Here is a 115,343-nt window from a genome sequence, read left to right as displayed (position 1 = left end):
ATGGTCTCTGTCGTTAATTCAGATTCAAGTTTAGAAGCTAATTGTTGAATGTCTTTAAAGTCATGTCTGTCTTTATAAGGATATGTATAATTGATCGTCTTTAATATATGTAAGACAATCGCTTCTTCTAATATGACATGTTTATTGTTCAAAATAGTCGTCGTAACCTTTTCGGGGTAGTATTCTTTAATGATTTCATATATGTATAACTTCGCAAAATAATACGCTATCACATCGTATAATAAATCATATTTATGACATAGAGATTCTATAAATAAATATAAATGTGCGTTATCTTCTAATTGAATTGAAGCATCTTCTTTATATGTCCCAACAAGAAAATAAATATCTGGCCTTAAATATGTTTGATATTGCTTTAGAAATTTCAGCCTTACTTCAAAGATAATATGAACCAATGTTGAATTTATTTTTAAAATTAAGGGAAGGTCTTGTTCTAATTTTAGAAGCGTTGGATGGATATTTTGACATTGTACATGTTCATCATAACCTGCATGCTGAAACTCTGTATGATACTTTGTAAAATATGAAAGCCTCGACTGTTCATTTAAATGAAAGTTATTAAAAAAATCATTAATTGTATTACTAATAATCATAATTGAACCCCTTAACATTTGCTTTAATCTTATGATAGTTATATTACCTGATTTTGATGATTTAATCATCAAATGGTAAAATTAAAAATTAATATTTGACGAGAAACAATATGTACTGTACCCTTTTAAAGTATTCAAGATATATAAGAGGAGAAAATAATGAATCAAATTAATCATAAAGGATCATTTATAGCTTTATTACCGTTAATCGTATTTGTAACGCTGTTTATAGGTACTGGATTAATCATGAAAGATTTTAATTACTTACCTTTAAATGTAGCGATTCTGATTGCAGCAGTCTTTGCATGTGCCATGTATCCAAAGACGCCTTTAGCTAAAAAATTAGATATATTTACAAAAGGCGCAGCTCATCCTAACATTTTATTAATGGTATTTGTCTTTTTAATGGCAGGTGCATTTAGTCAAACAGCTAAAAGTATGGGGGCTGTAAGTTCAACTGTTAATTTAGGATTATCTTTAATTCCCGGACAGTTTTTATTAGCAGGTTTATTCATAGTTGGTGCATTTATTTCAGTAGCTATGGGTACATCAATGGGAACAGTAGCAGCATTAGCACCAGTAGGCGTAGGTATCTCAGAAGCAACAGATATCTCACTTGCTTTAACAACAGCAACTGTCGTAGGCGGTGCAATGTTCGGCGATAATTTATCAATGATTTCAGATACAACCATCGCAGCAGTTAGAACACAACAAACGAAAATGAGCGATAAATTTAAGATGAATTTCTTAATTGTATTACCAGGTGCTATCTTAACAGTGCTTATTCTATGGTTTGTTACAAAAGATGCAGGTATGACAGATGCTAGCCAAGGTGGCTATAGTATCATTAAAGTCATTCCATACTTATTTGTATTAATTAGTGCATTGTGTGGAATGAACGTTTTGATGGTATTAGTACTTGGTGTCATCGTAGCAAGTTTAATAGGATTATTAGACGGCTCATTTACACTATCAGAAAACTTAAAAGCAATCTCAGACGGACTTATCGGCATGCAAGATATTTCTATGATCGCATTATTAATCGGTGGTATGATTGGTCTCATAGAATACCATGGCGGAATCAAATGGTTGCTCAATACCGTAACGAAACGCTTGAAATCTAAACGAGGTGCAGAATTTGGAATTGCCAGTTTAGTAAGCGTGACAAATTTAGCAACAGCTAACAACACAATTTCAATCATTACAGCAGGACCACTCGCAAAAGAAATAGCAGATGATTATCAAATTGATCGCAGAAAATCAGCAAGTATATTAGATATATTTGCAAGTACAGTACAAGGAATTATTCCATATGGCGCACAAGTATTAGCAGCAACAAGCGTCGCAGGAATATCAACAGTATCACTATTACCTTATTCATTTTATCCATATTTATTAGGCATATGCGGTATCGTGTCTATTATAATAGGCTATCCACGTAAGAAGAAAGAAGCGGAGTAATAGCCATTAAACCCTATCCATCAACGTGATGGATAGGGTTTTTATATATTTGCTTGAAAATAGAAAATGGATTATATAATATAAAAATAATATATAAAGAGAGATGTGAAAACTATGTAAGTTAGGTGAGCAATTCATGTGGAATAGTATAAAAAAGTACAAAGTCTGGATATTATTTGCGTTTTATCTAAACCTGTTTAGGTTGACGTTAGTTGTATTAATACTCTCATTATATCTATATTTAAACTTCTCAAAGTATTCCGTTTATTATGCTAAACATATACCTCATGACAAAGGAAGAGACCCAGAAGTTGAAATGTTAATCAAAAATATAGCTAGAGCAGAAACTCCAAAGATAGAGGGTGTAACTTATTCTCCGACGTGTATATATGGAATCGGTAATTGTTTAAAATATTCAGTAGATGGAATTAATAGTGAAGATACAAAAAATCCTGATCATCATCGTTCTGTAATTATGGGAGATTCCAAAAATGAAATTGAATATATAGAAAATTATGATATATATTTATTTAATGATAAATATAAATTAATTTCATTTATTGAAAAAAGAGGACTAGAAAAGCCTGTTTCAAATATTAATGAAATTGAAGTAAAAAAACAAATACGTTCAATTGTTCAACCTGTAATAAATGTTCAACCTAAGCCAAAGGTTAATTTACAATGGGTATTTAATTGGTGGTATAAAGACTATTTTAGGAATGAATATTAATGTTGGAAGTGAATATTTATGATAATATTTAAATTTATTAGACGTGCGATTTATAAAACGTTTGAGGTAACGGTTTTGTATCTTATACCTCTAATTGTAATATTACTAATTTCTAGACACCTTTTAATTAGCCATATGGAACACTATTCTGTATATTATTCTAAACATATTGATCATAGCCCTAATATAGATCCAGAAGTTATTATGGTTATGAAAAATTTAAATTCTATTGAAAAACCCAAAGATGATTCATTTGTATACCAATATAAAGATTCCTATTTAAATGATTACAGATATTATACTGTAAAAAAATTAAATAAAAAGAATCATTATGGAGAATTAGAGTCTTATATTGAATTTAATACTAAAAATGATAAATTTGAATATATAGACTTTGTAGATCATGCTAGAACTCAATATAGTTTTAATAATTCTTATAAAATAGAATATGTGTTGGAGAAGGATTTTAGTGATGTTAGTTTAAGAAAAGTGAATGAGAAGCGGGTTAAACAGGAGATGAGGGATATTCTTCAGCCTATTATAGATGTTCAACCTAAGCCAAAGGTTAATTTACAATGGGTATTTAATTGGATGTATGGTGATTATTTTAAATAATGTGGTTTGAGATGATATAAATATTATAAACAAAAACAAGCATATCACGTTATGACTGAATGGTTCAGTTAAGTGATATGCTTGTTTTTTATAGCTATATATTTTTATGCTTTTTCTTGTTTGAGTTCGTATCCATATGCGGTTTCGCCATGGAAGACGGTATCTAAGCCTTCTAGTTCCGCCTTTTCGTCTGTTCTTAATGTTGTAAAGATACTGATGATTTTAGCGATGATGTATGTCATGATGCCACTAAATGCGATTGTTACGACGACGGCAACGATTTGTACGACAACTGGCATGATGCCACCACCAAAGAATACACCGTCTGCTATTGTTGAGTTGACGCTAGAATTTTGGAAAAGACCTGTTCCTATTGCACCAACGACGCCTCCAAATCCGTGTAAACCGAATGCATCTAATGCATCGTCATAGTTAAGTAATACTTTAAGGTGCGTGATAACATAGTAACAAACGAATCCACCTAATATTCCTAGAATCATCGCACTTCCGTAACCGACAAAACCTGCTGCTGGTGTAATCGTTACAAGTCCTGCTAACATTCCTGATAATGTTCCGATTAACGTAACTTTTTTCTTTTGAATATATTCAAAGATAGACCAACCGGCAATACCTGCACATGATGCTAATATTGTATTAACAAATGCGAGCATGGCAACTGAATCGAAAGTGAGTGCTGATCCTGTATTAAAGCCAAACCAACCGAACCATACGAGAATACCACCGATTAAAGTAATGACTAAATTATGTGGTGGTTTTTTATTGCTAGGTTTTCTAGAACCGAGTAGTAGGGCAAGTACGAGTCCAGAAACACCAGATGAAATATGGACTACTGTACCACCAGCAAAATCTATTGCACCAAGTTTGTGAATCCAGCCGCCACCCCAAACCCAATGTGCTACTGGGCTATAAACTAGAATGACCCATAAACTCATAAAGATTAAAAATGGTCCGAATTTCATTCTTTCAGCTACTGAACCAGTAAGAATTGAAACGGCAATGGTACAAAATGTTAATTGGAAAAGCATAAATAATGCGAATGGAATGGTTTCACTAAAATTACCATTAGGTGTGAATCCAACACCGTTTAATAATGCGTGTGAGAAATCACCTATCCATAAATTGTTACCGCCAAAACTAATAGAAAATCCTATTAATACCCATGTGAATGTTACAACAACAATTGCTGAAATACTGTGCATGGAAGTATTTAAAACATTTTTAGATTGAACTAATCCTCCGTAAAATAATGCTAATCCAGGTGTCATTAACCAAACTAACAACGTACAACCGAATAATAAAAGTGTATCTGTCTGACTCATCTTCCCTCAACTCCTTATTTTTTTAAAAGTATAAAATATAAAATAAGAAAAAAGAAATATGAGTCAGGTAAATTTACACTTGGTGTGATAATACTTAACATCTGTTAAATAAATGGATTATTGAACACCTAAATAATCGAACGTAACAGCAGCGACTGATTTAGCTGCAATAAGTAAAGAACCTTCATCAATATCAAATTTAGGATGATGATGAGGGAATGTTTCTTTATCTTTAGGACTTGCGCCTACATAGAAGAAGGTACAAGGTAATTCTTTTGCATAGTAAGCGAAATCTTCTGATGGTGGTTGTGGTTCACAACGTTCAACACTTTTAACTTCAGGAATATTAGCCGCTTCAATTGCTTTCGCAACTTGTTTCGTTAATTCAGGATCATTATATAGAACCGGATAATCTCTCGTGTATTCGAGTTCACATTGAACACCATACATAGATTCTAAACCTTTAGAAAGTCGTTTAACTTCTGATTCAATTAGTTGTAGAGTTTCTTCGTTCATACCTCGAACGTCACCTTCAAGCGTAACTTCATTTTTTATGATATTAAACTGTCCTTTACCATCAAATGAACCGATAGAAATAACGCCCATATCAAATGGATTCAATCTTCTTGAAACGATTGTTTGTACAGACATAACAAAGCTACTTGCTGCAACAATTGGGTCATTTGCTAAATGTGGTGAAGAACCATGACCACCACGCCCTGTTATTTTTAATTTAAAGATATTTCGACCTGATTGAACATTGCCTTCTCTATAATAAACGTGATCACTTTCAAGTGCGCTCATAACATGGACGCCGATAACATTATCAACGCCATCAAGAATGCCATCTTTAATTAAGTATTGTGAACCACCAGGTGGCTTTTCTTCTGCAGGTTGGTGAATGATGACAATCTTACCTTTAAGTTGATCTTTCACTTCAATTAAAGTTTCAGCAAGCACCATCATATATGCAGTATGCGCGTCATGACCACAAGCATGCATGACACCTTCATTTTTAGAACTGAAAGGTAGGCCAGTATCTTCTTTTATAGGTAAAGCATCGAAATCAGCGCGTAACGCTAACGTCTTACCTGGTTTACCAGAATCAATGGTTACTTTAATACCGTAAATGCCTTCTCCTCCGATATGCGTTTGTAATGTGACATCCTTATCTTTATAAAAGTCAGCAATATACTGGGCTGTCTCTTTTTCTTCAAAAGATAACTCAGGATACTCATGTAAGTATCTTCTGATTTCAATCATTTTGTTTTCTTTCTTAGATAATCTTTCATAGAAATCATTTAACATATCATGTTCCTCCTTATATTTGTTTAATTTTATTATAATAGAAATTTTTGAAAAATTGTTGTTAGAAGCGTAAATGGGTGTTGACATAACATGACAATGGGCGTAGAATGATTGAGTATTAGTTAGCAAAGCTAACTATATTTTTATGAGAAAAGGTGAAAACAATGAAGAACTTTTTATATTCCTACACAAATTTGTATCGACCATATATTCATCATATTAATGAAATATTGGCACCTTTTGATTTATATACTGCGCAATACAAAGTGTTACATGATATCGCATATAATCAACCAACCACACTTGTTCAAGTTTCTAAGCGTTCTTTTATTGAGAAACCTACAGCTCGTAAAATTATAAAAAAATTAATCGAACGGGAATTGATTCAAGCAGTTAATAGTAAAGAAGATAAAAGAGAAAAATTCCTTACATTAACTGAGCAAGGTCAAAATCAATTCGATGAAATTCATCATAGAATTGGTGTATTTCAAGAAAAATGTCTGCAAGCAGTTGGTGTCGATGAAGCAGAACTTAATAAGGCACAAGAGATTTTAGAGAATTTGAGAAGTTATTTAATAGAGGAGGAAACAGAGTAATGGACGACCAAATTAAGAAACCGATTTGGACAAAAGATTTTATATTTAATTTTGTTATTAGCTTTTTTATATTTTTATCAATGTACTTACTATTAGTAACAGTAGGTGGTTATAGTAAAGAAACATTTGGTGTTTCAGACAGTATGGCTGGTCTAGCATCAGGATTATTCATAGTTGGATCATTAGTTGGTAGATTTTTAACAGGTAAATATATCAATATAGTAGGTAGTAAGAAAGTGTTAGTCATCGGTGGGATTCTACTAGTTATCACAAACGGTTTATATCTCGTGACTGCATCATCATTCGCATTGTTATTAATCGTACGTATTCTAAATGGTATTGCAAGTGGGGTAGCAAGTACAGCTACAGGAACAATTGCAGCATTTATCACACCAGCGCAACGTCGTAGTGAAGGTATCAGTATGTATAGTTTAAGTATGGTACTCGGTACAGCAATCGGACCATTTATAGGCTTATTACTATATCAACACATTCCAATGTCTGGACTATTTACAATTTGTACGATACTTATTGTTGTAGCATTTGTTATGTCACTATTCATGAAAGTTGAAACACCTGTTATGGCGAGTGTCAAAACAGAAGAGAAAAAAGGATTTAAAATTACTGATTTCTTCTCAGTACATGCCTTACCAATTGCAATCGTAGTTGTGATTGTTAGTATTGCATACTCATCAGTATTGTCATTTATTCAATTCTTCGCACAAGAAAATCATTTAGTAGATGCAGCAAGTTTCTTCTTTGTTGTATATGCAGTAGCAGTCTTAATTACAAGACCATTTACAGGAAGAATTATGGACCAACGCGGTGAGAATATCGTTACAATACCAGCATTTATATGTTTAATTCTTGGTTTATTCCTAATTAGTATTGCAAGCAATGGTGCGGTCTTATTAATCGCAGGTGCATTTATAGGATTAGGATTTGGTAACTTACAATCTATATTCCAAGCATTAGTCGTTAAAGTATCACCAGTAGAAGCGATGGGATTAGCAACATCAACATATTTCATCGGCTTAGACTTCGGATTAGGATTCGGACCATATGTATTAGGTAACTTCACACATTCAATCGGATATTCAGGATTATATTTAGCTATGTCTATCGTAGCCTTATTAGGATTAGTCGCATTCTATTTCTTACACATGATTAAAGCTAAAAAAGTAAGTTAATTATAATTAGTTGATGATATGAAAGGACAGAATTCTGAGAAATGTCCGTAAGAGGTGCTGTTAGGGACAGAATTCTGAGAAATGTCCGTAAGAGAGGGTGTTAGGGACAGAATTCTGAGAAATGTCCGTAAGAGAGGGTGTTAGGGACAGAATTCCGAGAAATGTCTCTAAGAGGTGCTGTTAGGGACAGAATTCTTAGAAATGTCCGTAAGAAGTGTCGTTAGGGACAGAATTCCGAGAAATGTCCGTAAGAGGTGCTGTTAGGGACAGAATTCCGAGAAATGTCCGTAAGAGGTGCTGTTAAGGACATAATTCTGAGAAATGTCCGTAAGAGGCGTCGTTAGGGACAGAATTCTGAGAAATGTCCGTAAGAGGTGCTGTTAAGGACAGAATTCCGAGAAGTGTCCGTAAGAAGTGTCGTTAGGGACAGAATTCCGAGAAATGTCCCTGACTGAGTACATTCTAATTACCAGAATTCGAAATAATGGAAGTTAGCGAATTCTAATTACCACAATTCAGAATAATGGAAGTTAGCGGGTTCTAACTACCACAATTCAGAATAATGGAAGTTACAGCGTTCTAACTACCAGAATTCGAAATAATGGAAGTTAGTGATACTCAATTACTAAACTTCATAATAATGTAGTCTGAGACACTGAGATGTCTCAGACACTATATAAAAAAATAGCGTATAGGACAGTCATTGTCCTATACGCTATTTATATATTATCCTTCTAAATCAACTGAGTTGATATCAATGCCTAATGCGTCTGCTACACCTTTACCGTAGTCTGGATCTGCTTTGTAACAGTTACGGATGTGACGGTGTTTTACTTCGTCAGTAGTGCCTTGCATTTCGTTTGCTGTATTTTGGAAAATACGTTGTTGTTGTTCTGGTGATTGTAGACGGAATAATTTACCTGGTTGTTCATAGTAATTATCGTCATCTTCACGGAAGTCGTGTTCGTATAATTCACCTTCAAGTTCTAAACCTGGTTTTTTGTATTCTGGTTGTGATTGATGTGCTTCATAACTATTTGGATAGTAGTTAATGCCGCCACCTTGGTTACCATCTACTCTCATTTGTCCATCTCTTGAGAATGGGCAAACATTTGTTGCAGCTTTTGGTGAGTTTACTGGGATTTGCCAGTGGTTAACACCTAAGCGGTAACGTTGTGCATCTCCGTATGAGAATAAACGACCTTGTAACATTTTATCTGGAGAGAAGTCTATACCAGGGATGATGTTTGTTGGTGCAAATGCAGCTTGTTCAACATCTTGGAAATAGTTCTCTGGGTTACGGTTTAATTCGAATTCACCAACTGGAATTAATGGGTATTCGTCTTTGAACCAAACTTTAGTTAAGTCGAATGGGTTATCTTTATGATTTCTAGCTTGTTCTTCAGTCATAACTTGAATGTACATTTTCCATTTAGGGAAATTGCCTTCTTCAATCGCGTTGAATAAGTCTCTTTGACTTGATTCGCGGTCTTTAGCAATTACTTGTTCAGCTTCTTCTGCTGTGTAATTTTCGATACCTTGTTGTGTTCTGAAGTGGAATTTAACCCATACACGTTCACCTGCATCGTTGTACATTGAGTAAGTGTGTGAACCGAAACCGTGCATGTTACGGAATCCTTTTGGAATACCTCTGTCTGTCATTAAAATTGTAACTTGGTGTAAAGCTTCAGGTAATAATGTCCAGAAGTCCCAGTTTGATTGTGGGTTATGCATGTTTGTTTTAGGGTCACGTTTAACAACATGGTTTAAACTTGCAAATAATTTAGGATCGCGGAAGAAGAATACAGGTGTGTTGTTACCAACTAAGTCCCAGTTACCTTCTTCAGTATAGAATTTAAGTGCGAAACCACGGATGTCACGTTCAGCATCTGCAGCACCACGTTCACCAGCAACTGTAGAGAAACGTGCAAACATTTCAGTTTGTTTACCAATTTCAGAGAATATTTTAGCATTTGTATATTGTGTTATATCATGTGTAACAGTAAAAGTACCGAACGCACCAGAACCTTTAGCATGCATACGACGCTCTGGAATCACTTCTCTGTCGAAATGTGCCATTTGTTCTAAGAAATAAATATCTTGCATAGCAAGTGGTCCGCGTTTACCAGCAGTTAATGAATTTTCACGATCTGATACTGGCGCACCAAAAAGTCCTGTAAGTTTTGATTTATTACTCATATCATAATCCTCCTCAAGAATTCTTAATTATAATAATTCTAATTTCATATTAATTATAATTTAAAGTAAGCAAAGTGACAAGTAAAAGAATAAATAATACAGAAAGAATTACGGTGCTACTTTGTTATATATTTAGATATAATAACCTAAAAGTGTAAAAACTAAACATTATATAGGGCTTTTTGACTAAATTTTACGGTTTGTACACAAATTGTTAATAGAATATATTTTGTTTAAAATGAGAATTGGACAGATTAATTGATTATAAGAACTATAAATAATAAAAAAAGAACGCGTTTTTTCGCGTTCTTAATAGAAATAAATATTATTTAGGTAAATCCCTGTCTATAAATAGTGGCTCGACATCTACTCTTTTCAAAATGATTTCTTTAGCTTTTTGAGGTAGTAGTTTAATTTCTGGAATTTCTGAGACTCTTAATGATACATATTTAACTTTTTGATCGAATGGAATGGTCAGGTCTTCTATAGATTCATTAATTGTAGCATGGTAAATAAATAATATTTCGTGATAAGACGTACTTTCATATTCAAAGAAATTTTGAACTGTTGTTAAAAAGTATATATCATCACATTCAATATTGAGTTCTTCTTTGATTTCACGTTTAATAGCTGAGTCTGAGCTTTCGAAATATTTAACTCTGCCACCAATTAATGCATAATAATCATGTTTTTTATCATAGTGAAAACAATAACCATGCTTATCTTTGATGATTGCGCCAACTCTAATGTTCAACATACCATCGCCTGATTTAAGAGAAAGATCCATCACAATGACCTCCTTAGTATTAAATTAAAATAATTTAAGAATGACAATGCCGACAAAGACTAATATCGCACCAATTAATCGTCTCGTTGTAATTTTAAATTTTGGTGTATTAAATAAACCGAAGTGATCAATTAAAAGTCCCATTAACATTTGTCCAAATATAACGACCATTAATGTCAGTGCTGCACCGAGTTCAGGCATAAGTAATATGTTCGTCGTAACAAATACAACACCTAATGCACCACCAATAAAGTAAATCGGTTTAATCGTACCTTGTTCAGGTTGATGGAAGCTAAATCGAATTCTACGAACAAGAATAAGTGAAAGAATGAATAAAGCGATTGTCCCAACAGCGAATGATATAAGTGCTGAAAAATAAAATGAATCTACTTCATATCTAAGTGCACTATTAATAGCTGTTTGAATAGGGGGAAGACAACCCGTCATAATACCGAGTATCATCCAATAGTTTGTATGATTAGATTGCGTTGTAATAACACGTGATGATTTCTTTTTATAATTCATTAATAATATACCCAGTAACATCAGAATTACGCCAGAAATTCTGCTGATATTGATTGTATGAATATCAGCATCAAATAATCCGAATTGGTCGATGATCAGTCCCATTATAATTTGACCAGAAACTGTCATCACGACTGTTAATGCAGCGCCAATTCTTGGAAGTAATAATAAATTACCTGTTAAAAAGACGACGCCTAATAGACCACCTGTAAACCAAACGTATGAAAAGTCTTGATTCATTATAAATGAAGGTGTTAATTTTTGTGGATTCATAATAGTATTCACAATGATTAACACAATCGTTCCAATTAAGAATGAATAAAATGATGCGAGTATAGGTGATTTTGTGTAACTACCAAGTTTCGTATTAATAGATGTTTGTAGTGGTACACATAACCCTGCTAAAATGCCTAGAATAATTAATAAAATCAATCTTCATAACCCCTTTTTTCTATATCTACAGCTTCTTGATAATAAATCTTTTGTTCATTTTCTGGCACCATGTTACCGCCTGTTGACCAAACGAGGTGCGTGGCATTTTCAGAATCGTAATTTAAGTCATGAACATATTTCAAACCTTGGAAACCTGAAGTAGCAGAAGGTTCTATAAAGATATTTTCATGATCTTTTAATGTTTTTAAATAAAGATAAAGTTGATGGTCATTTACTGTACAGGCACCAAACAATAGTGAAGTCATAATGTTTCCGACTAATTTCGATGGACGACTAACTGCTAAACCATCTGCAATTGTTTTTCCAGATAAACCTATATCTTGAACGGAAATTTGATCATGTAGCTGTGAAATCATGCCTAAAGTCATACAAGGTGCTTCAGTAGGTTCGATAAAGATAGGATGTACATGATCGCCATAAATGAGTTTTAATCCAAATGCGACACCACCAGGACCACCGCCAACGCCACATGGTAAATAGACGTATAACGGATGTGCTTTATCTACATGAATATTTAAGTCTTTCAATTGATGCTTAAGTCTTAGTGCGCTAACGGCATATCCTAAAAATAAATCTTTAGATGCTTCATCATCAACAAAGTGACAATAAGGATCATCTGCTGCAGCTTTACGACCTTCTTTTACAGCATAACCGTAATCTTGAACATGTTCTACGACTTCGACTCCTTTAGAACGGAGAAGGTCTTTTTTCCATGCCTTAGCATCTTGAGACATATGAACCGTTACTTTGAATCCTAATTTGGCACTCATAATACCGATGCTTAATCCTAAATTACCAGTAGAACCAACAGCAATTCTGTATTTAGAGAAAATAGATTGATATTGTTCAGTAGCAAGTAGACGGTAATCACTATTAATCGTAAAATCAGTTTCTTTCATTGCTGTTTCTTCAGCAAACTTTAGCACTTCATAAATGCCACCACGTGCTTTAATAGAACCAGAAATAGGTAAAGCATGGTCACCTTTAAGTAATAAGCGTCCCTTTAAATGACTGAATCGTGCATTTTTAAAATGATCTAATGAAAAAATTTGAGATTCAATTTTTCCATTGTTTTGTTTCGTTTCAGGAAAGACTTCTTCAATATAGGGTGCAAAACGAGCTAATCGTTGTTCAGCATCTAATACATCATCCATTGAAAATGGTAAATCAGTAGTCGCTAAATAGTCAGGATTTTTCCAAAATACTTCTTCTCCATTTTTAATATTAGAAATAATAGGATACTTATCTTCTAATGATTTTATGTCTATAGACATGAATAATCTCTCCTTTTTAAAATATGATGTAATACAATAGTACAACTGTTTGGATATTATAGATAGATTGTGAGAATAAAAAATATATGATTATTTGTAATCTTTAACAATAATAGAAGGTTTAGAAAGTATAGAAGTAATGAGTATTTCGAGATTGATATGTATGTAGTGGTCTGTTAATTACAAAAGTGGTCGGAAGTGTAACTAAGGGGTCTATAATAACAAAAGTCGGTGGAATTGTAACTAAGGAGGTCTATAGTAACAAAAGTCGGTCGAATTGTAACTACAGACGTCTATAATTACAAAAGTCGTGAGAACTGTAACTAAGAACCTCGCTATCATCACACACAACATACTCATAAAAAAGACTTCCGACGTATTATCGGAAGTCTGCATATTCTACATTTTAAGATGTATATAAATCTCTTGTAGGTGTTGGGATTCTGCTTGGGTCTGCATGTTTAATAATTGCACGTACATATAATGAAGCGACAATTAGAAATACGATTGAACCGCCAATTACAGATGTTTGATATGGTAATGATAATCCTTCGGGTGCATATAATACATATACACTAATTGCAGCAGTCATGAATAATGCTGGTATTCCGGCTACTAGATGTTTCTTGCCATATCTTAATAAGTAACTTACACTTACCCACAACATAACGGTTGCAACGATTTGATTTGAGAACCCTACATATCTCCATAAGAATGAATAATCAATTGTTGATAGTAAGAAAGCTGGTAACCCTACCGCAAAGCTTGCTGCGATCATTAATACTTTTGGCTTAATTTTTACTTTATCTCTCATGAAATCTTCTATAATCATTCTTGAACTTCTAAGTGCAGTATCACCTGTTGTAATAGGTAGAATGATGACACCAAGTAGTGCAAGGATACTACCGAATGGTCCTAATAGTTCCATTGAGATTTGGTCAACGACACCAGCTGGACCGATTGATTGTAATTTTGCTGCTAATCCTTCAGTACCACCGAAGAATGTCATACCAGCTGCTGCCCAAATTAATGCAATAATACCTTCTGAAATCATTGCGCCATAAAAGACTTTTCTACCTTCTGATTCATTTTTAACTGTTCTTGAAATGATTGGACTTTGCGTACAATGGAAACCTGAAATTGCACCACAAGATATTGTCACCATAAGTAATGGCCAAACAGGTAGTTCTTTAGGATGCATATTATGAATTGTAATTTCAGGAATATGTTTACCACTAAATATTAAAGCAACGGCTACACTAACGGCCATAACGATTAAGATAACACCGAATATTGGATAAATACGTCCAATAATTTTATTGATAGGAAGTATAGCTGCTAGTATAAAGTATGTAAAAATGATAACTAATGCTACGAAGAACGATATAGGTGTCTTGCTTGATAATAATTGAGCTGGCCCAGCAACAAATGCAGCTGCAACGAGCACCATCAAGACGACAGACACAACGTCTGTGAACACTCTAATAACCTTACCTAAATAATGTTGTACAAGCATAGGGAACTGTGCACCGCCATGTCTCAAACTTAACATGCCTGAGAAATAGTCATGTACACCGCCAGCAACGATACATCCTACAACAATCCAGATAAATGCTACTGGTCCATATAAAGCACCAGCTACTGCACCAAAAATCGGCCCCAATCCAGCTATGTTGAGCAGCTGAATCATCCATCCTTTCCAAGCAGGCATAGGTACAAAATCCATATTATCTTGTTTACTATACGCAGGTGTTTGTTTATCTGGATGTATCTCGAATACGCGTTCAACATATTTACCGTAAAAGATATACCCCAAAATTAAAATAATAATACTAGAAATAAATGTAACCATTGTAAAACCTTCTTTCAAACTAAGAATATTCATAGATTAGCAAATATTTAATAGTGTATCAATAATATTTTTGAAATTTCTGAAAATTTATCAATATAGTAAGCATAACAATTATTTGCAATTGTAAAATTACAAAATTATAATCAAAAGTAAGCCTTTTCATTTAATAATGAATTTGTTTGGCTTTTTTGGGCATAATTTCATAGAGGGGGTAATCAATATGCAAGAACATCAGGTTATAACAATTGATGGTAAAGATTTTCTTGTAGAAGAGGGCATGAGGCTATTAGATTTTATTAAAGCTGAAAAGTTATCCTTTGTTCCGTCTATATGCTACAACGAATCTTTAGGACCAATTGAAACGTGTGACTCATGTGTCGTCGAAGTTAATGGGCAACTTCAACGTGCATGTAGTACGATGATTGAGAATGGCATGGTTGTGAATACACAACTTGAATCCGTGAAATCAGCTCAGAAACAAGCATTGGACAGAGTGCTTGAACACCATGAATTATATTGTACAGTTTGTGATTATAATAATGGCAATTGCGAAATTCATAATACAATGGGTGAATTTGGTTTAGAACATCAATCTAATCCATTTCAATCGAAAGGTTATGAAAAAGATTTTGGGGCATTTTATAGATATGATCCTGATCAATGTATTCTATGCGGTAGATGTGTAGAAGTATGCCAAGATGTACAAGTGAACGAAACATTGACGATTGATTGGGAAAGAAAACAACCTAGAGTTATTTGGGACAATGATCGTGCGATTGATGAATCAAGTTGTGTGAACTGTGGACAATGTGTAACAGTATGTCCTTGTAATGCTTTGATGGAAAATAACATGCTAGGTAATGCAGGCTATATGACTGATCAAGAACCTGGCTTATTACGTTCGATGATTGAACTCACTAAAAAAGCTGAATCTGGATATGGACCACTGTTTGCGATTTCTGATTCTGAAGCGGCGATGCGAGAAGATGTCATTAAGAAGACTAAGACAGTATGTACATACTGTGGTGTAGGTTGTTCATTTGATGTTTGGACAAAAGACAGAGAAATATTAAGAGTGTTACCTCATGAAGATTCTCCAGCAAATCATATATCTACTTGTGTTAAAGGGAAATTCGCATGGGACTATGTGAATTCTGAAGATAGATTAACGAAACCTTTAGTTAGAAAAGAAGGCTATTTCCAAGAAGTTGAATGGGACGAAGCTTTAAGAGTGATCAGTACCCGATTTTCTCAAATTAAAAATCAATACGGTAAAGATGCATTAGCGTTTATTTCATCTTCTAAATGTACAAATGAAGAATCTTATTTAATGCAGAAATTAGCGAGACAAGTTATTGGGACGCATAATGTCGATAATTGTTCAAGGTATTGTCAATCACCAGCTACTCAAGGATTGTTTAGAACAGTAGGTTACGGTGGCGATTCAGGTTCAATTGAAGATTTAGAAAAAGCTAAAATGGTCATTACTATTGGTACAAACACAGCTGAAGCACATCCAGTTATTGCGAGTAGAATTAAACGTGCACATAAATTATTGGGACAAAAATTATATGTATTTGATATTAGAAAACATGAGATGGCTGAACGTGCAGATAAATTTTATCAACCAAATCCTGGTACAGATTTAGTTTGGCTATCAGCTGTAACAAAATATATTATCGACCAAAATTGGCACGATGAAGCTTTTATCAATAAATGGGTTAATGATTTTGATAGTTATTATGAGAGTCTTAATACATTTACGTTAGAGTATGCAGAAAGTCTAACGGGCATTAGTCAAACAGAACTTAAACATATTGCTAAACAAGTTGCAGAAACTGAATCTCTATCCATCTGTTGGGCAATGGGTGTAACGCAACATCGTATCGGTAGTGATACAAGTACAGCTATTTCTAACTTATTATTAGTGACAGGGAATTATATGAGACCTGGCACAGGTGCTTATCCACTAAGAGGTCACAACAATGTTCAAGGATGTAGTGATATGGGCAGTATGCCTAACACATTCCCAGGATATCAAGATGTCTCTGATGATGAAGTGAGACATAAATTTGAACAAGCTTGGCAAGTTTCGCTCGATTCAGAAAGAGGGTTGGACAACCATCAAATGATAGATAGTATACATGAAGGTACATTACACTCACTTTATATTAAAGGTGAAGATACAGGTGTTGTAGACGCTAATATCAATTATGTCAGATCAGCATTTGAGAAAATTGATTTCTTAGTCGTTCAAGATTTATTTTTATCAAAAACAGCCGAATTTGCGGATGTTGTCTTACCAGCATCTCCTTCATTAGAAAAAGATGGTACATTTACAAACACTGAAAGACGCGTTCAAAGAATCAATAAAGCATTAGACACGCTTGGAGATTCTAAACCAGACTGGGAAATCATTCAATTAATTGCTCAGTCACTTGGCGGAGATTGGGATTATCAACATCCTAGTGAAATATGGTATGAAGCACAATCACTCATGCCTTTAGTCAAAGGTATTACGTATGATCGTTTAGAAGGATTTGATAGTTTACAATGGCCAATGAATGATGATGGCACTGATACACCATTATTATATACAGAAAGATTTAATTTCCCTGATGGCAAAGCTAGACTTTATCCATTGTCATTTAATGTTGAATCTAAAAAGACTAAAGAAATGTCATTACACGTTAACAATGGACGTGTCTTAGAACATTTCCATGAAGGTAATATGACTTATCAAGTACCAGGTTTAAAATATAAATTGCCTAGAAACTTCTGTGAAATTTCTAAAGAACTTGCTGAAGAACACGGTATCGAAAATGGTGCGAGAGTTAAAGTAACTTCTAAAGTAGGTACAGTAGAAGTGAATGTGCAAGTAACAGACAGAGTAGCAGGTAATAATATTTATATTCCATTAAATGATCAGAATGAAGGTGCACCTAACTTTGTAACAGATAGTGATGTTGATAAAGATACAAATACACCAGCATATAAAGATAATTATGCGAAGTTAGAAGTTGTCACTAAAAAAGGCAAATCACCTATACCTAAACATAATTCACGTTTTGGTAATAGACAGCCACAGATTAGTGTGAGAGTACAAGATAAGTGGGCGAAATCAAGTTATACATTCCCTAGTAAAGGTGGCGATTTATAATGGGTGAAAGAGTTAAAGTGATTAAGAAAATTCATAAAAGTAGAGAATATATAATTGAAGAAAATATGAATGACATTAAATCACGATTATCAGATCGAAAAATTGCCATTGAAAAAGGGATTGATATACTCGATGCACTGGAAGAAGCGGAAGCGCTGGATGCTTTTCATGCAGCCATTGTGCAACGTAAAATCATTACAAAAAATATCGTCAATGAACTGAATAAAGAACAATATGAAGGTATTTTAGGAAATCTGGGACAAGTTCTATTTCTATTAGGAGAGCTAGATATAGAAGAAACATCGACTTTCGTGAGAAGAATTAATAACGGTATGAAAGTAGCGAATAGGGCTAATCCTTATAAGAAGACTTCTGTAACAGATTTATTAGGTGCACTTAAAGATCCAGAAATTAATCAAAGTGTAACGTTATTATTGAACTTTTTAAAAGGTATGAGTAGAGAAGAGTGAGACAGGTTTCTGTCTCGCTCTTATTTTTTTTTGAAAACATTTCGTTGAAATTTAAGAAAATATAAGATAAGTTAAAACAGTAACAATGCTTATACAAATAGAAGAGGTGTGAATATTATTAACTTTTTGAGAGAAAGGTTTTCTTTAATTTTAGGGCTCACAATTATTATTATATTTATTGTTTTATTATTTATTTTTGAGTCTCCTTTTTTTAAAAATCATCAAACACATACTTATGAAGAAGCGCTTGAAATTCAAACGCAAAGTGATGCACCAGCCGTTACACAAAAGGACAACAAATTTGTGTATGCTGATAAAAAAGAAATCGATAAATTTATGGATATCGACAAAAGTCAGACAGACTTTCAATTCATAGATATATCTAAAAAAGTAGATGTATCAGAAAAACAAGTTAAAGAAATTTTAAAAGATAAAGGCATATTAAAAGGCAAAGAAAAAGCTTTTATAGATGCTCAAGAAAAATATGATGTCAATGTCATATACTTGATGAGCCATGCTTTTATCGAAACTGGCAATGGTAATTCTGAATTGGCTAGTGGTGTCAAAATGTCCAATGGTAAAACATTCTATAATTTCTATGGAATTGGGGCATTTGACCAAGATGCTGTAGAAACGGGTAGTAGTTATGCGCGTAAAAAAGGTTGGACTTCTCCAGAAAAAGCTATAAATGGAGGCGCTGAATTTATTAAAAAGGATTATCTTAACAATGGGCAAGACACATTATATAAAATGAGATGGAACCCTTATAATCCTGGACAACACTTATATGCAACAGATGTGAATTGGGCAACTAGTATCGGTAAAATTATGGAAGGTTATTATGATGACCATAATTTGAAAAAATCAAAAGTCCATAAAGACTATTACAAATAAAGTTTACCCCTAGTTCAATATGAACTGGGGGTAAAGATATGTAAGGATTCATGTTAAAATAAAGCTTATAATCAAATTTTTATTTCAAAGAAAGTAGTGAACAAAATGAAAATTGCTGTAATTGGGGCAGGCATCGGTGGGTTAACGACTGCTGGATTACTAACTCAAACGGGACATGAAGTTTATGTTTATGAACAACGTGGAAATTTAGACCAAGATGGTGCTGGTCTAGGCATTGGAAGTAATGTCCTTAAAGCATTGAAACAATATAAAATGGCATATGCAATTGAGCAAGAAGGCCAGCCATTAAGAAAAATAGAAATTAGATCTGATTTAGATGAATTTTTAAATTCATTAATGATGAATGAAGATGAACATAAAAATATTACGATTCATAGAAAAGTGTTACATGAAATCTTAAAAACACATGTACCAACAGATAATATTTATTTAAATCACGAAGTTAAAACATTTAAGCAAACAGCTGACGATGTGCGACTTTATTTTACAAATGGTTTAGAAGAACAATTTGATTTAGTAATTGCAGCAGATGGCATACATTCAAAAGTAAGAACACAACTTTATCCGAAATCTGCACCTAAGTATGCTGGATACACTTGTTTCAGAGGCGTTGTAAATGAGAAGTTAAATATTGAACAAGATGTTACTTTAGAATATTGGGGACATAAAGGAAGATTTGGCATTGTACCTTTAAAAGACAACGAATTATACTGGTTCTGTACAATGAATGCTAAAGAAAATGATTTGCAATTTAAGTCATTTGAGAAACCCCATCTTCAAGCATACTTCAATCAATTCCCAGATGAAGTAAGAACCATATTAGATGCACAAGAAGAAACAGGCATATTACATCATGATATGTATGACTTAGTTCCATTGAAATCTTTCGTTTCAAATAGAGTTGTTCTATTAGGTGACGCAGCACATGCAACAACACCGAACATGGGACAAGGTGCAGGCCAAGCAATAGAAGATGCCGTAACATTAGTTAATTTAATTAACGATCGAGATATAGAATCAGCATTAAAGCGCTATGATAAATTAAGAACGAAACATACTAAAAAAGTCATATTAAAATCAAGAAAAATCGGTAAAGCAGCACAATCATCAAGTACTTTAAAAATTAAAATAAGAAATAAAATGCTCAAACAAAAATCTTCAAAATCACTTAGCAAAAAAGTGAAGTTCTTACAAAAAGCAAAATTAAAATAAGAAAAAACCGCTTAGACACGACGGATGTCTAAGCGGTTTTTGACATTAAATAGGTTATTTGGTTGATCTAATTACCAGAATTCCGAGAAGTGGTAGTTAGGAGCGTCTAATTAGGGACATTATTCGGAATTGTGTCCCCAACAACGCCTCTTAGGGACATTATTCGGAATTGTGTCCCCAACAACGCCTCTTAGGGACATTATTCGGAATTGTGTCTCTAACAGCACTCCTTAGGGACATTATTTGGAATTATGTCTCTAACAGCACTCCTTAGGGACATTTCTCGGAATTATGTCTCTAACAGCACTCCTTAGGGACATTTCTCGGAATTGTGTCTCTAAATAATTCCACAACGCTATCTGATTTTTAATGTGTAATATCTGAAGTTGATATACCGGTTGCTGATTTAACTTGGACTTCTTGGAATTTATCATGTGATTCTGATTTACCTAGGAATGTTCCTAAAAATGCTCCAATAAAGCCTGCTGGTACTGATATGATTGCAGGGTTTGATAATGGGAATATTGGCGACATTGTTATAAATGCTGTTCCTGCTGGATTCATGACATTTGGACTTAGAATAACGAGTATAAGTGACATGATTAAGCCGACAGCGATTCCTGTGATGGCACCGTGTGTGTTAAATCTCTTCCAAAATATCGTAAATACAATGACAGGTAAGTTAGCACTTGCTGCGACACAAAATGCTAATGATACTAAGAATGCCACGTTTAAATTTTGAGCAAATAAAGCTAATATAATGGATACAACTGAAACGGTTAATGAAGCTAATTTTGCTGCTTTCATCTGTTCACGTTCGCTTATTTTACCTTTTTTAATAACTTGCCCGTAAATATCATGTGCGAATGCAGACGCGCCTGTTAATACTAAACCTGCTACTACTGCTAAAATCGTCGCAAATGCAACGGCAGAAACAAATGACATTAAGAAATCTCCACCTAATTTTGCTGCTAATAATGGAGCTGCCATATTACCTGCAGGGTTAGCTGCAATAATTTCTTCACGTGTTAATAATGCTGCTGCACCAAATCCAAGGAAGATTGTTAAAATGTAGAAGATACCGATAATCCATGTTGCCCACATAACAGAAGATCTTGCTGTTTTAGCATCTTTAACTGTAAAGAATCGCATCAATATATGTGGTAAACCAGCTGTACCAAAGAGTAACGCAATAATTAATGAGATGTTATCTAACGGTGGTTTACCTTGTGAACCTGGATTAATAAATTCACCTTTGAAATCTGATGACTTAATGTTATGCATTTCACCAAACATCGTAGAAAGATTGAAGTCAAAATGTAATAACACTAAAAATGAAATAATTACAGTACCAATCATAAGTAATACCGCTTTAACCATTTGTACCCAACTTGTTGCTGTCATACCACCAAATAATACGTAAATAGTCATCATAATACCAACTAGAATAACAGCGAGTGTATAAGGTATACCAAATAGTAATTGAATAAGTGCACCTGCTCCAACGAGTTGTGCAAGCATGTAGAAAATAACTATTGTAATAGAAGAAACTGCAGCCATAGCTCTTACTTTTTTTAATTCAAATCGTGCTGCAATCATATCTGCTAAAGTATATTTACCAAGGTTTCTTAATGGCTCAGCTACGATGTATAACACAATAAGATAAGCTGTTAAATAACCAATACTATAGAAGAAACCATCAAACCCCCATAATGCGATGGCACCTGCTATACCTAAAAATGATGCGGCTGATAAATAATCACCTGCAATTGCCAAACCATTTTGCCAACCTGTTAAGCCGCCACCAGCAGTGTAGAAGTCATTTGCTGATTGCGTTCTTTTAGATGCAAAATATGTAATAAATAATGTGATCCCGACAAATATTAAAAACATAACGACAACGATGACATTCATAAGTTTTGCTCCTCTCTATATGCTTTTAATAGTTCCTCAGCATCTTTATCAAAAGATTTTGCTTTTCGCATGTACAAAGTGACAAGTGTCCAAACCATAATGAATAATAATAAAGCGTAAATCCATGCCCATGAAATATTCCAAAATGCAATATTATTCAAGATGTTTGTATAACCAGTCAACACTGGAAATAGGAGTGTTGCCAAAATAAAGAATATAGAGATAGGAAATATAAAACTATTTCTTTTTTTCAGAAGTTCTTTAAACTTTGGATCTGCTGCTAAACGCTTGAAATCATGCTCTGCCATACTCATAACCCCCTTATTTATAGATGTAAAAATACATCTTAATTTTCATTTTATTTGTTGTTCACAAAGTTGTCAATAATTTATTGATAGCGCTTACATTAATAAAAATTCATTAAGAAAATGTTAATCAATCATTAAAGAGAAAAAATACAATCCAAATAAATGAATATTTAGAAAAATTTGATTATAAGTATTGACGATAAATGGAAACACCCATATAATTCTTATCATATTAATAAGAATTCGGAAGGGATAAATAAGATGATTGAATTTAAAAATGTAAATAAAATTTTCCAGCAAAAGAATTCTGAAATCCAAGCTTTAAAAGATGTCAGTTTTAAAGTCGAAGAACAAGATATTTTTGGCGTAATTGGATATAGTGGTGCAGGAAAAAGTACGTTAATAAGACTTGTTAATGCTTTGGAAGAGAAAACAACGGGAGAGGTCATTGTTAATGGCCATGACATCAATCAATATTCAAAGAAAGAATTACAAAGCGTTAAGAAGAATATCGGCATGATATTTCAACATTTCAATTTATTAAATTCTAAGACAGTATTTAATAATGTTGCGATGCCACTTATTTTGCAAGGTACAAGTAAAGAAAAAATTAAAGCCAAAGTAGATGAACTATTAAAGTTTGTTGGACTACAGGATAAAGGGAAGCAATATCCTAATGAACTATCTGGAGGACAAAAACAAAGAGTGGCTATTGCAAGAGCACTCGTGACAGATCCTAAAATATTATTATGTGACGAAGCAACTAGTGCACTTGACCCGGCAACGACAGATTCTATATTGAAATTATTAAAAAATGTCAATGAAGAATTTGGAGTCACAATTCTACTGATTACACATGAAATGAGTGTGATACAAAAGATTTGTAACAAAGTCTCAGTCATGGAAAATGGAAGAGTTATCGAAATTGGACCTGTATTAGATGTCTTTAGTCACCCTAAAACAGCTACAGCTAAGAATTTTGTATCTACCGTTATTACAACAGATATATCAGATAATTTAAGAAAGTTAATACCAACTGATCATCATGCAACAGACATTAAATTATACATAGATGGAGAGAAAGTGACACAATCCATCATTAATGATTTAATTACAAAATATCAAGTTCAAATTAATGTCTTGTTTGCTTCAATGTCAGATATTCAAGGCACACCAGTAGGGTACTTAACGTTACGTCTGAAGGGTGACGATAGCGCAATTAGAAGAAGTTTTGCCCATTTAGATTCATTAAATATAGAATTTGAGGAGGTTGGTGCATAATGTTCGGATCATCATTAGATTCTTCACTATTGTTAGATTCTATATATCAAACTTTATATATGGTAACTGTGTCACTTGTATTAGGTGCATTAATCGGTATTCCATTAGGCATTTTGTTAGTGATTACTAGAAAAAACGGTATATGGGAAAATGTCATCATTTATTATTTACTTAATCCAATTATTAATATATTTAGATCTTTACCTTTCATTATATTATTAATTGCGATTGTACCTTTTACGAAATTAATTGTAGGTACTTCAATAGGTACATCTGCAGCAATTGTACCACTGACTGTTTATGTTGCACCTTACATAGCAAGATTAGTTGAAAACTCATTATTAGAAGTTAATTCTGGTGTTATTGAAGCTGCACATTCAATGGGTGCTTCACCCATTCAAATTATTAGATATTTCTTATTACCAGAAGCACTAGGGTCATTAATCTTAGCATTAACGACTTCAATTATTGGTTTAATTGGTGCTACTGCAATGGCCGGTGCAGTTGGTGGTGGCGGAATAGGTGACTTAGCACTTGCATACGGCTATCAAAGATTTGATACAATCGTCATCGTTATCACCGTTATTATACTTGTTATTATGGTACAAGTTATTCAATCTCTAGGTAATGTCTTATCTAGATTAGTACGCAGAAGTTAAATATTTTAATATAAAGGAGCAATTCAAATGAAGAAAGTCTTAACATTATTAGTAGCATTAGTATTATTACTCGCAGCATGTGGAGATAAGAAAGACGACAAGAAAGTAACAATTGGTATCGCATCAAATGACACAGCAGTTTGGGACAAAGTAAAAGAATTAGCTAAGAAAGATGATATTGAAGTTGAAATCAAACAGTTTTCAGACTACAATGTTCCAAATAAAGCTTTATCAGACGGAGATATTGATTTAAATGCCTTCCAACATTTCGCATTTTTAGATCAATTTAAGAAAGCAAATAAAGGTACAGAAATTACACCAATAAGAACGACAGTGTTTGCACCTTTAGGTATATACTCGAAAGAATTGAAAGATGTTAAAGATTTAAAAAATGGTGCTAAAGTCGTAATTCCAAATGATGTTTCAAACCAAGCAAGAGCGTTAAAATTATTAGAAAAAGCAGGTTACATTAAATTAGATAAGAACTTCGGTTTAAGTGGTGGACCTAAAGACATTGTTGAGAATAAAAAGAATTTAAACATTAAAGCTGTAGATGCACAACAAACAGCGAGAGCATTAGATGAAGTGGATATTGCTGTTATCAATAATGGTGTAGCTTCAAAAGCTGGATTAGATCCTAAAAACGACCCTATCTTCTTAGAAGATCCAGATGCTAATGCAGCTAAACCTTATATCAACTTTATCGCAGCAAATACAAAAGACAAAGATAATAAAACATATAAGAAAATTGCGGAATTATATCATTCAGAAGAAGCTAAAGATGCTTTAAAAGAAGATACTAAAGACGGAGAAATTGTTGTTGATTTAAAACAAGATGAAATTAAAGAAATTGTGGATTCACTTAAATAATTTAAAATAAAAAGATTCGGCTCCCCTTAGCCGAATCTTTTTTATTTTATGCTTTTTTTAATGTTTTTAAATATTCTTGACCTTTTTCGTGATCATATTTGTTTTCCCATTTAGAGATTACAATTGTTGATAACGCGTTACCTACAACATTGACACATGTTCTAGTCATATCTAATAGTCTGTCTATACCGATAATTAATGCAAGTCCTTCTGGATTTAATCCCATAGACCCTAATGTTGTAATAAGAACAACTATAGAAGTACCAGGTACAGCTGCCATACCTTTAGATGTAATCATTAATGTAAACATTAATATTAACTGTTCAACAAGCGTTAAATGAACACCATACATCTGAGCAACAAATAATGCTGCGATTGATTGGTATAAAGCTGATCCATCAAGGTTAAATGTATATCCTGTTGGTACTACAAATGAAACAATATCTTTTGGTGCACCGAACTTTTCCATTTTTTCCATGACTGATGGTAGAACCGTTTCTGAACTTGAAGTTGAGAACGCTAACAATAAGTCGTCTTTTAATATGCGAATAATAGAGAATACGCTGATACCACAAATTTTTGCGACAATCCCTAATACAACAATAATAAAGAATACCATTGCACCTACAACAACAGCTAATAACTTAACTAATGGAATTAAAGCAGATAATCCAAATGTCATAATCGTTACACAGATAAAAGCAAATACACCATATGGCGCTAATCGTAATATTCTATGTATCATCCAGAATACAGCTTCTAATGTTCCGCTTAATACATCTTTAACTGGTTGACCTTTTTCACCAACAGCAGCGATTGCTAATCCGAAGAATACTGCAAAGAATATAATAGGTAGTAATTCTCCAGCTGTTAAAGCTTCAAATATATTTGTAGGTATGATGCTAACTATAGTATCTATCATATGGTTACCATAAGTAGACTTTTCTGCAGCATCAGCAGTTTGTTCATATTTAGAAATATCACCTTTAGGTAATTTGTTTGCGTCTATACCTAATCCAGGTTTGAATAAGTTTCCGAATATAATGCCCAACCCAATTGCAATTGTCGTGATAATTTCAAAGTATAAAATCGTTTTCCAACCATATCTACCAACTGTATGCATATCACCAACGTTTGAAATTGATAATGCTAATGAACAGAATACAATTGGAATAACAATCATTTTAATAAGATTTAAAAAGATATCTCCAATAGGTCGAATGAATTTAATTAAATGGTCTTGTCCGTGTAAAAAGTATCCTACCACAACACCTAATACTAAAGCGATTAATATTTGTGTCGGTAAGCTTATATATCTTCTTCTCGGTTTTTTAATTTTTTGATCCAAAAAAACTCCTCCTTTAAAGCACTGTAGTGATAAAGTACAAAAAAAATTATGCCTTTCCATAAAAATGGAACTGCACAAATAACGTTTAAAAAGGGGATTCATAAAATACGTCACTCTTAAGATTATAAGAGTATACGTCATTCTATCACGAATTTTAATTTTAGTATTTAATCAGTTTTACTATAAAAAAGGAAAATAACACTTTCAAAAATTGAAAGTGTTATTTGATCATACGAATTGATAATGGTGGTAAATAAGTTTCTCCATTGTATGCTTTGATAGCACCAATAACCGTAAAGACAAAAGCTAAAATAGCTAATATTGGTATTAAAATAAAACCTACTAATATTAAACATAATAGGGAAGCAACAAGCCCCCAAATCGTATATGAAATAAAGAAGTTTAAATAATCTTTACCAATTCTATCAACGAATGGAGAGTTCTCTCTTTTAATTAACCAAATGATAAGTGGCGCAAAGAATGAAGCAAAGAAACTTGTTAAGTATATAAGCATACCGAATAATCTATCATCATCAGTTGTATCAACGTGTTGTGATACTTCTTCATATGTTGAATGTGTTGAAGTTTGTTGAAATGGATTTTGTTCGTTTTCACTCATGTATAATCCCTCCTAACTTAATTCAAGTATACATTTTTTTACCGTTGCCGCCAAACAATAATATAAATTAATTATTTTATAAACAAAAAAGGAGATCTAGACAATAATATGTCCAGTCTCCATATACATGATATTCAATTAATCTTAGTGAATGTAGTTGTAAGAACCAGCTTCTGAAGCTGAGATAGTACGAGTTGATACGACACCTTCACCTTGGTAGTTCATTTCAGAAACTTCAACGCTACCGTCAGAGTTTACATTTTCAACGTATGCTACGTGTCCGTAAGCACCAGCTGTTGATTGTAAGATTGAACCTTTTTTAGGTGTGTTATTTACTGTGTAACCATCTGCTGCTGCGTTTGCTGCCCATTGGTTAGCATTTCCCCAAGTTGAGCTAATTGGTTCTCCAGCTGCTTGTCTTTTATCAAATACATAATAAGTACATTGTCCAGCAGTGTATAAGTTAGCTGATGAACTTGTAGTTTGAGTTGCAGTTTGTGTTACTGATGAAGTAAATGATTGACTCATGTTTGAAGTGTTGTAATTTTGGCTATAGTTATTAGTATAGTTAAAGTTTTGAGTTTGAGTTTGGTTTTGGACTGGAGCTTGAGCGTTATCGAAAGTATCTGCTGAAGCTTCACCATTTCCAATTATTGTTGTTGCTAATCCCGTAGATAATACTGCGAATGCTGTTAATTTTTTCATTATAAATAATCCTCCGTAAATTTCGTATATGTTTTAAATTTAAATTTTAGTTTTGTTTGTGTCGTTTTCCGACGACAAATAATACTTTAACAGATGTTTTTATGTTTGTGTGTGTTTTCATACACTTGTTACTTAATCATAATCAGATACAATATTTTAGTAATATTTATGACCAATTATGACAAACAGTAATATAGAAAATATACCGATAATATAAGGTTTTACGGTGAATTTTTAGAAAATTAATGTCATTTGCTTGTAATATTTATGTTAAGGATTAAAACATTGAAAAAGAGTAGTTAGCAAATTATTTGCGACTACTTTTTTCATATATTAAATAATATGGTTAGTTTTCTAAGTATATTGAAGGGGGCATTATATGAAGAGATTACCAACTTTATTTGAAGCAATTTCTACGATTTTATTTATGGGGCTAGTCGTATTGATTGGTTTTGGGATTTTACATTATCCAATTCAGCCTTTATTAATTATTGCAGCGGTTTATGCGAGCTTTATAGCCATTAGAGTAGGCTTAACTTGGGAAGACTTACAAGATGGTATTACAAAGAGGCTAGCAACTGCAATGCCAGCTATATACATAATATTTGCAGTCGGTATTTTAATAGGTACGTGGATGTATTCAGGCACTGTACCTGCTTTAATTTATTATGGTTTAGAAACGATCAATTCGACATACTTTTTAGTAACTGCATTTGTCATAACAGCCGTTACATCTGTCGCTACAGGTACTGCATGGGGATCAGTAGGTACAGCTGGTATAGCATTAATGGCGATTGCCAATGAAATGAATATTCCGATAGGTATGGTTGCAGGTGTTGTAATAGCAGGTGGTGTGTTTGGAGATAAAATGTCACCACTTTCTGATACGACCAATTTAGCTGCATTAGTAACGAAAGTAAATATCTTTAGGCATATCCAACATATGATGTGGACGACAATACCTGCATCAATTATTGGGCTTATTATATGGTTTATAGCAGGCTTACAATTTGATGCTAAAAATGTAGAAAGCAAAAGAATAAATGAATTGCTGAGTAATATTGATACAGCTTTTAATTTAAACTTTTGGGTATGGGTACCAGTTATTGTTATAGTCTTAGGTATTAGTATAGGAAAACCTACTGTACCGATGATGTTATTATCTAGTTTAGTCGCAATGTTTGTAGGTGTGTTTAATAATGGATTTGAAATAGTAGATGCATTTAATGTAACGATGCAAGGTTTCAATATCAATATGACAGGCTTAGCTGAAAGTGATGCATCAAGTTCAATGGTAGAACTGTTACAACGAGGTGGCATTATGAGTATGACTGAAATTGTTGTAACGATTTTCTGCGGTTATGCATTTGCGGGTATTGTAGAAGCATCTGGCAGTTTAAAAGTTATTTTAACGACAATATCTAGTAAAGTCTCTAAAGATTCACATTTGATATTAGTTACGATAGCGGGAAGCTTAATACTGGTATTTGCAGCTGGTGTTGCATCTGTCGTAATTATTATGATAGGTGTATTGTTAATGGACATGTATAATGAACGTAATTTAGATCGTGTAAACTTATCAAGAACGCTAGAAGATTGTGGGACGATGGTATTGCCATTTATCCCATGGGGAACATCAGGTATATATTATCGTGATTTATTGGGTGTTTCGTTAGGAGATTTCTTCTGGTGGGCTGTACCATGTTATTTATGTGTGTTCTTTGCAGCATTTTATGGTATAACAGGTATCGGTATCAAAAAAGTAAAAACAAATGCATAAAAAAAGAGCAATCATTGCGATTGCTCTTTTTTATTTATATTCATCTTAGTGAATGTAGTTGTAAGAACCAGCTGCTGAAGCTGAGATTGTACGAGTTGAAACAACACCTACACCTTGGTAGTTCATTTCAGAAACTTGGATAGAACCGTCAGAGTTTACTTTATCTACGTAAGCAACGTGACCGTATCCACCAGCTGTAGTTTGTAATACTGAACCTGCAGATGGTTTGTTATTTACTGTGTAACCAGATTGTGCTGCTGCGTTAGCCCAGTTATTAGCATTTCCCCAAGTGCTACCTAAGTCAGGACGTTTGCTGAATGCATAGTAAGTACATTGTCCTGCAGTGTATAAGTTAGCTCCTCCACCAGTTGATGGGCGAGAAGTTGATGTAGTTGTAGTGCTTACATTTGAACTTGAGTTTGATGTAGTTGCTGTATGGTTGCTAGTTGATGGTGCTTGTGTAGTTGTTACACGAACATTGTTTTGGTTTGAAGATGTGTTATGAGAATCTCCTAAACCACCACCATTTGGTGCAGCATTGAATGCTGGTTGTGAATAATTTGTATTTGAAGCTGCTTCGTTATTTGAAGAAGCAGTGTTAGTTGCTACTTGTTGTTGAGCTTGGTAACCGTAATGAGATGATGGATTCCAGTTACCTTCCCAAGTGTAGTGGTAGTTACCTTGTTGGTCAATTGTGTAATTGTAAGAATAAGAATATGGATCGTTTGGATTATATCCTTGTGTATTTTCTGCTGCATCTGCGTCATGTGCCATAAATGTTGCGATTCCTGCTGTTGCGATTGCTGCTGTTGCGATTTTCTTCATAATAAATAAATCCTCCTAGATAATTTAAAAATAATTTTTTCGTATATGTTTTATGTTTTTTTTCTAATAAGTTTTTTCTTCGCTGTTAATCAACAAAACCTACTTTATCAGAAATAGTTTAGTTTGTGTTGAATGTTAAAGCTTTGTAATTTAATTTAAATATCTAAAGATTTCATGTAATAATTCCGAACATTTTACACTGAATAAAGAACGTTATAATACCAACGTTTTTAAGCACTTTTAGTTACTAAACAGGATTCTTTGTTACACGTTTGTAATATTTAAGACATAATAAAATAATTGACTTTGGATAATAATACGAAAAATTATATCCAATAAATAAAAGAATATTGCTTCTGAAGGATTAAAATAAGTACAAAATTTCATAATAAAAAGTCAAGAATAAAGTATTTTTAGTAATATTTGTTGAATTATAATTATCGTGAATAGTAAATAAAGATGTTTCATAAGGAATTGAGGTGTTTGACATGTTATATGATAGTAATTTTAAAATTTACCAACCTTTAAATATTAAATCTGATTTTAATATGGGGTTATTACTTCTATTTGTAATAGAAGGAAGTAGTAAAATCTATATCAATGGAAAAATAAGAGTTTATCGAAAAAATGAAATTATCATCATTAATGATTTAGAACATTATCGTATTTATTCTAAAGAGGATACTGTTATAGCAAGTTTATATTTATCAAGATGTGAACTAGATTACTTTTTTCAATTTGATAAAAAGTATTATATTGATGTAGATAAACTTGATTACAAAGCGCTTAGGTTTTATATGAACAAGGTGCTGGTCAATTACTTTAAATATAAAAATAATAAAGATAGAAATGTGATTAATGCAATTAAGCAATTGATGATGACATTGAGGTTATATAGGATTGTAGATGAAGATCATGATTACTTTTTAAATAATGATATACATAAAGCAATCAATTATATGTATGAAAATTATAAAGAAAAATTATATATAGGTGAAGTTGCGACGAATTGTATTTTATCAGTGAGATGGTTTTCAGAAAATCTAGAAGAAATAACGGATATGAGATTTATAGGACTTAGAAAAAGTATACGTTTATCTTATGCCGTATTTGACTTGATCTATTCAAAGAAATCTATTACACAAATTGCGGGGGATAATGGATTTACTTACGAATCGAACTTTATAGAAAGTTTTAGAGAAAAGTATCACATAACGCCAGCGAAATATCGAAAGCAACTGACCAATGATCAGTACTATCCATTTAGTAATGAACGAACAATTCTTCTTAAAAATTATGAAAATATATCTCATCGTATAAAGGAGTTATCTACCAATGTTGTAGATTATGTTAGTTCAGATATTCATATAGATACACAATCAACATCAAAGATTCCAACTTCAAATTTATTAATATATATCAGTAACATTGAAACATTAACTAATAATTTTCAGCAATCAAAGTTATTAACGATGAGAAGAGAAATTGGGCAATTTGGATTATTGTTTTCGCATCACTTACTTAATGGACTTTTAAACGAATCGAATTTTGAAAGTAATAGATTGATGCATCAAATGTTTTCATTCTCAATGGAACACCAATTTGAGATTTCATTTGAAATAAATTTATCTAGAACTGAAAATTTAGAAGTGTTTACAGATAAATTTAAGCGACTATTAAATTATTTAATTGATTGTACGTACTATTATGGACAGAGGCAGTTTCATTTCTATTTAAATATGACATATTACCAATATAATCATGTTTATAAAATGATAAATGAAACATTGAAAGATTCAAAAGTAACGTTAATTTTGAATGATTACGATAAATACTTAGCTAATCAAATGACACATATAATAGATGGAAATAACCAAATTGCATGCAAAGTTTACAATGAATTAGTCTCCGACAGAGAAATAACTACTATATTAAAGAATAATTCTTCGTTAAATATCTTATATCAACCGACAACCCCTAATCGAATCGAATCACTTATTGAAACATTTAAATGGTGTTTAGAGTATAAGCAAAGAATTTCAATTATTATAGATGATACTTGGATTGATAGTATGATACCTTCACAGAGCAGTCACCTTATGATCAAAGAATTACAATTAAATAAAGAAAGTCAGTATCAGTTATTTGAATTAATCTTAACTTTAAAAAGATTAAGAGGAAATATCGTGTTTTTTAATGACAATATTGTAATTACGCATTATTTAAATGAATATCAGCTATTAATTTTTCCAAATAATAAACTGTTTAATAAGCTGCATCAAAAACTAAATATTACTGGATTGAACATTGAGGATATTGAGTATAGAATTCACGATATTTGTATTAAACGTAATAAGCCAATTAATCAGCATTTTAATGAAGAAACTGGTAATAAGATAAATACAATAAATTTTGAGAAAGAGTTAAGAAAATTAGTAATAGATTATGATTCTTCAGCTGATGTCATTAAGCATATCTATATAAAACAAAAAATAAAATAAGGTGGTATTGAGCTATGACTGAATATAAGAACGAATTATTGAAATTAAATTATTTAAATTTTCAAGTGAAGAAAATACTAAAGAAAAATTACGCATTAAATATTTATCATTTAAAAATTTTGCAGTTTATTAACGATAATCAAAATAGAAGAAAATATACAGCTCTAGATTTTAAAGAAGTACTTCGTATTAATCAAACGATGTTAACTCATGTCATATCCTATTTACATGATTTGAACTATTATAAAAAAGAACGATTAAAGCAAGATGAGAGAAAAATCATTATAATAGTAGAAACTCGTCACAAATCGAAAATATCTCAATTAATTAATCAAGTAGAAATGGATCTTCAGCATAATTTAAATGAGATTTATCCAGACTTAAATATGGATTGTTTCGTTGATTATGTGATAGAGGTTAATCGTGTGATGAATGATATACATCTCAGTATCAATCATGAATATAGAATGAACATCGATCAATTTATGATTTTATTATTTATAGAGATGTCTAAAAATGGATGTAGAACATTAAAAGATATTAAAGATCAGTTTGGATGGGATTTAGTAAAAATCAATAAATCTATAAAGGCACTTGTAAAGTTAAACTATCTTGATAAAGAAAGATCAAATACAGATGAACGAATTGTATTAGTTTCAATTAAGAAGGATAAAGAAAAGTTGATTAAATTAATGATAGAAAATGTACTAAAATCACAAAATATTAAAGATGGTGAACAAAATTTAGCTATGGTAGAATGAGCATAATAACAACTCATTCAGGAGGTTAATATGTCACATTTTCATTTCAAAGAAAACTTTTTCGGTGCATCAACAAAACCAATCGAAGTCTATGATGAACACAATAATCCTGCATTTATACTAAGCTTATATTATACGTCCACTAGACAAGAAACATTTGCGTTGTTAGGAAGAAAGAAACATAATTTTATGATTGAATTTGAAGGCGGCACTTTTAAAGTGTTACAAGAAAGATCGATAGAAGGAAAGTTAAAGACACCTTTTAAAACTGTTTGGGAAGTATTTAAGAACGACACTAAAATAGGTACATTCGAAACAAAAATTGGATTTAAACCTAGAATAATATTTAATGGTGAAAAAAACGATACTTTATTGTTTGAATCAGGGTTTATATCTAGATCTGTAAAAGTAACAGATGAAGCAAATAATTTAGTCATGGAGACTAAGTCTGAAAGATTTAAAATTGCATCCAATCATAATATTGAAATTGTTAATTCAAAATATCATCCTGCAATGTTAATCATGCTATTCCAAGTATTTTTTGAGTATCAGGAATATCAAAGAAGTAAATCTAATTAATTGATAAATGAAGGGGATCGTTTACGTTGTTTAAATTTTTTAAGAGAGAACAACTGAATCAAGATATTACGCATGAAATATCTGAAATAGATGGCATGACTATTGTTGATGCGTATTATATACAAGATGATCAAGTTGAATTATATAAACAAGACCGTGAAAGATATAGTGATGCATTAATTTATATTTTGAGTCAATATTTTTCAGACGTTGATAGAATGTTTGAAGGTAGTGAAGATGGAGAAGCAATTGTTGCATTTCAAAATGGAGAACCTAAAAAATGTATTTATTTAAATCCAGAAACAATCGATCAGTTAAGGATTTATGAACAAGAGATGCCTTTAAAACAGTCTATTATCAAGTTATGCAATTTAGAAAATAATCTTTAAACAAAAAAAGTAGCACATAAACTTCTGCAGAAGTTTATGTGCTACTTTTTTATTTTGATTAATAATATTGACAAATGACAATTTAGTACTATAATTATATCTAGTATAATAATTATATCTAGTATAATAATTATATCGAGGTGAGAACATGAAATTTGAATTAGGATTATCATCATTTGCTGAAATCTCTCTAATTAATGGTGTGGACAAACCTTTCCCTGCACATGAAAGAATAAATCAAATTGTTGAAGAAATTAAGCTAGCTGATCAAGTAGGATTAGATGTTTATGGATTAGGGGAACATCATAGAGAAGATTATGCAGTATCAGATCCAGTTACAGTGTTAGCAGCTGCAGCTAGTCAAACTAAAAACATTAGATTGTCATCAGCAGTAACAGTATTATCATCTGACGATCCTGTTAGGGTCTATCAAAGATTCGCTACATTAGATGCGATTAGTAATGGTAGAGCAGAAATTATGGCAGGTAGAGGTTCATTTATTGAGTCATTTCCACTATTCGGATATGACTTAAAAGATTACGATTTACTTTATAAAGAAAAATTAGATTTATTAATGCAAATTAATGAAAATGAAACCGTGACTTGGCAAGGACAAACAAGAGCTGCAATTGATCATTTAAAAGTATTTCCAAGAGCAGTTCAAGATAAATTACCTATTTGGTTAGCAACTGGAGGTAATCCAGAATCTTCTATGAGAGCAGGAAAATTGGGATTACCTATCACTTATGCTATTATAGGAGGGGCGCCAAGTCGTTTTAAACGTAATGTGGCAATGTGCAAAGCTGTTGCTGAATCAAATGGTTTTGATACATCTAAATTACCTGTAGCGACACACTCATGGGGTTACATTGCTGAAACTGATGAACAAGCTATGGAAGAATATTATCCATCAAGTGCATATGTTATAAATCAATTAGGCCGAGAACGTGGATGGCCACCGTATTCAATGGAAAAATTCGAACAAGAAATTGTTCATGGTGCATTGTTTGTTGGAAGTCCTGAAACAGTTGCATCTAAAATTATTAAACTGCATGAAGATTTAGGTATTAATCGATTTATGTTACATTTACCAGTAGGCTCTATGCCACATGAAAAAGTATTAAAATCTATTCAACTATTAGGTGAGCAAGTTAAACCGATTGTAGATGAATATATGAAAAATAAGGAGGAAATTAAGTAATGTTAAGATATTTATTAAATGTATATGTAGGTAAACAAATTTTTGATTCAAGTCAACCAAAAGTGAAAGATGACGACGGTATGGCTCAACAATTCGAAGAAGGATTCGGCCTTTCAAGAAATGCTATGAAATTAGCTGGTGGACTTGAATTAGTAGGTTCTATCTTCTTATTCTTAAGTGCTTGCAACAAATCTTTATCAAGATTAGGTTCAGTACTTGTAGGTTCGGTTATGACAGTTGCAGCATATAAACACTATGAAGCTGGACATGGCTTTAAAGGTGCTAAACATGCTTTAACACTTTTAGGTTTATCTGCATTAAGTTTCGTTGATACATTAGGTAAGAAAAAATAATATACAATCTTTAAATCTGGTACATTAAGATGTACCAGATTTTTTGTTTTAAACAAAATTAGGAAAATGCAAAAGAAAATCTGCCATCATCATTATTATATATTATTCAATTTATGGTAGGAATTCTTTATATTTAAAAAGTAATATTTTTTTAAAATGTCATAAATAAAAACTATATACACAGGTAATTTTTTTGTAAAATGTACGCTGTAAGGCTTGATATATAAGTGTTTTTCGTAAAGTTGGAAATGTTGAAAAGTGATTGTTTGAAAATTTATTGAATGTTTTTAAAAGTCATTATAAAATAATAAATATTATTAAATCATTGTGTTGAAAGGGAAAAATGCTATAGATACTAAAGATTGCACAATATACCAATTCAACTATTTATTAGATTATTTTAAGGAGTTGATTTGCAATGGAATCAGTATCAGTACCAATCAGAAACATCGTTGAATTAGTTGTTACAACTAGGAAATCAAAAGATTATATCGCAAATATCAAAAGTCAATTTGCACTCTCGTTCGAAGAAATATATATTTTAGTTTATATATATAAAGGAGAAAAAGATTGTTACAACGTTAAAGATATCATTAAACAATCTAAATTTAAGCCATATTATATTTCAAAAGCCGTGCAAAACTTAAAAGAAAAAGGACTTATTTCTAAAAAGAGAAATGATCAAGATGAGAGAACAGTTGCGTTACAAGTATCAAAAGTTCAACATAAAAAGATAAAAAAATTATTAATGGAAATTGAAGCTGAAATACTATAATAATATCGAGAAGCGGGATAAAGAAATCTTTTTAGTAAAAGATGCTCTGTCCCGCTTTTTTATACTATGTAGTTAAATGTTAAATGATATATTATATGTATAAACAAACGAATTTATTTAAGAAGATATCGTAAAAGGAGAACCTCTATGGGCGAATTATTAAATGTTAAACCGAAAAGTCAATTATTTCCTATACCAATGGTTATGGGGTGTGAAGGTACGGCAAGTTCGATGCTGCTTAATTTCTATAATAAAGATATTAATGCAACGACTATTATGAGTAAGTGGCCAACACATTCAGATAACCCAGAAAAGGGATATGTAGGCAATCATTTTCTAATCAAATTTGGCCATCACCAAACTATTTTTCCAAATGTACTTGCAGAATTTCTAAATAGATATGATTCAGAAATTATTGATGGTACGGGTACTGAACTTGAAGATCTAGAGAAGATAATTGATAAAGGTCATCCGGTTGTAATATATCATACGACATTAGGAGCTAAACCGATTCGCAAAATTTTTAAAATCGGTGATAAAGGTAAATCCTATGTTACAAATATCCATGTAACTTTATTAATTGGATATGATGATGAGTATTACTATTATATAGATCCTTTATGGAAGCAAATACTGGGATATGCATATATACCAGCATTATGGCCATCCAAATATCAAATTATCAAAATGAAAAAAAATAAAATGAAGATGAGTTATAATACGCCAGGAAAAATGTGTATTTACAAAAAAATATAATTATTTTTAAAATATTATGTCATAATGTTGTAACATTTGTTATGATATGGTTATAAATTTTAAAAAGAGGTGTTTAAATGTCTACTAAATTAAAGTTACTAATTATAGGAATTGTAGTAGCCTTTCTTGCAATAGTAGGAATTGGTGGCGCAGCAACATATTATTTTCTAACAAATACGCCAAAGAATACATATTTATTAAGTGAACAAGAATCAGCAAAATCTTGGAAAGAATACTTTAACGACAGATTTGAAAACGAAACTGAATTCCAAGATAAAATGAAAGATGAATCTTATGAAACATCATTCAAATTTGGAGCAGAAGTATCAGATTCATTAGTTTCTCAATTAGGCATACCAAAGTCAGTTATCGACTCAACGAATATTGTCTTTAATGTTGGGCATGATCCTAAAGCGAAAAACTCTAAATTAGGTATTGAACCTACAATTGCAGACAACAAGATTGGTAACTTCCAATGGAGCGCAGACAAAAATAATCAATATTTAGAAACACCATTATTTAAAGACATATATAAAGTAAAAAATAATGAAATTAAAAAAGGAATCGAAAAAGCTACTGGTGAATCATTAGATTCAACAGACGGACAAGAAATTACAAATGATTCTTTAAATTTAAATACGATCTTATCTAGCTCTCAAATCTCTCAAGATCAAATCGACAAAATCTCAAAAAGATATAGTGACTTATTTGTTGATCAATTAGATGACGATAACTTTGAAAAAGATAAAGAAAAAGTTAAGATTTTTGATGATGAAAAAGAATTGAAAAAAGTAACAATGAACTTAAGTGAAAAAGATACTAAGAAAATCGTTGTAGCAATTCTTGAAGAAGCTAAAAAAGATGAAGATATTAAAAACATCGTAGAAAAACAAGGTAATGTAAAAGAGTATGATAAAGAAATTAAAGATTTATTGAAGAAAGCTAAAGACGAAGATGTAAAAAATTATCCTAAAGTGAAATCTATCATCTACGTAGACGGTAAAGAAATCTTGAAACGTGACTTAACAATTACAAATAAAGATAATGAAAAAGTTAGAATTCAAGGTACAAATGTTATCGATGATGGCGTACAAGTAGATTATAAAGTATCAGCACCAGGTGAAGACGGTGAACTTACACTTAAAGGTAAATCAACTGGTAAAGATGAAATTAGCGATAAATATGATTTAGAAATCAAAGAAAATTCATACTCAACAACAACATTAAAATTAGATAATAAATCTAAAGTTGATGGAGATAAACGTACAGATAAAGGTAAAGTGACGATTGCACCATCTAGCGGTCAAAGCTTAGACTTAAATTACGACCATAATTTAACAACAGACACTAAAAACAATCAACAAAAACAAAAATTAAATGTTGATTTCGATGTGAATGGTGAAAATATTAAATTAATTATGGATGGTAAAACTGAACTGAAAAAAGACATTAAATTCAAGAAAGATGGCGCGATTGACTTTAATACATTATCAGACTCAGAAGTTGATGATTTAACAAAAGAAATAGAAGATAAGCTACAAGATTTAGGAGAAGATCTTGCGAAAGATATTCAATAATTAGAGAGGAGTGGTTATATGTCGACAATAAAATTGTTCAACATATACCACTCTTTTTTAATTAAAAAGTGGTATTTGATTGCATATATTTTATTATTATTTTTAGCTGTGTTGGCCGTTATGATTGGGGTTAACCAAGTAAATGAAAAAGATCAGGCGTTTACAATTGGAATCGTAGATAAAGACCAATCTAAAGAAACAAAGTTAATTTTAAATGCGATAGGTGATGGGCAATCACTCGGAAATGATTTGTCTATAAAGCATTATAATGAAGAGAAAGCTCGACAACTATTATCAAAAAAGAAAATTGATGGCTACTTTGTCTTTAAAGATGGCATGACGAAAGCATTTTATAAAAATGGTGAATTACCAATAGTTGTGAATACATATGATAAACAATCAGTTGAAAGTATTATTATTTTGCAGTTAACAGATTCGGTATATAGCAGGTTAATGTTGTCGATGGGTGGGGCGATGTCATATACATCTCTTTATCCTAGTGCATCCGAAAATGAATTGTTAACGATGATGACAGATATGTTATTTACTGGGTTAAATAGAAGCGGCTCCTTTGACGATGAGCCTATCAAAGTATTTGATACGTTCAGTTATTATACAATTTCAACTTATTTTGTATCTATCTTTTTCTTTTTCTTTTCAATTTTTAGCATTTTAAAAATGAATCAAAAAGATGCATTAAAAGAACGATTAAGTATGTATCATTTTTCTTATGAAAAGTTAACAATTGTAAGAGGTGTGTTTAGTCTTTTCTATACAACACTTTGGAGCATACTTGGTTTATGGGTCATCATACATTTTCTTAAACCAGAATTTGAAATGTATAATATTGGGCAACTTATCTTAGATATTGCTTATTATTTAGTCATGATATTTTTAGTATTTCTCTTTATAGATATTGCGTTTAGAAATATATTGAATTATTTGTTTAAAGTTTTATTAACGCTAGTAATCTTATTGTTATCTGGCGCTGTGATTCCAATCATTTATTTGAAAAGTTTGAGTGCAGGATTGATTGAAGCATTACCATTTTCAATTGTGTTTAATCAGCTAGTAGAAATGCTTTTAAATAATTACATCATTGACACACATCCAATGTATTATTGGCATTTAGGTATTATGCTCGTATTAGTAATCTCTGCTTTGTATTGGAGGTATCGCCGATGAAATCAATCTTTCATTTAGTTGTTAAAAAGCAATGGAAACAATATGTAACTTTAGTGGCGTTACTGTTAATAACAATATTGATCATTGTAGGTGTTCAAGCATCTAGTAATCAATTATTTAAAATGCCAATAGCAGTTCAAGATTTGGATGAATCTCAATCTTCAAAAGAGCTAGTGCACACTTTAGAGCAAACAAAATATTTAGAAGTTATACGTTTGCCAAAGAATGAGGCATATATTGAAGATGTCATTCAAAAAAAGCAAGCAATCGTAAGCTTACAAATACCTGATGATTTTAGTGAACGGTTAAAGGAAAATCGTTTGCGTGATAGCATTCCGTTATATTACAAAGATGATTTCATTGGAGAAATTGCATTAGAAGTGACGAGTAAAGCTTTATACAAACAGCAAATACCCGTCATTATTGAGGATCATTTGAAGAAATCTAAACAAGATGTATCGATGCAAGAAATTAAAAAAGCATATATTAAACATACACCTCACTCTAAAATGGAACACCATGCAGTTCAAAAGCATTCAGATGTTTCGATTGGTGCAGCAGTATATGTTGCATTACTCTTAATCGTAAGTTGTAGTCAAATTGTATTGCATCAACGACTGAAACAAAATGCTGCACTAGAGCGATTAATGATGTTTAATGGCACAAAATTAAAATTATTTACGTATTATATATTGAGTCATGTCATATTATTATTCGCGATTGTAGTCATCACGAGTTTACTACTATCATGGTCATTAAGCATTGTATTTTATTTAGTCTTATTGATGACATTGTTTATATATGAAAGTGTCTTAAGTATATTCTTATTTAAAATAAATACGCTTAGTCATAAATTTTTTATGTCTATCATATGGTCTATCGCAATAAGTTGTCTATATTTGTATTTTCAAGTTTAGGAGGTGTATACATGATTACAATAGAGCATTTATCAAAGAAGTATAAAGATAAAGAAATTTTCCATGACTTTAATACAACATTTAAGGATAAAACACTTACTGTATTATTAGGGGAAAATGGTGCGGGTAAGTCGACATTGCTAAGAATGATTACAGCATTAGAAAATCCAGATAGTGGAGATATCCGTTATTTTGGGAAAAAGTTAAGCAATAAAAAAATCAAAGAAATCATAGGTTATATACCTCAAGATATTGCACTATTTGAACATATGACAGTTAACGAAAATATAGAATTTTTTAAAGCATTAAATAAACAACCTATATCTTCAGAGCTTATAGAAGATTACTGTAATCAGTTAAATTTATATGAAAGAAAAGCAAAAATTTCTTCGCTTTCTGGAGGAACAAAACGTAAAGTTAATTTATTAATCGGACTGCTCGGAAATCCAAGTATATTAATTTTAGATGAACCAACAGTAGGTATTGATTTGAAATCCAGATTTGATATTCATAAATTATTAAATCATTTAAAAACAACAAGACTCATTATATTAACAACTCACCATTTAGATGAAGTCGAAAGCTTAGCAGATGAAATTAAGTTAATCGGTAAAGATCCATTCTATAGAAATATATTAACCGATAAATCTTGGACATTTGAAGACAGTCTTGTATTGTGAATAAGGCGGTCGTTAGTAACAAAAGTCGGTGGAATTGTAACTAAGAGCCGCCATAGTAACAAAAGTCGTCGGAATTGTAACTAAGGACGCCTATAGTAACAAAAGTCGGTGGAATTGTAACTAAGAGCACCTATAGTAACAAAAGTCGTCGGAATTGTAACTAAGGAGGCCGTTAGTAACAAAAGTCGGTGGAATTGTAACTAAGGACGCCTATAGTAACAAAAGTCAGTGGAATTGTAACTAAGGAGGTCGTTAGTAACAAAAGTCGGTGGAATTGTAACTAAGGACGCCTATAGTAACAAAAGTCGGTGGAATTGTAACTAAAGCGACCGTAAGTAATTAAAAAAATCATCATAATTTAAAACATACTAAGGTTATTCAAACAATGATCTTAGTATGTTTTTTTGATTATATTTATCTGAAATTTTAGAAAAAGAAAAACGTATTGCAAAACATATTTTTAAAGTGTATTCTTATTTAATGTATCGGAATTAAATGTTTTTGGGAGGTCCTTTAATGGAAACACTTTGGGTAGTTATTAATATTATTGTTTTCTTATTATTTATTGGGTTATTAGTTCATTTAAATAAGAAACATGTAAAGTTCTCTAAACGTGTTCTTATAGGTTTAGGAATAGGGATTGTGTTTGGTTTAGCTTTACATCTTATTTACGGTGTAGATTCTAAAGTAACAGAGTCGACAGCTTCATGGTTTGATATTGTAGGTACTGGTTATGTAAAACTATTACAAATGATCGTTATGCCACTTATCTTTATATCAATTGTTTCAGCTTTTACTAAAATAACAATTGGTCAAAACTTTGCTAAAGCTGGCGCTTGGATATTTACATTCTTATTAGGAACAGTTGCTGTTGCAGCTTTAGTTGGTATTATTTATGCGATGCTATTCAATTTAGATGCATCACAAATAGATTTAGGTAGTGTGGAAAATAGTCGTGGTCAAGAAATAGAACAAACTTCTAAAGATATGACGGCTAATAATTTACCATCACAAATTCTTGAATTGTTACCTGCAAATCCATTTTTAGATTTCACAGGTGCTAGAGGAACTTCAACAATAGCGATTGTTATATTTGCAGGATTTGTTGGATTTAGTTTCTTACGTGTGATGAGAAAAGAACCTGAAAAAGGTAGCTTAATCAAAAGAGGTATAGATGCGATTTATGCCTTAGTTATGGGAATTGTTACTTTTGTATTAAGATTAACACCTTACGGAATTTTAGCGATTATGACTAAAACGGTGATGACAAGTAACTTTGAAGCAGTATGGACATTAGGTAAGTTTGTTGTCGCATCGTATGCAGCATTAATTACAATGTTCATCATCCATTTAATCTTAGTATCTGTTGTTGGTTTAAACCCAGCTACTTATGTTAAAAAAGCTAGTGAAACGTTATTATTCGCGTTTACGTCTAGATCAAGTGCAGGAACGTTACCATTAAATGTTCAAACACAAACAACTAGACTAGGTGTTCCAGAAGGTATTGCTAACTTTGCAGGTTCATTCGGTTTATCAATCGGACAAAATGGCTGTGCGGGTATATATCCAGCGATGTTAGCTATGATGATTGCGCCAAGTGCAGGTATTGACATTGATTTACCGTTTATCTTATCTGTAATCGGTGTTGTAGTCATCAGTTCATTTGGTGTAGCAGGTGTAGGTGGCGGTGCAACATTTGCCGCTATACTCGTACTTTCAACATTGAATTTACCTATTGCTTTAGCAGGGGTATTAATTTCAGTTGAGCCATTAATCGATATGGGTAGAACAGCATTGAATGTTAATGATTCAATGTTAGCTGGTACAGCTACTGCTAAAATTACAGGACAATTGGATGAAGAAAAATACAATGACCAAGACTTCAATGAACTTGGAGAATCATATTAATCATTAATTTTATACAGGCACATACTGATACCGATCGTGAATTTCAGTATTGCCTGTTTTTTATAAAAACTTATAGGTATGCTCGGATATATATTGAAAGCAAATAAATACAATGATAAAGTGATATTAAGGAGTGTGGACACGATGAGTAGAGATTTATTTATTAAGAATGAATTCCAACAAAAATGGGTTAATAAAATAGAAAATCATAAAGCGTCATTACAAAAACACGCTGAAAAAAATGATTTAAATTCAGAATTTCCATATGAAAATATTAATTGGTTAATTGATGAAGGCTATACAAAAATTGTACTTCCAAAATCATATGGTGGCGAAGGTGCGACACCAGAAGATATCATTTTATTCCAAGAAACATTAGGTAGAATTGATGGTGCGACGGCATTAGCCATTGGTTGGCATATGGGTGTAGTTGGTCAAATTTATCAAGAAAAATTATGGACGCAAGATTTATTAGATGAATTTGCTGAAGAAGTATTAAATGGTGCGATTGTTAATAGAGCTGTAAGTGAAGCGGAAACAGGCAGTCCAACTCGAGGCGCACGTCCAAGTACACATGCTGATCGTGACGGAGACCATTACATTATAAATGGTGTTAAGACATTTACAACAATGAGTCAAAGGTTAACGCATTTTCTTGTTGGTGCATATGTACCAGAAAAAGAAGCACTCGGATTCTTTTTAATACCAAGAGAATCTGAAGGATTATCAATAGCAGAGAATTGGAATATGGTAGGTATGCGTGCTACTGAAAGTCATGATTTAGTGTTAGATGATGTTAAAGTTCATGAGAAATACTTAGTAGAAGTTGCGAATGGTCCAAGAGGCAATAATATCAACCCATGGAATCTACATATTCCAGCAGTATACTTAGGTATTGGGCAAGCAGCACGAGATTATGCTGTTGATTTTGCGAATGAATATAGTCCTGGAAGTATCGATGGCGTAATTGCTGATATTCCAGCTGTTCAACAAAATATTGGTCAGATGGAATTAGAATTAACGACTGCAAGACATTATATATATAGTGTAATCAATAAATATTTAAATCCTTCTATTACAGATGCAGTTATAGATGTTGAATTAGGTGCAGCTAAACATGTTGTTGTTAATCACTCTATTAAAATCATCGATATCGCGATGAGAATTGTAGGTGCGAAAAGCTTACAAATGGAAAGGCCATTGCAACGCTATTATAGAGATATAAGAGCTGGCTTACACAATCCGCCGATGGATGATGTAACCATTACAAAATTAGCTAAAAAAGCTAGAGAAGAAAGAAGTAAACTTAAATAAAAGGATTGGGTTGGGACATAACATCATGTCTCAACCCAATTTTTTATTATAATTGATCTGTTTGTATGACTTTTTTACGTTTTTTACGTCTTGGTTTCATGCCTACTGACATATATAGTACGACAACCAAGATGACAATCATGCCAATAAGTTGCCACAATCCAAATGGTACTTTTAACCATAGAACTGAAGATATAACTGCTGTTACGGGTTCAAGCACACCAAATAATGCAGTTGTTTGTGGGCTAATATACTTCACGCTTTCTAAATACATCCAAAAAGCAAACATCGTTCCGAAAGTGATCACAAAGATGAAATAAATCACACCTTGAACATCTAATAAATGCCAAGGAAATGAGAAGTCTAAGTTGAAAATTGAAAGTGCAATACCGCCAATAAACATTGACCAACCGATAACAACAAGAGATGGCCAATTTAAAAATAATTTAACAGCATATACAGTATAAAAAGCAGCTGCACAAGCTGTTATTAATCCCCAGACGATTGCATTTGGAGGGACTGATAATGTGGCATAATCACCATTTGTTAATAATAAGCTCGTTCCAAATAGTGAACACACAATAATGATGATATCTGTTATTCTAAATTTGCTTTTTCTAGTGATCAGTAAATATAGTAATATGACGACTGGTGCTAAAAATTGTAACAAAGTAGCGATTGCAACATTACCTTTATCAATGGTCGCCATAAATGTGTATTGCACACCTAACATGCCGAATAAAGCATATATAATCAATTGAAATAATGAATGTTTGACTCTAAATATATTTGTTAAAGGATGTTTCTGAATTAATTTTGCAATGAGCAAAAGGAAAAATCCACTTAATATCAATCTTTCAGCTACAAATAATGAAACAGGTAAATGATATTCTGTAAATAACTTTTCAGTAACTGTTCCACCTAATCCCCAAAAAGTAGCGCCAAGCATCACTAATAAAGTACCTTTTAGTTGTTTGTTTTGCACTTATAAGCCCCTCGATTCTAAAAGATGTTAATTAATTAATTTTAGCATTTGATAAATTATTAAACAATAAGTTGAAATGTTTTACTTGCAATTTTATAATATGCGTTCTTATAATGAACATAATGAGTTAAAAGTGAGGTTTCCGCATGAAATTTGTATTAATATCAGTTGGTATACTTGCTACTATATTAGGATTTGCTGGCGCTGTATTGCCGTTATTACCTACAACACCTTTTATATTATTAGCAGTATTTTGTTTTGCTAAAAGTTCAGATAAATTCCATAGTTGGTTAGTAAGCACAAAAGTTTATAAAGAATATGTAGAAGATTTTCAAAAATATAGAGGGTACACTTTAAAGAAAAAATTTGAACTGCTTATAAGTGTATATATCGTAGTAGGCTTTTCAATTTGGATGGTTGATCATTTTTATATTCGCATAGGTCTTTGCATCATGTTATTCTTCCAAACTGTTGTATTATTCACTTTTGTTAAAACTTTACCAAGTAAAAATAAATCATAATATTAAAATATCGATAAAATGACGTAACGTCTTTTATCGGTATTTTTTTGTTGTATTTGCATACATCATTATTATTGTAAAATAGAATAAAAAAGTTATATAAATTTAAAAATTCTATTGCTATATAGATTGAAGGGTTATATAATAGACAAAGATGAAAATGAGAGTCATTATCAATTGGGAGGATAATTATGAAGAAACTTTTAGTGTTTATTATGGCTTTAGCATTAGTTGTTGCTGCTTGTGGCAATAAATCTGATGAGAAAGAGAGCAGCAGTAAAACAAAATCAAGTAAAGAGACAGTAAGTTATAAATTAGACGACGGTAAAAAAATAGATATCCCGAAAAACCCTAAACGTATTGTTGTATTAGCACCATCATACGTTGGTGGCTTATTACACTTAGGTGTTAAACCTGTGGGTGTACCAGCTTCTACAGATCAAACACCAATACTTAAAGATAGAATTAAAGGTATTGAAAAAGTTAGTGAAGACAATGTTGAACAAGTAGCTAAATTAAAACCAGACTTAATCATTACATATAACGCAGATAAAAACTTAAAGAAATATAATAAAATCGCTCCAACAATTCCTTACGACTATGCAAAACACAATTACTTAGACATGCAAGTAGAATTAGGTAAATTAGTTGGTAAAGAAGATAAAGCTAAACAATGGGTAGAAAAATGGAAGAAAGAAACTTCTAAAGACGGGAAAGAAATTAGAGATAAAATCGGCGAAGATACTACAGTATCAGTTATTGAAGCATTCCAAAAAGACATCTATACTTACGGTGAAAACTGGGGTAGAGGAACAGAAGTATTATACCAAGCATTCGGTTTAGCAATGCCAGAAAGCATTGAAAAAGATGTTAAAAAAGACGGTTGGAAAAAAATCTCTCAAGAAGAAATTGAAAAATATTCAGGAGATTACTTATTCTTACCAGTAACAAAAGGACAAGCAAAACCAGAATTCACTAAAACTGAATCATGGAAATCAATTCCAGCAGTTAAAAATGATAAAGTCATCGAAATTGATGCACAAACATTCTGGTATAACGATCCATATTCATTAGAAATGCAACGTAAATACTTAAAAGATGAAATTCTTAAAAAAGCTGAATAATCAATAGCAAATGCTATAACACCGATTCTCATTATCAGAATATAAAAAGCAGGGACGTCAGTCTCTGCTTTTTTATTGTTCAGGACATAACGCACGAAGACTGAGAGATATCGTGCGCAAGAGTACAAAATCAAGGTGTAACGCACGAAGACTGAGAGATATCGTGCGCAAGAGTACAAAATCAAGGTGTAACGCACGAAGCCTGAAAGATATTGTGCGGTAAGGTACAAAATCAAGGTGCAACGCACGAAGACTGAAAGATATCGTGCACTAAGGTACAAAATTAGGGTGTAACGCACGAAGACTGAAAGATATCGTGCGCAAAGGTACAAAATTAGGGTATAACGCACGAAGACTCTCAAACATTATACAACAAAAATAAAAAGCAGGGACCCCCGATGTCCCTGCTTTTAATATAGTTCATTATTTTGTTTCTTTCACGTATTGATCGTTAATTGTATGAATGGTTAAGCCTACGATATTCTTGTTGTGTTTTGCGAATGGTAAGCTTGCTAAGTAACCTACAATAAATGCGATAAAGAAACCGATAACGGATACTGTAAATGGTGTGATATCTGTTTTTCCTACAAAGTAAGAAACGATTGCTGCGACGATTAGTCCGATGATAACACCATAAGTATTGGCTTTCTTAGTGAATATACCTACTGCAAACACGCCGGCAATTGGTACACCGAATAGTCCTGTTACAAGTAAGAATAAATCCCAAGTTTCGTTTGTTTTTTGATTAATTAAGTATAATGATGCTAATGTACCAAAGACACCTGCAAGAATAATGATGATTCTTGCTAATAATACATCATTTTTAGCGTTATTTGTTTTAGAAAATCTTTGTTTTAAATCGACAACTACACAGGCTGAAATTGAGTTCAAGCTTGAAGAAATTGTTGATTGTGCTGCAGCAAATATAGCAGCGATTAATAATCCGCCAACAAATGGTGGAATTTGTGTCAGAATGAAATAAGGTACGATAGCTGATGTATTAAATCCTTCTGGTAAAGATGTAACATTATTATAGAAGGAATACAACACAGTTCCCATTCCGTAGAAGATAGGGATTGTAATAAATGCTAATAACCCGTTAGTCCATAACGATTTGTTTGTTGATGATATTGAACCAGTTGTTTGATAACGTTGAACGATATCTTGGCTGGCAGTGTATTGGTGTAAGTTATTAAAGATAGAACCAATAAATATAATTGGAATTGCAGCGGCAGCAGTCCCGAATTTCCAGTTATCCACTGAAACAAACTTCTTATCTTGTACAGCTTCATTTAAGACTGTACCGAAGTTTCCATCAATTTGGAAAGCACCTAAGAAGATAACGGCAACAGCACCACCTAATAAGATAATACCTTGAATAACGTCGCTCCAAATAACCCCTTCTATACCGCCCATAAACGTATAGATAACACATAATAATCCAACTAACGCTGCGATTAAATATGGGTTAATATCTGAAACGGAAGTGATTGCTAATGTTGGTAAATAAATAACAATCGCAACACGACCAATATGGAATAATGTAAATGCTAAAGATCCAATAACACGCATTGTGATACCAAATCTTTCTTCCAAATATTCATAAGCTGTTGTTACATCAAGCTTTCTGAAGAATGGAATATAGAAATAAATTAGTAATGGAATGATCGCGATAATGGCGATATTTCCAGCTGCATAAGACCAGTCTGTATTAAATGCTCTTTCTGGTGTTCCCATATAAGTAATCGCACTTAAAGTTGTCGCATAAATTGAGAATCCAACTGCCCATGCAGGGACTCTACCTTTTGCTTTGAAGAATGCGTCTGTATCTTGACCAGCTCTTTTTGTAAAATATACACCTACTAATAACGTTGCAATTAAATATAAAATTAATGCAATCCAGTTTCCTGTACCAAATCCTACTTCATTCATAATATGACATCCCCTTTGTACATCAAATAATTATAAATTGTATTTAGAAACAAGTTCTTTAACTTTTTGGAGTGATGCTTCATCTAATGGCGCGAGTGGTCGTTTAGTTGTACCTGCCTCAATGCCATTTTCAATTAGTACAGCTTTCAAAGTAGGGTAAATACCTAAAGCTAATACTTGCTCAATAATATCGTTTGTTTCATGTTGAATTTCATATGCTTGTTCAATTTTGCCTTCTTTAGCTAAATTAAAGATTTGTCTAGCACGTTGTCCATTGATGTTATAAGTTGAACCAATCGCACCATCTACACCTGACACAGCAGCTTGAATAAGCATTTCATCAAAGCCAGAAAGTATTAATTTGTCTGGGAATGCTTTTCTAATTCTTTCTAATAAGTAGAAGTCAGCTGCAGTATATTTAATACCGATGATTTTTTCATTTTCGAAAAGTTCTTCAAATTGTTGTATAGATAAGTTAACGCCAGTTAATGCTGGAATTGAATAAATAATCATTTCATTACCAGTAGCTTCAATGATGGCATTGTAGTAATACTTGATCTCTTCAAATTTGAATGGGTAATAAAATGGTGTTACAGCTGATAATGCATCATAACCTAATTCTGTAGCAAATTTACCTAATTCGATCGATTCGTTTAAATCTAATGCACCAACTTGTGCGATTAATTTAGCGTCTGATCCTACTTCGTCTTTAACAATTTCAAAGACTTTCTTCTTCTGTTCAGTATTCATTAAGAAATTTTCACCAGAACTACCATTTACATATAAACCATCTACTTGTTGTTTATCGATATTTTGGCGAATGATTTGTCTTAAACCTGATTCTAAAATATTGCCTTCCTCATCAAATGGCACGAGTAATGCAGAATATAATCCTTTCATTTAAAAAAACTCCTTTATATTTATTAATTGATAATATTGTCAGACCAATTTATAATCATATTGTAAGCGAATACATATTCTTCTGTCAATCGTTTTATTATTTGATACATCACTTATGATAAAATAAATAATTAAGAGGAGGTAGGTAAAATGATGAAACGAACATCACTCGTTGATGTGGCTGTTGAAAAATTAAAAGAATATATAGCAGAACATCAATTTGATAATGGAGATAAACTACCTTCAGAGAAAATGCTTATCGAACAATTAGGGGTGAGTCGCACAGTTGTGAGAGAAGCGATTAGTCGCTTGCAGCAAAGTGGTCTCATTCAAGTTAAATCAGGAAGTGGCATGTTTATAACAGAGAAGAATAAACATTTATCAATGCTTTTTGAGTCACATATGAAAGTGCATGGTTTTAAAATTAAAGAATTACTTGAAGTGCGGAAAATATTAGAACTAGGTGCGATACGTCTTTTAATAGAAAATAAAATCGTGATCGATGCGAATAAACTAAGAGATTTGAATGATATTTATTATGAGTCTTTCAACAAATCTCAAAAATTCGCGCATTATGATTCAGCATTTCATGAAACGATTATTATCTTTACTGAAAATCAAACATTAATCACGATGAGTAAAGTTATTAAAGAGTATTTCGATAAGAACCAGTTTAATCAAATCGTTGATAAAGAAGATATAGAAAAATCTTACAAAGAACATGCTGATTTAATAGAAGCAATTGAGAAACAAAATTTAACTTTAGCACATGACATTATTAATAAACATCTGTCTAGAGTCGTTGAGTGGATAGAAGAATTGGAGCAAAAATGATGGGTAAATTAGATAAGATTGAAGTCCAAAGTTTGAAGTCGCAAGTATTACAAGAAATTAAACAATATATTTTGGATAAAGGCATGACAGAAGGGGATCGCTTACCGACAGAACGTGCATTTACTGAAATGTATGGCGTGAGTCGTTCAGTTGTAAGAGAAGCTTTGAGTTATCTTGAACATACAGGTGTGATCGAGACGGTTCAAGGAAGAGGAACGGTAATCAAAGCACCAGATATCTCTAGTTTAGTTGAAGGATTTCTATTTAGTTTTCAAGTCGCAAATGGTTCGAAAAATGATTTACTGTCATTGAGAATTATTTTTGAATGTGCAGCTATTGAAGAAATCGTTAAATTGGATAAGGATATCAGTGATTTAAAAGCAATTGTAAATGAAGATGTTATCAATCATTATGAGAATGATAAGGCATTTCATCAAACGTTACTAAGCGCTACAGGAAATGTATTATTTGAACAATTAAGCTCTGTTATTCAGTCTTACTTCTATCATATTGAAGAAGAAGGGAAAGAAATTAATTATATTCAAACGAATGAAATGCATAAGAAAATTATCGAAGCAATTGCCAATAAAGATGTTCAATTAGCTAAAGAACTTATGACGACACATTTGTCTATTTAGGAGGATATTATGAAAATTGCAATTGATATAGGTGGCACATTTATTAAAGCTGGCGTGATTGATGACCACCACACAATACATAGTTATCAAAAAATTGAAACACCACATAATAAAGATGGGGGTATTGTTGAAGCGGTTAAGGGAATCGTTGAATCATATACAAAAGAATTTAACTTAAATAAACCAGAAGTCGGTATTTCTACTGCAGGTGTCGTTGATTCACATAAAGGTGAAATTACATATGCTGGACCTACGATACCATACTATAATGGTACAAATTTTAAACAATCATTAGCACATATAGCTGGTAATGTAGCGGTTAATAATGATGTATCATGCGCGTTACTTGGTGAATTGTTAACATTTGATAGAGCAGTTCAATCGATATTTTTAATGACAATTGGTACGGGTATAGGTGGCGCATATTATGAAAATCAATTACTAAAAGGTAAAAAGTATAGAGCATGTGAAATAGGCTATTTACTTTATGACAAAGAAACGAATACAACATATGAAGATAGAGGCTCTACGACAGCTTTAAAAAAATTAATCAGTGCCAATTACAATGAAGAAATACAAGTCGAGAAATTATTTGATTTGGCGTATCAAAATGATGAAAAAGCTCAAGACATCCTTAATCAATGGGCTAAGCACGTAGCAGAAGGTATTGCGCAAGTTCAAATTATGTTTGATCCAGAAATAATACTGATTGGCGGAGGTATTTCTAAACAAGAAGAAAGACTACTTTCATTGATTGAACCATTTATCGATGATTATTTACCAACTGATTATGGTCATGCCAAAATTGAAGTCACTTCAAAAGGAAATGATTCAGCTTTATATGGTGCAATTTCTAGTTTATAAAATAATTGTTAACCTGTAATTTACATTGGTTAACAATGTGGTATAATATCGTTATCTTATATTAGGAGTGAAGAATTTGAAAACTAAAGATATCGTTATTATAGCAATGTTTACTGCTTTTATTTCAGTATTAGCATTTATACCACCAATTCCATTACCGTTTATGCCGGTACCAATCGTTCTACAAAATATTGGTATTATATTAGCGGGATGTTTATTAGGATATAAAAGAGGTACATTAAGTGTTATTATCTTCTTGTTACTTGTTGCAACAGGACTGCCATTATTATCAGGTGGTAGAGGCGGACTAGGTGTATTCTTTGGTCCATCTGCTGGTTACTTATTCGGCTACCCAGTTGTTGCATTTTTAATTGGATTCTTTATAGATAGAAAGTGGAAAGAGCTCTCGTTTACATATGCGTTAACAATTAATATTGTCATTGGGGTTCTATTCCTTAATTTAATTGGCGGATTTGTGATGGGTGAGTTTATGAATATTTCAATCGCTAAAAGATACATATTAGCAGCAACGTTCTTACCAGGTGATATTGTTAAAGCAATATTAGCAACTATGTTATTATTTAGCTTGAAGAACGTACCCGAAATAAAACGTTTAAGAAATACTTAATGAGGTGAATAACGATGGTTTCATTTAAAGATATAGAAACAGATGGAAAGGTTTTGACTGAAACAAATAGATATATACATTATCAAACATTGGATAAACGTATTCAGTATGATTCTAACAAAATTGTATATAAAGAAATGCCAGACATAGATACGTTTAAAGCAGATGAAGCAATGTTGAAAGAAATCCATGAAAAAAATAATCAGCCTTTTCTTAAATTTGTCTTTCCTGAAAATGAAACAATCGATATTGAATTAAGAGAATATTTAAAATTTCAAGGTTATGAAACAGGTTGGTTAGAATTATATATCAATGCTGAGAAGAACTTTGAACGTGATGCCAATCAAGACATTGAAGTTGTTCTAACGAATGAGGATAACATTGTTGATTTCTTGAACGTATCATATGAACAAGATGAAGCATATGGCAAAGATTATGCAGAGCTTAAAGTTGAATTAAATAAAAAACAATTACATAGTGATAATCCGATTCAAGTATTATCTTATTATAAAGGTAAGCCCGCAGGTATGTTGCTTATATGGATGAATGAGAAGTATGTAGAATTAGATAGCTTTGGTGTTCGAGAAATATATAGAAGGTTAGGTATAGGAACGAAAATGCAAGCCTTCGTAGCAGAAATCGCTAAAGATAAACCGATAATTCTTGTAGCTGATGGTGAAGATACAGCTAAAGATATGTATAAAAGACAAGGTTATATTTATAGTGGATTTCAATTTGAAACATTAAAAGAATACAAATAAAAACAGGTTGAGGCAGCAATGATGTCTCAACCTGTTTACTTATTGTTAGGATTGGTTTTGTATTCTATTAGCGTGGCTATATACATTAAAGCTGCCATCTCTTATAAATCCAACGGCTGTTATATTTAAATCATGTGCTAATCCAATTGCTAAGTTAGTTGGTGCTGATTTAGACAAGATGATGCCGACACCAATTTTAGATGCTTTGATTAATATTTCCGAGGAAATTCTTCCGCTAAAGATGAGTACTTTATTTCTGATTGGAATGTCATGTTCTATACAATAGCCATATAATTTATCTAATGCGTTATGTCTACCAATATCGGATCGATGTAAATAGAAGCCATCTCCTTCACTTATGGCCGCATTATGCAAACCACCTGTTTCTTTGAAAATCTTACTTTCTTCATGTAGTTTATCCATCATAGTTATGATTTGTTGAGGCGTAATGTTTATTTTAGACTGTGACACTTTAGCTGTTACAGCATCGTTATTAAAATAGAACGCTCTACTTTTACCACAACACGACGAAATCATGCGTTGTGTATTCTTTTTGAAATTGACATCAATCTCTTTCGTGAGTTCTACATGTGCAAAACCTTTAGAATCGTCTATTGAAATAGATTTAATTTCAGATTTCTTCTTTATAACTCCTTCAGAAGCAATAAATCCGAGCACGAGTTCTTCTAAATCTTTAGGTGAACAAACGATTGTTGCAAACTCTTCTCCGTTTATAATAATCGTAATAGGAAATTCTGTTACGTAGCTATCCGTTGTCTCAATAAATTGACCGTTTTGGTATTTTAATATTGGCAGATTGTAAGTCATATTTTGCTTCATAATAATTCCCCATTTAAATAATTGTTTAATAGGTTTATTTTACTTTGTAACCTACTAATAATAAAGTGAAAGCACTTTCAAAATATATTGTGATTTCATATAATAAATGTAAGTGAAATCATGGAGGGGTAAAAATGGGTAAGACTAAACATCAAGGTCCTATGAAGAAAGATTTAAAGCCAGCACCAGAATTTTGGGTAAGTCCAATACCTTTTGGACTAGGTAAAGTAAAGCCTAAACATATAAGAGATACAATGAAAATAGTTTGGGATAATAAAGATAATTTAAATTACGCTAAAAATATTATCACTAAAGGTGTCTGTGATGGTTGTGCATTAGGTGTATCTGGATTAAGCGATCAAACTTTAACCGGTCCTCACATGTGTACAACACGATTTAATGTTTTAAGACTTAATACAATGCCAGAAATTAAACCAGAAATTTTACATCAAGATATAGATGAATTGAGAAAATATAATAGCACAGAATTAAGGCAATTAGGTCGTATTCCTTATCCAATGATGAGACGAAAAGGTGATCGTAAGTTTATACGTATTTCATGGGAAGAAGCGATGCAAACAATAGCTCAAAAAATGAAATCATTAAATCCGAGAAATTATGCTTTTTATTTAACTTCAAGAGGGATTACGAATGAATCATATTATGTTGCTAGTAAGGTCGCGAGATATTTAGGTGCTAACAATATCGATAATGCTTCTAGAATATGTCATTCACCTAGTAAAACAGCGATGAAACGTTCAGTAGGTGTTGGAGCTTCAACCGCGAATTACCAAGACTGGATAGGTACAGATGTGTTACTGTTTTGGGGAAGTGTAGCTTCTAATGCTTCGCCTGTTTCAACTAAATATATGCTTGAAGCGAAGAAGAAAGGAACAAAAATCATCGTTATCAATCCATATAAAGAACCAGCAATGGATAAATATTGGATTCCATCTGTGGCAGAATCAGCATTATTTGGTACAAATGTTGCTGACGAATTCTACCAAGTTAATATCGGTGGTGACATTGCATTTATGCACGGTATTATGAAACACTGGTTTGAAATGGAAGAACAAGCATACGGTTCTGCAATTAATCATAAGTTTGTTGAGGAACATGTTACAAACTATGAAGAACTTAAAGAAACAGTCGAGAAACAGTCATGGGAAGAGATTGAACAATCAAGTGGTATTTCTAAAGATCAAATTTACAAATTAGCCCTTGAACTTGCCAATGCCCAAAATGCTGTATTTGCCTGGGCACTAGGATTAACGATGCATGAGTTTGCGACGGATAATATATCTCAAGTATGTAATTTAGCATTATTAAGAGGTTTCTTAGGTAGAAAGCATAGTGGTCTAATGCCGTTTAGAGGTCATTCTAGTGTGCAAGGTACTGGAGAAATGGGCTGCGATCCATTTGTATTACCAGGCGGTGCTTTTGATGGAGAAAATAAAAAGCGTATTGAGAAGTTATGGGGATTTGATATTGCGGATTGGCAAGGTGATACGGTCGGTGTAACGTTAGAAAATATTATGTTACCTGATGATCATGAACGTAAAATTAAATGTTATTACATGTCCGGTGGGAATTTCCTAGAAACAATGCCTGACCCAACATTTATACAAAAAGCTTTAGAAAACCTAGAACTTAGAGTACATCAAGATATTATTTTAAATACATCTACTTTAGTTGATGCGAAAGAAACGGTTATTGTTTTACCTGCGAAGACACGATATGAGCAAGATGGTGGTGGCACGTCTACTTCGACAGAACGCATGGTTTACTATTCACCAGTAATTGAAGGGAATCAAAATAGAATAAAAGAAGCAAGATCAGAGTGGCAAATATATATTGATTTAGCTAAACGTGTTAAACCTGAACAAGCACATTTAATTGATTTTAAAGATGGTCAGTCTATTAGAGAAGAGATTGCTAAAGCAAATCCAGATTATGATGGTATCCAACATTTAAGAAATCAAGGAGATGTCTTCCAGTGGGGTGGCGCTTGGTTATGTGAAGATGGTATTTGTCCAACTGAAGATGGTAAAGGTCATTTAATCAGTGTAGACATTCCAGACTTAAACAGACAACCTGATGACTTTATGTTGACGACAAGAAGAGGTAAACAATTTAACTCAATGGTTTATGGAGATTATGAATCCTTTAACCATGGTGGAAGATATGATGTATTAATGAACAAAGAAGATGCCGATAGATTAAGCATTGCTGAAGGTGAAGGTGTTGTTCTTCATAATGGTTTCGGCGTATTCCAAGGTGTCGCTAAATATGTCGATATCTTAAAAGGAAACATTGAAGTCTATTTCCCAGAAGGCAACTATTTATTACCTAGAGGTAGATATGAAAAATACGCTAAGATTCCAGATTACAACATTACAGTCAAAGTAGAAAAAGCGGACAGATTTAACGCTAAAAAAGATAGAGACTATTATGAAAAACCGATTAAAGATTTAGAAGAAATACCGATGCAATAACAGGTAGGGAGTATCCTCAAATAAATAAGGATATTCCCTATAATTACAAATTTCACTATACTTTAAGAATAATTTGTGAAAAAATATACTTGAGCCTTACAATAGTATAAATAAAGGTGTAAATTAAGTTTGTACATATCTAAAAAGGAAGGAAAGAAATCATGAAAAGATTTTTAACATTAGTCTTTGCTTTGTTACTTGTATTAGCTGGTTGTAGCACAGAATCTAACCAAGATAAAGCTAAAAAAGAAACTGAAAGCAAGACGTTAACAGTATCAGCCGCAGCAAGTTTGACAGATGTTTCTAAAGCTCTAGAAAAAGAATTTAAGAAGAAGCATCCGAATACGAATATTAAATTCAATTACGGTGGTTCAGGTAGTTTACGTAAACAAGTAGAAGCTGGTGCAGATGTAGATGTATTAATGTCTGCTAACACTTCTGATGTTGATAAATTACAAGATAGTAAAAAAGTTAAAGAAGTTTATGATTACGCTAAAAATAAATTAATTATCATTAAATACGAAAACTCTAGCATCAAAAATATTAAAGATGTTAGTGCGCCAAACAAAGTCGCAATTGGTGAAGAAAAAAGTGTACCAGCAGGTCGTTACGCTGTAGAATATTTGAAAAAAGAAGATCTATATAACGGCATGACAAGTACATTTGTTTTCGCAAAAGATGTTAAACAAGTATTAAACTATGTTCAAAAAGAAAATGCAGAAGCAGGATTTGTATACGCAACAGATATGTATAAAGGTAAAGATAAAAAAGTCGATAACGTCGTTAAATTAGCGGATGCACCTTTAGATCATCCAATTACTTATAGAGCTGGTCTTGTTACTGACAAGAAAGAAGCTAAAGAATGGTTTGAATTCTTAAAATCAAAAGAAGCTAAAGAAATTCTTAAAGAATATCACTTTGAAGGATAGGAGATAATGCTATGCCAGACTTAACACCACTATGGATATCAATTAAAGTAACAATTATCAGTACTATCATTGTGTGTATCCTAGGTATTATTCTGGCAAAGCTGATGCTCAATTATAAAGGTAGATTAAAACCTGTAGTTGAAAGCATCATTATGCTTCCAATCGTATTACCACCGACAGTTATGGGTTTTATACTCCTTATTGTCTTCGGTAAGAATAAATTTTTCGGTCAATTTTTATCTGATGTATTGCATATCAATGTGATTTTTACGTGGGTAGGTGCAGTGATAGCAGCGATTATTGTAAGTTTGCCGCTTATGTATCAACATGTAATGAATGGATTTCAATCTATTAATCCAAAGATGCTTAACTCAGCAAGAACGATGGGTGCTAGTGAAGGGAAAATTTTTAGAACGATTATTTTACCGTTATCTAAACGATCCATTTTCTCTGGTGTTGTGATGAGTTTTGCTAGAGGGTTAGGAGAATTTGGAGCAACGCTTATGATTGCTGGCTATATTCCTGGTTTAACGAACACATTGCCATTAGAAATTTATTTCTTAGTGCAAGCTGGTGAGGAACACAAAGCATGGTTATGGGTTATTGTACTCATCGCATTTGCAGTGTGTGTGATTAGCTCACTTAATATATTAAATCAAAAGAATCATAAATGGGAGTAGATATGGATGATTGATATATCAATTAAAAAGTTAATTAAAGACAGAACGATATCATTAAATATCCAAGCTGACACTCCGAAAATTTATGCGATCGTTGGTCGATCAGGTATAGGTAAATCCACATTATTAAATATTATTGCAGGTCTTACTGAAGCGGAAACATGCAGAATAGAAATTAATCAAAAAGTGCTCAGTGATCAAAAGCATGTGATTAAAGTGCAAGATAGAAATATTGGCTATCTGTTTCAAGATTATCAACTTTTTCCGCATAAGACAGTTCATGAAAATATTCATTACATGATTGAGCCTAATAAAGAGACAGAGCAATTGATTAAACATTTACGTATAGAAAATTGTTTAAATCAATATCCATCTACGTTATCTGGTGGAGAGTCACAAAGAGTTGCATTATGTAGAGTATTAAGTGTCAAACCTAACTTATTACTTTTAGATGAACCATTTTCAAGTTTAGATGATGAAACAAAAGATGAAGGTATGGCGTTAGTAAAGTCCATTTTCAAGACTTGGCAAATACCGATTATACTTGTGTCTCATTCTAAAAAAGAAGTTCAAATTTTAGCAGATGAAGTTATCGAAATTAGTTAACAGTTCATTGTAAGGTGAAAAATAAATAATATGTTCGAAGCCTCAAACAAAGTTAAACACTTTGTCTGAGGCTTTTTTGCGCAAATAAAAGAATGTAGGGAATTCGTCATGTTGTATAGGTAATCCCCTAATACATAAACATTGTGAAAAAAATTACAATTGATATAGATAATTAAGGGCAAATAATAGGAGGTTCTAACTATGTCTAAGTTAGGTTTGAAATTCTTTAAGCCAACCGAAAAATTTAATGGAAATTGGTCTATATTAGAAGAAAAAAGTAGAGAATGGGAGAAAATGTACAGAGAAAGATGGAGTCACGATAAAGTTGTCAGAACGACTCATGGTGTGAACTGTACAGGTTCTTGTTCATGGAAAGTATTTGTGAAAAATGGTGTGATTACATGGGAAAATCAACAAATTGATTATCCTTCTTGTGGACCTGATATGCCTGAGTTTGAACCTAGAGGATGTCCGCGTGGTGCTTCATTTTCATGGTATGAATATAGTCCATTACGTGTGAAATTCCCTTATGTTAGAGGTAAGTTATGGAAACTTTGGAAAGCTGCATTAAGTGAATATGGAGATCCTGTTGTCGCTTGGGCATCCATTGTTGAAGATGAACAGAAAGCTGAAATTTATAAAAGTGCGCGTGGTAAAGGTGGACATGTTCGCGTCAATTGGAGAGATGTTACACAACTCATCGCAGCACAAATTATATATACTGTGAAAAAATATGGTCCAGATAGAATTGCTGGATTTACACCTATACCGGCTATGTCCATGATTAGCTATGCTTCAGGTGCGCGTTTTATATCGTTATTAGGTGGGGAAATGCTTAGTTTTTATGATTGGTATGCTGACTTACCACCCGCTTCACCACAAATTTGGGGTGAACAAACGGATGTACCTGAATCAAGTGATTGGTATAACGCCGGTTATATTATTATGTGGGGATCGAATGTACCATTAACACGTACACCAGATGCGCATTTTATGACAGAAGTTAGATACAAAGGTACTAAGGTTGTGTCTGTCGCACCAGACTATGCTGAAAATGTGAAATTTGCTGATAACTGGTTAGCACCAAATCCTGGTACTGATGCAGCTTTAGCACAAGCTATGACACACGTCATTCTTCAAGAATATTATGAAGATAAGCAAGAAGAAATGTTTATCAACTATGCGAAACAATACACGGATATGCCTTTTATCATACAACTTGATAAACATGGAGAAGGCTATAAAGCAGGTCGCTTCTTAAGATCAAGTGATTTAGGTATGGAAACAGAACATGCAGAGTGGAAGCCTGTTGTATTCGATCAAAATAGTAAACAACTTGTCATACCTAATGGAACAATGGGACAAAGATATGAAGAAGGCGTTAAATGGAATTTAAATTTAGTTGGTGAAGATGGAAAAGAAATAGATCCAGCTCTATCTTTTAAAGACCATGAATCAAAAGTGATGACAATTCAATTTCCGTATTTTGATAATGAAGGAAATGGTATTTTTGAAAGACCTATTATCGTTAAAGAAATCGAAAATAAAGACGGAGAAACAATTTATATCGCGACAATATACGACTTAATGACAAGTCAATATGGCGTAAGAAGATTAAATCATCCACTTGAAGCATCAAGTTATGAAGATGAAAATTCAATGTATTCGCCTAAATGGCAAGAAAAAGTAACAGGTGTTAAATCTTCTATTGTGACGCAAGTAGCTAGAGAATTTGCACAAAATGCAGTTGATACAAATGGTCGCTCAATGATTATTATGGGGGCAGGTATCAATCACTGGTTTAACTCTGATACGATTTATCGCTCTATATTAAACCTTGTTATATTATGCGGATGCCAAGGTGTAAATGGTGGCGGATGGGCGCATTACGTTGGTCAAGAAAAATGTCGTCCGATAGAAGGTTGGTCAACGATTGCTTTTGCGAAGGATTGGCAAGGACCACCTAGACTTCAAAATGCTACAAGTTGGTTCTACTTTGCAACGGATCAGTGGAAATATGAAGAGTCTGGTGTTGATAAATTACAGTCACCATTATCAAATGAATTGAAGCATCAACATCCAGCTGATTATAACGTATTAGCTGCTCGATTAGGATGGCTACCATCTTATCCGCAATTTGATTGTAATAGCTTACTCTTTGGTGAAGAAGCGAAAGATGCAGGGGATGACTCAAATGAAGCGATTCTTCAAAGAGCAGTTGAATCAGTAAAATCTAAAAAGACTAAATTTGCTATAGAAGATCCAGATGCAAAGAAAAATCATCCAAAAACATTGTTTGTATGGCGTTCAAATTTAATCTCTAGTTCAGCAAAAGGACAAGAGTACTTTATGAAACATTTATTAGGTACTAAATCAGGTCTATTAGCAAACCCTAATGAAACGGATAAACCAGAAGAAATTGTATGGCGAGAAGAAACAACCGGTAAATTAGATTTATTAGTTGCGCTAGATTTTAGAATGACAGCAACACCGTTGTATGCAGATGTCGTATTACCAGCAGCAACATGGTATGAAAAACATGATATATCTTCTACTGATATGCATCCATTCATACATCCGTTTAACCCTGCAGTTGACCCATTATGGGAATCAAAATCAGACTGGGATATTTATAAAACGTTAGCAAAATCTGTTTCTGATTTAGCGAAGACACATATGAAAGGCACATTTAAAGATGTTGTAACAACGCCTTTAGCACATGATTCTAAACAAGAAATTTCAACACCTTACGGAATTGTTAAAGATTGGTCTAAAGGTGAAATTGAAGCAATACCTGGTAAAACAATGCCTGGTTTCGCAGTTGTAGAAAGGGATTATACAGCTATATACGATAAATATATATCAGTTGGACCATTATTAGAAAAAGGTAAAGTCGGTGCTCATGGGGTAAGTTTCTCAGTAAAAGAGCAATACGATGAATTAAAGATTATGTTAGATACGTGGGAAGATGACACTGTTAAAAATGGTCTCCCTAGAATGGATACAGCACGTAAAGTAGCAGATGTTATATTGAATGTTTCATCAGCTTCAAATGGTAAAGTCTCACAAAAATCTTACGATGACTTAGAAGAACAAACGGGGATGACATTGAAAGATATTTCTAGTGAACGTGCATCAGAAAAAATAACGTTCCAAAATATAACAGCACAACCGAGAGAAGTTATACCGACAGCAGTATTCCCAGGATCAAACAAATTAGGTAGAAGATATTCACCATTTACGACAAATATCGAACGTCTTGTACCGTTTAGAACGTTAACAGGTAGACAAAGTTATTATATTGATCATGAAGTATTCTTACAGTTTGGTGAGAATTTACCTATCTATAAACCAACATTACCGCCAATGGTATTTGGTACGAAAGATAAAAACATAAAAGGCGGCGTGGATACATTAGTATTAAGATATTTAACGCCACATGGTAAGTGGAATATTCATTCAACATACCAAGATAATTTGCATATGTTGACGCTATTTAGAGGTGGTCCAACTGTTTGGATTGCGAAAGAAGACGCAATGGCGAATGACATTAAAGATAATGATTGGTTAGAAGTATATAACAGAAATGGTGTCGTTACAGCAAGAGCGGTTGTATCGCATAGAATGCCTAGAGGTACGATGTTTATGTATCATGCACAAGATAAACATATTGAGACACCTGGATCAGAAATTACAGATACTCGTGGTGGTTCGCATAATGCACCTACACGTATTCACTTGAAACCTACGCAATTAGTAGGCGGTTATGCACAAATAAGTTATGGCTTTAATTACTATGGGCCAATTGGAAACCAAAGAGATGTATATGTTGCGATCAGAAAAATGAAGGAGGTAGATTGGCTTGAAGATTAAAGCGCAAGTAGCTATGGTTATGAATTTAGATAAATGTATAGGATGCCATACATGTAGTGTCACATGTAAAAGTACATGGACAAATAGACCAGGCGCTGAATATATATGGTTTAATAATGTTGAAACAAAACCTGGTATCGGTTATCCGAAACGTTGGGAAGACCAAGAAACTTATAAAGGTGGTTGGGTACTCAACAAAAAAGGAAAATTAGAATTAAAGTCAGGTAGTAAACTATCTAAAATTGCACTGGGTAAAATTTTCTATAATCCTGATATGCCAGAAATGAAAGATTATTATGAACCGTGGACATATAATTATAAACATTTAACAACAGCTAAAGAAGGAAACCATTCTCCAGTAGCAAAAGCTGAATCTGTTATTTCAGGTAGAAAATTAGATATCAAATGGGGACCAAACTGGGAAGATGATTTAGCGGGTGCTCATGTTACAGGACCTACTGATCCAAACATTCAAAAAATCGAAGAGGAAATTAAATTTAACTTTGACCAAACTTTTATGATGTATTTACCAAGACTGTGTGAACATTGCTTAAACCCAAGTTGTGTTGCGTCATGTCCATCTGGTGCAATGTATAAAAGAGATGAAGATGGTATTGTACTTGTCGACCAAGATGCATGTCGTGGTTGGAGATACTGTATGACTGGTTGTCCTTATAAGAAAGTATATTTCAACTGGAAAACGAACAAAGCAGAAAAATGTACATTCTGTTTCCCTAGAGTTGAAGCTGGTTTACCAACAGTATGTTCTGAAACATGTACAGGTCGTATGAGATATTTAGGTGTATTACTTTATGATGCTGACAGAGTTCAAGAAGCAGCTTCTGCAGAAAACGAAAAAGACTTATATCAAAAACAACTCGATTTATTTTTAGATCCATTTGATGAAGACATTATTCAACAAGCTGAAAAAGATGGTATTTCACATGATTGGATTGAAGCGGCACAAAATTCACCCGTATATAAACTGGCAATAGAATATAAATTAGCATTTCCTTTACACCCTGAATATCGAACATTGCCAATGGTATGGTATTGTCCACCATTAAGTCCGATTATGAATTACTTTGAAGGTAAAGATTCTATTAGAAATCCAGATATGATTTTCCCAGCAATTGAAGAAATGAGATTACCTGTTCAATATTTAGCTAATATGCTAACAGCAGGTGATACGAAGACGGTTAAAGAAGCATTGCAAAAAATGGCGATGATGCGTAGTTATATGAGAGCTAAATCAAGTGGTAAAGAATTTGATATTTCAAGACTTGAGCGCGTAGGACTTACGGAAAGACAAACGAAATCGATGTATAGATTACTCGCGATTGCTAAACATGAAGATCGTTTTGTTGTACCGACATCTCATAAAGAAGGTTACATGGATACTTACAGAGCACAAGGTAGCCAAGGTTATGGTGGCGAAATGTTTGGCTCAAATTGTGATGGTTGTGGTGTTCAAGGATTATCAGAGCAAAAATCCGGACAAGAAATATACAATGAGAACTTCTATGGAGGGATTTTCCGTGATTAATTTAGATGCATTATATGAACTTAAAGAAAGCTTTGGTTTCTTTAGTAACCAGTTAACTTATCCAGAAAAGTTAGACTTTCATCCTAAAGCATTTGATAAAGCTTTCGATACCAATCATCCGGCTTATCGTGACATTAAGCAATATTGGGAAAATATGCATGATATATCTTTAGATGATATTCAAGAAGTGTATACAAGAACGTTTGATTTTGAAAAAAAGACGACGTTATATATGACATACAACAAGCTAACAGAACAAAAAGAACGAGGACAAATGCTTGCAAGATTAAAAGTACTTTATGAAATGTTCGGGCTAGAAATGCCTCAAAATGAACTGTCAGATTTTTTACCGCTTATGCTTGAATTCTTATATGCTGCAGAGTGGAGAGGTGACAGTCGTGCACAAGAAAGCTTAACGCTTGTTGTGATGGTCATTGAAGATGGGACATATGGATTGCTTCAAGCTTTAGGTAAACAAAACAGTCCGTATTTTCATCTGATTAAAGCAATTAGAGAAACGTTAAAATCATGTGTAGTAGAGCAAGAGAAGGTGATCAACGGTGATTAATCAATTTATATGGGTTATCTATCCTTATTTATGTATCGCTATTTTTATTATCGGTCATTTATTCAGATTTAAGTATGATCAATTTTCATGGACAGCAAAGTCTAGTGAGTTTATTGAGAAGAAACAATTGATGTGGGGAAGTATTTTATTTCATTTAGGTATTATTCCAGTTATATTTGGACATATAGTTGGTTTAGGCATACCTGCAGAATGGTTAAGTAGTGTCGGCGTTAATGATCATTTATATCATATCGGTGCAGTTTATATTGGAAGTATTTTCGGTATTGTGACATTAATCGGTATGGTTCTGTTAACAGCTAGAAGAATTACGAAACAAAATGTAAGAAGGCTAAGTTCAGCTTCGGACATTATAGTAAATATATTATTGTTAGTGATCGTATTGATGGGTTGTATTTCAACATTATGGACGAACGCGACAACACCAGACTTTGATTATAGACAAACAATTTCTGTTTGGTTTAGAGGATTATTAATCTTTAAACCAGATGTTGCTTTAATGAATGACGTACCTTTAACATTTAAGACGCATATTATTTTAGGATTTTTAATCACAAGTTTATGGCCATTTACGAGATTGGTACATGTTTGGAGTGTGCCACTTAATTACTTTAGTAGAAGTTACATTATTTACAGAAAACATAAAACGAATTAAACTATAAATAAAAAGTCGAGGTGTTTAAAATGTCTAATGATTTTAATTTTCAGGAACAGTTGGATCTTATTCGTAGTACTTATGGTGTTGATTTTGTCGGATTAGCTATGACTTCTGAAGACGCTGCTCACTTTCATATAAAGTGGCAATATGTATCTGGAAATTTAAATCATAGATATCAAAACATCGTTTTAAGAAGCGGTAGAGGGATAGCAGGAATTGTTATTAAAAGTGGGAAACCTATTGAAATTCGTGACTTGAAAGAAAGCCCTTATCATGATCAACTCTTTAACTATCCAATTGTTCAAAGTGAACAATTAACATCATTACTTGCGATTCCATTATGGAAAAAGTATCGAGTTTATGGCGTGCTCTTACTTGGACAACGTGATGAAAAACAATTTCCTGAAATAGATATGAATGATTTTAATCGCTTTGGACCATTTTATGGAAAGGATATGATGAATGCATGAGTTCAGAAGATGCTTCAATATTAATGGATATATTAAAACAATACTATGAAAAAACGAGCGAAATGATTGTGTTTTTAAATAGTAAAGGACAGGTAATTAATATGAATGAAGCTGCCCGAAGAGTAATCTCTGAAGACAATCAATCATCATTGACACATGCCATTTGTAGTAGATGTGAAGGTTATTCAAATGAATATGCCTTACAATCATGTAGAGACTGCTTTTTAGAGTCTTCAAAAATTGGCAACACTAGTTTTCAAGTGTTTATGCAGACAAATAGTGGGACTGTTGAACCTTTTACAGCAACTTATCAAACGATTAGTCAAGAAGACGATGTTAAAGTGTATACGTTACAAAATGTATCGCCACAAATTGAAAGACAACAGAAATTACATCAACAAACAATGATTCAAAAAACAATATCCGCACAAGAAAACGAGCGTAAAAGAATTTCTAGAGAGTTACACGATGGTGTTGTTCAAGAATTGCTTAATGTGAGTGTTGAACTTAGATTATTGAAATATCAGAATGATATTGACGAATTGAAGCAGCAGTCTCAACATATTGAAACGTTAATGTCTCGATTAATCGATGATATTAGAAACTTATCTTTAGAACTAAGACCTTCATCATTAGATGACCTTGGATTAGACGCAGCATTTAAGTCATATTTTAAACAGCTTGAGAAAAATTTCGGTTTCCATGTTCACTATCATTATGATTCGTCTATTAAACGTTTTAATACGGAGATTGAAACGGTCGTATATAGAATTGTACAAGAAGCGGTGTTTAATGCATTGAAGTATGCTAATGTGGATAGTGTTGATGTTCATATGTCTTGTGATGGCAATGAAATAGAAGTTGAAATTGCTGACCAAGGGAATGGATTTGTATTAGGTAGTCAGCCAAAAGGTTCAGGACTTGGTATATATGGTATGAAAGAACGTGCTGAAATTGTTGGCGGTAAAATCAATATCGAAAGTAAACTTAAAAAAGGTACAAATATTAAATTGAATGTACCAATAGCATAAATGGTGGGTGGTATATATGAAAATCGTAATAGCAGATGATCATGCAGTGGTGAGAACAGGCTTTTCAATGATTTTGAATTATCAAGAAGACATGGAAGTTGTTGCGACAGCTGCAGATGGTATAGAAGCATATCAAATGGTTGCAAAACATTCACCAGATGTATTGATCATGGATTTAAGTATGCCACCTGGTGAATCAGGATTAATCGCAACTGGTAAAATAGCAGAAGACTTTAAGCAAACTAAAATATTAATATTAACGATGTTTGATGATGAAGAATATTTATTTCATGTATTAAGAAGTGGTGCTAAAGGATATATTTTAAAAAATGCACCAGATGAAGAGTTAATACATGCTGTAAGAACGATATATAGAGGCGATATGTATATTGATTCTAAAGTTACAAGTTCACTCGTAAATGAACTCTTTAATCATCAAGATAACAATGAGCAAAGTACTTCTGATCCATTTAAAATATTGTCTCAAAGAGAACTAGAAATCTTACCTTTAATCGCAAAGGGCTATGGTAATAAAGAAATTGCGGAGAAATTATTTGTTTCTGTCAAAACGATTGAAGCACATAAAGCGCGAATTATGGATAAACTCGGTTTAAAATCGCGTCCAGAATTAGTTGAATATGCTATGAAGAAAAAATTATTAGACTTCTAAAACAAAATTGACCTGATAAATTGTGGTTCAAAAGCCTTAGTTTATCAGGTCTTTTTATGTTTTTTATCGGATTAATTTTTATAAATGAATATAGGGATTTTCCATGTTTCAATAAGGGGATATCCTTATGTGCACTTTTTCACAAATAACCTACAATAATATTGGAAAGATTATACATAAAGATTAATTTCGAAGGGTGAAAAACATGAGAAATAACTTAGGAAAAGTTCAACTACCGCTCCAAACCTTTAGTTTAATGGCAGGATTCATGGTTTGGAGTATACTTGCACCTTTAATGCCTTATATTACACAAGATATAAGTGTAGAAGAAGGTCAGAAAGCCATTATTTTAGCAATACCCGTTATTTTAGGATCGATTTTAAGAATACCAATTGGCTACTATACGAACTTATTAGGTTCTAGACTTGTATTTTTAGTGAGTTTTATTATTTTATTATTTCCAGTATTTTATTTAAGCCAAGCTCATTCAACTACAGGATTGATGGTTGCAGGATTCTTTATAGGTCTCGGTGGTGCAATCTTTTCAGTAGGTGTTACTTCTATTCCTAAATATTTTCCAAAAGAAAAGCATGGTTTTGCGAATGGTATTTATGGAATGGGGAATTTAGGGACAGCTGTATCATCATTTTTAGCGCCTCCAATAGCAGGCATTATCGGATGGCAACATACTGTACAACTTTATTTAATCGTATTACTTATCTTCGCAGTATTAATGTTTATCTTTGGAGATAAAGAAGAACCTAAAGTAAAAATTCCAATGATTTCACAAACGAAACAAGTCATCAATAACTATAAACTTTACTATTTTAGTTTCTGGTATTTTATTACGTTTGGTGCATTTGTTGCATTTGGTTTGTTCCTGCCAAACTTTTTAGTGAGTCATTTTGAAATTGATAAAGTAGATGCTGGTATTAGAACAGGTATCTTTATTGCAATCGCAACATTACTTAGACCAATTGGTGGTATGTTAGGAGATAAATTTAATGCTTTAAACGTATTGAAAGTATTCTTTATCGGTTTAATAGCAGGTGCAATCGTCCTTTCAATATCACATCATCTCATTTTGTTTACAATTGGATGTTTGACGGTAAGTGTTTGTGCAGGTATTGGTAATGGACTTGTATTTAAACTTGTGCCGACATACTTCACAAAAGAAGCAGGTGTTGTAAACGGAATCGTATCTATGATGGGTGGACTCGGCGGATTCTTCCCACCATTAATGATAACGTTAGTAACGAGTTTGACTGGTTCAAATCATTTAGCATTCTTTATGCTTGCTATATTTGGTGTGCTTGCACTCATTACAATGATGCATATGACTAAAATAGAAAGAAAGCATGTTTAGTTGTTTGTCTTAAAAAATTAAAAAGGCTGAGGCAATGTTTTGCCTCAGCCTTACAATTAATTGAGGATAAAAGCGTTTAACTCTATAATAGAGTTAAAGAGATTCGTGAAAGGTTGATATAAATGAACGAACGTTATTCTCGTCAAATTTTATTCGATAAAATTGGAGAACAAGGTCAAGAAAGAATTGAACAAGCGAGTGTCACTATTGTAGGCATGGGTGCACTTGGTACACATGTTGCTGAACAGTTGACTAGGTCGGGTATAAAGAGACTCAATATTATTGATCGAGATTATGTTGAATCGTCAAACTTACAAAGACAAACATTATTTATAGAGAATGATATTAAAGAAATGCTACCTAAAGTTGTAGCAGCAGAAAGACATTTAAAGAAAATTCGTGAAGACATTACAATAAAATCTTATATTGCGCAATGTGATGCAAAATTATTACATGAAGTTGCGCGTTACTCAAACATTATTATTGATGCGACAGATAATTTTAATACGAGACAAATTATTAATGATTTTGCGTACAAGATGAATATTCCGTGGATATATGGCGCATGCTTAGAATCTACTTATGTTCAAGCGACTTTTGTGCCTAGTGAAACACCTTGCTTCAACTGTGTATTGCCACAATTGCCAGTGATTAATAGAACTTGTGACACAGTAGGGGTGATAAACCCTGCAGTTACAATGGCAGCAAGTTTACAAGTTGCAGATGCACTTAAAATATTGGCTGGTTATTCATTTACACCTAAAATTACGTACGGTGACGTTTGGTTCGGTGAACATCAATCATTTGGATTTGCACAAATGAAACGAGACGATTGTGAGACTTGTGGAGCAGAACCAACTTATTTAAAATTATCAAATTCAGATAAACAACTGACTGAATTATGTGGTCGTCATACTGTTCAATATATAAACGAGAAGCTTAATCGACCAGCTATTGAAAAGTTTGTTGCTCAAAATGGATTATTGCATCGTTCTAATGCGTATATGATTCAGTATTTATACGATGACCATCGTGTCGTAGCATTTAATAATGGTAGGTTATTAATTCATGATTTGGATTCTGTAGAAGAAGGCAGACAGTTTGTTGAGAATATGTTTGGATAGGAGTTAAATCGATGAGTGTAGTTAATAGAATAGATCGTCTTATAAATGTGGCAGTTTTAACCGTAAGTGATACGAGAACGAAAGAAACAGATAAAGGTGGACAACTTGTTCAACAATATTTGAAAGATCTCAATGTTGAAAATAAAGAAGGGCATTATCAAATTGTTAAAGATGATGTCACTGAAATTCAAACGCAAGTGAATGAGTGGCTTAATAATGATGTTGACGCCATTATTACAACTGGCGGTACAGGTATTAGTCAAAGAGATGTGACGATCGAGGCGATTAAGCCTTTACTAGATAAAGAAATAGAAGGATTCGGTGAGATATTTAGATATTTAAGTTATACAGAAGATGTAGGTACGAGAGCGATACTTTCTAGAGCAATTGCAGGTACAGTCGGGCATCAAGTTATTATTTCAATACCGGGTTCTACAGGTGCAGTTAAATTAGCAATGGAAAAGCTCATAACTAAAGAATTGAATCATTTAGTACATGAGCTTAATAAATAACTATTGGCGTTTGAAGTCGCCATTTTTGCCACCAGTCTTATAAGATAAATATGTTTCACCAATAACCATGCCTTTATCAACGGCTTTACACATATCATATATTGTTAAAGCTGTAACACTTGCAGCAGTTAAAGCTTCCATTTCTACACCTGTTTGACCTTTCGTCTTAACGGTTGCTGAAATATTTATTGTGTATGGTTCATCTTTATCCCATTCATAAGAGATATCGATGCCTGTTAATTGAAGTGGGTGACACATAGGTATCAATTGGTTTGTATTTTTAGCAGCCATAATGCCAGCAATTTGTGCTGTACCAAGTACATCGCCTTTTTTATTTGTTGCATTTTTTATTTGATCATAGATTGTTTGATTTACTTTAATACTTGAGTTTGCAATTGCGATACGTGTGCTTGTTTCTTTATCTGAGACATCGACCATTTTTGCATGGCCTTGCTCATTAAAATGTGTAAATTCAGACAAAATCATCATCCTTTCTAAAGATATTATAACATGTAAGTTTAAATAAATTGATAGGGAGTGTAGACAATTGACAGTTGAAATGAGAACACCTATACCAGTGAAAGAAGCAATTGAACGTGTTATTAAAGTAGTAAAGCAGTTAGAGACAGAAACAGTATCAATAAATGAAAGTTTAAACTATATACTTGCTGAAGATATTAAAGCAACTTACGATATTCCTCGATTTGATAAATCACCTTATGATGGATTTGCAATTAAAAGTGCTGATTCTAAAGGGGCATCAGGAGACAATAGAATATCATTTAAAGTTGTAGATCATATCGGTGCTGGAACAGCTTCAAATGTGACTTTAAATAGTGGAGAAGCGGTACGTATTATGACTGGTGCACCTATACCTGAAGGTGCAGATGCAGTTGTAATGTTTGAACAAACAGTGGAAACAGAAACAGGATTTACTATTCGTAAACCATTTACGGAAGGCGAAAATGTCGCGTTTCAAGGAGAAGAATGTAAAGAAAATGAATACGTCTTACATAAAGGTCAACGTATTAACAGTGGTGTTATTGCAGTGTTGGCAACATTTGGTTACCAAACTGTTAAAGTATCTAAAAAGCCTACCGTTGCCGTTATCGCAACAGGTAGCGAGTTAGTAGGACCAAATGAACCATTAGAACCAGGCAAAATTAGAAATTCAAATGGACCTATGATTGAATCGTTATGCAAAGAAGTTGATATCGAAGCTACTACATATAAGATTCAAGAAGATAATCTACAAGGTTGTATTGATATTGTTGAAAAAGCAATGTCTGAGCATGATATCGTGATTACAACTGGTGGCGTATCAGTAGGAGACTTCGACTATTTACCGAAAGTGTATGATGCAATTGGTGCAACAGTGCTCTTTAATAAAGTGCAAATGAGACCGGGTAGCGTAACAACGGTTGCTTACAAAGGTGAGAAGATGTTGTTTGGTTTATCAGGCAATCCATCAGCTTGTTACTCAGGATTTCATTTATTTACTAAGCCAACCATTCAAAAAATGATGTCTGCAGATGCTATATACCCGGTCATTATAGATGCGAAGTTGAATGAAGACTTTAAAAAAGCCAACCCATTTACGAGATTTATAAGAGGTAAATTATCATTCACTTCACAAGGTGTTTATGCTGAGCCTTCAGGATTTAATAAATCAAATGCGGTTGTCGCAATTGCTAAAAGTAATGGTATGATTATTTTACCTGGTGGAACAAGAGGCTACCAAAAAGATGATGATGTGAAAGTTCTATTAACGGATCATCAGTCATATGAAAGTAAATTAACACTATGAAGATATTACAAATAGTTGGTTATAAAAATAGTGGTAAAACAACATTAATAAATGAATTAATTAAAGAATGTCGCAGTCAGCAATTAACAGTATCTACAATTAAACATCATGGGCATGGTGCAGACGAAATTTCTTTAAATCATAAAGAAGTAGACAGTTTAACGTTTATTAATAGCGGTGCTAAAGAAAGTATCGTGTTGGGTAAACAATTAATAGAGAGAGTAACGTATGAAGAGAAGTCGTTGCAGCAAATAATAGATGAAGATTTGTCTGTTGAGCCTGATGTGCTATTAATTGAAGGATTTAAGCATGATCATTTTCCAAAAGTACTTTTGACGAAGCAATCTGAAGATTTAGCACAAACATTACAAAATATTGTATATCAGTTTGATGCGTTTAATCTTGAAGAAAAGAAAGACTTTATAGTTTGGTTTGAAAATTGGTTGAAAAAGTAGGTGTAGAAGTGAAACAATTTGAAATCGTCAATGATCCAATAAATCCTGAACAATACAGAAACTGGACACTTAATGAAAAACAAGGTGCAGTTGTTGTCTTTACAGGCCATGTGAGAGAATGGACAAAAGGCATTAAGACAGAGTACTTAGCTTATGAGGCATACATCCCAATGGCAGAGAAGAAATTAGCTCAAATAGGTGATGAAATTAAAGAAAAATGGCCAGGTACAATAGTTGCAATTGCACATAGAATTGGTGAATTACAAATATTAGATATAGCTGTTGTTATCAGTGTATCTTCACCGCATAGGCAAGATGCTTATAAGGCAAATGAATATGCGATTGAAAGGATTAAAGAAATCGTACCAATCTGGAAAAAAGAAATATGGGAAGATGGAGAAGAATGGCAAGGCAGTCAAAAACAATACCATTCTTCTATTCAAATGGAGGGTGAATAATGAAAGTATTTTATTTTGCTCATTTAAAAGAAATAATAAACATAAATGAAGAGCAAATAACTCTTAACCAAGACTACTCTGTGTTAAACTTTAAGCAATATTTAGTTGAGAAGCATCCAGAGTTAAATGATGAAACTTTTCAAGTTGCTGTAAATGAGGAATTTGTGCAAGAATCAAGTGTTATAACAGACCAAGATGTTGTTGCATTGATTCCACCAGTTAGTGGAGGGTAAAGAGAAAATGATAGCAATAGTTCTAGCTGGCGGTAAGTCCAGTAGATTCGGTTCACCAAAAGCGTTAGCGACAATTAATGGAGAAGTTTTTTATGAAAAAATCATTCAAACTTTAAATCAAACGAATTTATTTGAAAAAGTTGTGATTAGTACGAGTGAAGAATTGAAAGATTCATTCAATCACCATAATGTTGTCGTAGATTTATCAAAGTACAAAAATAATGGTCCTTTAGGTGGGATATATAGCGTGATGCAAAAACATGATTCGGAATGTTATTTTGTGATTGCTTGCGATACACCTAAAATTACCGAAAAAGCGATTAGTCATCTGTATCAATTTTTTATTTCGCGTGTAATGGAAGAACAGCTAGATATTGCTGGATACGAAGCAAATGGTAAAAAAATGCCGACGTTAGCATTTTATAGTCATCGTGTCGAAGCGGACATTAAAGAAGCGTTAGACCATGAAGCTTTTAGAATGAAAGATATATATGAAAAGAAACCTTCACAATGGTTAGATGTATCAAATGTGAAAGATTCAACTAATTGGTACCAAAATATAAATTACATTGAAGATTTAGAAAAAGCTGAGTCTTAACGATTGTATAGGTAGAGGGGGCGTTACGATGCATCAACCTATCAAAGATAAATTAGGAAGACCAATTAGAGATTTGAGAATATCGGTTACCGACCGATGTAATTTTCGTTGTGATTACTGTATGCCTAAAGAAATTTTTGGGGATGATTACGTCTTCTTACCTAAAGAAGAATTATTGAGTTTTGAAGAAATTACGAGATTATCTAAGCTATACAGCTCACTTGGTGTAAAGAAAATTAGAATTACAGGCGGAGAGCCGCTTCTAAGACGAAATCTATATGAGCTTGTAGAAGCTTTGAACAAAATAGAAGGTATAGAAGACATCGGACTAACAACAAATGGTATGTTGTTAAAAAAACATGGATTGAATTTATACAATGCAGGACTACGAAGAGTGAATGTAAGTATAGACGCAATGGATGATGAATTATTTAAATCGATTAATAATCGTCAAATATCCGCTTCTCAAATACTCGATCAAATAGATTATGCAGTGAGAATTGGTTTAAAAGTTAAAGTGAATGTCGTGATCCAAAAAGGGGTGAACGACCAAGAAATACTGCCACTTGTTGAGCATTTTAAAGAGAAAAACATTATCGTAAGATTTATAGAATTTATGGATGTAGGTAATGATAACGGGTGGAATTTTGATAAAGTCGTCACTAAGAAAGAAATGTTAAATATCATTTCTTCAGCCTATGATGTAGAACCAGTGGACGCCAATTATTTTGGAGAAGTTGCAACATACTATCGCCATAAAGATAACGGCGCACAATTTGGTTTGATCACGAGTGTGTCAGCATCATTTTGTTCATCATGTACACGAGCAAGAATTTCATCTGACGGTAAATTTTATGGCTGTTTATTCGCTGAAAAAAATGGTTATGATATAAAATCAGAGCTAAGAAGCGGCAAGACAGACGAAGAATTATTAAGCACATTAAAGTATTTATGGAATATAAGAGATGACAGATACTCAGATGAACGAACAGCAGCTACAGTAGCAAGACGAAAGAAAAATAAAATTAATATGAACTATATAGGTGGTTAGATTAGAAGTTAGGGACAGAATTCCGAGAAATGTCCGTAAGAGGTGCTGTTAGGGACAGAATTCTGAGAAGTGTCCGTAAATGAGCGCCCATCTAATTACCACAATTCAGAATAATGGTAGTTAGCACATTCATAAATATCTAAAAACAAGCTAGGACAGTCCCAATGTCCTAGCTTGTTTATTATTTCATAAAATATTTTCCGATAATCATATCTAACGTTTCTTTTGAAAGTACGAGTGTTTGTTCGTTTGCTTTTTTGAGCATTTCTGCAGTATTCTCATCATTAAATTTGATAGATTTAGAGAAGTAAGGTGCAAATACATCGATAAAACTATTTAACACTCTTTCTTCGTCTGTTATTGTGTTTATCTCACTCATTGGTGCAACTTCTAATTGATGGAAATCTAGGTGTTTCTTAATTGTTTCAAATATAAAGTCATTTGATGGTGGGTTCTGATTGGTTGCATGATAAATCTTATGATTTTCTGCATAATCACATGCTACTGTGAGTACTTGTACAACATAATCAACGGGTACGAAATTCGACGTATGACTTGCATCTCCAAATAGTCTATATATTGCATGATCTTTCTTTTTTTCTACACGTCTTTTGAAGACTTTTAATGCTTTCATAAAGCCATACAGCGTAAAGTTTGAATCAGCTTCTCCTGTTATGGAATCGCCTATTATAATTGCTGGACGTATGATTGATGTTGCCATTGTTTTTCTTTGCATCACGATATGTTCAGCTTTAATTTTAGTCGCTTCATAAGGATTATTTGTAGGTGAATCGATTGAATGTAGTACTTCATTACCGAGTTCTTGTTCACCAACCGTATAGGCTGTTGAAACATATAATAAATGCTTTGTTTGTATTTGTTCTGCTAAGTCCAAAGCATGTTGTGTACCGATATAATTGATTTGATAAAGATCATCTGCAAGTTCGAAATTAAATTTGACGAGTGCAGCTAAATGATAAAATTTATCTATTTGAGGTATCGTTTCAATATCACTTTCAGACACGCCACATAATGTTTCTGTAATGTCTCCGTTAATAAAGTGAATTCTTGAATGATACGATGGATTTAATTTATTGAGCAATTGGTCTTTCTTCTGCTCACTCCTGTATAATACATAAAATTGCTTTTGTGCATCTTTTGCAAGTGATTGTATTAACTCTGCACCTACAAATCCTGTAGCACCTGTTAAAAAAATGTTCATGTTTCCACTCCGATTCTAAGTTTCTGACTATATTTTGAACGATGACTATCTGAAAGTAAAGTATTTTAATAAGTGTTCACATATAACATTGCTATTTGAAAATTGTTAAGCAATAATATTAGGTAATAGATATAAAAGGAGCGTATTTCATGAACGAACAAAAGATGGCTAAGCCTTCATTATTTTTAATCGTCATTCTCGGTTTATTAACCGCATTTGGACCATTTTCAATAGATATGTATTTACCAGCATTACCAGAAATTAGTCGTGATTTTGATACTACAACGTCAAATACACAATTGACGCTCACACTCTTTATGGTTGGTTTAGCAGTTGGACAAGTATTTGTCGGGCCACTATCTGACTTTATAGGACGTAAACGACCACTCATGGTTGCATTGATTGTATATACAGTAGCTTCAATATTATGCGTATTTGCACCTAATATATACGTCATGATGGCATTACGATTTGTACAAGGTTTTACTGGTGGGGCAGGGGCAGTTATTTCCCGGGCAATTTCCAGTGATTTATATAAAGGTAAAGCTTTAACGAAATTCTTGGCGATATTAATGCTTGTTAATGGTGTAGCACCTATTTTAGCACCTGTATTGGGTGGTATTATATTATCATTTTCAACTTGGAAAGTTGTCTTTATTTTATTAACGATATTCGGCTTTATTATGTTTAGTTTATCTTCAGTAAAATTGACAGAATCATTACCTGTAGAAGAACGTTCATCAGGTAGAATCAGTGAAGTGCTAACAGACTTTAAAAATTTACTCAAAAGTCCAAAATTTTTAATGCCTTTATTTATACAAGGATGTACATACGCGTTGTTATTTAGTTACATATCCGCTTCATCATTCATAACGCAATCTGTCTATCATATTTCACCGTTAGCTTTTAGTTGTATGTTTGCTTTTAATGGTCTTGGATTAATATTATCAGGTCAAATTATTAATAAATTAGTCGACTATTATGATGAACATGTACTTATGCGTTTATTCGGAATGATTCAAATTATAGGTGTGATTATCGTTTCAATCACATTGATGAACGGTTTATCCATTTGGATATTAATGATTGGATTCTTTATACTCGTTAGTCCAGTATCTGCAATTGGTACAACTGGTTTTTCTATTGCAATGGCTAACAATAAAGGCGGCGCAGGAAGTGCTGCGAGTTTATTAGGATTATCTCAATTTCTATTCGGTGGTATCGTTTCACCGTTAGTGGGTATAAAAGGAGAACATGAAGTATATCCATATGTCCTGACAATTATTATCGTTTCAATATTGCTGATTATTTTATTCTTTGTTAATAGTAAAGTGTTTAAAAGAGCAGCTTAAAAGTAGGAGGGTATGTACATGAATTTAAAGTTTGATCATATTATTCATTACGTAGACGGTATAGAATCAATTGAATTTCCACATCAGTATATACAAGCCATCCAAGGCGGTAAACATACGCAATTAGGAACTTACAATCAATTAAGTTATATAGATTTACATTATATAGAGTGGATTGACGTCTTTGATGCAGATTTAGCACGTTCATATGCTCAAACAGAAGAAGGCAGATTAAGCTTTGCGAATACGTTTAAAGATACGCATGTACAAGAAGGATTTAAAAGGATCTGCCTTAGAACACAAAATATCGATAACGTGAAGGCTCATCTAGAGCAATTTGATTTAGATATTGTAGGCCCAATTGAAATGTCGAGAACGAAACCAGACGGCACAACGATACAATGGCAATTACTATATTTAGATGATAAGCAAGATTTAAATTTACCATTCATCATTCAGTGGGGAGAAAGTGATGAAGAACGAGTAGCATCTTTAAAAGCTCATTTTCATGATGACTTAACAATTGATGAAGTGACGATTCAAGTGAACAATCTTCAAGAATCGAGTCAAAATTGGCAATCATGGTATGGTTTGAAAGAGCTTGAGAAAAGCGAAGAATATGTTAAGTTAAGCTTTAAAGAAGATGATGTTGTCATTAAACTTACAGAGGATGTAGAGGAGAAATACACGACATTATCACTCTCATCAACAAATATAAAAAAAGACACGCGCATTTTATTTAAAGGCGCGTGTTACGAATTCAAAGCTAATTAGCATAAACACTGAGATAGACGCTTTGAACAATAATGCCTAAATGCACGAGTGCAATTAAGGCACTTATAATGGCTATAAATAATATAGATTTGCGAGCGTTCTCAAGAATAAAGACAATGCTTAATAGCAAGGTGAAGGCAACAGTTATGATACGATAGCTTAAATAATTAATTGTGCTATCAAAATTTAGACTGACCGCAATCAGTATGACATTTATGATAATAAAAAGCGTTAGAACAAGTTGTCTCATATATTTCAATCCTAACTGTATGTTTTATATGACAAGTATAACAAATATTGGTCTTTTGCGTGAAATTATAGTACGTTTCATTGTATAATTAAAAGACGAATTGATAAAAAGGAGATTTATAAATGACGATAAAGAAAATGAATATCACTCATGAGCAACATGATGAATTTGTAAAGCAACATCCAAATGGTGATATGTTGCAACTTACAAAGTGGGCAGAATCCAAAAAGCTTACAGGTTGGTATTCTCGTCGTATAGCAGTGGGCGATGGTGAAAAGATAACAGGTGTAGCACAACTTTTATTTAAGAAAGTGCCAAAGCTACCTTATACATTATGTTACATATCTAGAGGTTTTGTTGTTGATTATAAAGACGAAACATCTGTTAAAGTACTTTTTGAATTATCTAAAGAAATCGCACGTAATGAGAAAAGTTATGCCATTAAAATTGACCCAGATATAGAAGTGGATCAATCTGAAGGTGTTCTTGAATATTTAACTTCATTAGGATTTGAACATAAAGGTTTTGAAGATGGATTAAGTAAGAAATATATCCAACCTAGAATGACGATGATCACAAAAATCGATCAACCTGAAGAAGACTTAATGCAAAGCTTTGATAAACGAAACCGCTCACGTGTTAGAAACTCTTTAAAAAGAGGTACTGAATTAGTTATTGGTAACCGTGATGACTTAAAAATCTTTGCGAAAATCATGGAAGAAACAGGCGAGAGAGACAATTTCTTAACAAGAGATGTTTCATACTTTGAGAATATTTATGATCATTTACATCCAGATGGCGACTGTGAATTATTCTTAGTTAAAGTTGTGCCAGATACAGTCTTAAAAGACTTATTTAAAGAACGTGATGCACTACTTGAAGAAAAAGAAAAATTAGCAAATAGAAGACAAACTAAGAAAGTCGTTAATCAGTTAAATGATGCTGATGAAAAATTAGGTAACTTTGAAAAACGAATTCAAGAAATGGAAGAGTTAAAAAGTAAAAAACCAGATGGCGTGTATTTATCTGGTGGTATCTTAATCTTCTCAGGTAAGAAATCGTATTATTTATATGGTGCGTCATCAAATGAATATCGTGAATTTTTACCAAATCACCGCATGATTATTGAAATGATGCGTTTTGCTAAAGAAAAAGGCGCTACTAAGTTCGACTTCGGTGGTACGGATAATAACCCAGACCAAGACCATGAACATTATGGATTATGGGCTTTCAAGAGAGTTTGGGGCACTTATTTAAGTGAGAAAATCGGTGAATTTGATTATGTATTAAATAAACCACTTTATACTGCAATCGAGAAAGTGAAGCCAGCAGTAGTCACTTACAAAAGAAAAATCGAAAAGAAAATCAAAAGAAACTAGACATAAGATTAAGGCACTAAAACTTTAAATTATTAAAATTTTAGTGCTTTCTTTATGTATAAGGTATGTTTTAGCGTTAAATTATTATACAATTATTTACAAATCATAAATTAGGGGGAAATTGAGTGGTTCAAAAAATGATCAAGTTCTCGCTGAATAATAAATTTGCTATTTTGCTTATGACGATTATTATTTTGCTTGGCGGCATATATTCAGCGTTTAAAATGAAACTAGAGTTATTACCGGATATTACAACACCTGTTATAACAATTACGACACCATATCCAGGTGCAACACCTGAAAGTGTTCTAGAAAATGTAACAGAACCAGTTGAAAAAGAAGTTCAAAATCTAGAAGGCGTACAAAATGTCACAAGTCAGTCTTTAGAAAATGCTTCAGCAATTACATTAGAATATACATATCAAACAGACATGGATGAAGCTGAGACTGAATTAAGAAAGAAATTAGAAGCGTTAGATTTACCTGATGGTGTTCAAGATCCGGATATGAGTAGAATGTCTATGTACTCATTTCCAGTTGTGAGTTATTCAATTTCTGATAAAGATGATGATCTTGAAAAAGTCACAAAACAAATGCAATCAGACTTAATACCTAAACTTGAAAAAGTAGACGGCGTACAAAATGTATCATTGTCAGGTCAAACATTAGAAGAAGTCAATTTAGAATTTGACCAAAATGAATTAACGAAACGTGGTATGAGTGAAGATGAAGTACTTCAATATATCGACGGTGCTACGAAAGAATCACCTTTAGGTTTATATACATTTGGTGATGATTTGAAATCAATCGTTGTAGATGGAAGGTTTACTTCAATTAAAGCGCTAAAAGACTTAGAAATACCTATGACAGGTGGCGCTTCAAGTGGTGGAGGGCAAAGTGCAGCAAGTCAATCACAACAAGGCCAGCAAGCTCAACAAGGTCAAGAGGGTTCTGAATCAAGTGATAGTAGCGCATCTCAAAGTATCCCATCTGTAAAATTATCTGATATCGCAGATGTTAAACAAGAGAAGAAACGAGATTCAATTTCTAAGACGAATGGTAAAGATGCTTTAGCGCTTCAAGTAACGAAATCTACAGATGCCAATTTAGTAGATGTCGTTGATAATGTAGACAAAGAACTTGAAGCTTATAAGAAAGATCATAAGAACATAGAATCTGTACAATTGATGGAAACAGCATCAACAATTAAAGACTCAGTATCGACGATGGTTGAGAAAGCTTTAATCGGTTCTATCGTTGCAGTTATTATCATTATGTTCTTCTTAAGAGATATTAAATCAACTATTATCGCGATGGTTTCTATTCCAATGTCATTATTAATGGCACTCATTGGTCTAAAAGCGATGGATGTTTCATTAAATATCTTAACTTTAGGGGCATTAACAGTTGCAATTGGACGTGTTATTGATGACTCCATTGTTGTTATAGAGAATATTTATCGACGCATGTCGGATAAAGGTGAAGAACTGAAAGGTAGTAAACTGATTACAAGTGCGACGAAAGAAATGTTTATTCCAATCATGTCTTCAACAATCGTTACAATTGTCGTATTCTTACCGTTAGCTTTTGTAACTGGACAAATTGGAGAAATGTTTAGACCATTTGCTTTAGCAGTAGCATTTAGTTTACTAGCTTCACTACTCATAGCATTAACAATAGTGCCAGTACTTTCACACATTTTCTTTAGAAATGGGATTAAGAAAGCTAAGAAAGAAAGAGGACATTGGTTAGCGGATAAATACAAAGGTATTTTAAAATGGAATTTAAATCATAAATGGCTCGTTATTGTATTAAGTATTGTGCTTGTTATCGCAAGTATTGCACTTGTATTTACACCTTATATCGGTAAATCGTTTATCGATACAGGTGAAGATAAAATGTTAGCACTAACTTATAAACCTTCACCAGGTGAAAAAGAAGATCAAGTTGTTAAAAACGGTGAACAAGCTGAGAAATATTTATCAAAAGATAAAAACGTAGAATTTGTTCAGTATAGTGTAGGCGGAGAAAATCCATTTAATCCATCTGCCAAAAATGACATGGCTTTAATGGTTAAATACGATAAAGATACACCTAACTGGGATAATGTCGGTAAAGAAGTTATGGATCATATCGGTAAATTCAACCATAAAGGTGAATGGAAACAACAAGATTTCTCTACTGGCGGTACAGCGAACGAAGTATCTGTAAAAGTATCAGGTCCATCAACTGAAGCAATAGAAGGTACAGTTAAAGACGTAGAGAAAGAAATGAAGAAAGTTAAAGGTGTAGAAAACGTAAGTTCGAACCTTTCTAAATCTTATGAGCAATACGATGTGAAAGTCGATCAAAATAAAGCGAGCAAATTAGGACTTTCAGCTGGTCAAATTGCTATGACGCTTAATCAAACTACACAAGAAAAAGTTGTTACTAAATTAAATGATGATGGTAAATCTATCGATGTTAAACTGACTAAGAAAGAAGAAACTGATTGGTCAGAGAAGAAATTAGAAGATACTAAGATTACATCTCCATTAGGTAAAGATGTGAAACTAAGTGATATTGCGACATTGAAGAAAACAACTTCACCAGATACAATCACAAGAGAAAATGACAAAATTTCTGTTTCTGTAGATGCTAAAATCACTGCAGACGATGTTGCTAAAGTAACAACAGATGTTAATCAAAAAGTTTCTAAAATTGATACACCAACAGATGTTGAATTAAATGTTGGCGGCACAAACGATGACATCAACGAAGCAATAGAACAATTATTGCTTGCGATGGGTGCAGCCATTCTAATCGTATATTTAGTAATCGTATTAACATTCAAAGGTGGATTAGCACCATTTGCAATATTATTCTCATTACCAGTATCTATTATTGGTGTAATCGCAGGACTGTTAATTACACAAGAAACTATATCCGTACCAAGTATGATTGGTATGTTAATGTTGATTGGTATTGTTGTAACGAATGCAATTGTATTAATAGATAGAGTGATTAATATGGAAGAAGCGGGCATGTCTACAAGAGAAGCATTAATAGAAGCAGCAGGCACGCGTTTAAGACCTATCTTAATGACAGCTATTGCGACAATCGGGGCATTAGTACCACTATTATTTGGTGGCGGAAGTTCTGTCCTTATTTCAAAAGCATTAGCAATTACAGTAATAGGTGGATTAATTTCTTCAACATTATTAACACTATTAGTTGTGCCAATTTCATTTGAAATCATTATGAAATTTAAGCGAGCAATATTTAAAAGACCAAAAGAACGTATAGAATAGATGATTAACCCCTCCATGTTTGTGAGACATGGAGGGGTTTTTGTATATAGTAAATATATTGGTGCCGTTAGTAACAAAAGTCGGGAGAAGTGTAACTAAGGGCGGCCTATCCTAATAAAAGCAACCTGAGTAACCATTCCATATACCTATTATGATTTATTTCATAGTCATTTAATAAGAAAATACTTGTTCGTGTTTCATACTTTGATAGAATATATTCATATACAAAAAATAGTCTGAAGAATTTTATTTCGAGGAGTCGTTATTGTGCCAATATCAAAACTATTATCAGAAATACCAGACAGTTACTTTGGAAAGACAATGGGACGTAAGGTTGAACATGGTCCGTTACCGTTAATTAATATGGCGGTTGGTGTCCCAGATGGTGAAACGCCAAAAGTTATCGTAGATGAATTTATTAAAGCTGTACAAAAGCCAGAAAATCAGAAATATGGTGCTTTTCATGGTAAAGACACGTTTAAACAAGCGATTGTAGATTTTTATAAGAGACAATATGATGTGGATTTAGATAAAGAAGAGGAAGTATGTATTTTATATGGTACAAAAAATGGTTTGGTCGGTTTACCGATTTGTGTCGTAGAGCCTAATGACCATGTGTTATTACCGAATCCTGGCTATACAGATTATTTAGCAGGTGTTCTACTCGCTCGTGCTAAACCATATTCTTTAGAATTAACACCTGAACATCAATACTTACCACAGTGGGATGAAATAGAACCTGAAATCTTAGATAAGACAAAATTAATTTATTTAACTTATCCAAATAATCCAACAGGTTCTGTTGCAAATACAGAGTTTTTTGATGAAACGATTGCTAAATTTAAAGATACACAAACAAATATTATACATGACTTTGCATATAGTGCTTTCGGATTTGATCAGAATAATCCAAGTATTCTCCAATCGGAAGGTGCTAAAGAAACAGCTGTAGAGATATTTTCTTTATCGAAGGGGTATAATATGTCTGGTTACAGAGTAGGCTTTGCAGTCGGTAACAAAGAAATGATTGCTGCTTTAAAGAAATACCAAACCCACACACATGCTGGTATGTTTGGTGCATTACAAGATGCGAGTACTGTCGCTTTAAATGAATGTGATGATTTTCTTATTAAACAAAATGAAATATTTAAGACGAGAAGAGATCAATTTGAAGCGTCATTAAGAGAAGTAGGTATACCATTTGAGCCAATGAAAGGTGGTATATTCCTGTGGTTACAAACACCTCCAGATTATGATGGAGAAGCATTTGTAGAATACTTATTACAAGAGGTTTCTATTTTAGTTGCTCCAGGTATACCATTTGGCGATAATGGTCAAAATTATGTCAGAATCTCATTAGCGTTAAGTGACGACGAACTATTGGAAGGTGCTAAGAGGTTACAAGGTCTAGCTCACTTATACAAATAAAAAGAGCTGAGAAATAAATATTCTCAGCTTTTTTACATAAATGAGATTTTGTCGATATGCTTTAGGGTATTAAAACACTATAAATAATAAAATCACAAATATGATCAATATAAAGATCGACATATAATTGAGTAGTTGAATCGCTTTTTGGTCTTTAATACGATATTTAAATGCTGTGATTTCAACATTGATAACGAGACAAACCAATACAGCTAATATCCACCAAGTTTGCATTGCAAAACTAAATACAATACTGCCTAAAAAAACAATAAGCATAAGCCCCATTATAAATCTTAAAGCTTGCGTAAGCATCGTATGTAGTTGGTATATACTTAAGTAACTAATAATAAGATAAATAATGGTAAATAATAAAAGTATGAGAATTAACATAGTCATTTCCTTTCGTTAATCTTGATCAAGTTGAGTGCGAACTTTACTGATTTCTTCTTCGATTTTGACAAGTTGTTTTTCAAGTAAGTCGGTTGCTTGACCAGTAGATTCTCTCTTTTCTAGGTCATTTTGTATACGTATGTAATCATATTTAAGTTCAGAAAGTTGTTGGTTTAAATCCATTTTAAACACTCCTTTTTATAAAATAGCTATGAAGTAGGTGATAAATTGAAAAAAGTTAAAACCAATGCGATGCGCATCTTAGATCAATATAATATATTTTATCATACTCATGAATTTAAAATAGGAAAAGATCATTTAGATGGTCATGAAGTTGCGCAATTAATTCAGAAACCAGAACATCAAGTGTATAAGACGCTTGTATTAACAAATGGGAATCGCGAATATTTCATCTTTGTTATTCCAGTCGTTGAACATCTTGATATGAAAAAAGCTAGTAAAGCTGTTGGTCAGAAAAAATTAGAGCTCTTACCACTTGATCAACTCACCAAAGTTACAGGGTATGTAAGGGGCGGTTGTTCTCCAATAGGTATGAAAAAAACATATCAAACCGTAATTGATATCAATGCAGAATCATTATCAACGTTTATCGTAAGTGCAGGTAAACGTGGTTATCAGATTGAACTTGATCCAGCAGATTTAGCCAAAGTCATTGATGTAAGATTTGATGATGTTATTAAATATAACTAAACTAATTTTAGTATAATTTATTAATATTTCAAACAAAAAGTGTGCATAGAAGTTAAACTGTTGTTAATATAGATAAATGTGAGTTTAATGAGAGAAGTGATAAAGTGACAGAAAAATTTATAATGATTATTTTATTAATTACTTTAGGATACGTTCTAAAGAAGCTTAAATTCTTTAAAGCTTCTGATGGTAATGTACTTGCAACACTTGTACTAAATGTTACTTTGCCTTCATTAGTGATTGTAAATTTAAATGGATCTGATTTAGATTTATCTTTAGGATGGCTTCCTATATTAATGCTATTGTACGGCATTATAGCAAAGCTACTAATCATATGGTTATTCAAGAAAAAATATAATAATCAAATAAGAGGTACTGTGGGCATGATGGCCGCTTCAGTTAATATTGGACTGTTTGCATATCCATTAGTCGCACAAATTTGGCCTAAAAATGGTTTATTATACTTTGGTATGTTAGACATTGGTACAGCTATCATTATGTTCGGTGTAACATATTTTGTTGGTAGTTACTTCAATGATGGTGGCGATCAATTTGACTTTAAACGAATGGGTTTAAATTTATTAAAGACCGTACCACTTATGACATATATGATTATGTTTATCTTAAATATAATGAGCATTAAAGTACCTGACAAAGCGATAGATTTCTTTGAAATTATTGCAAATGCGAATATGCCATTATCCATGATCTTATTAGGTTTATTCTTGAATTTTAAAATCGAAAAAGCATACTTACCGATTGTTGTTAAATACTTAGCATTTCATTATGGCTTTGGTTTATTAATGGGATTAATTGTTCATTTCTTCTTACCTGTTGATGACCCAATGATCAAAACGACGTTACTTATTGGTTGGTTATTACCTATAGGTGTTTCAGTACTGTCTTATGCCATTACATTTAAATATAAGACTTTACCTATAGTGGGTATGGCTACTAATTTAAGTATTGTCATATCAATCGTCATTTTATATGTATATCAATTTTTCTTTGTTTAATAAAACAAAAAAAGCGTTTGGATTTCGCATCCAAACGCTTTTTGTAATCTATTAACCTTTACCGCCCATGAAAGCAGGGTAGTTTGTCATTCCGCCATCAACATATATTGTTGTACCGTGAATGTAACTTGCTTGTTCTGAAGCTAGGAATGCATTAATATTTGCAACTTGATCCGCTTCACCAATTTCATGTAGTGGAATCATTTCTAATGTTTCTTCACGTGTTGCTGGGTCAGAGAATTTTTCGCGAGTATGTTCTGTAACAATAGCCCCTGGAGAAACATTATTAATTCTTATACCATTTTTACCGTATTCCATAGATAAAGTTTCCATCATCAATTTTAAGCCGCCTTTACTTGCTGCGTAATTGACGTAGTTTGGCCAAGGAATAACATCGTGCACACTTGCAGTATTGATGATTTGACCTTTAATATCATGCTCTAAATAGTAATTAATGACTTCTCTACTACCAATAAAAGCACCTGTTAAGTTGATATCGATAACTTTAGACCATTCTTCTAAACTCATTTCATGAGATGGAATTGGTTTTTCGAAACCAGCATTATTGATTAACACATCTATACGACCAAATGTTTCATGTGTTTGTTGAATCAAGTTCTTGATATCTGCTTCTACTGAAACGTCTGCTTTAATAGCAACCGCGTCAGCACCAGAATCTTTAATAGATTGAACGATTTTTTCAGCTTCTTCAACGTGATCTAAATATCCAATAACAACTTTTGATCCTTCTTTACCAAATCGTTCAGCAGTTGCTTTACCAATACCACTGTTACCACCAGTGACAATCACAACTTTATCTTTTAAATCTTCATACATATTAAACACTCCTATTTTTATATATTGAGTTTACTCTTTAGCTGCACCAATAATGAATGCTGCAATAATGATTAACACGATACCTATCCAAATAAATGTCATTTGGCGTTTTGTTTTTTGTTCGCCTAATAGGTAAATACCACCTAGAGTAGAAACGATTACTAACATTTGTGAAAATGAAAAGCTCGTTCCGACACCAACTTTTGGTTGTGAAATGAATAGGAACATATTACCTAATGCCCATACAATCCCTGGCAATAAGTTGAGTGTCGTATGTTTAACAGTAGGTTTATGTTTGAATGATAAAATGATCCCCCCAATTACCATACCTATAGATTGTGGAAATAATGCATCCCAACCTTCAACACCGAATACTTGGCCGATTACAACGTATACGACATAACCGACAGTAGAGATGAGTAATATTGGAATAGCTTTACCAAGCTTTTTAGTATTTCCGCTATTTCCAGAACCTTTTTTCTGAACAGATGTAAATATCACACCGATAATCAGTAACACTAAACCTGATAGGCCAAGTGCAACTTGCGTACCTGTTGACCATTCTCCTAAAAATGCAGCACTGAATAATGTTGTTCCAAGTAATTGTAAGCCTGTAGATATAGGCATCGTTATTGAAACGCCAATTAAGTCTACACTTCTAAGTTGAAATCCTTGTCCAAGTGCCCAGAAAGCACCAGAAATCATACCGATAATAATTGTAGTGAATGTAAAGTGCACATCACCAAAGAAGAATAGACATAAACCGATGATGAAAGCCCCGATTGTTGTACCTAAAATTTGGTTATAAGGACCTCCACCAACTTTAACATTGATTAATACGACGCTTCCCCAGAACAATGCTGGTAATAGCGCTATAAGGTATTCCATACACAAGACTCGCTTTCTCTATTTATTTGTATTATTTAAACTACCCAAGTATTATACGCCCGAAACTTTTTTATTGTAAAACATATAGCTCACAATGTAATTTTACTATTAAAAAAGACCCATGAGCGCTTATTAAGCATTCATGAGCCTTAGTTTAAATATTATACATCGTATGGTCTCACATATTTAAAATGATGTGTTTCATTGACGATGTGGAAACCGACTTTTTCATATAATAATTGTATTTGTTCATGCTTTTTACTATCTACATAAATACGAACTGTTTCGACATCTTGATGATTAAATGCTTCTGTCGTCGCGAAATGAATCATTTGAAACGCGATGCCTTGTTTTCTGTAATCATGGTGAGAAGCTAAATTAGGAATTGTGGCTAATTTCTCAGGTATATCTATGGATAGATAGATGTATCCTTTAACAAGACCTTCAGCTATATATAAATAAAGCGCATGATTGTCATCTAGTGAATCTATAATATCATCAGCACTTATATCACTATGTTTGAAACTATTGGAATGTAATTTGTTAAAGGCATAGTAATAAGGTTTGCTGTATGGCGTCATTTGGTGTTGCTTATCAATTGGTAAAGGTGGTTGTTGAATTTCTAAAGTATATTGCGTTTCTACATATCCCGCATGTAGTCTTTTCAGTTTACTATTATTTAAAATGTGATCTTTATGTAGCGAAATGTGGCAATATTTAATGTTTGGATGATTATTTAAAAGTGTTTCCCATATTTCTTTTAAGGCGTTTAACGTTTCTTCATTTGTATTATTAACGATTGGTCCCCATACATTTGCAGTCTCATCATCTACACGCTCAAATCCTAATATCCCGGTAATTGTGTCATTGTCTTCTATATAGTAGAAGGTGGTTTCATCAAATTTATGGCTTAAGTCATTCTTAATCTCTTCTATTGACTGAGGTATATGTGTCACGTAGTTTGTTTCTTGCCTGTTTTTTTCGTGTAAATAAGAAGCTATCGGATCGATTTCTTTAAGAGGCAGTATTTGCATGATAGTCACTCCTTTAATATTCAACGATTATTTTATTCCATTATACGATTAATCGAAAATTTATAAAAGTTTTTCATGCCTTTAGAACACTTTTTATTCATGTTATAATAATACGAATGTAAAAAAGAATGGGTGAAAAGAAATGAAAGCATTAGTTCTTGCAGAAAAACCTTCAGTAGGTCGTGACATCGCTAAAGCATTAGGTATTCATGATCAGAAGAAAGGTTACTTTGAAAATAAAAATTATATCGTTACTTGGGCATTAGGACATCTTGTAACGAATGCTACGCCTGAAGAATACGATAAGAAATTTAAAGAATGGAATTTAAATGTCTTACCAATAATTCCTGATTATATGAAACATGTTGTAATTAAGAAAACAAGAAGCCAATTTAATACAGTTCAACATTTGATGAAACGAGACGATGTAAATTCAATTATTATTGCGACAGATGCTGGTAGGGAAGGTGAACTTGTTGCAAGGTTAATTATTGAAAAAGCAAAAGTTAAAAAGCAAATTAAGCGACTATGGATCAGTTCAGTTACTGAAAAAGCAATTAAAGCAGGCTTTCAAAATTTAAAACCTGGTGAAGCATACAACAATTTATATCAAGCAGCATTATGTAGAAGTGAAGCGGATTGGATTGTCGGTATAAATGCGACTAGAGCTTTAACAACGAAATATGACGCACAATTATCATGTGGTCGTGTTCAAACACCAACTTTAAATCTTGTACAAATGAGACAACAAGAAATTCAATCATTTAAACCTGAAAAGTATTATCAGATGAATATTGAAGTAGAAGGTTATAAATTTAAATGGTTGAGTAAGAGCGGAGATAAAACATTTGATGCTGATTTAATAGAACAAGTTAAACAACAAGTTCAAAATAAAAAGGGTATTATCCAAAATATCTCGAAGAAGAAAAAAACAAAGTATCCTCAAAAGCTATACGATCTTACAAGTTTGCAACAAACAGCTTATCAACGTTATAAAATGAGTGCGAAAGAAACGTTGAATACAATGCAAGCATTGTACGAACAACATAAAGTATTGACTTATCCAAGAACAGATTCTAACTATTTAACAGATGATATGGTTTCTTCTCTGAAAGAACGAGTATCATCATTAAGTGCTACACCACTTAAATCACATGCTGTACCATTGCTTAAAAAACCAATTAGAGCGGGTAAACATTTTGTTGATAATAAGAAAGTTTCAGACCACCATGCGATTGTACCAACAGAAGTGAGACCTAACTTTGATCAGTTATCTCCTAGAGAACAGAAAATTTATATGCTAGTGGCTGAAAGATTTTTAGAAGTATTATTACCACCATATCAATATGAAGAAACAACTGTGACATTAACATGTGAAGGGGAAACTTTTAAACTGACACAAGAAGTAGCAGTTGAATTAGGCTTTAAAGAACTATATGAAGAAAAGACGCATGTGAAAGCTTTGCCTTTTGAAGAACAGCAGCATGTGAACATACAAAAAGTGACTGTCGTTAGTAAAGATACAGAACCGCCTGCGTACTTCAATGAAGGAACTTTACTTAAAGCGATGGAATCACCACATCATTTCTTTAAACTTAAAGATAAGAAAATGGCTCAAACTTTAAATGAAACAGGTGGTATCGGAACAGTTGCAACTAGAGCGGATATCATTGAGAAGTTATATAGTTCTAATGTAATAGAAGCGGTGCAAGGTAAAATTAAGATTACGCCTAAAGGAAAACAATTATTAAACTTAGCACCTGAACAATTAACTTCACCAGAATTAACGGCAGATTGGGAAATGAAGTTAACTCAAATCGAAAAAGGAAATTATTCTAAAAATAAATTTATGAATGAAATGAGAAACTTCACGAGAGAAATCATTGCGGATATTAAAGAAAGTGATGATAAATTCAAGCATGATAATATCACAACTACTGAATGTCCGACTTGTGGTAAATTTATGCTTAAAGTTAAAACGAAAAATGGTCAAATGCTCGTCTGTCAAGATCCAACATGTAAGACTAAGAAGAATCAACAAAGAAAAACGAATGCCAGATGTCCAAACTGTAAGAAGAAACTTACACTGTATGGAACAGGTAAAAAAGCAACTTATAGATGTGTGTGTGGTCATACAGAAACACAAGAGCATATGGACGAAAGACTTAAAAATAGAAAATCAGGCAAAATAGGCAAAAAAGAAATGAAGAAATATATGCAAACTGAAGAAGTAGAAAACAATCCATTTAAAGACGCTTTAAAAGGATTGAAGTTCTAATTTAATATGTATAGAGACTGGGACATCATGTGATGTCTCAGTTTTTTTATTCTTTTAGCAGCAATAGAGTTGGCTAGAAGCGTACTGTCACGGATTATAAAGCGTAAAAACCGAACTATAACACGAACATAAATAAATTTAATTATATAAATGTTCGTAAAAAGTATTGATTTTTGATGTTCCCAGTAATACAATGTACAGTGTTGAAATTAATAAAGGAGTCTTATGATGAAACGTTACTTTAAGTTTGATGAATTGGGAACAAATTACAAAAGAGAAATTCTTGGTGGTTTAACAACATTCTTATCTATGGCATACATATTAGCAGTTAACCCATCAATGTTAAGTTTGGTAAGTGTTGAAAATGTACCTGATTCAATGAGAATGGACCAAGGTTCTGTGTTTGTTGCTACAGCGTTAGCAGCATTAGTTGGTTGTTTATTTATGGGTATCATAGCGAAATACCCGATAGCTTTAGCACCAGGTATGGGATTAAATGCATTTTTCGCGTTTACAGTTGTGCTTACAATGGGTATTCCATGGCAAACTGGTTTAACGGGCGTACTATTCTCAGGTGTTATATTTGCGATATTAACGATGAGTGGTTTACGAGAGGTTATTATCAATGCAATACCATTTGAATTAAAGATGGCTGTATCTGCCGGTATAGGATTGTTTATTACCTTTGTAGGTTTACAAGGAGCAGGTATTGTTAAAAAAGAAGATTCAACTTTAGTTACTCTTGGAACAATGCATAACCCAGAAGTACTATTAGCAGTATTTGGTATTATCATTACTATTATATTAATGGCTAAAAAATTACCAGGAGCAATTTTCATCGGAATGGTCTTAACAGCTATTGCGGGATTAATTACAGGCTTAATTGCAATGCCAGATAGTATAGTAGGGAAGGTACCAAGTGTATCACCAACATTTGGTGCAGCATTCGAAGCGTTTGGTGATTTATCTACTATATTTAATGTACAATTCTTAATTGTCGTTTTAACTTTCTTATTTATAGATTTCTTTGATACTGCAGGAACGTTAGTTGCGGTTGCAAACCAAGCTGGTTTAATGAAAGATAATAAATTACCTAGAGCAGGTAAAGCATTATTCTCTGATTCATTAGCAACAATTGTAGGTGCAATATTTGGTACTTCAACTACAACAAGTTATATAGAATCTAGTGCAGGTGTTGCAGTTGGTGCACGTACAGGATTCGCAAGTGTTGTAACAGGTATTTGTTTCTTGGCAGCATTATTATTCTCACCATTAATGGCAGTTGTTACAAGTGCGGTTACAGCACCAGCACTAGTTATAGTAGGTGTATTGATGGTTAGTAACTTAGGTAAAATTGATTGGCAAAAATTTGAGATAGCAGTACCAGCTTTCTTAACAATGATTATGATGCCTTTAACATATTCAATTGCAACAGGTATCGCGTGTGGATTTATATTCTACCCAATTACAATGATCGTAGCAAAAAGACATAAAGAAATTCACCCAATTATGTACGGTTTATTCTTCGTCTTTGTCGCTTACTTTGTATTTGTACATGCATAATAAAAAAAGCCACGAGATTTCATTTAATGAAGTCTCGTGGCTTTCTATTTATATATTAACTTTTATAAGTAGTCTTGTAATATTTAGATGGGATATATACTGGGGCAATTATAATCGTAAATAAGAAGATGATCATTAAAACGACCATTACGATATGTAATAACCAGCCAATAATAGGAATGATTGCAACAAAGCTAGCGATTAGTCCGATTAATGGAATAACAAATATTACTTTAACAGAATTCTGGTTATCTATTAATAGGATAAGTGTCGTAATAAAGTATAACGTTCCATTAAGTACCAAAGCATTATAACCAGTTGAAAGAACGATTCCTCCACCTAGAAAAGGAATGGCTAATAATAACTCAGATACAACTAATATAATAGAAAGAACTAGCAACACTGATTTAATTCCTCTTTTCATGATTTCACCACCTAGTTAAAATTGCTTGTTATATTATAACATTTTGATTACAAATTATCTATTTAAATTTTACCTATTGAAAAAGAACGCATAATCCGTTATAATACTTGGGTATGTGTTAGATGAAATTAGAAAAAATATATGGTTATCTATTGATTAATAGAAATAAATCATGTATCATATCTAATGTTGGACTTTAAGAAGCGATGAAGCGAGAGGTTACTGACACACCCGGCCGCTTTGCCATGGCGGTGTGTGAGAGAGTTTTCGTGGAGAAGTCTATCACTATAAAGTAGACGAACAAGGAGGGAAAATTATGGCAAAACAAAAAATTCGTATCCGTTTAAAAGCGTATGATCACCGCATGATCGATCAATCAGCAGAGAAAATTGTTGAAACAGCTAAACGTTCAGGAGCTCAAGTGTCTGGTCCGATTCCATTACCAACTGAGAAATCAGTTTATACTGTAATCCGTGCCGTTCATAAGTACAAAGACTCACGTGAACAATTCGAACAACGTACGCATAAACGTTTAATCGACATTCTTAACCCTACACCAAAAACAGTTGATGCTCTTATGGGCTTAAACTTACCATCAGGTGTAGACATCGAAATCAAATTATAATTCATTAAAATAACAGGAGGTGCGACTTTCGATGACCAAAGGAATCTTAGGAAGAAAAATTGGAATGACTCAAGTATTCGCAGAAAACGGTGAATTAATACCAGTTACTGTAGTAGAAGCTAGTCAAAACGTAGTATTACAAACTAAAACTGAAGAAGTAGACGGCTACAACGCTGTTCAAATCGGTTTTGAAGACAAACAAGCATATAAAAAAGATCGTAAATCTAACAAATATGCTACTAAAGCTGCTGAAGGCCATGCTAAAAAAGCAGGTACAGCACCTAAGCGCTTCACTCGTGAATTCAGAAACATTGATGTTTCAGCATACGAGGTAGGTCAAGAAGTCACTGTAGATACTTTCCAAGCAGGAGACATTATTGATGCAACAGGCGTTTCAAAAGGTAAAGGTTTCCAAGGCTCTATTAAACGCCACGGTTTCTCTCGTGGACCAATGAGTCACGGTTCTCGTTACCACAGAGGCTCTGGTTCAATGGGTATGGCTTCAGATGCTTCTAAAGTATTTAAAGGTAAAGAATTACCAGGCCGTATGGGCGGAAACACAGTTACTATGCAAAACTTAGAAGTAGTTAAAGTTGATGCAGAAAATAACGTAATTTTAGTTAAAGGTAACGTGCCAGGTCCTAAAAAAGGTTTAGTAAAACTTACAACTTCAATTAAAAAAGGTAATAAATAATTATTTAGGTGAAAGGAGGAAACAACATTATGGCTAATATTGATGTATTAAAAGTAGATGGATCAAAATCAGGTTCTATCGAATTAAATGATAGTGTATTTGGTATCGAACCAAACCAACACGTATTATTCGAAGCAGTCAACTTACAACGTGCTTCATTACGCCAAGGTACTCACGCAGTTAAAAATCGTTCAGCAGTTCGTGGTGGTGGACGTAAACCTTGGAAACAAAAAGGTACAGGTCGTGCTCGTCAAGGTACAATCCGTGCGCCACAATGGCGTGGTGGTGGTATCGTATTCGGTCCTACACCAAGAAGTTATTCTTACAAAATGCCTAAGAAAATGCGTCGTTTAGCATTACGTTCTGCATTATCTTCAAAAGTAAGTGGTAACGAATTAACAGTTTTAGAAGCATTCAACTTTGATGCACCTAAAACAAAAGAATTCAAAAATGTAATGAGCAACTTAGAACTTTCTAAGAAAGTTTTATTCATCGTTGATACTGTAGACAGCAACGTTGAATTATCAGCTCGTAACATTCCAGGTGTTAAAGTTATCGACGCTCAAAGCTTAAACGTATTAGATATCTTAGATTCTAGTAAAGTCGTAATAACTAAAGCAGCAGTGGATAAAGTAGAGGAGGTGCTCGCATAATGGAAGCAAGAGATGTTATTAAGCGCCCCGTAATCACAGAAAAATCTTCATCAGATATGGCTTTAGATAAATACACATTTGATGTAGATACACGTGCAAACAAAACACAAGTAAAAATCGCAATCGAAGAAATTTTCGACGTGAAAGTTGATACAGTAAATATCATGAACGTTAAAGCAAAAGCTAAACGTGTTGGTCGTTACAATGGTTTCACTAACAAACGTCGTAAAGCAATCGTAACTCTAAAAGAAGGTTCTTCAATAGACCTATTTAACTAAAAACAATTACCATTAAGGAGGTAAAACGACAATGGCTCTTAAAAAGTATAAGCCAATTACAAATGGTCGTCGTAATATGACATCTTCAGATTTCGCTGAAATTACATCAACGACTCCTGAAAAGTCTTTATTACAACCGCTTCCGAGAAAAGCGGGACGTAACAACCAAGGTAAATTGACAGTTCGTCACAGAGGTGGCGGTCATAAACGTCAATACCGTGTAATTGATTTCAAACGTAACAAAGATGGAATTCCTGCTAAAGTAGCAACTATCGAGTATGATCCAAACCGTTCAGCTAATATCGCATTATTAGTATACGCAGATGGTGAAAAAAGATATATCATTGCTCCTAAAGGATTAAAAGTAGGACAAGAAGTATTCAATGGTCCAGATGCAGATATCAAAGTAGGTAATGCATTAGCATTAACTGATATCCCAGTTGGTACTACAATTCACAATATCGAATTAAAACCAGGTAAAGGTGGACAATTAGTCCGTTCAGCTGGTACAAGTGCTCAAGTACTTGGTAAAGAAGGTAAATACGTACTAGTTCGTCTTAAATCAGGTGAAGTTCGTATGATCTTATCTACTTGTCGTGCAACAATCGGTCAAGTTGGTAACGAACAACACGAATTAATCACAATTGGTAAAGCTGGTCGTTCTAGATGGATGGGTAAACGTCCTACAGTTCGTGGTTCTGTAATGAACCCTAACGATCACCCTCACGGTGGTGGTGAAGGTCGTACACCAATCGGTCTTAAATCACCAATGTCTCCATGGGGCAAACCAACACTTGGTAAGAAAACTCGTAAACAAAACCAACGTTCATCTAAATTTATCGTTCGTGGTCGTAAGAAAAAATAATAATACCTTATTTACGTGTGCGGCTTAGATGCCGCGCGCATTAAATAAGAAGGGAGGCGCCATAATGGCTCGTAGTCTTAAAAAAGGACCTTTCGTTGATGATCATTTAATGAAAAAAGTTGAAGCTCAAAACGAAGGTGAAAAAAAATCAGTTATTAAAACATGGTCTCGTCGTTCAACAGTATTTCCTAACTTCATCGGACATACAATAGCAGTATATGATGGTCGTAAACATGTGCCAGTTTTCATTACTGAAGATATGGTTGGACATAAATTAGGAGAGTTTGCACCTACACGTACTTATAAAGGTCATGCTGCAGACGACAAAAAGACTAAACGCTAATTTCTAAAAAGAGGAGGAAGTCACAATGGAAGCAAAAGCGGTTGCTAGAACAATAAGAATCGCACCTCGTAAAGTGAGATTAGTTTTAGATCTTATTAGAGGTAAAGAAGTGGCAGAAGCAATTGCCATCTTAAAATTAACAAACAAAGCAACATCACCTGTTGTTGAAAAATTATTAATGTCAGCATTAGCAAATGCAGAACATAATTATGATTTAAATCCTGACACATTAGTAGTAAAAGAAGCTTACGCTAATGAAGGACCTACATTGAAACGTTTCCGTCCACGTGCACAAGGTCGTGCAAGTGCGATTAACAAACGTACTAGCCATATTACAATCGTAGTTGGCGAAAAAGAAGCTAAAGAAGTTAAAGAAGCATAATTAACTAAATCATTAAGGAGGGAATATAGTGGGTCAAAAAATTAATCCAATCGGACTTCGTGTCGGTGTAATTCGTGACTGGGAAGCAAAGTGGTATGCAGGCAAAGACTTCGCAACACTTTTACATGAAGACTTAAAAGTTCGTAAATATATCGCAGAAGCATTAAAAGAAGCTTCAGTTTCAAGTGTTGAAATTGAACGTGCAGCAAACCGTATCAATATCGCTATCCACACTGGTAAACCAGGTATGGTTATTGGTAAAGGCGGTTCAGAAATTGAAAAATTACGTAACAAATTAAACGCATTGACTAACAAAAAAGTACACATCAACGTTATCGAAATCAAAAAAGTTGATTTAGATGCAACATTGGTAGCAAATAACATTGCTCGTCAATTAGAAAACCGTGTATCTTTCCGTCGTGCTCAAAAACAAGCTATCCAACGTGCTATGAAATTGGGAGCTAAAGGTATCAAAACTCAAGTATCTGGTCGTTTAGGTGGCGCAGATATCGCTCGTGCAGAACAATATTCAGAAGGAACTGTTCCACTTCATACATTACGTGCAGACATTGATTTCGCACATGAAGAAGCCGACACTACTTACGGTAAATTAGGTGTTAAAGTATGGATCTACCGTGGAGAAGTTCTTCCTACAAAGAAGTCTAGTGAAGGAGGAAAATAATAATGTTATTACCAAAGCGTGTTAAATTCCGTCGTCAACATCGTCCAAAAACAACTGGTCGTTCAAAAGGCGGAAATGAAGTAACATTTGGTGAGTACGGTTTACAAGCTCAAACAGCAGCTTGGATTACTTCTCGTCAAATCGAATCAGCTCGTATCGCAATGACACGTTACATGAAACGTGGCGGAAAAGTATGGATCAAAATATTCCCACATACACCATATACTAAAAAACCTTTAGAAGTACGTATGGGTTCAGGTAAAGGTGCAGTTGAAGGATGGGTAGCAGTAGTTAAACCAGGACGTATCTTGTTCGAAGTTGCAGGTGTTCAAGAAGAAGTTGCACGTGAAGCATTACGTCTTGCAGCACACAAACTTCCAGTTAAATCTAAGTTTGTAAAACGTGAAGAATTGGGTGGTGACACAAATGAAAGCTAAGGATATCAGAAATTTAACCACTACTGAAATTGAAAAAGAAATCAAAGAAGCTAAAGAGCAATTATTCAACTTACGCTTTCAGTTAGCAACTGGTCAACTTGAAGAGACTGCTAACATTCGAAAAGTTAAAAAGACGATTGCACGTCTAAAAACAATCGTTCGCGAAAGAGAAATCGAAGAAGAGAAAGCAGCAGATAATAAATAATCAAGTAGAGGAGGTTCATTACTGTGAGTGAAAGAAATGACCGCAAAGTTTACGTTGGTAAAGTAGTTTCAGATAAAATGGATAAAACTATTACAGTAGTTGTTGAAACATACAAAACTCATAAATTATATGGTAAACGCGTAAAATATTCAAAAAAATATAAAACGCATGATGAAAACAATTCAGCAAAAATGGGCGATATCGTTAAGATTGCAGAAACACGTCCTTTATCATCAACTAAACGTTTCCGTCTAGTTGAAATCGTTGAAGAATCAGTAATTATTTAATAGAAGTATAAAGATAAGGGAGGTCAAACAAAGATGATCCAACAAGAAACACGTTTAAAAGTAGCAGACAACTCTGGTGCTCGTGAAGTATTAACAATTAAAGTTTTAGGCGGATCTGGTCGTAAGACAGCTAACATTGGTGATGTAATCGTCGTTACTGTTAAAAATGCTACACCAGGTGGCGTTGTTAAAAAAGGTGAAGTTGTTAAAGCTGTTGTTGTACGTACTAAATCAGGTGTACGTCGTGAAGATGGCTCTTACATCAAATTTGACGAAAATGCATGTGTAATCATCCGTGATGACAAAGGTCCACGTGGTACACGTATATTCGGTCCTGTAGCGCGTGAATTACGTGAAGGTAACTTCATGAAGATCGTTTCTCTAGCGCCAGAGGTACTTTAATCTATAATGATAAAAAACAAAATTCCTAAGGAGGTGCCTACACATGCACATACGTAAAGGTGACAACGTAATCGTTATCTCAGGTAAAGATAAAGGTAAAACTGGTAAAGTTTTAGAAGCATTACCTAAGAAAGAACGCGTAGTTGTAGAAGGTGTTAATATCATTAAAAAACACCAAAAACCAACTCAGTTCAATCCAGAAGGTGGTATCTTAGAAACAGAAGGTACTATCCACGTATCAAACGTTCAATTACTTGATCCTAAGACAAATGAACCAACTCGCGTTGGATACAAAGTAGTAGATGGTAAAAAAGTTCGTATCGCTAAAAAATCTGGCGAAGAAATCAAATCATCAAACGAATAATTATTAAGTGAAAGGAGGATCCACTTTGACACGTTTAAAAGAAAAGTTTAATAATGAAATTTCTGCTGAGTTAGTTAAGAAATTTAACTATAGTTCAGTTATGGAAGTACCAAAAATCGAAAAAATAGTTGTAAACATGGGTATCGGTGATGCAGTTCAAAACTCTAAAGTTTTAGACTCTGCAGTTGAAGAACTTCAAGCAATCACTGGTCAAAAACCATTAGTAACTAAAGCTAAAAAATCTATTGCGACTTTCCGTCTTCGTGAAGGTATGCCAATCGGTGCAAAAGTTACATTACGTGGAGAAAGAATGTATGAATTCTTTGATAAATTAATCTCAGTTTCATTACCACGTGTACGTGACTTCCGTGGTATCTCTAAAAAAGCATTCGACGGTCGTGGAAATTACACTTTAGGTGTTAAGGAACAATTAATTTTCCCTGAAATCGACTATGATAAAGTAAGTAAAGTACGAGGAATGGATATCGTTATCGTTACAACTGCTAACACTGACGAGGAAGCTCGTGAATTGTTAACACAATTCGGTATGCCATTTCAAAAGTAATCTCTAATTATAAAGGAGGCTAATTAAGTGGCTAAAAAATCAATGATCGCTAAACAACAACGTAAACAAAAATTCGGAGTTCGTGAATACACTCGTTGTGAACGTTGTGGACGTCCACACTCAGTATATCGTAAATTCAAACTTTGCCGTATTTGTTTCCGTGAACTAGCATACAAAGGCCAAATCCCTGGCGTACGTAAAGCTAGCTGGTAAACTCAAAAGAATGAAAGGAGGAAACACAAATGACAATGTCAGATCCAATTGCAGATATGTTAACTCGCGTGCGTAACGCAAACATGGTACGTCACGAAAAATTAGAGTTACCTGCATCAAACATTAAAAAAGAAATCGCAGAAATCCTTAAAAAAGAAGGATTCGTAAAAAGCGTAGAATATATCGAAGATGATAAGCAAGGTGTTATCCGTATGTTCCTTAAATATGGTCAAAACAACGAGCGCGTTATCACAGGATTAAAACGTATTTCTAAACCAGGTTTACGTGTATATGCTAAAGCTGACGAACTTCCAAAAGTTCTTAACGGTTTAGGTATTGCACTTGTTTCTACATCTGAAGGTGTTTTAACTGATAAAGATGCTAGACAACGTGGAATCGGTGGAGAAGTATTAGCTTATATCTGGTAATTATAAAATTATAAGGAGGTGCCCACATAATGAGCCGTGTTGGTAAGAAAATTATTGAGATCCCTTCAGACGTTACAGTTACTATCGAAGGTAACACAGTAACAGTTAAAGGATCTAAAGGTGAACTAACTAGTACTTTTAATGAAGAAATGACATATAAACAAGAGGACAACAGCTTAGAAGTTGTACGTCCATCTGACTCTAAAGAACATAAAACAATCCATGGTACAACTCGTGCGTTAATCGCTAACATGATTGAAGGTGTATCTAAAGGTTTCGAGAAAAACTTAGAACTTATTGGTGTTGGTTACCGTGCCCAAATGCAAGGTAAAAATATCATCTTAAACGTTGGTTATTCTCACCCTGTAGAAATCGTTGCTGAAGATGGAATTACATTATCAGTAGAGAAAAACACTAAAGTTAAAGTAGAAGGTATTTCTAAAGAACGTGTTGGTGCAATTGCATCTTATATCCGTTCAATCCGTCCACCAGAACCTTATAAAGGTAAAGGTATTCGTTACGAAGGCGAATATGTTCGTCGTAAAGAAGGTAAAACTGGTAAGTAATCATTAAGATAAGAAAGGAGCACTAACATGATCGCTAAAATCGACAAAAATAAAGTTCGTTTGAAAAGACATGCTCGTGTACGTGCTAAATTAGCTGGTACAAGCGAAAAGCCACGTTTAAACGTATATCGTTCAAACAAACATATTTATGCTCAAGTAATTGATGACTTAAACGGTGTAACAATCGCTCAAGCATCAACTGTAGATAAAGAATTTAATTTAGAGCAATCAGGTAATGTAGAAGCAGCTGCTAAAGTAGGCGAAATCGTTGCAAAACGTGCCGCTGAAAAAGGCGTTGACGCTGTAGTATTTGATCGTGGAGGATATTTATACCACGGACGTATCAAAGCATTAGCTGATGCAGCTCGTGAAAACGGACTTCAATTTTAATTTAAAGGAGGGACACTCATGCGTCGTAAAGAACAAGAAGTTAAAGAATTTGAAGAGCGCGTAGTTACGATTAACCGTGTAGCTAAAGTAGTTAAAGGTGGTCGTCGTTTCCGTTTTACAGCTTTAGTAGTTGTTGGAGATAAAAATGGTCGCGTAGGTTTCGGTACTGGTAAAGCTCAAGAGGTACCTGAAGCTATTAAAAAAGCAGTAGAAGATGCTAAGAAAGAATTAGTAACAGTTCCACGTGTTGAAGGAACAACTCCTCACCAAGTTATTGGACGTTTTGGTGCAGGTCGTGTTTTAATTAAACCAGCAGCACCTGGTACAGGTGTTATTGCAGGTGGACCAGTTCGTGCCGTATTAGAACTAGCTGGTATCACTGATATCTTAAGTAAATCATTAGGTTCTAACACACCAATCAACATGGTTCGTGCTACAATTGAAGGACTTAAAGAACTTAAAAATGCCGAAGAAGTAGCTAGTCTACGCGGTAAATCAGTAGAAGAATTATTAAATTAAGGAGGGAACAAACACTATGGCTAAATTAGAAATTACCCTCACTCGTAGCGTTATTGGTCGTCCTGAAACTCAACGTAAGACAGTTCAAGCGCTAGGACTTAAAAAAACAAACTCAACTGTAGTAGTTGAAGATAATCCTGCGATTCGTGGGCAAATCAACAAAGTAAGTCACTTAGTAAAAGTTACTGAAAAATAAATTCATCTAAAGTATTAAGGAGGTGCCAAAATGAAATTACATGAGTTGAAACCAGTTAAAGGTGCTCGTAAAGAACGTAACCGTGTAGGTCGTGGTATGGCTACAGGTAACGGTAAAACAAGTGGTCGTGGTACTAAAGGTCAAAAAGCACGTTCAGGTGGCGGTGTTCGTTTAGGTTTCGAAGGTGGTCAATTACCATTATTCCGTCGTTTACCAAAACGTGGATTCACTAACATCAACCGTAAAGAATATGCAATTGTTAATCTTGATCAATTAAATCGTTTCGAAGAAGGAACTGAAGTTACACCAGCGTTATTAGTAGAATCAGGTGTTGTTAAATCTGAAAAATCTGGCGTTAAAGTTTTAGGAAACGGTTCATTAGAAAAGAAATTAACAATAAAAGCTCATAAATTCTCAGCTTCAGCTATTGAAGCAATCGAAGGTAAGGGCGGAACGCATGAGGTGATCTAATGTTTGAAACGATCATTAGTTTTTTGAAGACTAAAGATATTCGTAACAAGATATTATTCACACTAGCAATGCTCGTTATATTTAAAGTTGGAACTTACATTCCAGCCCCTGGTGTTAATCCAGATGCTTTTAATCAAAATAAAGGTTCGCAAGGTATTACCGATTTGTTTAACACATTCGGTGGAGGTGCCTTGCAGAACTTCTCAATTTTAGCGATGGGTATTATGCCTTACATTACTGCTTCAATCGTAATGCAATTATTACAAATGGATGTTGTACCTAAGTTTACAGAATGGTCTAAACAAGGTGAAGTTGGTCGTAAAAAGATTAATCAATTTACACGTTACTTCACAATTGTATTAGCCTTTGTTCAAGGCTTAGGTATGTCGTATTCATTTAATAATATGCTTGGTGGTAATTTAATTCAAAATACTTCAGTGTTAAATTATGTGTTAATAGCACTTGTTTTAACTGCAGGAACAGCTTTCTTAATGTGGTTAGGTGAACAGATAACACAATTTGGTGTAGGTAATGGTATTTCTATTATTATCTTCGCTGGTATTTTATCTTCAATGCCAAACTCATTAATTCAGTTCTACCAACAAAGTTTTGTTGGTGCAGATGATACAACTATGGCTTGGTTAAAAGCGATTGGTTTATTCGTAGGTATGATTTTACTAACTGTTGGTGCAGTTTATGTACTACAAGCAATTCGTAAAATTCCTATTCAATATGCTAAACGCCAAACTCAAGGTGCAGGTGGTTCATTATCTGCAAACGCAACATACTTACCTTTAAAAGTTAACTCAGCAGGTGTAATTCCTGTAATCTTTGCGATGGCATTCTTCATGCTTCCGAAGACATTAACATTGTTCTTCCCGGATCAAGAATGGGCGCAAACAATTACAAATTATGCTGATCCATCACATAATATTGGTATGATTGTATATGTTATTTTAATTATAGCTTTCGCATACTTTTATGCATTTGTTCAGGTTAATCCTGATAAGATGGCTGAAAACTTACAAAAACAAGGTAGTTATGTACCAGGTATTAGACCTGGAGATCAAACTAAAAAATACATTACTAAAGTGCTTTATCGTTTAACGTTTGTGGGATCAATTTTCTTAGCTGTAATTTCTATTATTCCGATTTTAGCAATTAAGTTAATGAATTTACCTCAAGCAATACAAGTTGGTGGTACTAGCTTACTAATCGTTATCGGTGTTGCAATTGAAACAATGAAAACTTTAGAAGCTCAACTCAATCAACGTGAATATAGAGGCTTTAGAAGACGATAAGCAAGTAGGAGGGTTTTTATGAACATCATTTTAATGGGTTTACCTGGAGCAGGTAAAGGTACTCAAGCGAGTGAAATTGTTAAGAAATACCCTATTCCTCATATCTCAACTGGTGATATGTTCCGTAAAGCGATCAAAGAAGAGACTGACCTTGGTAAAGAGGCTAAATCTTATATGGATCGCGGGGAACTTGTACCAGATGAAGTGACTATAGGTATCGTTAGAGAAAGACTAGCTGAAGAAGATGCGAAAAAAGGATTTTTACTAGATGGTTTTCCTCGTACAGTTGAACAAGCTGATGCATTAAATGAAATTTTAAGTGACTTAGATCGTAAAGTAGATGCTGTTATCAACATCGAAGTTGCGGAAGAAGAACTTATGAATCGTTTAACTGGTAGAAGAATTTGTGAAGTATGTGGAACAACTTATCATTTAGTATTTAATCCACCAAAAGTTGAAGGTGTTTGTGATCTTGATGGTGGTAAATTATATCAACGTGAAGATGATAACCCTGAAACAGTAGCAAATCGTTTAAGTGTTAATGTTAAACAAACTAAACCACTTTTAGATTTCTATGAAAATCAAGGTGTCCTTAAAAACATCGATGGTTCTAGACAAATTGATAATGTTACTGAAGATGTTATTCAAATTCTTGAATCATTATAGTAATGACGCTTTCACCCCGAATTCGCCTAACTTTAGGTGATTCTTGAACGCGTGAATGCGTTCAATTTTAAGAATCAAGATAGTATTTAGGTTTTTGAAATACAATCGGAGTGATTACAAGAAGCGATAAGTATTTGAAGTGTTGTCGAATGCAAATCTTAAGTATTAAATCATCCCAATTTTATAAACCTGTGCTTATTCTATGTGATTTAATCACCTAAAGTATGTCTCTAATTTTGGACCAGGTTTTAAAACATGAAATACTTTTGTATTTCACTAGAATGAATAGAAAAAGGGGGAAATGATCATGGCTAAACAAGATGTAATCGAATTAGAAGGTACAGTATTAGATACTTTACCAAACGCTATGTTTAAAGTAGAATTAGAAAATGGACATGAAATTTTAGCACACGTTAGTGGTAAAATACGTATGAACTATATTAGAATTCTACCTGGCGACAAAGTAACAGTTGAAATGTCTCCGTATGACCTAACACGCGGAAGAATCACTTATCGTTATAAATAATCGTCACTCCAAATACAAGGAGGTATACAAAGATGAAAGTAAGACCATCAGTAAAACCAATTTGCGAAAAATGTAAAGTTATTCGTCGTAAAGGTAAAGTAATGGTGATTTGTGAAAATCCAAAACACAAACAAAAACAAGGCTAATAAAAGAGAGGTGTAAATAAATGGCTCGTATTGCAGGTATTGACGTACCACGTGAGAAACGCGTAGTAATCTCGTTAACTTACGTATATGGTATCGGAAAAACAACAGCACAAAAAATTCTTAAAGAAGCAAACGTATCTGAAGACACACGTGTTCGTGATTTAACTGATGACGAATTAGGTCGTATCCGTGAAGTTGTAGATGGCTACAAAGTTGAAGGTGACCTTCGTCGTGAGAAAAACTTAAACATTAAACGTTTAATGGAAATCGCTTCATACCGTGGAATTCGCCACCGTCGTGGTTTACCAGTTCGTGGTCAAAACACTAAGAACAATGCGCGTACGCGTAAAGGACCAGTTAAAACAGTAGCGAACAAGAAAAAATAATAAGTAAAGGAGGCACATATAAATGGCACGTAAACAAGTTTCTCGTAAACGTAGAGTTAAAAAGAATATTGAAAGTGGTGTAGCTCACATCCGTTCAACATTCAACAATACAATCGTAACGATCACTGATGATTTCGGTAATGCATTATCATGGTCTTCAGCAGGTGCGTTAGGATTTAAAGGTTCTAAAAAATCAACACCTTTTGCAGCTCAAATGGCTTCAGAAACAGCTTCAAAAGCTGCTATGGAACACGGTTTGAAAACTGTAGAAGTAACAGTTAAAGGTCCTGGCCCAGGTCGTGAATCAGCGATCCGTGCGTTACAATCAGCTGGATTAGAAATCACAGCAATCAAAGACGTAACACCAGTTCCTCATAACGGATGTCGTCCACCAAAACGTCGTCGTGTATAATTTTTGTTAGTTCTAATGTTCAAGAGTCACTGGATAGAAATTAATAAAGTTTAATCGACGTTTATAAGGAGGATATATTTAAATGATTGAAATCGAAAAACCTAGAATTGAAACAATAGAAGTTAGTGATGATTCTACATTCGGTAAGTTCGTTGTTGAACCGCTAGAACGTGGTTATGGTACAACACTAGGCAACTCCTTACGTCGTATCCTATTATCTTCATTACCAGGTGCGGCAGTTAAAAATATCGAAATTGAAGGTGTACTTCACGAATTCTCAGCAGTTGAAAATGTAGTTGAGGATGTTACTACTATCATTATGAACATCAAGAAATTAGCTATAAAAATCTACTCTGAAGAAGACAAAACACTTGAAATCGATATTAAAGATGAAGGTGAAGTTACTGCGAAAGATATCATGCATGACAGTGATGTTGAAATTTTAAATCCAGATTTAAAAATTGCAACAGTTTCTAAAGGTGGACACCTTAAGATGCGCTTAATTGCTAATAAAGGTCGCGGATATGCTTTAGCTGAACAAAATAACACAAGTGATTTGCCAATTGGTGTCATTCCAATCGACTCACTTTATTCTCCAGTAAATCGTGTGAACTATACAGTTGAAAATACACGTGTAGGGCAAAGTAGTGATTATGATAAATTAACAATCGATGTTTGGACAGATGGTTCATTATCTCCTCAAGAAGCTGTTTCTTTAGGTGCTAAAATCATGACTGAACACTTAAACATTTTTGTTAATTTAACAGATGAAGCACAAAATGCTGAAATCATGATTGAAAAAGAAGAAGATCAAAAAGAAAAAGTACTTGAAATGTCTATCGAAGAATTAGACTTATCAGTACGTTCTTATAACTGTCTAAAACGTGCAGGTATTAATTCTGTACAAGAATTAGCAGACAAATCTGAGGCAGATATGATGAAAGTTCGAAACTTAGGTCGTAAGTCTCTTGAAGAAGTTAAATATAAATTAGAAGATCTTGGTCTTGGTTTAAGAAAAGAAGACTAATAAAGGAGGTTAATTCATGGGTTACAGAAAATTAGGTCGTACTTCTGATCAACGTAAAGCAATGTTACGTGACTTAGCTACTCAACTTATCGTTTCTGAACGTATCGAGACTACAGAAGCTCGTGCTAAAGAACTTCGTAAAGTTGTTGATAACTTAATTACTTTAGGTAAAAAAGGTGATCTAGCTTCACGTCGTAGAGCTGCTCAAACGATTCGTGACGTTAAAATCTTAGAAGATGACAAAACAATTACTGCATTACAAAAATTATTCAATGATGTTGCGCCACGCTATGAAGAGCGTCAAGGTGGATATACTCGTATCATGAAAGTTGGTCCACGTCGCGGTGACGGTGCTGAATCAGTAATTATTGAATTAGTATAATCTATTCTTTATTGGAGTGACGAAAGTCACTTCAATCATTTCTATATAAATACAATTTATTTAACACACACAAAGCAAATGAGTGCAATGATAATGTTTACCACACATAGATATTGTCTAGCTCAGAGTACTCCACCACATTTGAATGACTTATCGCGTGAACTCGTCTATGGTGGAGTGCGCGCTTTTTTATTTTAAATCCGTTTATACGGATTTTTTTTATTGCATTTTATTTTATAATAGGTAATATGTTTAAAGTAATAAATGCTTACAATTTCGTATGTATACTGTAAAATATATAGTAATTAACTTGTTGAAGGATGAATGTTATGGTGCAGGAAAATTTGATAAGGTTCTCGAACGTTACATTTAAATATGATGAAAATGAGCCAGCTGCACTTCGCGATGTTTCGTTTAATATACAAAAAGGCAAGTGGACATCCATTGTCGGACATAACGGTTCTGGAAAGTCTACAATTGCTAAATTAATGATGGGTATTAACCAAAATTATGAAGGTGAAATTGTAGTTGATGGCATCTTACTGTCGAACGATACAATTGATGAAGTGAGAAGACATGTCGGTATTGTATTTCAAAATCCTGATAATCAATTTATTGGTTCAACTGTAGAGTATGATGTAGCATTTGGTATGGAAAATCAAAGTATAGACTATCACGTTATGCATGAGGTAGTTGATGAGGTATTAACAGAAGTTGGCATGTCAGACATGAAGACATTCGAACCAAGTCATCTTTCAGGTGGACAGAAACAACGTGTCGCGATTGCAGGCATATTAGCGATGTCACCAGATATTATGATTTTAGATGAAGCGACAGCGATGCTTGATCCTGAAGGTAAAGAAAGTATTATGAACTTAATTAAATCTATTCAAAGTGAACACCACTTAACAGTTATCTCCATTACACATGATTTAGAAGAAGCTGTTAATGCTGATGAGATTATTGTGATGAATAAAGGTGAAGTTTATAAACAAGACATACCTGAAGAAATATTTAAGCAAGGTGCTTATTTAACTGAAATTGGTTTAGACTTACCTTTTGCTATGAGAATGAACTACTTGCTCAATCATAATTATGAATATACAACATTCGAACAGTTGGTGAATCGAATATGAAAATAGCGTTTGATAAAGTCACTTATGACTACAGTATAAAGACACCATATCAATATAGAGCTTTAAATCAAGTTTCGACGACATTCACAGAATCTAAATTTTATGCCATTGTTGGCCAAACAGGTTCTGGTAAATCAACATTAATTCAGCACTTAAATGCTATATTAAAGCCGACAGAGGGACAATTAACAATCGGTGATACGAATATTACGAAGAAGACGAAATCAAAGAAATTAGCGCCAGTGCGTAAAAAAGTAGGTATCGTCTTTCAATTTGCAGAACATCAATTATTTGAAGATACAGTTGAAAAAGATATTATTTTTGGACCGCTTAATTACGGTATGGATAAAGAAGCAGCTATTCAAAAAGCAGAATCTCTAATGGATTTGTTAAACATGGATCGTAGCTTATTAAAGAAATCGCCATTTGAGCTCTCAGGCGGTCAGAAACGACGTATAGCCATTGCAGGTGTATTAGCTATGGAACCTGAAATACTTGTCCTTGATGAGCCTACAGTGGGCTTAGATCCGAAAGGGCAGCATGATATGATGGAACTCTTCAATGACATCCATGAAAATCTCGGTATTACGGTTATATTAATTTCACACCAAATGGATATCGTACTTAAATATGCGGATGAAGTTAAAGTCATTAAAGCTGGTGAAATCGTTGCAGAAGATAAGCCAGTTAATATTTTTACAAATGAAGAACTTCTGAATCAAACGCATCTTGAACCACCTAATATTATTAAACTTCAACAAGCAGTTGAAGCTAAATATAATATGAAGTTTGATCAAATCGCGACGAGTGAAGAAATGTTTAAAGATATGTATGAAAAGCAGGTGAAGCCTCATGACTGATAAGTTAATAATCGGGCGATACATACCTGGTAATACAATTATCCATCGATTAGATTCACGCATGAAAATGCTATATGTATTTATATTTATGATATTAATATTCTTTTGTAATTCATGGGCATCTTATGGCTTTATGGTGTTAACCGTGTTAATTATTATGTATTTAGCACAAATAAGATTTTGGTTCTTAATTAAAGGACTCACACCTGTTATGCTACTGTTTATTTTTACGTTCATCATGCATTTAATTGTGACGAAAGGTGGACCAGTCATCATTGATTTAAAGCTATTCACAATTGAACAAAATGGTGTTATACAAGGTGCATTTATTGTTCTAAGACTTGCACTTTTAGTGATGATTTCAACAATCATGACGTTAACAACAAGTCCGATAAGCTTAACAGATGCAATAGAATCGATGTTGAGACCGTTAAAAAAGGTTAAGTTCCCAGTACATGAACTTGCAATGATGATGTCTATATCACTTAGATTTATCCCAACATTAATGGATGAATTAGATAGAATCATAAAAGCCCAAACATCAAGAGGATCTGACGTTACGGCAGGTAGTATATTTAATAGATTAAAGGCCATTATTCCACTACTCATTCCGATGTTTATATCGGCGTTTAAACGTGCAGATGATTTAGCAGTGGCTATGGAAGCTAGAGGTTATAATGCTTCAAATCAACGAACAACCTATCGTAAATTAAAATGGAAACTAAGAGATAGTATTGGATTCGCAACAATTATTGTTGTTGCGATAGCATTATATTTATTAAGGAATTGAGGTGCAGACTTTGAGAATGTTAGTGAAAATTTCATATCACGGTGGACAGTTTATGGGATTTCAAATTCAACATCATGAACGAACTGTGCAATATGAATTTGAGAGAATTCTAAAAAGAATGCATCAAACATTTGTAAGAATACATCCTTCAAGCAGAACTGATAAAGGCGTGCATGCAATAGAGCAGTATTTTCATTTTGATACACCATTAAATATTAAACCAGATAAATGGGAATATGCTTTTAATTCAGCATTGCCTAAAGATATACACGTACAAAGTGTAGAACAAATTGATGAAGACTTTCACTGTAGATATGATTGTGTCGGTAAGAAATATCGTTATAAAGTTTATATCGATCCAGAAAGACATGTATTCGAACATGACACAAAAGTACAGCAAAAGAAACCCGTTGATATTGATTTGATGAATCAAGCTGCACAACATTTTATAGGTACACATGACTTTACAAGTTTCTGTTCACAAAAGACTGAAGTACAAAATAAAGAACGTACCATTTATCAAAGTGAAGTCGTTGAAACAGATGACGGATTTGAATTTATCGTTACAGGATCAGGCTTTCTATACAATATGGTAAGAGTCATGGTCGCTTATTTAATACTCGTCGGTGAAGGGAAGAGAAGCGGTGATGATATTCATCAGCTTCTAAAAGACAAAGATCGAAATAAAGTACCACATACAGCACCAGCACATGGGCTATATTTAGAAAAAATTTACTTAGATAAAGCAGAACTTATTGAAGAGTTCGGAAATGATATCAAAATATATAATAAAAAGTCTTCAGAAAATGTTTAAAACCAATTGACAAAAAGACAAATAAATTATATTATAGACAACGGTATTGTTTTATATCACCACCACGATAAGCCCCGGAATCTTATTGTGTTTTAAGATATAGAAGCAGGAATCAGACTAAGGAAATAAGATGTATATATGAAGCTTTGGTACAGGTTAATATATACATCTTAACCCAGAACTTTTTTAAAATTTAGGAGGACACTATAATGCGTCAAACATTTATGGCTAATGAAGCAAACATCGATCGCAAATGGTACGTTGTTGATGCTGAAGGACAAACGTTAGGTCGTTTATCATCAGAAATCGCATCAATCTTACGCGGTAAACATAAAGTAACTTACACACCACACGTTGATACAGGAGATAACGTTATCATCATTAACGCTGAAAAAATCTACTTATCAGGTAATAAAGAACAAGATAAAATTTACTACCGTCACTCAAATCACCCAGGTGGATTAAAATCAGTATCTGCTGGTGAATTAAAAGAGAAAAACCCAGTTCGTTTATTAGAAACATCTATCAAAGGTATGTTACCTAAGAGCAAACTTGGTGAAAAACAAGGTAAAAAATTATTCGTATATGCTGGTGCAGAGCATCCACATGCTGCACAACAACCTGAAAACTACGAGTTACGTGGTTAATTAAGAGGAGGATACTACATTGGCACAAGTTGAATATAAAGGCACAGGTCGTCGTAAACATTCAGTAGCACGTGTACGTTTAGTACCTGGTGAAGGTAACGTAACAATTAACAAACGTGACGTACGTGACTACTTACCATTTGAATCATTAATTTTAGATTTAAACCAACCATTTGATGTAACTGAAACAAAAGGTAACTACGATGTTTTAGTAAACGTTCAAGGTGGAGGTTTCACTGGACAAGCACAAGCTATCCGTCACGGAATTGCACGTGCATTGTTAGAAGCAGATCCAGAATACCGTGGATCATTAAAACGCGCTGGATTACTTACACGTGACCCACGTATGAAAGAACGTAAGAAACCTGGTCTTAAAGGTGCTCGTCGTTCACCACAATTCTCAAAACGTTAATATTGCCAAAGTTGTTGCGAACTTGTTCGCATACAAATTTGGTACGCAAATTGCATATGCAATTTGTGTTCAACAGAATATACGTTTCAACACTTCTCGAACAACTTCGAGGAGTGTTTTTTTGTATGTGGAAATATATGTGGTGGTATAATATATTTAATATAAATAGAGAACTTAATATATTTAATGATAACTAAAAGGGGGGATCGTGATGAGTACAGAATTGGCAGTAAATAATAAAGTTCTATCTCGATACATTCATAATTCTAATACACCTATTGACGCTATAGCTAAACGCATTAAAAGTATAAATCTCATTCTCGATGGTAAGAAAAATCCTACTTTTAATCAGTTAT

125 protein-coding genes (2 of these 125 running past the window's edge) are annotated in these 115,343 nt (G+C 33.2%); 99 read left to right on the top strand and 26 right to left on the bottom strand.

The genetic code is table 11. The features are described from left to right. Window positions 1-614: the 5' portion of a hypothetical protein gene (locus tag LQ622_RS08515; RefSeq protein WP_239762060.1), read on the bottom strand. Its footprint begins 22 nt before the window's first position; the window shows 614 of its 636 coding nt (coding positions 1-614); its start codon is at window positions 612-614; its stop codon lies beyond the left edge, outside the window. Between the two features lie 159 nt (window positions 615-773). On the opposite strand from LQ622_RS08515, the gene LQ622_RS08510 reads away from it, so the two are divergent. The 3 genes from LQ622_RS08510 to LQ622_RS08500 all read left to right on the top strand — a co-directional run bounded on the left by LQ622_RS08510 (window position 774) and on the right by LQ622_RS08500 (window position 3,420). Next, window positions 774-2,075, top strand: a complete 1,302-nt coding sequence (locus LQ622_RS08510) for a Na+/H+ antiporter NhaC family protein (RefSeq protein WP_239762061.1) — start codon at window positions 774-776, stop codon at window positions 2,073-2,075. Window positions 2,076-2,211: 136 nt separating this feature from the next. Further along, window positions 2,212-2,805, top strand: a complete 594-nt coding sequence (locus LQ622_RS08505; protein WP_196308140.1) for a hypothetical protein — start codon at window positions 2,212-2,214, stop codon at window positions 2,803-2,805. 18 nt (window positions 2,806-2,823) lie between these two features. After that, a complete protein-coding gene (locus tag LQ622_RS08500) occupies window positions 2,824-3,420 on the top strand; it encodes a hypothetical protein (RefSeq protein ID WP_204255529.1) in 597 nt (198 codons plus the stop codon). A gap of 104 nt (window positions 3,421-3,524) precedes the next feature. Here the strand turns inward: LQ622_RS08500 and LQ622_RS08495 are convergent, their stop codons facing one another. Beyond that, window positions 3,525-4,760, bottom strand: coding sequence for an ammonium transporter (locus tag LQ622_RS08495; RefSeq protein ID WP_078354974.1), 1,236 nt, complete (start codon window positions 4,758-4,760; stop codon window positions 3,525-3,527). 117 nt (window positions 4,761-4,877) lie between these two features. Further along, window positions 4,878-6,068 (bottom strand): M20 family metallopeptidase, encoded by a 1,191-nt coding sequence (locus tag LQ622_RS08490; RefSeq protein WP_239762062.1) that lies wholly within the window; start codon window positions 6,066-6,068, stop codon window positions 4,878-4,880. A gap of 164 nt (window positions 6,069-6,232) precedes the next feature. Here LQ622_RS08490 and LQ622_RS08485 point away from each other — a divergent pair, with 164 nt between their 5' ends. Together LQ622_RS08485 and LQ622_RS08480 are read left to right on the top strand one after the other, a co-directional pair. Continuing rightward, window positions 6,233-6,664 (top strand): MarR family winged helix-turn-helix transcriptional regulator, encoded by a 432-nt coding sequence (locus tag LQ622_RS08485; protein WP_239762063.1) that lies wholly within the window; start codon window positions 6,233-6,235, stop codon window positions 6,662-6,664. After that, on the top strand, window positions 6,664-7,854 hold the full coding sequence (locus tag LQ622_RS08480) for an MFS transporter (RefSeq protein ID WP_037589097.1): 1,191 nt from the start codon (window positions 6,664-6,666) through the stop codon (window positions 7,852-7,854). The genes LQ622_RS08485 and LQ622_RS08480 overlap by 1 nt, the downstream gene beginning before the upstream one ends. Before the next feature lie 726 nt (window positions 7,855-8,580). Here the strand turns inward: LQ622_RS08480 and LQ622_RS08475 are convergent. The 5 genes from LQ622_RS08475 to LQ622_RS08455 all read right to left on the bottom strand — a co-directional run bounded on the left by LQ622_RS08475 (window position 8,581) and on the right by LQ622_RS08455 (window position 14,944). Then, on the bottom strand, window positions 8,581-10,053 hold the full coding sequence (locus LQ622_RS08475) for a catalase (RefSeq protein WP_037589095.1): 1,473 nt from the start codon (window positions 10,051-10,053) through the stop codon (window positions 8,581-8,583). 325 nt (window positions 10,054-10,378) lie between these two features. Beyond that, window positions 10,379-10,840, bottom strand: coding sequence for an NUDIX domain-containing protein (locus tag LQ622_RS08470; RefSeq protein WP_037589094.1), 462 nt, complete (start codon window positions 10,838-10,840; stop codon window positions 10,379-10,381). A 24-nt stretch (window positions 10,841-10,864) separates the two neighbouring features. After that, window positions 10,865-11,797 carry a DMT family transporter gene (locus tag LQ622_RS08465; RefSeq protein WP_239762064.1) on the bottom strand — a complete coding sequence of 311 codons (933 nt, stop codon included), beginning with the start codon at window positions 11,795-11,797 and terminating at the stop codon, window positions 10,865-10,867. Further along, window positions 11,794-13,092 (bottom strand): D-serine ammonia-lyase, encoded by a 1,299-nt coding sequence (locus LQ622_RS08460; protein WP_239762065.1) that lies wholly within the window; start codon window positions 13,090-13,092, stop codon window positions 11,794-11,796. The genes LQ622_RS08465 and LQ622_RS08460 overlap by 4 nt, the downstream gene beginning before the upstream one ends. Before the next feature lie 406 nt (window positions 13,093-13,498). Next, window positions 13,499-14,944 (bottom strand): carbon starvation CstA family protein, encoded by a 1,446-nt coding sequence (locus LQ622_RS08455; protein WP_037589091.1) that lies wholly within the window; start codon window positions 14,942-14,944, stop codon window positions 13,499-13,501. Window positions 14,945-15,164: 220 nt separating this feature from the next. Here LQ622_RS08455 and fdhF point away from each other — a divergent pair, with 220 nt between their 5' ends. The 4 genes from fdhF (at window position 15,165) to LQ622_RS08435 (ending at window position 20,701) form a co-directional block, all read left to right on the top strand. After that, a complete protein-coding gene (gene fdhF, locus LQ622_RS08450) occupies window positions 15,165-18,104 on the top strand; it encodes a formate dehydrogenase subunit alpha (protein ID WP_239774932.1) in 2,940 nt (979 codons plus the stop codon). Next, window positions 18,104-18,574 (top strand): helical membrane plugin domain-containing protein, encoded by a 471-nt coding sequence (locus LQ622_RS08445; RefSeq protein ID WP_037589089.1) that lies wholly within the window; start codon window positions 18,104-18,106, stop codon window positions 18,572-18,574. Before fdhF ends, LQ622_RS08445 begins: the two co-directional genes overlap by 1 nt. Before the next feature lie 126 nt (window positions 18,575-18,700). After that, complete coding sequence (locus LQ622_RS08440; RefSeq protein ID WP_126477780.1) at window positions 18,701-19,468, top strand: N-acetylglucosaminidase; 768 nt, start codon at window positions 18,701-18,703, stop codon at window positions 19,466-19,468. A gap of 105 nt (window positions 19,469-19,573) precedes the next feature. Continuing rightward, entirely contained in the window at window positions 19,574-20,701 is a 1,128-nt protein-coding gene (locus tag LQ622_RS08435; RefSeq protein WP_239774930.1) for an FAD-dependent monooxygenase, read from the top strand. Between the two features lie 366 nt (window positions 20,702-21,067). Here LQ622_RS08435 and LQ622_RS08430 read toward each other — a convergent pair whose 3' ends face one another. Further along, complete coding sequence (locus LQ622_RS08430; protein WP_191836515.1) at window positions 21,068-22,615, bottom strand: solute symporter family protein; 1,548 nt, start codon at window positions 22,613-22,615, stop codon at window positions 21,068-21,070. Next, window positions 22,612-22,923 carry a DUF485 domain-containing protein gene (locus LQ622_RS08425; RefSeq protein ID WP_037589086.1) on the bottom strand — a complete coding sequence of 104 codons (312 nt, stop codon included), beginning with the start codon at window positions 22,921-22,923 and terminating at the stop codon, window positions 22,612-22,614. The genes LQ622_RS08430 and LQ622_RS08425 overlap by 4 nt, the downstream gene beginning before the upstream one ends. Before the next feature lie 261 nt (window positions 22,924-23,184). Between LQ622_RS08425 and LQ622_RS08420 the strand changes: the two genes are divergently transcribed. Genes LQ622_RS08420 through gmpC form a run of 3 tightly spaced genes read left to right on the top strand, consistent with a single transcriptional unit; the run spans window position 23,185 to window position 25,733 of the window. Further along, on the top strand, window positions 23,185-24,204 hold the full coding sequence (locus tag LQ622_RS08420) for a methionine ABC transporter ATP-binding protein (protein WP_239774928.1): 1,020 nt from the start codon (window positions 23,185-23,187) through the stop codon (window positions 24,202-24,204). Then, on the top strand, window positions 24,204-24,863 hold the full coding sequence (locus tag LQ622_RS08415; RefSeq protein WP_025906863.1) for a methionine ABC transporter permease: 660 nt from the start codon (window positions 24,204-24,206) through the stop codon (window positions 24,861-24,863). The genes LQ622_RS08420 and LQ622_RS08415 overlap by 1 nt, the downstream gene beginning before the upstream one ends. A gap of 27 nt (window positions 24,864-24,890) precedes the next feature. Next, window positions 24,891-25,733, top strand: a complete 843-nt coding sequence (gene gmpC / locus LQ622_RS08410; RefSeq protein ID WP_126477737.1) for a dipeptide ABC transporter glycylmethionine-binding lipoprotein — start codon at window positions 24,891-24,893, stop codon at window positions 25,731-25,733. A gap of 46 nt (window positions 25,734-25,779) precedes the next feature. On the opposite strand, the gene LQ622_RS08405 is transcribed toward gmpC, so the two are convergent. The 3 genes from LQ622_RS08405 to LQ622_RS08395 form a co-directional block, all read right to left on the bottom strand. Continuing rightward, a complete protein-coding gene (locus LQ622_RS08405; RefSeq protein ID WP_239722826.1) occupies window positions 25,780-27,081 on the bottom strand; it encodes a cation:dicarboxylate symporter family transporter in 1,302 nt (433 codons plus the stop codon). 220 nt (window positions 27,082-27,301) lie between these two features. Beyond that, entirely contained in the window at window positions 27,302-27,700 is a 399-nt protein-coding gene (locus LQ622_RS08400; RefSeq protein ID WP_204255776.1) for a DUF4870 domain-containing protein, read from the bottom strand. A 144-nt stretch (window positions 27,701-27,844) separates the two neighbouring features. Continuing rightward, the gene (locus LQ622_RS08395; RefSeq protein WP_025906859.1) at window positions 27,845-28,405 is read right to left on the bottom strand and encodes a CHAP domain-containing protein; all 561 of its coding nucleotides are present in this window, start codon (window positions 28,403-28,405) and stop codon (window positions 27,845-27,847) included. 379 nt (window positions 28,406-28,784) lie between these two features. Between LQ622_RS08395 and nhaC the strand changes: the two genes are divergently transcribed. Then, window positions 28,785-30,185: a Na+/H+ antiporter NhaC gene (nhaC, locus tag LQ622_RS08390; protein ID WP_239762067.1), complete on the top strand. Its 1,401-nt coding sequence runs from the start codon at window positions 28,785-28,787 to the stop codon at window positions 30,183-30,185. 45 nt (window positions 30,186-30,230) lie between these two features. Here nhaC and LQ622_RS08385 read toward each other — a convergent pair whose 3' ends face one another. After that, the gene (locus LQ622_RS08385) at window positions 30,231-31,010 is read right to left on the bottom strand and encodes a CHAP domain-containing protein (protein ID WP_037589080.1); all 780 of its coding nucleotides are present in this window, start codon (window positions 31,008-31,010) and stop codon (window positions 30,231-30,233) included. A 488-nt stretch (window positions 31,011-31,498) separates the two neighbouring features. Between LQ622_RS08385 and LQ622_RS08380 the strand changes: the two genes are divergently transcribed. From LQ622_RS08380 to LQ622_RS08315, 14 genes are all read left to right on the top strand, one after another. Beyond that, complete coding sequence (locus LQ622_RS08380) at window positions 31,499-33,511, top strand: helix-turn-helix domain-containing protein (protein WP_239740452.1); 2,013 nt, start codon at window positions 31,499-31,501, stop codon at window positions 33,509-33,511. 14 nt (window positions 33,512-33,525) lie between these two features. Next, window positions 33,526-34,272 (top strand): transcriptional regulator, SarA/Rot family, encoded by a 747-nt coding sequence (locus LQ622_RS08375; RefSeq protein ID WP_239762068.1) that lies wholly within the window; start codon window positions 33,526-33,528, stop codon window positions 34,270-34,272. Between the two features lie 30 nt (window positions 34,273-34,302). Continuing rightward, complete coding sequence (locus LQ622_RS08370; RefSeq protein ID WP_126477740.1) at window positions 34,303-34,851, top strand: tubby C-terminal domain-like protein; 549 nt, start codon at window positions 34,303-34,305, stop codon at window positions 34,849-34,851. A 26-nt stretch (window positions 34,852-34,877) separates the two neighbouring features. Next, entirely contained in the window at window positions 34,878-35,240 is a 363-nt protein-coding gene (locus LQ622_RS08365) for a hypothetical protein (protein ID WP_239740453.1), read from the top strand. A 148-nt stretch (window positions 35,241-35,388) separates the two neighbouring features. Beyond that, window positions 35,389-36,441, top strand: a complete 1,053-nt coding sequence (locus tag LQ622_RS08360) for an LLM class flavin-dependent oxidoreductase (RefSeq protein ID WP_239774926.1) — start codon at window positions 35,389-35,391, stop codon at window positions 36,439-36,441. After that, on the top strand, window positions 36,441-36,794 hold the full coding sequence (locus tag LQ622_RS08355) for a DoxX family protein (RefSeq protein WP_025906850.1): 354 nt from the start codon (window positions 36,441-36,443) through the stop codon (window positions 36,792-36,794). The genes LQ622_RS08360 and LQ622_RS08355 overlap by 1 nt, the downstream gene beginning before the upstream one ends. Window positions 36,795-37,212: 418 nt before the next feature. Next, the gene (locus tag LQ622_RS08350; protein WP_037589073.1) at window positions 37,213-37,569 is read left to right on the top strand and encodes a transcriptional regulator, SarA/Rot family; all 357 of its coding nucleotides are present in this window, start codon (window positions 37,213-37,215) and stop codon (window positions 37,567-37,569) included. 147 nt (window positions 37,570-37,716) lie between these two features. After that, window positions 37,717-38,325: a C39 family peptidase gene (locus LQ622_RS08345; RefSeq protein WP_037589072.1), complete on the top strand. Its 609-nt coding sequence runs from the start codon at window positions 37,717-37,719 to the stop codon at window positions 38,323-38,325. A 77-nt stretch (window positions 38,326-38,402) separates the two neighbouring features. Then, window positions 38,403-39,902: a DUF6583 family protein gene (locus LQ622_RS08340; protein ID WP_239740455.1), complete on the top strand. Its 1,500-nt coding sequence runs from the start codon at window positions 38,403-38,405 to the stop codon at window positions 39,900-39,902. Window positions 39,903-39,920: 18 nt separating this feature from the next. Then, window positions 39,921-41,087, top strand: a complete 1,167-nt coding sequence (locus LQ622_RS08335; RefSeq protein ID WP_204175177.1) for an ABC transporter permease — start codon at window positions 39,921-39,923, stop codon at window positions 41,085-41,087. Beyond that, window positions 41,084-42,004, top strand: a complete 921-nt coding sequence (locus LQ622_RS08330; protein ID WP_126477744.1) for an ABC transporter permease — start codon at window positions 41,084-41,086, stop codon at window positions 42,002-42,004. Before LQ622_RS08335 ends, LQ622_RS08330 begins: the two co-directional genes overlap by 4 nt. A gap of 11 nt (window positions 42,005-42,015) precedes the next feature. Then, a complete protein-coding gene (locus tag LQ622_RS08325) occupies window positions 42,016-42,684 on the top strand; it encodes an ABC transporter ATP-binding protein (RefSeq protein ID WP_037589065.1) in 669 nt (222 codons plus the stop codon). Between the two features lie 516 nt (window positions 42,685-43,200). Next, window positions 43,201-44,592: an L-cystine transporter gene (locus tag LQ622_RS08320; RefSeq protein ID WP_239762072.1), complete on the top strand. Its 1,392-nt coding sequence runs from the start codon at window positions 43,201-43,203 to the stop codon at window positions 44,590-44,592. Between the two features lie 144 nt (window positions 44,593-44,736). Next, the gene (locus tag LQ622_RS08315) at window positions 44,737-45,906 is read left to right on the top strand and encodes an acyl-CoA dehydrogenase family protein (protein WP_037589062.1); all 1,170 of its coding nucleotides are present in this window, start codon (window positions 44,737-44,739) and stop codon (window positions 45,904-45,906) included. Between the two features lie 46 nt (window positions 45,907-45,952). Here the strand turns inward: LQ622_RS08315 and LQ622_RS08310 are convergent, their stop codons facing one another. Then, the gene (locus tag LQ622_RS08310; RefSeq protein ID WP_239762073.1) at window positions 45,953-46,891 is read right to left on the bottom strand and encodes a DMT family transporter; all 939 of its coding nucleotides are present in this window, start codon (window positions 46,889-46,891) and stop codon (window positions 45,953-45,955) included. 146 nt (window positions 46,892-47,037) lie between these two features. Here LQ622_RS08310 and LQ622_RS08305 point away from each other — a divergent pair, with 146 nt between their 5' ends. Together LQ622_RS08305 and LQ622_RS08300 are read left to right on the top strand one after the other, a co-directional pair. Continuing rightward, window positions 47,038-47,412 carry a YbaN family protein gene (locus LQ622_RS08305; RefSeq protein ID WP_025906841.1) on the top strand — a complete coding sequence of 125 codons (375 nt, stop codon included), beginning with the start codon at window positions 47,038-47,040 and terminating at the stop codon, window positions 47,410-47,412. Window positions 47,413-47,603: 191 nt separating this feature from the next. After that, window positions 47,604-48,536 carry an ABC transporter substrate-binding protein gene (locus LQ622_RS08300; RefSeq protein ID WP_037589060.1) on the top strand — a complete coding sequence of 311 codons (933 nt, stop codon included), beginning with the start codon at window positions 47,604-47,606 and terminating at the stop codon, window positions 48,534-48,536. 423 nt (window positions 48,537-48,959) lie between these two features. On the opposite strand, the gene LQ622_RS08295 is transcribed toward LQ622_RS08300, so the two are convergent. Beyond that, window positions 48,960-50,468, bottom strand: coding sequence for a sodium:solute symporter family protein (locus tag LQ622_RS08295; protein ID WP_037589058.1), 1,509 nt, complete (start codon window positions 50,466-50,468; stop codon window positions 48,960-48,962). Window positions 50,469-50,498: 30 nt separating this feature from the next. Next, on the bottom strand, window positions 50,499-51,368 hold the full coding sequence (locus LQ622_RS08290; protein WP_239774925.1) for an N-acetylneuraminate lyase: 870 nt from the start codon (window positions 51,366-51,368) through the stop codon (window positions 50,499-50,501). Between the two features lie 150 nt (window positions 51,369-51,518). On the opposite strand from LQ622_RS08290, the gene LQ622_RS08285 reads away from it, so the two are divergent. The 5 genes from LQ622_RS08285 to LQ622_RS08265 all read left to right on the top strand — a co-directional run bounded on the left by LQ622_RS08285 (window position 51,519) and on the right by LQ622_RS08265 (window position 55,093). Further along, window positions 51,519-52,202 carry a FadR/GntR family transcriptional regulator gene (locus LQ622_RS08285; protein WP_239762074.1) on the top strand — a complete coding sequence of 228 codons (684 nt, stop codon included), beginning with the start codon at window positions 51,519-51,521 and terminating at the stop codon, window positions 52,200-52,202. Then, window positions 52,202-52,840, top strand: a complete 639-nt coding sequence (locus LQ622_RS08280; RefSeq protein WP_049320000.1) for a FadR/GntR family transcriptional regulator — start codon at window positions 52,202-52,204, stop codon at window positions 52,838-52,840. The genes LQ622_RS08285 and LQ622_RS08280 overlap by 1 nt, the downstream gene beginning before the upstream one ends. A gap of 6 nt (window positions 52,841-52,846) precedes the next feature. After that, on the top strand, window positions 52,847-53,704 hold the full coding sequence (locus tag LQ622_RS08275; RefSeq protein WP_239762122.1) for an ROK family protein: 858 nt from the start codon (window positions 52,847-52,849) through the stop codon (window positions 53,702-53,704). 76 nt (window positions 53,705-53,780) lie between these two features. Continuing rightward, a complete protein-coding gene (locus tag LQ622_RS08270; RefSeq protein ID WP_239762075.1) occupies window positions 53,781-54,332 on the top strand; it encodes a biotin transporter BioY in 552 nt (183 codons plus the stop codon). A 14-nt stretch (window positions 54,333-54,346) separates the two neighbouring features. Continuing rightward, on the top strand, window positions 54,347-55,093 hold the full coding sequence (locus tag LQ622_RS08265) for a GNAT family N-acetyltransferase (RefSeq protein WP_239762076.1): 747 nt from the start codon (window positions 54,347-54,349) through the stop codon (window positions 55,091-55,093). Between the two features lie 45 nt (window positions 55,094-55,138). Here LQ622_RS08265 and fdhD read toward each other — a convergent pair whose 3' ends face one another. Beyond that, a complete protein-coding gene (gene fdhD, locus LQ622_RS08260; protein WP_239762077.1) occupies window positions 55,139-55,933 on the bottom strand; it encodes a formate dehydrogenase accessory sulfurtransferase FdhD in 795 nt (264 codons plus the stop codon). A gap of 134 nt (window positions 55,934-56,067) precedes the next feature. On the opposite strand from fdhD, the gene LQ622_RS08255 reads away from it, so the two are divergent. From LQ622_RS08255 to LQ622_RS08190, 14 genes are all read left to right on the top strand, one after another. Further along, window positions 56,068-58,428, top strand: coding sequence for an FdhF/YdeP family oxidoreductase (locus tag LQ622_RS08255; protein WP_204168967.1), 2,361 nt, complete (start codon window positions 56,068-56,070; stop codon window positions 58,426-58,428). 161 nt (window positions 58,429-58,589) lie between these two features. Then, complete coding sequence (gene modA / locus LQ622_RS08250; RefSeq protein WP_037589049.1) at window positions 58,590-59,357, top strand: molybdate ABC transporter substrate-binding protein; 768 nt, start codon at window positions 58,590-58,592, stop codon at window positions 59,355-59,357. Window positions 59,358-59,368: 11 nt separating this feature from the next. After that, window positions 59,369-60,037 carry a molybdate ABC transporter permease subunit gene (gene modB, locus LQ622_RS08245; RefSeq protein ID WP_239762078.1) on the top strand — a complete coding sequence of 223 codons (669 nt, stop codon included), beginning with the start codon at window positions 59,369-59,371 and terminating at the stop codon, window positions 60,035-60,037. Between the two features lie 6 nt (window positions 60,038-60,043). Further along, window positions 60,044-60,643 (top strand): ATP-binding cassette domain-containing protein, encoded by a 600-nt coding sequence (locus LQ622_RS08240; RefSeq protein WP_037589046.1) that lies wholly within the window; start codon window positions 60,044-60,046, stop codon window positions 60,641-60,643. 201 nt (window positions 60,644-60,844) lie between these two features. Next, window positions 60,845-64,516 carry a nitrate reductase subunit alpha gene (locus LQ622_RS08235; RefSeq protein WP_239762079.1) on the top strand — a complete coding sequence of 1,224 codons (3,672 nt, stop codon included), beginning with the start codon at window positions 60,845-60,847 and terminating at the stop codon, window positions 64,514-64,516. After that, window positions 64,506-66,062, top strand: coding sequence for a nitrate reductase subunit beta (gene narH, locus LQ622_RS08230; protein WP_239762080.1), 1,557 nt, complete (start codon window positions 64,506-64,508; stop codon window positions 66,060-66,062). Before LQ622_RS08235 ends, narH begins: the two co-directional genes overlap by 11 nt. Then, window positions 66,055-66,630: a nitrate reductase molybdenum cofactor assembly chaperone gene (gene narJ / locus LQ622_RS08225; RefSeq protein WP_025906824.1), complete on the top strand. Its 576-nt coding sequence runs from the start codon at window positions 66,055-66,057 to the stop codon at window positions 66,628-66,630. The genes narH and narJ overlap by 8 nt, the downstream gene beginning before the upstream one ends. Further along, a complete protein-coding gene (narI, locus tag LQ622_RS08220) occupies window positions 66,623-67,303 on the top strand; it encodes a respiratory nitrate reductase subunit gamma (protein ID WP_025906823.1) in 681 nt (226 codons plus the stop codon). Before narJ ends, narI begins: the two co-directional genes overlap by 8 nt. 29 nt (window positions 67,304-67,332) lie before the next feature. Next, window positions 67,333-67,776: a nitrate respiration regulation accessory nitrate sensor NreA gene (gene nreA, locus LQ622_RS08215; protein WP_025906822.1), complete on the top strand. Its 444-nt coding sequence runs from the start codon at window positions 67,333-67,335 to the stop codon at window positions 67,774-67,776. Continuing rightward, window positions 67,773-68,807, top strand: coding sequence for a sensor histidine kinase (locus LQ622_RS08210; RefSeq protein ID WP_025906821.1), 1,035 nt, complete (start codon window positions 67,773-67,775; stop codon window positions 68,805-68,807). The genes nreA and LQ622_RS08210 overlap by 4 nt, the downstream gene beginning before the upstream one ends. 16 nt (window positions 68,808-68,823) lie before the next feature. Beyond that, a complete protein-coding gene (nreC, locus tag LQ622_RS08205) occupies window positions 68,824-69,477 on the top strand; it encodes a nitrate respiration regulation response regulator NreC (protein WP_025906820.1) in 654 nt (217 codons plus the stop codon). 205 nt (window positions 69,478-69,682) lie between these two features. Further along, window positions 69,683-70,843, top strand: a complete 1,161-nt coding sequence (locus LQ622_RS08200; protein ID WP_239762081.1) for a nitrate/nitrite transporter — start codon at window positions 69,683-69,685, stop codon at window positions 70,841-70,843. Window positions 70,844-70,965: 122 nt separating this feature from the next. Further along, window positions 70,966-71,967 carry a ThiF family adenylyltransferase gene (locus tag LQ622_RS08195; RefSeq protein WP_239762082.1) on the top strand — a complete coding sequence of 334 codons (1,002 nt, stop codon included), beginning with the start codon at window positions 70,966-70,968 and terminating at the stop codon, window positions 71,965-71,967. Between the two features lie 11 nt (window positions 71,968-71,978). Further along, entirely contained in the window at window positions 71,979-72,479 is a 501-nt protein-coding gene (locus tag LQ622_RS08190; protein ID WP_275589880.1) for a MogA/MoaB family molybdenum cofactor biosynthesis protein, read from the top strand. On the opposite strand, the gene moaC is transcribed toward LQ622_RS08190, so the two are convergent. Then, a complete protein-coding gene (gene moaC / locus LQ622_RS08185) occupies window positions 72,480-72,959 on the bottom strand; it encodes a cyclic pyranopterin monophosphate synthase MoaC (protein WP_239762083.1) in 480 nt (159 codons plus the stop codon). A gap of 67 nt (window positions 72,960-73,026) precedes the next feature. Here moaC and LQ622_RS08180 point away from each other — a divergent pair, with 67 nt between their 5' ends. From LQ622_RS08180 to moaA, 6 genes are read left to right on the top strand one after another with little or no spacing between them, the layout of a single operon-like run. Then, a complete protein-coding gene (locus LQ622_RS08180; RefSeq protein WP_239762084.1) occupies window positions 73,027-74,286 on the top strand; it encodes a molybdopterin molybdotransferase MoeA in 1,260 nt (419 codons plus the stop codon). Beyond that, complete coding sequence (gene mobB / locus LQ622_RS08175) at window positions 74,283-74,741, top strand: molybdopterin-guanine dinucleotide biosynthesis protein B (RefSeq protein ID WP_126477758.1); 459 nt, start codon at window positions 74,283-74,285, stop codon at window positions 74,739-74,741. The genes LQ622_RS08180 and mobB overlap by 4 nt, the downstream gene beginning before the upstream one ends. An 8-nt stretch (window positions 74,742-74,749) precedes the next feature. Next, window positions 74,750-75,199, top strand: coding sequence for a molybdenum cofactor biosynthesis protein MoaE (locus LQ622_RS08170; RefSeq protein WP_239762127.1), 450 nt, complete (start codon window positions 74,750-74,752; stop codon window positions 75,197-75,199). Continuing rightward, on the top strand, window positions 75,199-75,432 hold the full coding sequence (gene moaD, locus LQ622_RS08165; protein ID WP_239762085.1) for a molybdopterin converting factor subunit 1: 234 nt from the start codon (window positions 75,199-75,201) through the stop codon (window positions 75,430-75,432). The genes LQ622_RS08170 and moaD overlap by 1 nt, the downstream gene beginning before the upstream one ends. A gap of 7 nt (window positions 75,433-75,439) precedes the next feature. Next, window positions 75,440-76,030, top strand: coding sequence for a molybdenum cofactor guanylyltransferase MobA (mobA, locus tag LQ622_RS08160; RefSeq protein ID WP_049320020.1), 591 nt, complete (start codon window positions 75,440-75,442; stop codon window positions 76,028-76,030). 28 nt (window positions 76,031-76,058) lie between these two features. Beyond that, a complete protein-coding gene (moaA, locus tag LQ622_RS08155) occupies window positions 76,059-77,081 on the top strand; it encodes a GTP 3',8-cyclase MoaA (RefSeq protein ID WP_037589029.1) in 1,023 nt (340 codons plus the stop codon). 181 nt (window positions 77,082-77,262) lie between these two features. Here the strand turns inward: moaA and LQ622_RS08150 are convergent, their stop codons facing one another. Then, window positions 77,263-78,303, bottom strand: coding sequence for an SDR family oxidoreductase (locus tag LQ622_RS08150; RefSeq protein ID WP_239762086.1), 1,041 nt, complete (start codon window positions 78,301-78,303; stop codon window positions 77,263-77,265). A 149-nt stretch (window positions 78,304-78,452) separates the two neighbouring features. Between LQ622_RS08150 and LQ622_RS08145 the strand changes: the two genes are divergently transcribed. From LQ622_RS08145 to LQ622_RS08125, 5 genes are all read left to right on the top strand, one after another. Then, a complete protein-coding gene (locus LQ622_RS08145) occupies window positions 78,453-79,655 on the top strand; it encodes a putative multidrug effflux MFS transporter TcaB (protein ID WP_049320023.1) in 1,203 nt (400 codons plus the stop codon). An 18-nt stretch (window positions 79,656-79,673) separates the two neighbouring features. Further along, window positions 79,674-80,429, top strand: a complete 756-nt coding sequence (locus LQ622_RS08140) for a VOC family protein (protein ID WP_239762087.1) — start codon at window positions 79,674-79,676, stop codon at window positions 80,427-80,429. 378 nt (window positions 80,430-80,807) lie between these two features. Further along, entirely contained in the window at window positions 80,808-82,058 is a 1,251-nt protein-coding gene (locus LQ622_RS08135) for a lipid II:glycine glycyltransferase FemX (protein ID WP_048541317.1), read from the top strand. Window positions 82,059-82,183: 125 nt separating this feature from the next. Then, window positions 82,184-85,348: an efflux RND transporter permease subunit gene (locus LQ622_RS08130; RefSeq protein ID WP_345773281.1), complete on the top strand. Its 3,165-nt coding sequence runs from the start codon at window positions 82,184-82,186 to the stop codon at window positions 85,346-85,348. A 267-nt stretch (window positions 85,349-85,615) separates the two neighbouring features. Beyond that, window positions 85,616-86,776 (top strand): aminotransferase class I/II-fold pyridoxal phosphate-dependent enzyme, encoded by a 1,161-nt coding sequence (locus tag LQ622_RS08125; RefSeq protein ID WP_239774923.1) that lies wholly within the window; start codon window positions 85,616-85,618, stop codon window positions 86,774-86,776. A gap of 69 nt (window positions 86,777-86,845) precedes the next feature. Here the strand turns inward: LQ622_RS08125 and mspA are convergent, their stop codons facing one another. Together mspA and LQ622_RS08115 are read right to left on the bottom strand one after the other, a co-directional pair. After that, entirely contained in the window at window positions 86,846-87,166 is a 321-nt protein-coding gene (mspA, locus tag LQ622_RS08120; protein ID WP_025906805.1) for a membrane stabilizing protein MspA, read from the bottom strand. 15 nt (window positions 87,167-87,181) lie between these two features. Then, window positions 87,182-87,349, bottom strand: a complete 168-nt coding sequence (locus LQ622_RS08115) for an SE1832 family protein (RefSeq protein WP_159315445.1) — start codon at window positions 87,347-87,349, stop codon at window positions 87,182-87,184. Between the two features lie 45 nt (window positions 87,350-87,394). Between LQ622_RS08115 and ybaK the strand changes: the two genes are divergently transcribed. Next, window positions 87,395-87,877 (top strand): Cys-tRNA(Pro) deacylase, encoded by a 483-nt coding sequence (gene ybaK, locus LQ622_RS08110; protein WP_239762089.1) that lies wholly within the window; start codon window positions 87,395-87,397, stop codon window positions 87,875-87,877. 104 nt (window positions 87,878-87,981) lie between these two features. Then, window positions 87,982-88,893, top strand: coding sequence for an AEC family transporter (locus tag LQ622_RS08105; RefSeq protein WP_239762090.1), 912 nt, complete (start codon window positions 87,982-87,984; stop codon window positions 88,891-88,893). A 51-nt stretch (window positions 88,894-88,944) separates the two neighbouring features. Here LQ622_RS08105 and LQ622_RS08100 read toward each other — a convergent pair whose 3' ends face one another. From LQ622_RS08100 to LQ622_RS08090, 3 genes are all read right to left on the bottom strand, one after another. Continuing rightward, window positions 88,945-89,730, bottom strand: coding sequence for a glucose 1-dehydrogenase (locus tag LQ622_RS08100; RefSeq protein ID WP_037589022.1), 786 nt, complete (start codon window positions 89,728-89,730; stop codon window positions 88,945-88,947). A 30-nt stretch (window positions 89,731-89,760) separates the two neighbouring features. Continuing rightward, window positions 89,761-90,618 carry a GRP family sugar transporter gene (locus LQ622_RS08095; protein ID WP_239774921.1) on the bottom strand — a complete coding sequence of 286 codons (858 nt, stop codon included), beginning with the start codon at window positions 90,616-90,618 and terminating at the stop codon, window positions 89,761-89,763. Between the two features lie 161 nt (window positions 90,619-90,779). Next, window positions 90,780-91,652, bottom strand: a complete 873-nt coding sequence (locus LQ622_RS08090) for a GNAT family N-acetyltransferase (protein WP_191836488.1) — start codon at window positions 91,650-91,652, stop codon at window positions 90,780-90,782. 142 nt (window positions 91,653-91,794) lie between these two features. On the opposite strand from LQ622_RS08090, the gene LQ622_RS08085 reads away from it, so the two are divergent. Then, a complete protein-coding gene (locus LQ622_RS08085; RefSeq protein ID WP_239762091.1) occupies window positions 91,795-93,930 on the top strand; it encodes a DNA topoisomerase III in 2,136 nt (711 codons plus the stop codon). A gap of 228 nt (window positions 93,931-94,158) precedes the next feature. After that, on the top strand, window positions 94,159-95,493 hold the full coding sequence (locus tag LQ622_RS08080; protein ID WP_239774919.1) for an NCS2 family permease: 1,335 nt from the start codon (window positions 94,159-94,161) through the stop codon (window positions 95,491-95,493). Window positions 95,494-95,548: 55 nt separating this feature from the next. On the opposite strand, the gene LQ622_RS08075 is transcribed toward LQ622_RS08080, so the two are convergent. Then, window positions 95,549-95,917, bottom strand: coding sequence for a hypothetical protein (locus tag LQ622_RS08075; RefSeq protein WP_025906797.1), 369 nt, complete (start codon window positions 95,915-95,917; stop codon window positions 95,549-95,551). Between the two features lie 316 nt (window positions 95,918-96,233). On the opposite strand from LQ622_RS08075, the gene rpsJ reads away from it, so the two are divergent. The 36 genes from rpsJ to LQ622_RS07895 form a co-directional block, all read left to right on the top strand. Next, window positions 96,234-96,542 (top strand): 30S ribosomal protein S10, encoded by a 309-nt coding sequence (gene rpsJ, locus LQ622_RS08070; RefSeq protein ID WP_016998799.1) that lies wholly within the window; start codon window positions 96,234-96,236, stop codon window positions 96,540-96,542. A gap of 31 nt (window positions 96,543-96,573) precedes the next feature. After that, window positions 96,574-97,236, top strand: coding sequence for a 50S ribosomal protein L3 (gene rplC / locus LQ622_RS08065; RefSeq protein ID WP_025906796.1), 663 nt, complete (start codon window positions 96,574-96,576; stop codon window positions 97,234-97,236). A gap of 29 nt (window positions 97,237-97,265) precedes the next feature. Then, complete coding sequence (rplD, locus tag LQ622_RS08060) at window positions 97,266-97,889, top strand: 50S ribosomal protein L4 (RefSeq protein WP_025906795.1); 624 nt, start codon at window positions 97,266-97,268, stop codon at window positions 97,887-97,889. Beyond that, the gene (gene rplW / locus LQ622_RS08055; protein WP_025906794.1) at window positions 97,889-98,167 is read left to right on the top strand and encodes a 50S ribosomal protein L23; all 279 of its coding nucleotides are present in this window, start codon (window positions 97,889-97,891) and stop codon (window positions 98,165-98,167) included. The genes rplD and rplW overlap by 1 nt, the downstream gene beginning before the upstream one ends. A 31-nt stretch (window positions 98,168-98,198) precedes the next feature. Continuing rightward, window positions 98,199-99,032, top strand: a complete 834-nt coding sequence (gene rplB / locus LQ622_RS08050) for a 50S ribosomal protein L2 (RefSeq protein WP_025906793.1) — start codon at window positions 98,199-98,201, stop codon at window positions 99,030-99,032. A gap of 64 nt (window positions 99,033-99,096) precedes the next feature. Beyond that, complete coding sequence (gene rpsS / locus LQ622_RS08045; RefSeq protein ID WP_025906792.1) at window positions 99,097-99,375, top strand: 30S ribosomal protein S19; 279 nt, start codon at window positions 99,097-99,099, stop codon at window positions 99,373-99,375. 25 nt (window positions 99,376-99,400) lie between these two features. Continuing rightward, a complete protein-coding gene (gene rplV, locus LQ622_RS08040; RefSeq protein WP_025906791.1) occupies window positions 99,401-99,757 on the top strand; it encodes a 50S ribosomal protein L22 in 357 nt (118 codons plus the stop codon). 28 nt (window positions 99,758-99,785) lie between these two features. Beyond that, window positions 99,786-100,439, top strand: coding sequence for a 30S ribosomal protein S3 (rpsC, locus tag LQ622_RS08035; RefSeq protein ID WP_025906790.1), 654 nt, complete (start codon window positions 99,786-99,788; stop codon window positions 100,437-100,439). Between the two features lie 2 nt (window positions 100,440-100,441). After that, entirely contained in the window at window positions 100,442-100,876 is a 435-nt protein-coding gene (gene rplP, locus LQ622_RS08030) for a 50S ribosomal protein L16 (RefSeq protein ID WP_016998807.1), read from the top strand. Next, window positions 100,866-101,081: a 50S ribosomal protein L29 gene (rpmC, locus tag LQ622_RS08025; protein ID WP_016998808.1), complete on the top strand. Its 216-nt coding sequence runs from the start codon at window positions 100,866-100,868 to the stop codon at window positions 101,079-101,081. The genes rplP and rpmC overlap by 11 nt, the downstream gene beginning before the upstream one ends. 23 nt (window positions 101,082-101,104) lie before the next feature. Then, window positions 101,105-101,368: a 30S ribosomal protein S17 gene (gene rpsQ / locus LQ622_RS08020; RefSeq protein WP_016911101.1), complete on the top strand. Its 264-nt coding sequence runs from the start codon at window positions 101,105-101,107 to the stop codon at window positions 101,366-101,368. A 33-nt stretch (window positions 101,369-101,401) separates the two neighbouring features. Beyond that, window positions 101,402-101,770, top strand: coding sequence for a 50S ribosomal protein L14 (gene rplN, locus LQ622_RS08015; RefSeq protein ID WP_016911102.1), 369 nt, complete (start codon window positions 101,402-101,404; stop codon window positions 101,768-101,770). A 43-nt stretch (window positions 101,771-101,813) separates the two neighbouring features. Beyond that, window positions 101,814-102,134 carry a 50S ribosomal protein L24 gene (gene rplX, locus LQ622_RS08010; RefSeq protein WP_239762092.1) on the top strand — a complete coding sequence of 107 codons (321 nt, stop codon included), beginning with the start codon at window positions 101,814-101,816 and terminating at the stop codon, window positions 102,132-102,134. Window positions 102,135-102,159: 25 nt separating this feature from the next. Then, window positions 102,160-102,699 carry a 50S ribosomal protein L5 gene (rplE, locus tag LQ622_RS08005; RefSeq protein ID WP_025906788.1) on the top strand — a complete coding sequence of 180 codons (540 nt, stop codon included), beginning with the start codon at window positions 102,160-102,162 and terminating at the stop codon, window positions 102,697-102,699. A 27-nt stretch (window positions 102,700-102,726) separates the two neighbouring features. Beyond that, a complete protein-coding gene (locus tag LQ622_RS08000) occupies window positions 102,727-102,912 on the top strand; it encodes a type Z 30S ribosomal protein S14 (protein WP_016998812.1) in 186 nt (61 codons plus the stop codon). A 29-nt stretch (window positions 102,913-102,941) separates the two neighbouring features. Next, window positions 102,942-103,340 (top strand): 30S ribosomal protein S8, encoded by a 399-nt coding sequence (rpsH, locus tag LQ622_RS07995; RefSeq protein ID WP_025906787.1) that lies wholly within the window; start codon window positions 102,942-102,944, stop codon window positions 103,338-103,340. A gap of 29 nt (window positions 103,341-103,369) precedes the next feature. After that, complete coding sequence (gene rplF / locus LQ622_RS07990) at window positions 103,370-103,906, top strand: 50S ribosomal protein L6 (protein WP_025906786.1); 537 nt, start codon at window positions 103,370-103,372, stop codon at window positions 103,904-103,906. Window positions 103,907-103,933: 27 nt separating this feature from the next. Beyond that, window positions 103,934-104,296, top strand: coding sequence for a 50S ribosomal protein L18 (gene rplR / locus LQ622_RS07985; RefSeq protein ID WP_037589017.1), 363 nt, complete (start codon window positions 103,934-103,936; stop codon window positions 104,294-104,296). An 18-nt stretch (window positions 104,297-104,314) separates the two neighbouring features. Beyond that, window positions 104,315-104,815: a 30S ribosomal protein S5 gene (gene rpsE / locus LQ622_RS07980; RefSeq protein WP_037589016.1), complete on the top strand. Its 501-nt coding sequence runs from the start codon at window positions 104,315-104,317 to the stop codon at window positions 104,813-104,815. A gap of 16 nt (window positions 104,816-104,831) precedes the next feature. Continuing rightward, window positions 104,832-105,011 (top strand): 50S ribosomal protein L30, encoded by a 180-nt coding sequence (gene rpmD, locus LQ622_RS07975; protein WP_037589015.1) that lies wholly within the window; start codon window positions 104,832-104,834, stop codon window positions 105,009-105,011. Window positions 105,012-105,041: 30 nt separating this feature from the next. Continuing rightward, on the top strand, window positions 105,042-105,482 hold the full coding sequence (gene rplO, locus LQ622_RS07970; protein ID WP_025906782.1) for a 50S ribosomal protein L15: 441 nt from the start codon (window positions 105,042-105,044) through the stop codon (window positions 105,480-105,482). After that, window positions 105,482-106,783, top strand: a complete 1,302-nt coding sequence (secY, locus tag LQ622_RS07965; RefSeq protein ID WP_239740465.1) for a preprotein translocase subunit SecY — start codon at window positions 105,482-105,484, stop codon at window positions 106,781-106,783. The genes rplO and secY overlap by 1 nt, the downstream gene beginning before the upstream one ends. A gap of 18 nt (window positions 106,784-106,801) precedes the next feature. After that, a complete protein-coding gene (locus LQ622_RS07960; RefSeq protein WP_025906780.1) occupies window positions 106,802-107,449 on the top strand; it encodes an adenylate kinase in 648 nt (215 codons plus the stop codon). 307 nt (window positions 107,450-107,756) lie between these two features. After that, window positions 107,757-107,975, top strand: coding sequence for a translation initiation factor IF-1 (infA, locus tag LQ622_RS07955; RefSeq protein WP_001118443.1), 219 nt, complete (start codon window positions 107,757-107,759; stop codon window positions 107,973-107,975). 32 nt (window positions 107,976-108,007) lie between these two features. Next, on the top strand, window positions 108,008-108,121 hold the full coding sequence (gene rpmJ, locus LQ622_RS07950) for a 50S ribosomal protein L36 (protein WP_003156543.1): 114 nt from the start codon (window positions 108,008-108,010) through the stop codon (window positions 108,119-108,121). Window positions 108,122-108,141: 20 nt separating this feature from the next. Further along, the gene (gene rpsM / locus LQ622_RS07945) at window positions 108,142-108,507 is read left to right on the top strand and encodes a 30S ribosomal protein S13 (RefSeq protein WP_037589013.1); all 366 of its coding nucleotides are present in this window, start codon (window positions 108,142-108,144) and stop codon (window positions 108,505-108,507) included. A 22-nt stretch (window positions 108,508-108,529) separates the two neighbouring features. Beyond that, window positions 108,530-108,919 (top strand): 30S ribosomal protein S11, encoded by a 390-nt coding sequence (rpsK, locus tag LQ622_RS07940; RefSeq protein WP_025906484.1) that lies wholly within the window; start codon window positions 108,530-108,532, stop codon window positions 108,917-108,919. Between the two features lie 82 nt (window positions 108,920-109,001). Next, window positions 109,002-109,946: a DNA-directed RNA polymerase subunit alpha gene (locus LQ622_RS07935; RefSeq protein ID WP_025906483.1), complete on the top strand. Its 945-nt coding sequence runs from the start codon at window positions 109,002-109,004 to the stop codon at window positions 109,944-109,946. Window positions 109,947-109,962: 16 nt separating this feature from the next. Continuing rightward, window positions 109,963-110,328, top strand: coding sequence for a 50S ribosomal protein L17 (gene rplQ, locus LQ622_RS07930; RefSeq protein ID WP_037589012.1), 366 nt, complete (start codon window positions 109,963-109,965; stop codon window positions 110,326-110,328). A 329-nt stretch (window positions 110,329-110,657) separates the two neighbouring features. Continuing rightward, complete coding sequence (locus LQ622_RS07925; RefSeq protein ID WP_239762129.1) at window positions 110,658-111,464, top strand: energy-coupling factor transporter ATPase; 807 nt, start codon at window positions 110,658-110,660, stop codon at window positions 111,462-111,464. Next, window positions 111,461-112,324, top strand: coding sequence for an energy-coupling factor transporter ATPase (locus LQ622_RS07920; protein ID WP_159315442.1), 864 nt, complete (start codon window positions 111,461-111,463; stop codon window positions 112,322-112,324). The genes LQ622_RS07925 and LQ622_RS07920 overlap by 4 nt, the downstream gene beginning before the upstream one ends. Beyond that, window positions 112,317-113,114: an energy-coupling factor transporter transmembrane component T family protein gene (locus tag LQ622_RS07915; protein WP_196307503.1), complete on the top strand. Its 798-nt coding sequence runs from the start codon at window positions 112,317-112,319 to the stop codon at window positions 113,112-113,114. Before LQ622_RS07920 ends, LQ622_RS07915 begins: the two co-directional genes overlap by 8 nt. 10 nt (window positions 113,115-113,124) lie before the next feature. Beyond that, complete coding sequence (gene truA / locus LQ622_RS07910) at window positions 113,125-113,928, top strand: tRNA pseudouridine(38-40) synthase TruA (protein ID WP_239762093.1); 804 nt, start codon at window positions 113,125-113,127, stop codon at window positions 113,926-113,928. Between the two features lie 209 nt (window positions 113,929-114,137). Next, window positions 114,138-114,575, top strand: a complete 438-nt coding sequence (rplM, locus tag LQ622_RS07905) for a 50S ribosomal protein L13 (RefSeq protein WP_025906474.1) — start codon at window positions 114,138-114,140, stop codon at window positions 114,573-114,575. 19 nt (window positions 114,576-114,594) lie between these two features. After that, on the top strand, window positions 114,595-114,987 hold the full coding sequence (rpsI, locus tag LQ622_RS07900; RefSeq protein ID WP_025906473.1) for a 30S ribosomal protein S9: 393 nt from the start codon (window positions 114,595-114,597) through the stop codon (window positions 114,985-114,987). A 211-nt stretch (window positions 114,988-115,198) separates the two neighbouring features. Beyond that, window positions 115,199-115,343: the beginning of an ImmA/IrrE family metallo-endopeptidase gene (locus LQ622_RS07895; RefSeq protein ID WP_239774917.1), read on the top strand. 971 nt of this gene lie beyond the right edge of the window; the window shows 145 of its 1,116 coding nt (coding positions 1-145); the start codon lies at window positions 115,199-115,201; its stop codon lies beyond the right edge, outside the window.

Origin of the sequence: Mammaliicoccus sp. N-M50, from assembly GCF_022386995.1 — a bacterium.
GTDB lineage: Bacteria > Bacillota > Bacilli > Staphylococcales > Staphylococcaceae > Mammaliicoccus > Mammaliicoccus sciuri_A.
This window is presented reverse-complemented; position numbering and strand designations above follow the sequence as displayed.

Bases quoted from the DNA above. Each gene is read 5' to 3' on its own strand.
- LQ622_RS08510 (WP_239762061.1), top strand. From the start codon at position 774: ATGAATCAAATTAATCATAAAGGATCATTTATAGCTTTATTACCGTTA.
- LQ622_RS08505 (WP_196308140.1), top strand. From the start codon at position 2,212: ATGTGGAATAGTATAAAAAAGTACAAAGTCTGGATATTATTTGCGTTT.
- LQ622_RS08500 (WP_204255529.1), top strand. From the start codon at position 2,824: ATGATAATATTTAAATTTATTAGACGTGCGATTTATAAAACGTTTGAG.
- LQ622_RS08495 (WP_078354974.1), bottom strand. From the start codon at position 4,760: ATGAGTCAGACAGATACACTTTTATTATTCGGTTGTACGTTGTTAGTT.
- LQ622_RS08490 (WP_239762062.1), bottom strand. From the start codon at position 6,068: ATGTTAAATGATTTCTATGAAAGATTATCTAAGAAAGAAAACAAAATG.
- LQ622_RS08485 (WP_239762063.1), top strand. From the start codon at position 6,233: ATGAAGAACTTTTTATATTCCTACACAAATTTGTATCGACCATATATT.
- LQ622_RS08480 (WP_037589097.1), top strand. From the start codon at position 6,664: ATGGACGACCAAATTAAGAAACCGATTTGGACAAAAGATTTTATATTT.
- LQ622_RS08475 (WP_037589095.1), bottom strand. From the start codon at position 10,053: ATGAGTAATAAATCAAAACTTACAGGACTTTTTGGTGCGCCAGTATCA.
- LQ622_RS08470 (WP_037589094.1), bottom strand. From the start codon at position 10,840: ATGGATCTTTCTCTTAAATCAGGCGATGGTATGTTGAACATTAGAGTT.
- LQ622_RS08460 (WP_239762065.1), bottom strand. From the start codon at position 13,092: ATGTCTATAGACATAAAATCATTAGAAGATAAGTATCCTATTATTTCT.
- LQ622_RS08455 (WP_037589091.1), bottom strand. From the start codon at position 14,944: ATGGTTACATTTATTTCTAGTATTATTATTTTAATTTTGGGGTATATC.
- fdhF (WP_239774932.1), top strand. From the start codon at position 15,165: ATGCAAGAACATCAGGTTATAACAATTGATGGTAAAGATTTTCTTGTA.
- LQ622_RS08445 (WP_037589089.1), top strand. From the start codon at position 18,104: ATGGGTGAAAGAGTTAAAGTGATTAAGAAAATTCATAAAAGTAGAGAA.
- LQ622_RS08435 (WP_239774930.1), top strand. From the start codon at position 19,574: ATGAAAATTGCTGTAATTGGGGCAGGCATCGGTGGGTTAACGACTGCT.
- LQ622_RS08430 (WP_191836515.1), bottom strand. From the start codon at position 22,615: ATGAATGTCATCGTTGTCGTTATGTTTTTAATATTTGTCGGGATCACA.
- LQ622_RS08425 (WP_037589086.1), bottom strand. From the start codon at position 22,923: ATGGCAGAGCATGATTTCAAGCGTTTAGCAGCAGATCCAAAGTTTAAA.
- LQ622_RS08420 (WP_239774928.1), top strand. From the start codon at position 23,185: ATGATTGAATTTAAAAATGTAAATAAAATTTTCCAGCAAAAGAATTCT.
- LQ622_RS08415 (WP_025906863.1), top strand. From the start codon at position 24,204: ATGTTCGGATCATCATTAGATTCTTCACTATTGTTAGATTCTATATAT.
- gmpC (WP_126477737.1), top strand. From the start codon at position 24,891: ATGAAGAAAGTCTTAACATTATTAGTAGCATTAGTATTATTACTCGCA.
- LQ622_RS08400 (WP_204255776.1), bottom strand. From the start codon at position 27,700: ATGAGTGAAAACGAACAAAATCCATTTCAACAAACTTCAACACATTCA.
- LQ622_RS08395 (WP_025906859.1), bottom strand. From the start codon at position 28,405: ATGAAAAAATTAACAGCATTCGCAGTATTATCTACGGGATTAGCAACA.
- nhaC (WP_239762067.1), top strand. From the start codon at position 28,785: ATGAAGAGATTACCAACTTTATTTGAAGCAATTTCTACGATTTTATTT.
- LQ622_RS08385 (WP_037589080.1), bottom strand. From the start codon at position 31,010: ATGAAGAAAATCGCAACAGCAGCAATCGCAACAGCAGGAATCGCAACA.
- LQ622_RS08380 (WP_239740452.1), top strand. From the start codon at position 31,499: ATGTTATATGATAGTAATTTTAAAATTTACCAACCTTTAAATATTAAA.
- LQ622_RS08375 (WP_239762068.1), top strand. From the start codon at position 33,526: ATGACTGAATATAAGAACGAATTATTGAAATTAAATTATTTAAATTTT.
- LQ622_RS08370 (WP_126477740.1), top strand. From the start codon at position 34,303: ATGTCACATTTTCATTTCAAAGAAAACTTTTTCGGTGCATCAACAAAA.
- LQ622_RS08360 (WP_239774926.1), top strand. From the start codon at position 35,389: ATGAAATTTGAATTAGGATTATCATCATTTGCTGAAATCTCTCTAATT.
- LQ622_RS08355 (WP_025906850.1), top strand. From the start codon at position 36,441: ATGTTAAGATATTTATTAAATGTATATGTAGGTAAACAAATTTTTGAT.
- LQ622_RS08350 (WP_037589073.1), top strand. From the start codon at position 37,213: ATGGAATCAGTATCAGTACCAATCAGAAACATCGTTGAATTAGTTGTT.
- LQ622_RS08345 (WP_037589072.1), top strand. From the start codon at position 37,717: ATGGGCGAATTATTAAATGTTAAACCGAAAAGTCAATTATTTCCTATA.
- LQ622_RS08340 (WP_239740455.1), top strand. From the start codon at position 38,403: ATGTCTACTAAATTAAAGTTACTAATTATAGGAATTGTAGTAGCCTTT.
- LQ622_RS08335 (WP_204175177.1), top strand. From the start codon at position 39,921: ATGTCGACAATAAAATTGTTCAACATATACCACTCTTTTTTAATTAAA.
- LQ622_RS08330 (WP_126477744.1), top strand. From the start codon at position 41,084: ATGAAATCAATCTTTCATTTAGTTGTTAAAAAGCAATGGAAACAATAT.
- LQ622_RS08325 (WP_037589065.1), top strand. From the start codon at position 42,016: ATGATTACAATAGAGCATTTATCAAAGAAGTATAAAGATAAAGAAATT.
- LQ622_RS08320 (WP_239762072.1), top strand. From the start codon at position 43,201: ATGGAAACACTTTGGGTAGTTATTAATATTATTGTTTTCTTATTATTT.
- LQ622_RS08315 (WP_037589062.1), top strand. From the start codon at position 44,737: ATGAGTAGAGATTTATTTATTAAGAATGAATTCCAACAAAAATGGGTT.
- LQ622_RS08305 (WP_025906841.1), top strand. From the start codon at position 47,038: ATGAAATTTGTATTAATATCAGTTGGTATACTTGCTACTATATTAGGA.
- LQ622_RS08300 (WP_037589060.1), top strand. From the start codon at position 47,604: ATGAAGAAACTTTTAGTGTTTATTATGGCTTTAGCATTAGTTGTTGCT.
- LQ622_RS08295 (WP_037589058.1), bottom strand. From the start codon at position 50,468: ATGAATGAAGTAGGATTTGGTACAGGAAACTGGATTGCATTAATTTTA.
- LQ622_RS08290 (WP_239774925.1), bottom strand. From the start codon at position 51,368: ATGAAAGGATTATATTCTGCATTACTCGTGCCATTTGATGAGGAAGGC.
- LQ622_RS08285 (WP_239762074.1), top strand. From the start codon at position 51,519: ATGATGAAACGAACATCACTCGTTGATGTGGCTGTTGAAAAATTAAAA.
- LQ622_RS08280 (WP_049320000.1), top strand. From the start codon at position 52,202: ATGGGTAAATTAGATAAGATTGAAGTCCAAAGTTTGAAGTCGCAAGTA.
- LQ622_RS08265 (WP_239762076.1), top strand. From the start codon at position 54,347: ATGGTTTCATTTAAAGATATAGAAACAGATGGAAAGGTTTTGACTGAA.
- fdhD (WP_239762077.1), bottom strand. From the start codon at position 55,933: ATGAAGCAAAATATGACTTACAATCTGCCAATATTAAAATACCAAAAC.
- LQ622_RS08255 (WP_204168967.1), top strand. From the start codon at position 56,068: ATGGGTAAGACTAAACATCAAGGTCCTATGAAGAAAGATTTAAAGCCA.
- modA (WP_037589049.1), top strand. From the start codon at position 58,590: ATGAAAAGATTTTTAACATTAGTCTTTGCTTTGTTACTTGTATTAGCT.
- modB (WP_239762078.1), top strand. From the start codon at position 59,369: ATGCCAGACTTAACACCACTATGGATATCAATTAAAGTAACAATTATC.
- LQ622_RS08240 (WP_037589046.1), top strand. From the start codon at position 60,044: ATGATTGATATATCAATTAAAAAGTTAATTAAAGACAGAACGATATCA.
- LQ622_RS08235 (WP_239762079.1), top strand. From the start codon at position 60,845: ATGTCTAAGTTAGGTTTGAAATTCTTTAAGCCAACCGAAAAATTTAAT.
- nreA (WP_025906822.1), top strand. From the start codon at position 67,333: ATGTCTAATGATTTTAATTTTCAGGAACAGTTGGATCTTATTCGTAGT.
- LQ622_RS08210 (WP_025906821.1), top strand. From the start codon at position 67,773: ATGAGTTCAGAAGATGCTTCAATATTAATGGATATATTAAAACAATAC.
- nreC (WP_025906820.1), top strand. From the start codon at position 68,824: ATGAAAATCGTAATAGCAGATGATCATGCAGTGGTGAGAACAGGCTTT.
- LQ622_RS08200 (WP_239762081.1), top strand. From the start codon at position 69,683: ATGAGAAATAACTTAGGAAAAGTTCAACTACCGCTCCAAACCTTTAGT.
- LQ622_RS08195 (WP_239762082.1), top strand. From the start codon at position 70,966: ATGAACGAACGTTATTCTCGTCAAATTTTATTCGATAAAATTGGAGAA.
- LQ622_RS08190 (WP_275589880.1), top strand. From the start codon at position 71,979: ATGAGTGTAGTTAATAGAATAGATCGTCTTATAAATGTGGCAGTTTTA.
- mobB (WP_126477758.1), top strand. From the start codon at position 74,283: ATGAAGATATTACAAATAGTTGGTTATAAAAATAGTGGTAAAACAACA.
- moaD (WP_239762085.1), top strand. From the start codon at position 75,199: ATGAAAGTATTTTATTTTGCTCATTTAAAAGAAATAATAAACATAAAT.
- mobA (WP_049320020.1), top strand. From the start codon at position 75,440: ATGATAGCAATAGTTCTAGCTGGCGGTAAGTCCAGTAGATTCGGTTCA.
- moaA (WP_037589029.1), top strand. From the start codon at position 76,059: ATGCATCAACCTATCAAAGATAAATTAGGAAGACCAATTAGAGATTTG.
- LQ622_RS08150 (WP_239762086.1), bottom strand. From the start codon at position 78,303: ATGAACATTTTTTTAACAGGTGCTACAGGATTTGTAGGTGCAGAGTTA.
- LQ622_RS08145 (WP_049320023.1), top strand. From the start codon at position 78,453: ATGAACGAACAAAAGATGGCTAAGCCTTCATTATTTTTAATCGTCATT.
- LQ622_RS08140 (WP_239762087.1), top strand. From the start codon at position 79,674: ATGAATTTAAAGTTTGATCATATTATTCATTACGTAGACGGTATAGAA.
- mspA (WP_025906805.1), bottom strand. From the start codon at position 87,166: ATGTTAATTCTCATACTTTTATTATTTACCATTATTTATCTTATTATT.
- LQ622_RS08115 (WP_159315445.1), bottom strand. From the start codon at position 87,349: ATGGATTTAAACCAACAACTTTCTGAACTTAAATATGATTACATACGT.
- LQ622_RS08100 (WP_037589022.1), bottom strand. From the start codon at position 89,730: ATGTATGAAGATTTAAAAGATAAAGTTGTGATTGTCACTGGTGGTAAC.
- LQ622_RS08095 (WP_239774921.1), bottom strand. From the start codon at position 90,618: ATGGAATACCTTATAGCGCTATTACCAGCATTGTTCTGGGGAAGCGTC.
- LQ622_RS08090 (WP_191836488.1), bottom strand. From the start codon at position 91,652: ATGCAAATACTGCCTCTTAAAGAAATCGATCCGATAGCTTCTTATTTA.
- LQ622_RS08085 (WP_239762091.1), top strand. From the start codon at position 91,795: ATGAAAGCATTAGTTCTTGCAGAAAAACCTTCAGTAGGTCGTGACATC.
- LQ622_RS08080 (WP_239774919.1), top strand. From the start codon at position 94,159: ATGAAACGTTACTTTAAGTTTGATGAATTGGGAACAAATTACAAAAGA.
- LQ622_RS08075 (WP_025906797.1), bottom strand. From the start codon at position 95,917: ATGAAAAGAGGAATTAAATCAGTGTTGCTAGTTCTTTCTATTATATTA.
- rpsJ (WP_016998799.1), top strand. From the start codon at position 96,234: ATGGCAAAACAAAAAATTCGTATCCGTTTAAAAGCGTATGATCACCGC.
- rplC (WP_025906796.1), top strand. From the start codon at position 96,574: ATGACCAAAGGAATCTTAGGAAGAAAAATTGGAATGACTCAAGTATTC.
- rplD (WP_025906795.1), top strand. From the start codon at position 97,266: ATGGCTAATATTGATGTATTAAAAGTAGATGGATCAAAATCAGGTTCT.
- rplW (WP_025906794.1), top strand. From the start codon at position 97,889: ATGGAAGCAAGAGATGTTATTAAGCGCCCCGTAATCACAGAAAAATCT.
- rplB (WP_025906793.1), top strand. From the start codon at position 98,199: ATGGCTCTTAAAAAGTATAAGCCAATTACAAATGGTCGTCGTAATATG.
- rpsS (WP_025906792.1), top strand. From the start codon at position 99,097: ATGGCTCGTAGTCTTAAAAAAGGACCTTTCGTTGATGATCATTTAATG.
- rplV (WP_025906791.1), top strand. From the start codon at position 99,401: ATGGAAGCAAAAGCGGTTGCTAGAACAATAAGAATCGCACCTCGTAAA.
- rplP (WP_016998807.1), top strand. From the start codon at position 100,442: ATGTTATTACCAAAGCGTGTTAAATTCCGTCGTCAACATCGTCCAAAA.
- rpmC (WP_016998808.1), top strand. From the start codon at position 100,866: ATGAAAGCTAAGGATATCAGAAATTTAACCACTACTGAAATTGAAAAA.
- rplN (WP_016911102.1), top strand. From the start codon at position 101,402: ATGATCCAACAAGAAACACGTTTAAAAGTAGCAGACAACTCTGGTGCT.
- rplX (WP_239762092.1), top strand. From the start codon at position 101,814: ATGCACATACGTAAAGGTGACAACGTAATCGTTATCTCAGGTAAAGAT.
- rpsH (WP_025906787.1), top strand. From the start codon at position 102,942: ATGACAATGTCAGATCCAATTGCAGATATGTTAACTCGCGTGCGTAAC.
- rplF (WP_025906786.1), top strand. From the start codon at position 103,370: ATGAGCCGTGTTGGTAAGAAAATTATTGAGATCCCTTCAGACGTTACA.
- rplR (WP_037589017.1), top strand. From the start codon at position 103,934: ATGATCGCTAAAATCGACAAAAATAAAGTTCGTTTGAAAAGACATGCT.
- rpsE (WP_037589016.1), top strand. From the start codon at position 104,315: ATGCGTCGTAAAGAACAAGAAGTTAAAGAATTTGAAGAGCGCGTAGTT.
- rpmD (WP_037589015.1), top strand. From the start codon at position 104,832: ATGGCTAAATTAGAAATTACCCTCACTCGTAGCGTTATTGGTCGTCCT.
- rplO (WP_025906782.1), top strand. From the start codon at position 105,042: ATGAAATTACATGAGTTGAAACCAGTTAAAGGTGCTCGTAAAGAACGT.
- secY (WP_239740465.1), top strand. From the start codon at position 105,482: ATGTTTGAAACGATCATTAGTTTTTTGAAGACTAAAGATATTCGTAAC.
- LQ622_RS07960 (WP_025906780.1), top strand. From the start codon at position 106,802: ATGAACATCATTTTAATGGGTTTACCTGGAGCAGGTAAAGGTACTCAA.
- infA (WP_001118443.1), top strand. From the start codon at position 107,757: ATGGCTAAACAAGATGTAATCGAATTAGAAGGTACAGTATTAGATACT.
- rpmJ (WP_003156543.1), top strand. From the start codon at position 108,008: ATGAAAGTAAGACCATCAGTAAAACCAATTTGCGAAAAATGTAAAGTT.
- rpsM (WP_037589013.1), top strand. From the start codon at position 108,142: ATGGCTCGTATTGCAGGTATTGACGTACCACGTGAGAAACGCGTAGTA.
- rpsK (WP_025906484.1), top strand. From the start codon at position 108,530: ATGGCACGTAAACAAGTTTCTCGTAAACGTAGAGTTAAAAAGAATATT.
- LQ622_RS07935 (WP_025906483.1), top strand. From the start codon at position 109,002: ATGATTGAAATCGAAAAACCTAGAATTGAAACAATAGAAGTTAGTGAT.
- rplQ (WP_037589012.1), top strand. From the start codon at position 109,963: ATGGGTTACAGAAAATTAGGTCGTACTTCTGATCAACGTAAAGCAATG.
- LQ622_RS07925 (WP_239762129.1), top strand. From the start codon at position 110,658: ATGGTGCAGGAAAATTTGATAAGGTTCTCGAACGTTACATTTAAATAT.
- LQ622_RS07920 (WP_159315442.1), top strand. From the start codon at position 111,461: ATGAAAATAGCGTTTGATAAAGTCACTTATGACTACAGTATAAAGACA.
- LQ622_RS07915 (WP_196307503.1), top strand. From the start codon at position 112,317: ATGACTGATAAGTTAATAATCGGGCGATACATACCTGGTAATACAATT.
- rplM (WP_025906474.1), top strand. From the start codon at position 114,138: ATGCGTCAAACATTTATGGCTAATGAAGCAAACATCGATCGCAAATGG.